Source organism: Streptomyces sp. NPDC014676, assembly GCF_043084105.1.
Lineage (GTDB): Bacteria > Actinomycetota > Actinomycetes > Streptomycetales > Streptomycetaceae > Streptomyces.
On the sequence record NZ_JBIBZI010000018.1, the window covers coordinates 56,719 to 151,141 of the forward strand.

The window sequence follows — 94,423 nt, forward strand, 5'->3', positions numbered from 1 at the left end:
TGCTGCACGAGTGGCAGGACTTCAGCCATCGGCTGCATGAGGCGGGGCATCAGCCTTATTGCCTGGTGTGGCCCTGAGCTGGGGTTTCTCGTGTAGCGGGCGGGGTTCTCGGACCCCGCCCTCGTCATGTGCCGGAAGGGGCCTTCAGGCGGCCAGGGCACATTGAGGGCACATTGGTTTTGCCGGGGGCACTGATGTGCCCTGGGCTTCTCGTGCCGGCTGCTCCGTGAAGGCGTCGTCGATGGCCTTGCGGGTCCGCGTCTCGCTGGACGGCAGCAGGTGCGTGTACGTCCGGAGCGTGAAGCCTGGGTCCGAGTGGCCGAGGTACTCGGAGAGCGCCTTGATGCTCTCCCCCGCATCCAGGAGCACGGAGGCGTAGGCGTGCCGGAGGGCATGCATCCCGTCCTCCCGGGCCGCCTGGAGGTACCTCGCACCGCGCTCGCGGGGAGGGATCACGCCGGCGGCGGCCAGGGCGCGCTTCCAGTCGCCCATGTTGAAGACGCTGCGGTTGTACGCCCGCCCCTTCTGGTCGACGAAGAGAAGGCGGAAGGTCTTCGGCTCGCCGTCCGGCTTGGCCCAGGGCAGGGTGACCTCGACCGGCGGGAACTCCTTCATGTGCGCCTTGAGGGCAGCGGCAAGCTGGGCCGGTAGAGGCACGGACCGGATCTTGTTCCCCTTGGGCAGCGCGAAGACGGGCTTCGTGCCGACGAGCCGCACCTGGCGGTTCACGTGGATCCAGCCGCCCTTGAAGTCGATGTCCTCGACGGCGAAGCCGAAGACCTCGCCCTGGCGCAGGCCGCAGCCGAAAGCCAGCTTGCCGCCGGCATGAAAGCGCTTGGGCAGGCCGGCGATGACTGCGCGAACGCGCTCCAGCGGCCAAGGGATGATCTTCTTCTTGGTCGCGGTCGGCAGCTTGACCGACTTCGCCTTGCAGGGGTTCTTCGGCAGCAGCCCGTCCTCCACGGCCGCGCCGAGGATGCTGGAGAGGATGTCGAAGATGCCCTCGATCGTCGACACCTCCAGGCCGGCGTCCTGAAGAGTGCGGATCCAGCCCTGGATGACCGAGGGCTGGTTGAGGGAACGCAGCTCGCGTCGCCCGAGGTGCTCGACGATGTGGTTGCGGACCGTCGCCTCATAGCGGAGGGCTGTCGTCGGACCGACGGAGTTCGCGTCCAGCCACTTCTGCGCGTAGACGCCGAGCGTCTGCTTCGTCTCGGCTGGCACGACGTAGGAGCCGCGCCGGATTTCGACGTCGACCTCAGCGGCCCGGTTGTCCGCCTCGGCCTTGGTGTCGAAGTTCTCCTTGCGCTGGCGGCCGTCCAGATCGCGGTAGCGGACCTGCCAACGCTTGCCGACGTCGTGATCAGCGGTGGGGACCATCTGCCGCGTACGGCTCTTGTGTTCACCGCACTCGGCCTCGGTGGGCTTGGGGTGGGACTTGTGCCAGCGGTCGTACACGTCAGCCAAGAAGAACCCCCTGGATGCACTCCCAGATCTGGATTGGAGAGGTCTCCAAAGGCAGCAGGACTGCGGGCGAGACGCCGAGGGCGGCGGAGATCGCGACGAGGTCGTCGACGTCGCAGCGGCGGTGGGCACGCTCGGTGCGGCTGAGGGCGGTGTTGGAGATCGGACGGCCCAGCGCGGTACATCGCGCAGCCAGCTGGTACTGGGTCAGGCCGCGCGCGATACGTATTCGCTCTATGGCGCGGGCGGTGTGGAGGCCGGCGGGGCCTATTTCGACGGGTCGTGTTGCCATGACAGGTAGCTGTAACTTGCAGCTGGCCTTTATGGCAAGAGTTGGCTCTAAAACTCTACAGAACTCGCCGCCAGGTGACCGTGGGCGGCGTGGCGTTTATCTCTCCTATTCACGAGGCGCGGACGGGCAATTCCCGCCGGTCGCTGTGCTAACTTGCCGTCGCGCGGAAAATTTGGGTGTTTTGAGCAGGTATCTACCGATGTGCTCACCGCCCGCTCCAGCTCATTTGCGCACCTACCTAGTCACCCTTTGGCCTGCGACAACGGCGGGCACCGACCCTGAGGGGACCTCTCGTGGGCTCAAGGACGAGGACGTAGCCGCCGACTTTTTGGTCAACGGCCGATCCGCCTCTACGGTTATTCCCCCTCCCAGCCACGCCGAGGGAATTAGTGGAGAGTTTTAGAACCAACGCTGGACTTCTTCGCTCGCGGTGTGGCTGTGTTGTCCAGGCACGCTGTCCATGACCGAAAAGGAGCCGTATGCCGAATCCCGCTGCCCGCAACGCCAACGCCTCTTCCACCGCCGACGCTGCCAGGCGTGGTCCGCTGGCCACCCCGGCGGAAGTCGCCGCCTACCTCGGCGTGCCGGTGAAGACCCTCTACCAGTGGAAGTACCGGGCCATCGGCCCCAACGTGCACAAGGTCGGCCGCCACCTGCGCTACCGCTGGCACGAGGTGGACGCCTGGGTGACCAGCCAGTCCGCGTACGACCTCGCGTCCTGAAGCCGCCGGTCAAAGCCCCTGCTCCGTCGCCCTTGAACGATCGAACCGGTGGGCCGGGCCTTGCCCGTCCGGCCCACCAGGGAGGAATGCCTGTGGACGAACCTACGTCTTCCGCCGCCGCCCCCGCTCCCCCGACCTCAGCCACCGACGAGGAGCCGACGCGACCCGATGAAGGGGCCCTGCTACTGGACGAGTTGCGGGCAGCCATCGCGCGGTACGTGATCCTGCCGAGCGGCGAGGCGCTGACCGCTGTGACGCTGTGGGTGGCCGCCACCCACATCCAGCCCGCGCTCCAGCACGCGCCCCGTCTCGCGGTGGTCGGGCCGGCGAAGCGGTGCGGCAAGTCCCGCCTGCTGGACGTGATCACCGAGACGGTGCGCGAACCGCTGATCACGGTCAACACCAGCCCAGCGGTGGTCTTCCGCGCCATCGGCGACGACCCACCCACCCTGCTGGTGGACGAGGCCGACACCATCTTCGGCAGCATCAAGGCCGCCGAGAAGAACGAGGAGCTGCGCGGCCTGCTCAACGCCGGCCACCAGCGCAACCGGCCCGCCCTGCGCATCTCCGGCCCGGAGCACAAGCCGCAGGCGTTCCCCACCTTCGCGATGGCCGCACTCGCCGGCATCGGGGACCTGCCGGACACGGTCATGGACCGGGCGGTGGTGATCCGCATGCAGCGCCGCAAGGACGGTGAGCGGGTGGATCAGTTCCGCTCCCGCCGTGACATCCCTGCCCTCCACGGTCTGCGCGACCGGCTGACCGCCTGGCTCCGGCCCCTGATGGACACCGCAGCGGATCTGGTACCGCCGATGCCGGTGCAGGACCGTGCGGCGGACACCTGGGAGCCACTGGTGATCGTCGCCGAACTCGCCGGCGGCACCTGGCCCGAGCAGGCCCGTACCGCGTGTGAGGCCATGTGCGCGGCCGAGGCGGGCAAAGACGACGAGTCCAACCTGAAGACGCGCCTGCTGCAGGACATCCGCCGTGCCTTCGCGCGCTGCGGAGATCCCGACATCATGCGCACCCGTGACCTCCTGGACGAACTCCTCAAGGATCAGGAGGCGCCTTGGGCTGAGTACGGCACCGCCGGCCTGAGCCCGCGCCACCTGGGGATCCTCCTGAAGGACTTCGACATCAAGGCCGCCACCCACCGCTTCGAAGGCGGACGGCAGGCCAAGGGCTTCGCCCGCCTCCGCTTCATCGACGCGTGGGCCCGCTACTGCCCCGAAGAGCCGACGGCCGACAGCGGCGACGAGAACGACGCCCACGTCCCGAGCCCGCACCCGTAAAGACTCGTCGCACTCGTCGCATCGCAGGTCAGCCCCGCGACGGGTGTCGTCGCTGTGACGAGTCCACCCGTACCACGGCGGCCATCCGTACCTGCCTGACCAGGCATGCGACGGGTGCGACGAGTCACTGCCCTTCCCGCCGGCCCCTTGTGCCCATGGCACCCGCCACCGCCTGGAGTACGCCGCTTGCCTTCACGCACCACCACGTCCCCCGTGCCGGTCTTGACCGCCGCGATCCGCCTCGGGGTCGCCCTGGTCGGAACGATCGGCTTCGCCCTCTCCTACGACGCCCTGCGGCAGATGGCCGTCGCCATCCACATCCGCGGAGTGCTCACCTACGCCTTCCCGCTCGTGATCGACGGGTTCATCGCCATCGGCGTCGCCGCCCTGCTCATCCTTCGTGCCGCACCATGGCGTTCTCGTCTGTACGTCTGGGCACTCGTCGGCCTCGCGACCGTCACCAGCATCTGGGCGAACGCCCTCCACGCCGTCCGTCTCAACCAGCAGGCACACACCGCCGGACTCCACCTCGACAACGTCACCGTCGGCGCCCTGTCCGCCATCGCCCCACTCGCGCTCGCCGGCGCTGTCCACCTCGACCTTGTGATCCGCCGCCACCCCGCACCCCAGGCCGACGAAGCGGCCGCCACAAAGAGCCACAACGTCCCCGACCCCGGCCACAACACCATCGAACCGCTCGCCCCTGCGGAGGACGACGCCGGTCTGCCGGCGCAGGCCGAAGGCTTGCCCGATGTGGCCGAACCCCCGAACACGGCAGAGGAAGCGGTCGATGTGCCGCAGAAGGCACACGCCAACACGGATGCCCACGAGCACGACGCAACCTTTGAAGAACTGCTCGTCGTCGCTCGCACCGCACCGTTGGGACGCGGAGGACGCGCCTCACGCCGCAACATCGAGACGGCCATTCGAGCCGCCGGGTACCGCATCGGCAAGGACCGTCTGACGCAGATCAAGGACCGGGTGCAGGCCCAACTCGACGAGTCAGCCCGTCATGCCGAGCCCGGCAAGAAACCCGCCGGTGTCCTCTGACGGCCACAGACACTTCCGTCCGCACAACACCCGCAACGGTGCTTGGAGAAACCGCCCGATGCATGACGACCACGAACTCCCGGCTCGGCAGCCCGAGATGGCCACCAGCGCCAACCAGCCAGCAAGGTATGCCGTTGGACCGTCCAAGGGCCGGTCCAACGCGGACACCTCCGCCCCGGGGGTGGCGGAGGACCTCGGGCACCGGGGGGTGCCCGAGGAGGAAACGCCCACCGGCGCGGCCGAGCAGTCCCCCGCCGCGCTCGCCGACGAAGTCACCCTGCGTCGTATCGCTCGCCGGCGTACCCGCGAGAGCGTCCAGCGCAAAGAGCGTGTCGACGTCCGCTACAGCGCCGACGAGAAGTTCCGGATCCTCGCCCGTGCCCGCAAGATGGGCATCGCCGGCGCCCACCTCGTCGGCGCCGTCATCATGGCCTATCTCGACGGCGACCTCTCCGTGGGCCTGTCTGGGCAGCGCACCCAGCTCGACGACTGCCTCGACAAGCTCGACGCCCTGCGGGCCCAGGTCGCCCGCGTCGGCAACAACGTCAACCAGATCGCCCACCGCCTCAACGCCGGAGGCGATCCGCACCCTGTGGACACCGCTGTCCTCGCCCAGACCGAGCGCACCCTGGACGCCGTCCGCGCCGCCATCGGCGACATCGCGCAGACCATGAACCACGCCGTCTCCGCGAGGGCGGCCCGGTGATCGCCAAGATCGGCAGCGGCAAGAGCACCGCCGGCCTGATCCGGTATCTGTTCGACACGAAGAAGGCCAAGGACCACACCGACCCGCACCTGGTCGCCTCCTGGGACGGCTTCGCTCCCGATCCCGGCCGCGCCGACGACTTCGACGCCACAAAGCTGCGGCTCGTGGCCGACCTCGACCTGCGGGTCAAGCAAGCCCGCCGACTGGGCCGGGCGCCCGAGCGGCACGTGTGGCACTGCTCGGTACGTGCCGCCCCCGGCGACCGGCACCTCACCGACGCCGAGTGGGCCGACATCGCCCACCGGATTGTGGCGGCCACCGGCATCGCGCCACAAGGCGATCCCGACGGGTGCCGGTGGGTCGCCGTACGCCACGCGGACGACCACATCCACATCGCCGCCACCAAGGTCCGAGGCGACCTGCGCACCGCCCGCCACTGGAACGACTACCTCACGGCGGACAAGGAACTCGCGGCCATCGAGAAGGAATACGGCCTGAAGCGGGTGGTGCGCGGCGACCGCACCGCCGCCCAGCGCCCCACCCGCGCCGAGACGGAGAAGGCCCGCCGCGCCGGCAAGACCAAGACCTCCCGCGAACACCTGCGCACCACCGTCCGCCAGCTGGTGTCCATCGCCACCAGCCCGGAGGAGTTCCTCCACCTGCTCGACGGGGTCGAGGGCATCCGCGTCGACGTCCAGCGCTTCCCCTCCGGCGACGTGCGCGGGTACAAGGTCGCCGTGGAAGGCGACACCAACGCCGCCGGTGAACCGGTCTGGTTCTCCGGCGCCAAACTCGCCCCCGACCTGTCTTACCCCAAGATCCGCGAACGCCTCACCGGCGTCGAAGCTACGCCCGTCACCGAGCCGGGCAGCCGACGCGGACCCAGCCCCTGGCACCAGGCCACCGCTGCGGCCGAGCGCATCATCCTCCACCACCTCGACCACGGCGACGAGGCAGCCGCCCAGGCCCACATCGCGGCCTTCGGCGAAGCCATCGATGTCCTGCCGCTGCTCGCCCCCGGCCACCTGCGGCGACAGCTCCAACAGGCCGCCACAGCGTTCGAACGCGCCACCCGCTCCCGCATCCGCGCCCAGCAGGACCAGGCCCACGCCCTCCGGGGCGCCGTCCGCGCCCTGCGCACCGCCCCGGTCACCGGCGACGGCTCCGGGCTGGCCATGTTCCTCGACCTCGCCGTCCTCGTCGTCATCGCCACGGCCCGCTGGCACCAGGCCCGCCGGCACGACCAGCAGGTCGCCGCCGCCCACCAGGCCCTTGTCCATCTGCAGGCCGCCTACCAACAGGCTGCTGCCGAGCCGCTGGCCGCCCTGGTCCAGCGTCGACCACCGGCCCGCACCGTGGAAAGGCACGCCCAGCGGATCCTCATGATCGTGCCCGAACACGCTCAGCAGGTCCTCGACGACCCCGCCTGGCCGGCTCTGGCCGCCGCCCTGACCGAAGCCGAGACCGCCGGCCACGACCCCGAGCTGCTCCTCCAGCATGCCGCCCGCCAGCGCACCCTGGACGACGCCCACTCCCCCGCCAGGACCCTCACCTGGCGTGTCCAACGCCTCGCCGCCCGGCAATCCCCCAGCGATCGAGCACGAGCCGCCCAAGCCCGTACGTGGGTGACACCACGACCGGCACACTCCGGCCAGAGACGACCGAGCCCGTCACAGCCTGGGCCTGCGGACCCCACGCGACACCGGTAATTCCGGCACTGACGGCCTCGTGTCTCGAGGCCGTCAGCCATGGGGATACACCTTCTTACCAAGTGACGGACACAGTCACCGCGCCGTGCTGACCATAGGCTCCAGCAAGCCCAGTGCTTCCTCCCAGCGGAAGCGCTCCGCCGCGCCGCCGGCCCTCGGCCGGTGCGGTTCGCAGGAACCGGTCAGGACACCCATCCCCCGCAGCCGGTCCAGGCTCTGCTGGTATGCGGGGTGGGCAGCCTGGGCGGAGTTCAGGTAGGGCAAAGCCACGGTCGGGATGCCCATGCCGTACGCCTCGCACAGGATCCCCAGGGCGAGGGTGTCGGAGATCCCGGCGGCCCACTTGTTGATCGTGTTGAAGGTGGCGGGAGCCACGGCGATCGCGTCCGCCGGGGGCAGGGGGCGCGGGTCCCCCGGTGAACGCCAGGCGGAGCGGATCGGGTAGCCGGTCTGTGCCTCGATCGCCTTGGTATCGATGAAGCCGAGCCCCTGTGGTGTGGCGATGACGCCGACGTCCCAGTTCGACTCCTGGGCAGCCGTGATGAGCTTGCCGACGTCGCGGGCAACACCTGCAGCGCACACTACGACGTACAGGAAGGGCTTCTTGTCCGGAGCGGTCGACTCGGTCACGCGGGGACTCCCAGTTGACGACTGAAGTGGTGCAGTTCCGGCAGAGTACGTCGGCGGTCGCGGGCTGCCATATCCGCGACCAGGTGGCGGACGTCGGGGCGGCGGATGTCCTGGGCGGCGCAGGTCTCGGCGATGCGCAGGGCTTGGTAGCCGTCGGCCAGGCGGCCCTGTTGGCTGTAGGCGCGGGCCGCTTCGACCCATAGTGCGGCCCGGCGTTCGGGCACCGGGATGTGCCGGCGCATGAGGGGCCGGGCCGCCTGAAGGGCGAGGCCGGCGTCGCCGAAGGCCACCAGAGCGCTCAGCTCGTGCAGAGCGACGTTGGTCGGGCTGAAGGTGGCCCAGGCGTCGGGCCGGTCCAGGGTCACATACCGGGAGACTTCCTTGGCCTCGGTGAGGAATTCCTTCGTGGCCGCGCGATCACCGCGGCTGCTGGCCGCGGTTACACCGCGCAGGAGCAGCAGTCCGACGGCGGCGAGGTACTTCGGTGAACGCCGGTCGTAGGAGCCGGTGAGCTGGTCCGCGGTGTGCCGTACCAGGGTGACGGCCTCTGTGGCGTGCTTCTCGCGGACCAGGACGTGGGCCTGGACGCGGACGCTGGAGGCGAGAACGACCGGGTCGCCCGAGTGTTCGGCTTCTGCCATCGCCCGGCCGACGGCGAGCCATGCGTTGCCCTGGTCGTGCTGCTTGAGCAGCAGGCTCGTCGCCGTCTGGTACGCCGTGGCCAGGAGGCGGGACACGGTGTCCCTGTCCGTCGCATCACCGGCCGCCAGTCGCAGGTCGGCGATCAGGCTCGGGAGGGTGCGCTCCAGCTCTGTGTAGTGGCAGGTGTGGAAAAGCTTGAGTGCTGATCCGACGCGCTCGTACAGGACGGCCGTGTCCTGGGGGCCATCGGTGCCCGCAGGGCCGGGACCGGGCAGGAGGGCCTGGACGAGGGCGGTGTGCGAGGCCGAAGAGCCGGCCGGGGCCGCGAGCGCTGCGATGCTCGCGGCGAGGAAGGTGCGGCGGTGCATGTCGTCAGCTTCTTGATCGGCGGCGGGGGCGTCCTGAGCTTGGGCAAGGCCCAACTCATGAGGCGGGATGTTCAGTTCCTGCGCGATGGCGCGTAGTACGCGGATGTCCTCCGTGCCGCGACCGCTCTCCAGACGGCTCACCTTGGACTGGTGATACCCGAGCGCTGCGGCAACGTCGTGCTGTGAACGCCGCTGTAACACCCGTGCTCGACGGATCCGTTCTGCGATCCGTCTCGCTTCCCCATATGCATCGGCCATCTGCCACGGCTCCCTCCGCCGTCGCTGATCCTGCCTGCTCAACCGAGCATAGGTCAGCCGTAGTTCGCGGTGATGCAGCTCCTGCATAAGTCATGCAGCGCCCGCGTCAGGGCTCACCACTCACGGCGACGGGCTGGTTGCTTGGTGTGGCCGCACCTACACCGGGAGGCCGCTCATGGCAGCGCACCAGCTCGCTCTCTCCCTGCCCGCGACGCCCGCCGCAGCAAGCGAGGCCCGGCGCCAGGTCGTGGACGCGATAGCGGCCTGGGACTCGGGACTGGGCGCCGAGGTGGTGGAGACAGCCGAACTGCTGGTCAGCGAGCTCATCACCAACGCGGTCCAGTACGCCGGCGCCGGATCCGTCTCGCTCGCGGTCTGTCTCGACGCGGCCGTCCTGCGGATCGAGGTCTGCAACACGAGTCCGGTACTGCCCCAGCCAGCTCTGCCCAACGTGGACAGCGAAGGCGGCCGGGGCCTGTTCCTCGTCGCCGCTCTCGCCGACCGGTACCACGCCGAGCCTACGGAGACCGGCAAGCGGTGCTGGGCCGAGATCGGCCTGACCAGCAAGCCCATCCAGGAAGTCGCCTGTTTCCTTCCTCTCCAGAGGAGTTGATGATGACGACCACCCACGCCCCCGGCGTGGCCGCCGAGGTGATCGCCGTACGCCCCGGGTCGCCGCTCGCCGGCACCGTGAGCGTCGACGGCTCCAAGAACGCCGCACTGCCGCTCCTGGCCGCCGCGGCTGCCCTCGGCTGCCCGGTCCGGCTGGGCAACGTCCCGGACAGCACGGACGTCCAGATCATGCTCGCTCTGCTGCAGCAGGCGGGCTGGCATGTCACGCAGCCCGTCGGAGAACCGACCACATATGTGATCCTGCCATCGGGGGCATCTCGCGGGCAGCCCGATCTGGCGCAGGCAGCCCACATCCGCGCCTCGTACTACCTCGTCCCCGCCCTGCTCGCGCGTTACGGCCAGGCACAGCTGCCCTGGCCGGGTGGCTGCCGAATCGGCGCGCGTGGCATGGAGCTGCACTTCAAGGTGTACGAGGCGTTCGGCGACCGGAGCCGACTGAACAGCTCCGGTTACGGCATCGAGGCACTCGGCTCTCACACCGGCACCGTCTCCATCGCACTGCCGTTCCGTTCTCGCGGTGCGACCGTGGCCGCGACCCTGAGCGCTCTCACGACCGGCCGCCCCTTACGCCTGGGTCAGCCCAACCTCTCACCCGAAGTCCTCAGCGTGCTCGACGCCCTGAGTTCGGTGGGCTGGGAGACGCGCGCCAGCGAGCATGTACTCACTCTCTCACCGCCTTCCTCGCCGTCGGCTGCCCCCGCTGCCTGGACAGTTCCCGGAGACAAGATCGAGGCAGCCACGCTCGCCTGCGCAATCGCCGCGACACGCGGTACTGCCCGTATCGACGGCGTGCAGGCCAAGGACGTAGGCCCGTTCGTGGCTGCCCTTCATCAGCTCGGCATCCCCGTCGTCGCGGAATTGGATGGCCTTACCGTCCGCGCCCAGGAGGCAGCCCCCACGGGTCGCCCCCTGCGGGCCATCGCTTCCCTGAGCCCGGCCGGTCTGGATGCCGACTTCGAACCACCGCTCATGGCGCTCGCCTTGGGACTGCCCGGGACGCATCTGTTCGCCGACGCGATCAATCCCGGCCGCCACGGCAACCTGCTGCCGCAGCTGGCCCGCCTGGGCGCCGAGATCGAGGAGATCTCCCCCACCGAATGCCGCCTGACGGGGCCCCAACTACTCACGGGCGCAGGCGTTGAAGCCACAGACATCCGCACCGGCTCCGCCCTCATGGTCGTCGGCCTCACGGCCCGAGGCGTCACCACCATCGGCGGCCTCGACCAGTTGCGCCGCGGCCACGCCGACCTGTCCGGCAAGCTGCGCGCCCTGGGTGCCGACATCTGCGAGGTCACCCCATGACCACCGACGGCCGGAACCTGCGCCAGATCGTTGCCACGACGGACGTCCACTCCGCCTTCGACAACGCCGCACCGTTTCTGACCCACCTCCACGCGCTGCGCCCGACCTCGCTCATCGTGGACTGCGGCGACTTCTTCGAAGGCAGCGGGTATTACCGCCTCGCTGGCGGCACGATCGAGCGGGAGATCCTGCTCGGGCTGTACGACGTGCTGGCTCCCGGCAATCATGGCTGGTCCCACCACTTCGACCCCGACCTTCACCGGCGCACTGTCTGCGCCAACGTCGTTCATGCCAGCACCGGCGACGCTCTCTTCCGCCGCCTGTACGTCGCCGACGTCGATGGACGGCGCGTCGGCGTAACCGCTGTGATCGGTCGGCAAGCCTTCCACTCGATCCCGGCCGCCCAGCGAGTCGGCCACTGCGTGACCGATCCCCTCCAGGCCCTGCGCGACGTGATCCTCGCCCACGTCCACGAGGTGGACAGCTGGGTCCTGCTCAGCCACTCCGGCTTCGACGAGGACCGGGAACTCGCGGCGGCCTGTCCCTTCCTCGACGTGGTCTTCGCAGGGCACTGCCACAGCGACCAGTACGGGCCGGTCCGAGTCGACGGCACCCTGGTCGTCAAGGGCCGGGAACTCGCCGAAGGCTACGCAATCGCCGCACCCGTGGGCCGGGGATGGGGTGCAGGCACCACATCCTTCCCCGATCGGGTCCCGAGCGTCGTCCCGACGGAGCTTGCGGATCTGTGCTCCCAGATCGACGGCGTCAAGCAGCAGCTGGCCGCCACCCTCTGCCCGCTCGGAGCGGTCTACCGCCACCGGACCCTCGACCGGCGCAGCCTGCTTCTGGACCTCACCGCCCGTCTGCGAAGGGGGCTCGGCGCAGACGCGGTCATCCTCAACGAGACGGCGCTACGAGCCGTACCACTCGGCGACACCCTCACCCACGGTGACCTGCTCTCCATCGAGCCGTTCGCCAACCAGCTGGTGCACGCCCACGTACCCGAGTCAGCGCGCAGCGACCTCCCCGGATGGCTCTCACATCTGACCACCCAGATCGGCCCGCTCGTCACCGCTCCCGATCCCTTGCCGGACGCCGTCACCACCGTGCTGACCACCGATTACCTCGCCGAGACCCACCTCGGCGGACGCACGCACGAGGCCGGCCTGCGCCTGGACCACGCCGTCCAGCACGTCCTCACCGCTCCCGGCACCGCGGAAGGAGGCGGCCAGTGATCCTCACCGGCCCGGAGATCACCGCTGCCGCTCACGACGGCCGCCTCAGCATCACCCCGTTCGCCGCCGACCAGGTCAACCCCAACAGCTACAACGTCCGTCTGGGCCCCACCCTGATCACCTACACGAGCACAGTCCTGGACGCCCACCTGCCCAATCCCACCTACAAGACAACCATCGGCTCGGAAGGGCATGTCCTCCAGCCAGGCGAGCTCTACCTCGGCCACACCCTCGAAGAGGTCGGCTCCGACACCTTCGTGCCGCTGCTGTTCGGCCGCTCCTCCGTCGGACGTCTTGGCCTGTTCGTCGAGATCACCTCGCCCATCGGCGACATCGGCTTCCATGGGCAGTGGACGCTCATGCTCACCCCGACCCGGCCGCTGCGCGTGTACGCAGGCATGAAGATCGGGCAGATCATGTTCTTCGTCTCCACGGGCGCCGTGGAACTCTACAGCGGCAAGTACCAGGCCGCCGCAGGACCGCAGCCCTCCGCCTACTGGCGAGACCTCGCCCGGCTCCCGGCGGTGGCGCCGTGATCCTCACCGGCCCCGCCATCGCCGCCGCTGTCCAGGCCGGCGAGATCATCATCGACCCCTACGAGTCCAGCCGCGTCTCCCCCAACGCCTACGACTGGCGGCTCGGCGACACGATCCGCGTCTGCGACGACGACCTCGACGCTGCAACCCCCACCGCCTTCACCGAGGAGTCCATCCCCGACACCGGCTTCGTGCTGCGCCCTGGCCTGCTCTACCTGGGCATCACCCTGGAGCGGACCGGTTCTGAGATGTACGCGCAGCTGCTGAACGGCGACCTCACCACCGGCTCCCTGGGCATCTGGGTCCACGTGTCGGCCCCGCTCGGACACCAGGGCCATGCGATCCGGTGGACGCTGGAGATCCGCGCCACGCGACCGGTGCGCGTGTATCCGGGCATGACCTTCGGCAAGCTCGTCTTCCTCACCCCCCTCGGCGCACCGGCCAGCTACCAGCAACAGCCCGCCAAGTACGCCTCCACAGAAGGCATCGGCATCTCGCGCCTCTACGAGGAGATCGACGGAGGCACACGGTGAATGCTCGCTCGGCCACCGGCCCGATGGCCGCCACCTTCCTGGACCTCCCCGCCGGAAGCCCCGGCGGCAGCGTCGAGCTCTTCCTCGACCTCTACACCGGCCAGCAGCCCCTCATCCCGGCCCGCGCCTTCATGCTCGCGCCACCCGGTCACGCTCCCCGACCGCCCGTCGGACTCAACCTGCTGCCCGTGGCAGGCAAATGCCTGGAAGGACCGGCCTTCAGCCGCTACGTCGCCGCCCTTCGCAGAGCACTCACAGCCGCGGTCGATCCCGCGCAGATCGACGTGCTCCACCTGCAGCACCTCGCGTTCGGCGCCACTCCTGCTCTCATCCGCGCTCTACCGACACATCCCCGGATCGCCCTCGTCCACGGCACGGACCTGCTCTTCGCTGAGACACACCGAGACCAGCTCCAGGTGCTGCGCGAAACAGCCAGAGCCGCCGACGCCGTCGTCGTCCCCACCAACGCGATGGCCGACCGCCTCCGCAAGCTCGCCCCGCAGATCGGACGCCGCAAGATCACCCACATCCCCTGGGGCATCCCCGACCACCTGCTCACCGACCCGCCGCCCCGGCCAGTGCGCACATCCACCAGCCACCTGCGGCTGCTGTACGCAGGACGCCTGACCACCGAAAAGGGCGTCGAGGCCCTGATCAAGAGCTTGGCTTCCGTGCCCGGCGTCGAGCTGAGCATTGCGGCGCCCAGAGCCCAGTTCCATGCTCTGGCCCCGCTGATGCAACGAGCAGGCGTACGAGTGCGGTACCTCGGCTGGCTCCGCCGTCCTCAGCTGTGGAAAGCCTTCACCGAACACGACGTGCTGGTCGTGCCGTCCACCACCCTGGAGGCCATGGGACTCGTCGCGCTGGAAGCCCAAGCGTGCGGACTACCCGTCCTCTACCAGCCCATCCCTGGTCTCAGCGAAACGCTCGCGGCATCCGGTACGGCCACGGACTTCGCCAACTCAGCCGCACTCGCGCGCGACCTCGACCGGCTGAGGGCGACGCCCGGACTGCTGACCGCCCTGCGACAGGCGGGTTACGCAAACGCGGCTCGCCACCCCCTTTCGGCGACCGCGCGCTCCCTGACCGAACTCGGCCGACAGCTCACCTGAATCCGGCCGCCGGACGACCCGCCCCGCCACTACCCGGACCGCTCCGCGAACGTCACTACGCTGACCGACGGGGCACCCCGTCGAAGAGGGAGACCATGACGTACGACCGCGACCGCATCGAAGCCCTGCTCGACCAGGGAGTCCGCGACAAGATGTACCCGGGCGCCGTGTGGGCCACCGGCGACGCAACCGGCACCCTCGCCCAGGGCACAACAGGCGTCCTTGACCCCGACGAGCCGGACGTGCCGATGCGCACCGACACCGTCTTCGACGCCGCCAGCCTCACCAAGATCCTGGCCGTCTGGTCCTCCATCGGCGCCTTGTGGGAGGACGGTGCCCTCGACCTCGACCAGCCACTCGGCAGCTTCTGGCAGGAAGTCGCCAGGCACCCACTCGGAGCCGTCACCGCCCGGCAGCTGCTGACACACACCGCCGGCGTCCCACTGCGGGCGCAGCTGAAGAACCTCTACGGCACCAACCCCCACGAGATCCGCCGAGGCGTCCTCCAAGAACAACTTCACCGGACACCCGGAGGAGCCGTCGAGTACACCGACCGGGCCGCCCTCATCCTCGGCTACCTCGCCGAACACCTCTCCGGCCAGCCCCTGGACCAACTGGCCACCGCCCGCATCTGGCATCCGCTGGGAATGACCAGCACCCGCTTCGGCCCCCTGCCCGCCGACCTCGTCGTCCGCTGCGCGCCGACCGAACTCGACCAAGACACCGACACCCACCTCAAGGGAGTCCCCCACGACTTCTCAGCCCGCCTCCTCGGCGGCGTCTGCGGCATCGCAGGCGTCTTCACCGTCCTCGACGACCTCGCCACCTTCCTCCAGTACATGCTCGACCCTGCTGCGTCCCATGTGCGGGCTGGTTTCGGCAGCGAGTGGACCACCCGCTCCCTGACCATCGGGACCGGTGAGCTGCAGCCGGCTCGTGGCCTGTTCTGGCATCCCGCTCCCGGCACCACCACTGAGGATGACGTCTGGGTCCACTACGGCTTCACGGGCACAGGCATTTGGATCTCTCCCACCAAGGGCCGTTGGGCGGTGCTCCTGACCAACAAGCTCTACTACACCCGTGACCGCGAACCGCTGACCGGCGTCCGCAATGCCTTCCGAAAGCTGGCTTTCACTTAGGGAGCAAATCCTTCTGGCGTGGGATGTTTCGCTCGGAGGGGTTCGGAGACCCGGTGAGCGGAGGTCGCGTCGCGTGCGGGTTCGGAAGTGAGCTGGCATTCAATTCGTCCACCCGCACTGCCGTCCGGCTTCGAACGCGGGCGGCAGCGCTGTGCTGTGTTCACGGGGCTGCGCGGCGGCCGGTGCTGGTCCAGAGTCGGCGCGCATCCTGCGCACCTGCCTCGACAGGGCAGGGACGGGCTGGCGCCCCTGCTCTTACCCTGCCGACCCTCGGCTGTGAGGTGCGCATCCTTCGACGCAGCCGCTTCCGGTTGCGGCCGACGTACGGTTGAAGTACCGAGGGCATCACGTACTCCGGCGCATGCCGGGTCGTCCTCGGCGAGACACGAGTGAATCCGGGCCGCCCCCGTGGCCGGCACGGAGACGGGTCGGCACCATGTCCGCCGCGGTCGAAGCAACTCAGCGCAAGCTCATCACGGCAGGAACCGCGCCGAGCACCCGCGCAGGTCCGCAACCCCGCCGAGGAGAGACGTGACGGCCTTTTCCCGGCTGGACATCCATCGGCGAAACCGAGGAGAGCGAACGCTCGTCACGCTTGCCGGCGACATCGGGCCGACCACGACGCCGCTGCTACGGGCCGCCTTGGAGCAGTGTCTGCTGGACGGCGTCACCGAGATCGACACGACCTGACCACGGTCGGCTCCTGCGACGCCCGGGGCTTGGACGTCCTCCTGTCGGCAGCACGGCGCGCCGGCCGGGTCCACGCCCGCCTGCGGCTGCACCATCCGTGCGCTCAGATCGCCCGGCTCCTCGACGCCACCGGATCGACTTCACTGCTCCTTACGGCCCCCGTGAGTCCCGTGCCGCCCACCGCATCCAGCGACCACATGAGTACCGCGACGCGGGCGCCCAAGGCCCCCGCTCGTCGGCTGGACCAGCCGGTCCTCTGGGACGGTATCCGCCTTCGCCGGCTGACCCGCCGGCAGGCAGAAGACAAGCGCGAGGACATCGCCGACCTGGCTGCGGAGTCCGTCGCGGGCACCTTCGGAGCGGCATACCACGACCGCGGAGACTTCCTGCACCGCTTGGCGGCCACCGCCCACCGCCCCGGCTTCGCCCTGCTGGTCGCCGAGACGACGGTGCTGGTCGGTTGCGCCTTCGGTTTTCCGGTGGGCTCTGACGGTTCCGACGGCCGACAGGGCGGCGGAACACTCCAGGAGATCATCCAGCGGCTCACCTCCTGCACGCGGTTCGTCCTCCTGACCCAGGTCGTGGCCCATCCGCACGCACAGCACCGCGACATCGCCCACCGCCTGCAACAGCGCCTCCTCACAGACCTGCACTCCTCCCTCGGGGTCACCCTGCTTCATCCTGCCGACCGGGGAACACGAGCCGCCTTCTCGTCCTGGGGCTGGCAGAACATGGGTGAGGTCATCGGCCTGCCCGGCCCCCTCGCCCCCTGCGTGCTGACCTTGTCCGCCGAAGGACAGCCCTTGGCACGCCGATGATGTGGCAGTGCGATGGCCGCCTGCCACGCCGCCTGCCACAGCCGGAGTAATCTGAGACATACCGAGAACTTCCGGGCGCACGATGACGGCGGCGCCGTGCCCGGCGAGCGACAGACACGGGCAGCCGGAAACCGCACGGCCCGGAACGGAATCGCACGATGAACATCACCACAGAGCCCGCCGAAGGTGCGGTGCCCGATGACGGACACTCCTACCGGATGCCCATGCGCCGGCTGCGCCTCATGCCAGGTGTCAGCCATGGCCCGCTGGACGGCGCATGGTGGCCGCTTTGCGACGCACTGGAACTGGAGCTGCCCGCGCTGGTCGGCTCCTTGGATCCGGGCATCGGCACCGTCACCCGCGTGACCGTGGAAACGGCCGCCTGGCCCGATGCCCCGCAGGAGGTGATGGCTCCCGGCCACGTGATCGAGGTGGTGCTGACCGATTCCGCCGCCGAGGCACATGCCATCACCGTGGACTGCGGCACCGTGGGGAGCTGGGAACTGCTGGTGATCCCCCCCCCCCCCGGACGAGCCGGCCCGAGTGGCCACCCGGTTGCTGACCGCTGCTTCCGACCCCGCGAACCCACTGTCGGCTCCGCGCCTGCTGGCACTCGCCGAGAGCGGCCCCGACGGACAGGACGCACGGGAGTCGGAAGGAGGAGCCGGACCCAGGTGAGCAGCCCGGCCGACTCCGCCTGACCGGCGGGACGGGCATCCACGACCGCATGATGGAGCCATGGCACCGACACATCCTTTGTCATCCGGGCCCGCCCCCGCCCGAAACGTGACCGCGGAAGGTGACGGGATGACGGCAGGACGGCGCCCGGACCGGTCCGAAAGCTTCGGGGAAGCGCTCCTCGGAAAGATCCTGGACAGCGCGCACGAACTCCCACCCCATCTCATCGGGCCCCTGGTCGCCGACGTGGTGGACCGGCTCGGTGGCCGCCGTCCGCAGGTGCTGTTGCAGGACTACGGCCAGTTGGTGCTCGTACCGCTGCCCGGGGAGGGCCTCAGCGGCGGGGAACCGCAGGTGATCGACGACTCCGAGGCGGGCCGCTGCTTTCTCGACGCGGTCCCCGTGGAGGTGCCCGAGCAGGACGGCATCCGGGTCCATCTGCCCCTCCTGGACGGCGGTGACCAGGTGGGGGTCATGGCGGTGACGCTGGACAGAGTCGATGACGACGACCGCCGCCTGCTGCTCAGAATCTCCGGCCTGGTGGCCGACCTTCTGGTGACCAAGCACGGCTACTCCGACCTGTTCTTCGACGTCCGACGCGATGAGGGGATGAGCGTCGCCGCGGAGATCCAGTGGTCGCTGCTGCCACCTCTGGCCATGATCATGCCCCGGGTCGCCGTGGCCGGGATCCTGGAACCCGCCTACGACGTGGGCGGCGACAGCTTCGACTACGCGCTGAACGGCGATGCCCTCCACGTGGTCATGATCGACGCGATGGGGCACGGGCTGGACGCGGCCACGATGGCCACCGTGGCCATCGGCGCCTACCGCCATGCCCGCCGCTCCGGCATCGGACTGTCGGAGATCTACGCGTTCATGGACCGCGCCGTGGCCGAGCAGTTCGGTGCCGAGCATTTCGTCACCGCGCAGATGCTGCAGGTGGACACGACGACGGGGCGGGTGCAGTGGGTCAACGCCGGGCACCCGCCGCCGATCCTCGTCCGCGACCACCGCGTCGCACAGCGTCTGGTCGTCCCGACGACCCTTCCCGTCGGCCTGGGCGGTTCGGAGCCTCGGGTGAGCGAACTGGGGCTGGTGCCCGGTGACCGAATCCTCTGCTTCACCGACGGAGTGGTCGAGGAACACAAGAGCGGCGGGGAGGAGTTCGGCGAGGACCAGTTGATCGACTGTGTGAACCGGCTGGAGAGGACCGGCCGCGGCATCCGGGCGGTGACGCGCTCCCTGTCCCACACGCTCAAGCAGGCGCGCGGCGGACAGACCAGCGACGACGCGACGCTGCTCATGGTGGAGTGGCGCGGCTGACCTCTCGTCCCCGCCGTCCGTCACCGTTGCACGGCGGCAGGTACCGCACATCCGTGCGGCCACTACCCCTCGCCGCTGGTGAACGCGGAGTAGTGTGGGGAGTACCGAGGGCATCTCGCACACCGGCTTCCACGCCGGGTCGTCCCCGGCGAAGGATGACACCCGGGCCGCGGCGCAGGTGGCCCGGAGACAGGTCCGCACCATGTCGGCGACCTTGTACCCCACCCTGCCGCACCCCGAGCCCGTCGCAGCCCCAGCCGCGCGTCTCGCGCTGAAGACCGACGGCGCCTCCCGCGGGCTTTTGGACGGAGCCTGGTGGCCACGGTCCCGGGACCTGCTGAGTGAACTGCCGGCGCTCACCGACCTGTTGGACCCCCTGTGGGGCCACATCACCCGTATCGCCGTCAACCCGGAGCACTGGCCGGTCATCCCCCGCAAGATTCCGGTGAGCGGGCACATCGTCAAGGTCGGCTGGTTCACGTCGGAGATCGACCCGCACAAGCTGCTGCTGCTCTCCTACGGCACCAGCCGCTGGGATCTCCTCGTTGTTCCGCCCGAGACCGGGGCGCAGTCGGCGGCCCGTCTGATGGCAGCCGTATCCGACGACGACGGCCCGCTCCTGACCGCGAGCGCGCTCATCGCCGCGGAAGCGGCCCGGCACGCCGTCTCCCCCGCCGGCCAGGCACTGGACCCGGACGAGGCAGGGGAGTCCGAGGGCGGCGCCTCGGCGGTGGCCGCGGCCGTCACCGAACAGACCGGTCCGCCAGGGCCGGCCAGCCGGCTGATCATCGGTATGTGAGGTGGCCGCCGTGAACGCCTTCCTGACGGCCATCGCTTTCCTGGTCCTCGTCGCAGTGGCGGCGTACGTGATCCACCGGCTCGGGCTCCAGCACGCCGACAGGATCGCGGCATACCGGTACAGCACTCCCCGGCCCGGTCGCCGTGGCCGGGGCGCGCCCCAGCCGCACCCCGCACCATGGGCCGGCATCCGGGCATCCGACCGGCCAACCGGCCGCCCATCCCCACCGCCCAGCCGGCCCGAGACGACGCGAGCACGGGGCGTGGACGCAGGCTCTGGAGCACCCGAGGATCCGAGCATCCGAACCGAGGCGTCATGACTCTTCCGCGGCTGAACATCTACCGGCACGACCGGGGCGCGCGGGCCCTGGTCACCTTGGCCGGTGTGATCGACCCCGTCACCGCGCCCCGGGTGCGCGCCGCTCTGGAGCAGTGTCTGCGGGACGGGATCACCCTCATCGACGTCGATCTGACCACCGTCGACCGCTGTGACGACAGCGGCCTGCGCGTCTTCCTCGACGTGTCGGAGCATGCCGCCGAGGCCCAGGCGTTCCTCCTGCTGCACCACCCCTCCCCGCAGACCGAACGACTGCTCATGGACACGGGCTCCGACGGTCTGCTCTACCCGATGAGGCCGGGAGGGGCGCGCCCTCAGCGGGCCTGACGTCGACAGAAGCACCCCAGGGAACGGGCCACCGGACGGAGAGCGCTGATGCGCCGGTCAAGCCGTACGCCGGTCGCGCCCCGCGCCGCCCCGTCAGCCCACAGGACCACGCCCGCTCCCGGTGTCGATGAGGATCTGTTCCGCGTCGCTGACGTTGTCCACCCGGACCGCCTGGGCCATCGCGGCACGTGCGGCATCCGGTGCCGCGTCGGGCGGGACGACCAGCAGCGAGAAGATGTCCCGGTCGCCCCGGGTGATCAGGACCGTGTCGTCACCGACCGGGAAGGAGTCGATGTGCACCACGTGGTCGTCCACGACGATACGCGTCGGGAGACCCTCCCAGGCGGAGGCATCCAGCCCCACACGGGACACGGGGCCGAGGTGGGCGACGAGGGCACTCAACAGGGCGGGCAGCTCGGCGCCGATGTCGCGCGAGCGCGGCCACCACGCGCCGTCGAGGACGCCTTTGCGTGATTCGGTCGTCTCCAGCCGGAGAAGCGCAGATCCCGGTCGCACGGCCTCGTGGACGCCACTGGGCAGGCGCCGGGGAACAGGTGGTGTATCCGAGCTGGTCATGATGACCACCCGTCTGTAGGGCCGGTGCGACGACGGGACTCCGTTCCGCAGCTCCCACGCTACTCCTGGTGTCACGCGCGACGGCATCTCCAAAGCCCCCGCCCGGCCCTGGAGGGAACGGATGCAGCACACGGGGGGTCCGCCGCACGTCGAGATTTACGGAGGGGGCTCAGGGCCTCGAATCAGTCGTGGAATATTTCGTGCTACTGTTTCGAGGTCTGATACGAGGTGGTGTCGTGTATGGCGATCGCTGAGCTGCGGGCGCACCCCGGGATGCTCGTGCTGGCGCGCGAGTCCCGCGGGCTGACGCAGGCTGAGGTCGCCACGGCTATGACCAAGGCGTCGCTGAGTGGCACTACGGTTTCTCAGGGCTACGTAAGCCGAGCCGAGGCTGGTCGTCTCGTCGTCACTGGCGAGCGTCTTGAGCTATACGCAGCCGCGCTCGGCTACCCTCCTGAGCTGCTGTGCCTGGATCCGCAGGTCAGCGGCATCGGAGTGGGTCTGGTCCACCACCGCAAGAAAGCAGCTCTGTCTGCTTCCGCTCTGCGGCGCGTGCACGCCCATTTGGCGCTCTCACGGATTCAGTTGAACGGCCTGGCGTCCGCAGCGGCATTGCCACCAGTCCCGCAACACTTCTTCAGGGTCTCGCTGGATGACCTCACCACCCCGAAGGACGCTGCCCGGCGAGTCCGCAGGGAGTGGTGCATGGCCCCCGGTCCGGTGCCCAACATAGTCGCGGTGCTGGAGCATGCCGGCGCACTGGTAATCACCCGCGACCTGGACAGCGACCTGTTGGACGCCGTAAGCCAGTGGGCAGAAGGCGGGCAACCTCTGCTCCTGGTCAACACCCGGGCACCGGGCGACCGACGTCGCTTCAGCATCGCGCACGAGCTGGGTCACCTTGTGATGCATGACGAGCCGGGCACAGGGTCAACACAGGAGAAGCAGGCCGACGCCTTCGCTGCCGAGTTCTTGATGCCTGCCTCCGATATCCGGCAGGCGTTCTCCGACCGCGTCGATCTGGCCAGGCTGACGGAGCTGAAGCGGCTTTGGGGTGTTTCCATGAGTGCGCTGCTGCGCCGTGCCCAAACGCTCAACGCTGTCAGCGAGTGGCAGTACCGCACCCTGATGATCGAGATGTCAGCGCTCGGCTACCGGACCGCGGAGCCTGTTGATGTCCCCCCCGAGCAGCCGCGGCGCCTCGCCGCCCTTGTCCACACCTTGCTGACCGACCGCCAGATGACTCTGGAGGATGCGGCTGCCTGCGCGCACCTGCTTCCTGAAGACTTCCAGCGCCTGTACGTCGAGGGCGCCGGTTCATCATCATTCCCGGCCTTCCGAAGGTGACCATGACCGACCGTTCCGCCCCGCTGCCTCGTCCACGCTCCGATCTGACCGAGCCTCCCGACGCTGTGGGTGCGCGAGACCGGCCGGACAGCCTGAACAATCTGCAGGGCCGCATGCTGATCCAGGTCAGCACCGCCCGGCTCAGCTACGTCCAGGGGCAGGTCGACCTGGCACGCAGTGGGCTCATCCTGTGTGGCACCGACGCCGTGAAGAAGGCCGGCACCCTGCGATACCGGGACGGCTACGCCGCTCCGCTCCTGATCGACCCGGCGGTGTACGAGGTCAGCGCCGCGACCGAGGAGAACCCCTTCCCCTACGACGCCGAGCCCACGCTCTTCCTCGACGATCCCCTGGAACTGTCTCTGGCCGAGCAGCGGGACGCCGGAGCAACGCTCCCCATGACCCCCACCGGCTACATCAGGGGGGAGGACTCCGATGCCCTCCGGGCCGCCGTGACACGAGTCCTGGAACTCGACGATCCAGAGGTGATCTTCGCCGCTCCGGTTGATGTCTCCTGGCTACGCGACGAGGAATCGACCCGCCAGCTCATCGCCTACCTGCGGATGATCAAGGGGCCGAAGGCCATCATGCTGGGCGGGCAGATGGACCCCCTGGCCCGTTACGCCAAGGCCGTAAGTCATCTCAAGCAGGTCATCGAAAAAGTCCCCAGAGCTTCCCTGCTACGCACAGATCTCGCGGCATTCGGCGCCCTGGCCTTCGGTGCCGCCTTCACAGCCTTCGGCGCCAGCAGCCGCTACCGGCACATCATCGCCCCCGGCGAAAAAGCGCAGACCAACAAGAGCATCCCCGTGCAGTCACCGCACGTTCTCTTCCCCGACCTGATGGCCTTCTTCCTGGGCGAGACGATCGCCAAGCGTTACGGTGGCGCCCACGCTCCGGTCTGCTTCTGCTCGGCCTGCGCCGGCAAGCTCGCGCTGGACGCCTTCACAAGCAACCGCGGCGAGCTTCCTGCCGCAGCGGCGGCCCACAACGTCGCTGTCCTCATGGAGTGGCTGCGCGCCCTTACTTCCGTCAAGCCCGGCACAGCACGCCAGCAGTGGTGGTTCGACCGCTGCCGTAAAGCTCTCGATCAGTACGAACTGATCAACACGTCCATCAGGCAGCCGAAGGCGTTCAAGTCTCCGGCGCAGCTCGATCGATGGGCGTCGACCGCTCCCGAAGCCGCCAAGACATCGGCTCAGACAGCCGCCGCCGAGCGTAGGCGCTGATATACATCCTCGACGAACCACCAGGCCGCAGCGGTGTGCCGGGGCGGCCTGTAGTCCTCCGGCTCCAGTACCAGCTCGACCTCGTTTCCGGAGGCGACGAACACGCCGATGCCGTAGAAGTCGGCCTCGACGAGGACCTCATCCAGTCGGGCTGGAAGACGGTCCAACAGCATGGCCCGGCGGCAGAAGGGAGCAAATTGGCCCGCTCGCTCAAGGCCCAGGCGCCACCCGGAAGCGCGAACCACAGCAAGATCCACCTGCAGGGGCCGCACGGCACGTCGGGTGACCGTCTTCCGGTCTCGCTCCACCGCTCCCGACGGCAGCCCTCGCACCGCCCGCCGCGCCGGCGAGTCCAGCGATTGCAGCGGAACAGGAACGTCCACCGGGAGTGTCAGCAGGCACTCAAGGTCGGGCAGCTTATCCACCCTGGCGGCGGAGACTTCCTCGCGCCGCGCATGCTCGCCCTCGTTCAGACGGTAGAAGCACAGCGCCTCGGTCCCGAAGACAGAGACAGTTCGGGCCTGCCCGCCCGGCTCCAGCAAGGCGCGAGAAGCCTCCCGCACAGAACCGCCCGTCAGGGAACTCGCCAAGGTCACCATGGCCCCCACCCTGCCTCACTGGGATTCGACCGCATGCAGCGGCCCCGCGTTCATCCAACCCGTATGAGTACGGGTACACCTGCCAAACAGCTCAAGACGCCTCGCGGACACTGCCCGACTGGGATCCTTCTCCGCATCACTGCCCTCATCACGGCGCCCTAGGCGCGAAAGCTGGGCCTGAACGCGCCTCCCCAGCCACGTCTCCGGAGGGCACATCCAGGGCACATGAGCCCGGGAAACGGCGTTGACCCATGAGAACTACCAAGAAGGGTTTCCGCAGGTCAACGCACGTTTCACCGAGAAGCCCCAGGTCAGTGCCCCACCGCCGCCAATCGCTGCACGAGTGGCAGGACTTCTCGCACCGGCTGCACGAGGCGGGGCATCAGGCTTACTGCCTGGTGTGGCCCTGAGCCGGTTCCGGTGGTGGTGGGCGGGGTCTTCGGGCCCCGCCCTTTCCCGTGCCGGGAACGGGCGGCCGGATGACCGAGGACGCCGTCCGCACGGCCCTGGGCAGGGGCCGGCTCCGCGTCCTGGGCCGGCTGTTTGTCCCCTGCCGTCGGGGGGACCCACCGTCCATGAGCGAGAAGCCGGGCCGCCGTGCGGGCCAGAACCGGATGCTGTGGCTGCTCGACGCCCTGGAGCGTGATCCCAGGGCGGACGGGGCGGCCGACGTACTGACCAGGAGAGTCCGGGCCCTCCCGTTGGGCCGCGCACGGGACGCGTTGCACGGCAGGTGGCTCGGCCATCCCGTGCACCCCCTGATGGTGCAGGTGCCGGTCGGCAGCTGGATGTCCGCCGCCGTGCTCGACCTGTGGCCCGGCCGTTCCCGGGGGGCCGGCCTCCTGGTGGGCGTCGGACTGGCCGCGGCCGGCCCCGCCGCGCTGGCGGGCGCGGTCGACTGGGCCGAACTGCACCGTCAGCAGAAACGGGTGGGACTGGTGCACGCCGTGGCCAACACGGCGGCCGTGGGACTGTACGGCGCCTCGCTCCTCTGCCGCCTCACCGGACGGGCCGGGGCGGGCCGCGCGTACGGCTTCCTCGGGCTGACGGCGGTCGGCCTGGGCGGCATGCTGGGCGGCCACCTGGCCTACCGGCAGGCTTCCGGCGCCAACCACGCCGAGGAGGTACCGCACGTCGTCGGTGAGGGCTGGCACAGGGTCGGCACCGTGGACGAGTTCCCCGCCGGGCGGCCCGTGCGGCGCACCGTGGACGACGTGCCGGTCCTGGTGGTGCGCGAGACCGGCGGGACCTTCCACGCACTGGCCGAGCGGTGCAGTCATCTGGCGGGCCCGCTCTCCGAGGGCACGGTCGCCGACGGATGTGTCCGGTGCCCCTGGCACGGCAGCGTCTTCCGGCTCTCGGACGGCTGGAACGTCCGCGGCCCCGCCACCGCACCCCAGCCCGCCTTCGACACCCGCGTCGTCGACGGACACGTGGAGATCGGGCTGCGCCGTGCGGACGGGACGGACACACCGGCCGGGCACGGAGCGGAGGAGGCACCGACGGGAGCGGAGGCGGACGGGGCACGGACGCGGGCCGAAGGAGGGGGCGCAGGCCATGAGCGCGACGTCTGAAGGCCGTTTCGCGGACCGTCTGAGGCGACGGTGGCGGCACACCGAACGCACGTACTCGGCCGAGGAGGACCGCCCGCTGCGCGGCTATCTGACGACCATGGCGGCTTTCGGCGTCTACACGGCGGGGTGGGCGGCGGTCGTCAGGATGCGCGGCCGTCCCGTGCCGGAGCGGCCCGTGCCCTGGGACGTGGCACTGACCGCGGTGGCCACCTTCCGGCTGAGCCGGCTGCTGAGCAAAGCGTCGGTGACCAGCCCGCTGAGGGCACCCTTCACCACGTTCCAGGGCCCGCAGGGGCCGGCCGAGCTGCACGAGGAGGCGCGGTCCGAAGGCGCCAAGGACACGATCGGCGAGCTGGTGACGTGCCCGTTCTGCATGAGCGTCTGGGTGGCCTCGACCCTCACCGCCGGACAGCTGCTCTGGCCGCGCGCCACCCGCACCGCCATGGGGGCGCTCACCGCGCTGGCCGGCGCGGACGCCCTGCAGCTGACCTACAGCGCGCTGGTGGACAAGGCGACCGGTGAGTGACCGCTTCTCACACGCCTGACCGCCCCCGGGGCAGAGGTCCCACGCCGGAGTGACGGCCGGGGCGCATCGCGGTGTGGCGTCGCCCGGGGCGGGCCCCGGACGGGCGGCCGATGCGGCGGCGAGTGCCCAGGACTCTCCGGCCTGCCTGCTCCCCGGCCCCGCCCGGCCGCCACCGTCGTGTCCGGGAGGCCCCGGAAGCCGCGGTGGAGGGCATCCGCAGGCGGGGCGGTCCGCCCGTGTCCCGGTGTGCGGGAGGGCCCCGCGTCCTCGCGGTCCCGCCGTGTCCCGGCCGTCGCCGTTTCACGCGGACGGCCACGGAAACCCGGCGCCCGACGGTGTCCGCCGGGGCACCGGAAACGGAGGACGTTCGATGAGGAAGCTGTGGTGGGCGGTTCCGGTCGCGGCCGCCGGGGCGGCGGCCGTGCGGCGGTCCCGGCCGGCGCACCGGGCCGACGAGCGGGCGGGCGACCGCTGGCTCACCGTGACGGTCAACCGGTCGCCCGCGGACGTGGGGTCGGAGGGGAAGCCGCCACCGCCCCTGGACGGCCTGGCGGAACGGATCGACGTGCGGGTCCGGCCGGCGCCGGGCGACCGCGGTACGGAACTGGCCGCACGGTTCAAGGAGCCCGTGCCCGCCGCGTCCGCCTCCGTGCCCGCGCGTCTGGCCGGGCGGGACCCGCGTCAGGAACTGCGGCGCGCGTTGCGTGACGCGAAGTCCCTGCTGGAGGCGGGCGAGGTGATGCGGCCCGATGCGCCGCCCACGACCCGCCCCACACCGGGCGGCAAGCTGGTCGAGGTGTTCACCCGTCGCTCCGGCGGGGAGGGAGTGCTGTGAAGGCGCTGTGCTGGGAAGGCGTGAACAGGCTGTCCGTCGAGCAGGTCCCCGATCCGGAGCTGCGCAACGACCAGGACGTCATCGTGCGGCTGATCGCGGGCACCACCTGCGGCTCCGACCTGCACCTCATCGGCGGCTACATCCCGGCCATGCGTGCCGGTGACGTCATCGGCCACGAGTTCGTCGGCGAGGTCGTGGAGACCGGGTCCGCCGTACGCAGGCACAAGGCCGGCGACCGGGTCGTCGTCTGCTCGTTCGTCGGCTGCGGGCGGTGCTGGTACTGCGCCAACGACCTGTGGTCCCTGTGCGACAACACCAACACCAACCCCGGCATCGGCCAGGCCCTCTTCGGCTACGAGGCCGCCGGCATCTTCGGTTACTCGCACGCCATGGGCGGCCTGCGCGGCAGCCACGCCGAGTACGTGCGCGTCCCCTTCGCCGACTACGGCGCCTTCAAGATCCCCGAGGGCATCGACGACACCAGCGCCCTGTTCGTCTCCGACTCCGTGCCCACCGGGTGGATGGGCGCCGACCTGGGCGGGGTGAAGCCCGGTGACGTGGTCGCCGTCTGGGGCTGCGGCGCCGTGGGGCAGATGGCCGCCCGGGCGGCGATCCTGAAGGGCGCCGAGCGGGTCATCTCCATCGACCGTATCCCCGAGCGGCTGGCCATGACCGAGCGGTACGTCGGAGCGGAGACCATCGACTACACGGCCACCGACGTCGCCGCGGAACTGCGCGAACGCACCGGCGGGCGCGGCCCGGACGTGTGCATCGAGGCCGTCGGCATGGAGGCGCACAGCGACGGCCCGGCGCACCTGTACGACCAGGCCAAGCAGCAGCTCCGTCTCCAGACCGACCGGCCCACCGCCGTACGCCAGGCCATCCACGCCTGCCGCAAGGCGGGCACCGTCTTCATCCTCGGGGTCTTCGCGGGAGCCGTCGACAAGTTCCCCCTCGGCGCGGTGATCAACAAGGGGCTCACCGTGCGCGGCGCGCAGATGCACGGGCAGCGCTACATCCCGATGCTGCTGGACCGGCTGGCCGCGGGTGAGATCGAGACGGCCCACCTGGCGACCCACAGCCTCTCGCTCGACGACGCGCCCACGGCGTACGACATGTTCAAGAAGAAGACCGACGGTTGCGTACGCGCCGTCATCCGCCCCCGACCCTGAGGGACCGCATGATCATCGACCGGGCCGCCCACGGACTCGCCCGGCGCCTGGCCCGGTGGCGGTCGGCGCCGGCCCTGCACCCCCACGGGGTGCTGTGCACGGGGACACTGACCGTCGCCGCCCGCGCGGGCACCGGCTGGGGCGTGCCGTGGCTCGACCGGCCCGGCTCCTACCCGGTGACGGTGCGCTGGTCGCGGGCGCTGGGCCTGCCCCGGGGGCTGCCGGACGGCCTGGGCCTGGCCGTCCGCGTCGAGGACGCCGGCGGGCCGGGCGGCATGCTCGACCTGCTGTTCACGTCCAGCCGTCCCGGCCGGTTCGTCCGCCACCTGCCGCTCCTGCGGCCCGACGCCCTGAAGGGGCCGTACTCGACCCTGCTGTCCTACCGGATGGGGGACCGGGAGCGCGTGCTGGCGGCGTTCCCGGTCCCCGACGGCCGCCGGGACGACGTGCGGCCGGCGCTGTGGCAGGAGCTCGCCCGCGGGCCCGTCCGGTTCGCCCTGCGGGCGGCCGCCCCCGACGAGCCCTGGCGCACCTTCGCCACCCTGAGCCTGCACGCCGTGCTCACCGCGCCGGCCTCCCGCACCGTGTCCTACGACCCGTACGCCCACAGCCTGACCGGTCTGCGCCCCACCGGGCGGCTGCGCCGGCTGCGCGACGCCGCGTACGCCGGTTCCCGCCGCGGACGGACCGGCGACGGCCGCGACGGGTGAGGCGGGTCCTCCGGCGGCGGGGGGGGCGGCCACCGGCGGATGCCAGGAGGCCCGGCCACCGGACACGGCGGCCTGGACGGCGGAACTCCCCCGGACGTCAGCGGCGTCCCGGACGACGGACGGCACGCACCACGCAGAACACGACGGCCGCGGCTCCTACGGCGCCCGAGGCGATCAGGGAAGCGCGGCGGGCGACGGGGCCGCCGGCCGGCGCGAGGTCACGCAGCCGGTCGAACACGCTGAGGAGGACGCCGCGCAGAGCGTTGCCCGGCGGGCGCCGCGGGACGCCGGGGTGGGGGCGGGTCGGAGCGGTCGCCCGCACCGTCTCCCACGCGGCGCCGATCCGCCGCAGCCGGCGGTCGCCGAACGCATCCCGGAGATACGGCAGCAGCTCGTCCTCCTCGTCCCGGATGTCCTGGCGGACGAGGCCGAACGCCTGCCGGATCCACTCGGCGCGCCGGGGGTCGTCGGGCGACCTCTCGACCCGTGCCACCAGGTCGTTGATCGCCTGGTGCTCCTCCTCCACGCGAGCGGTGAGCTCCTCACCGCGGGGGGTCACACGGCGCAGGACGGGCCACAGGACGGTCTCCTCGGCGAAGGCGTGGCTGAACACCAGCTGGATGATGTCCTGCCACAGGGCGTCGAGCTCTTCGTCCGTACCGCCGGCCAGCCAGCGGTTCATCATCGTGTCGAGCCGGGCGTGGTCCCTGCGCTGGCGCATCAGGATGCTGCCGCCGCCTCCCAGCTCCGCGGAATCCCGGTGGGTGATCGAGATGGTCACGGTCGCTCCTGCCTCGCGGTGACGCCCCGGGGGCCCGGACCGGTGCCGTCCCCTCCGTGCCGGAGGAACGGAGGGGCAAAGGGGCGAAGGGGTGTCCGGTCCGCGGAGCCCGGGTGCCCCTCAAAGGCGTGCCCCACCCTCCGGCTCCGTTCCTTCCGCGGCCCCGGTCCGCGCACCTCCTCCGCCCCTGCCACCGGCGTGGTCCGTCGACGGGGCCTTCGTTCTCCGCCCTCGCCGTGTGCCGGCGGGGCCGTCGGACGGCCGCCGTCGTCCGCCGGGCCGTCCGGACCGGTGAGACGCGGACACACTCACCGATGAGCGCGGCGTACGCCCGCCCGGTTGGCCCACTGGAGGGAACCGTGCGGCCCGCGGGTGCGAGCGGTGGCCGGAAAACGCCCCTCGTGAACAGACTGAGAAGCACGTCCGTGCTCGTCGCCCGGAACGGGGTACCCCAGCGGCGCGCGAGTCCCCCTCCCTCGTCCTCAGGAGGCACCCCCCATGACGTTCAATCCGCTGGAACAGCGGGGCATCCCACTGGACCGCCAGCTACGCAGCTGGCGTGAGCTGAACGTGGACCCGATCGACCCCGACCACTGCGACCCGTACACCCGCTGCCGCGTCATCACGATGAACGGGATCGAGGTGGAGGCGATCCTGTTCAGCCACCAGCTCGCCCGGCACACGGCCGATCCCGAGATCAAGCGGCAGCTCGCGCAGGTGCGTTACATCGAGGCGCAGCAGCAGAAGGTCGTGAACTGGCTGCTCCCGGGCGTCTCCTCGGTGCTGGAGACGACCATCGCCTACGAGCAGGTGGCGGTGGACCTGACGGCGTGGGTGGCCCGGATGGAGCCGGACCCGTATCTGAAGCAGGCGTACCAGTTCGGGGTGCTGGAGGACTTCGACCACCTGTACCGGTACGCGAACCTGTACGAGATGATCGAGCACCGCAAGGCGGAGTCGGTCGTCGACAACCTGACCGAGGTCATGCCCGGCCGGCCGACGAGGTTCCACCACCGCGATCCGGTCGACAACGTCCGCGACCCGTACGCCAAGGACGAGACGAACCCGCTGTCGAAGCTGCACGCGCTGACGATCATGTCGGCGGAGCAGCAGACCATGAACTTCTACATGAACACCGGCCCCACCTACATGGAGCCGATCGCCCGTCAGCTCTACCAGGAGATCGGGCTGATCGAGGAGGAGCACGTCACCCACTACGAGTCCCTGGTGGACCCGGGTGAGACGTGGTGGGAGCAGCTCGTCAACCACGAGTACAACGAGTGCTACCTGTACCACTCCTTCATGGAGCAGGAGAGCGACCCCAAGGTGAAGGCGATCTGGGAGCTGCACCTGAACATGGAGCTGGAGCACCTGCACGCCGCCTGCGACCTGATGCGCCGCCACGACGGCCGCGACCCCGCCTCGGTGCTGGCGCCCGAGCTGCCCAACGTGCTGACCTTCGAGCCGAACAAGGGCTACCTGCGCGAACTGCTCGACACCCAGATGGACCTGACCACGCTCGGCGCCGGTTACGTACGCGAGGCGCACGAGCGGTTCGAGCGGATGCAGGAGCGGATCCACGGCGGGGAGGCACCGCCGAGCGACCGGGTCATGACCGAGCACGACGAGATGTTCGGCCGCGAGTACCGGGTGCAGACCGAGGGCGAGCACCCCGACCCCGCGCAGCGCGAGAAGTAGGGGAGGCCGAGATGTCCGAGCTGAGGACCCCGCACGCCGGGGACGACCGGGCGAAGGACGACGACGTGGTGGCGTTGCTGATGCGTCAGCACGGCGACATCCGCAATCTCTTCGACGAGGTCGAGGCGGCCACGGGTGAGGAACGCCGGGACGCCTTCCGCCGTCTGGTGCGCCTGCTGGCCGTGCACGAGACCGCCGAGGAAGAGGTCGTCCACCCCTTCGCCCGGAAGGGGTTCCCCGGTGGCGAGCAGGTCGTGAAGGACCGTCTCGCCGAGGAGAAGGCCGCCAAGGAGACCCTGGCCGCCCTCGACGAGCTGGACACCGACGACCCGAAGTTCCTGCCCCGGCTGCTGAAGCTGCGCCAGGACGTCCAGGAGCACGCGCGGGCCGAGGAACGCTACGAGTTCACCCACATCCGCCGCAGCACCGACGTCACCGGCCTCGCCGCGATGGCCAAGGCGATCAAGGCCGCCGAGGCGGTGGCACCCACCCGGCCCCACCCGGGTGTCGAGTCCGGGGCGAAGAACATGGCCCTGGGCCCCGTCGCCGCCCTCATGGACCGCACCAAGGACGCCGTACGCCAGGCCATGGGCAAGTAGGTCCGGAACAGCCATGACCGGGGCCGGCCCCGTGCCCCGGTCCCTGTTCGCTCCCCAGGCCGTCGGCCCGCTCCGGGCCCCGTCGGCCGACCGGGTCGGGCGCCGGTCTCCCGGACCTCCCGGCCGCCGGTGCGGAACGCACTGGATTGGCGGCCGGGACCCGGGGAAGACGGGTCGGTGGACGACCCGTGTGAGCGATGGTGACGAGGGAGGCCCCCGATGCTCCTGGCACACCCCGTCGTGCTGAGGAACCTCATCGAGCAGTACGAGGCCCTGCGCGCCCTGCACGCCGAGAACGGCACCGGGGAAGCCCGCCGGCGCATGGAGGACGTCGCGTACACGCTGTGCGTGTCGACCGGCACCCGCGACATCGACGCCGCCCTCGTCGCCGCCCGCCACCGGCTGCCCGGGGCCCGTACCGAAGACGACTCCCTCCTGACCGCCTGACCGCCCCGGCCACGAGCACCATGACCAGGACCGCCGACCTGCCGACGTTCAGCAGCCTCGACGAGCTGACCCGGCTCATCACCCGCCGCCGCGGCCTCTACGTGCGTTGGTCCCGCGGACCGGCGAGCGACCTGCCGAGGACGAGCAGTACGGACGATCTGACCGGGATCAGGCTGCCGGGTCTGTCGGCCAGCCCGCTGGACCTCGAGGACTGGTGGGGCGAGCGGCCCGTGCGCGTCTGGGTCGCCCGCCGGCTGTACGACTACTGCCACCTGCCGCGCGTCAAGGACGCCCGCACCCGGCCCTGGGTCCTGCACGGCTCCGAGACGGCACGCGGACCGGACAACGAACCCCTGGTGACGGAGATCGAGCCTCTCGGCTGGATCGCCGACCAGGTGATCACGGACGCCTGCCGCATCATCACCGAACAGCCCGGACGCTGGGGCACGCTCGACCGGGACGACCCTTCCGAGGAGCCCCCCTCCTCCCTGGAGCCGTCGCCGGGGCGGCACGACCGCCGGTGACCGCTCGGCCGCGGAGGACCGTACCGGCCGCCTTACCCTTCCTCTCCGGGAGACGGGCGGTCGTCGAGGAGGCCGGAAATGATGGTGGCGGGACGCCTGGCCGTGACGGTGCTGGTCACCTGGACCGCGCTGGTCCTGCTCCTGCTCGCGCCCTCGCTCCTGCCGGAGCGGTGGCAGTACTACGTCTACTCACCGGCGAGCGTGGGCCTGTGGATGCTGACCGTGCTCGTCGCGCCCGTCGTGACCTGCTTCGTCTTCTGGCCCTGGATCAGGACGGGCAACAGGTGACGTCCGGCGCCGTCAGCCCGGGAAATCCATCAGCCGGTCGTTCAGCTCCTTCGGCTCGGTGAGCGGCAGGGAGTGGTGGGTGGCTCCGGCGAGCAACTGCGCCTGAACTCGTCCGGGACCACCGCCCTGGTGGACCGGCTGGAGCGGCTCGGGTGGGTCCGGCGCAGCAGGGACACGGCCGACCCCGGCGACGGGTGCTGCTGGAGGTGGAGGAGGAGGCCACACGACTCGGGTGGGCCTTCTTCAGGCCGGTGATCGGCGAGGTGGTGACGGCCGCGGAAGGTTTCGAGGACGGCGAGTTGGAGACGGTGCACCGCTTTCTGGCCTCGGTGCTGGAGGCCACCCGGCGGGCGCGTCCGGTCTGACGGGTCCGCGGCACGCCGAAGCGGGGGGAGCGGGCCCGGCGGCCCGCTCCCCCCCCGCCGGGGAGGCGTCTCAGCTCGCGGCCCTGAAGCCGCGCAGACGCAGGGAGTTGCCGACGACGAAGACCGAGGAGAAGGCCATGGCGGCTCCGGCGATCATCGGGTTGAGGAGTCCGGCGGCGGCGAGCGGCAGGGCGGCGATGTTGTAGGCGAAGGCCCAGAAGAGGTTGGACCTGATGGTGCCGAGGGTTCTGCGGGCGAGGCGGATGGCGTCGGCGGCGGCGCGCAGGTCGCCGCGGACGAGGGTGAGGTCGCCGGCCTCGATGGCGGCGTCGGTGCCGGTGCCCATGGCCAGCCCCAGGTCGGCCTGGGCGAGGGCTGCGGCGTCGTTGACGCCGTCGCCGACCATCGCGACCGAACGGCCTTCGCCCTGGAGGCGCTTGACGATGTCGGCCTTGTCCTCGGGCATGACGTCGGCGATCACCTCGTCGATGCCGACCTCCGCGGCCACCGACTCGGCGACGGCCTTGTTGTCCCCGGTGAGGAGGATCGGGGTCAGGCCCAGGGCGCGCAGCCGGGTGACGGCTTCGGCGCTGGTGTCCTTGACGGCGTCGGCGACCTCGATGACCGCCCGTGCCTCGCCGTCCCAGGCGACCGCGATCGCGGTGCGGCCCGCCGCCTCGGCGTCGGCCTTGGCACGCGCCAGGCCGGCGGGCAGCTCCATGGCCCACTCGGCGAGCAGCTTCTCGCGGCCGACGAGGACGGCGTGGCCGTCGACGACGCCCTGCACGCCGAGACCGGGGACGCCTGCGAAGTCCTCGGGCACGGGCAGGGTGCCCACGCGGTCGGCGGCACCCGCCGCCACCGCCCGGGCGATCGGGTGCTCGGAGGCGTGTTCCAGGGCGCCCGCGAGGCGCAGCACCTCGGTCTCGTCGGTGCCGTCGGCGGTGTGGACGGCGAGCAGGGTCATGCGGCCGGTGGTGACGGTGCCGGTCTTGTCGAGGACGACGGTGTCGACGCGGTGGGTGGATTCCAGGACCTCGGGGCCCTTGATGAGGATGCCGAGCTGGGCGCCGCGCCCGGTGCCGACCATCAGCGCGGTCGGTGTGGCCAGGCCGAGGGCGCAGGGGCAGGCGATGATCAGGACGGCGACGGCGGCGGTGAACGCGGCCGTCAGACCCGCGCCGTCGCCGAGCCAGAAGCCCAGGGTGCCCAGGGCCAGGGCGATGACCACGGGGACGAAGACCCCGGAGATCCTGTCGGCGAGCCGCTGGGCGGCGGCCTTGCCGTTCTGCGCGTCCTCGACCAGCTTCGCCATCCGCGCGAGCTGGGTGTCCGCGCCGACCCGCGTCGCCTCGACCACCAGCCGGCCGCCCGCGTTCACCGTCGCACCGGTGACCGCGTCCCCGACGCCGACCTCGACCGGCACCGACTCGCCGGTGAGCATCGACGCGTCGACGGCCGAGGTGCCCTCGACGACCGTGCCGTCGGTCGCGATCTTCTCGCCCGGACGGACCAGGAAACGGTCCCCGGTCTTCAGCTCCCCGACCGGAACCTGCTCCTCGCGGCCCTCCCGCAGCACCGTGACGTCCTTGGCGCCCAGTTCCAGCAGGGCCTTCAGCGCGGCCCCGGCCCTGCGCTTGGAGCGGGCCTCGAAGTAGCGGCCGGCCAGGATGAAGGCGGTCACCCCGGCGGCGGCCTCCAGGTAGATGTTCCCGGCGCCGTCGCTGCGGGCGATGGTCAGCTCGAAGGGGTGGGTCATGCCGGGCGTGCCGGCGGTGCCGAGGAACAGCGCCCACAGCGACCACAGGAACGCGGCCGACGTGCCGACCGAGATCAGCGTGTCCATGGTGGCCGCGCCGTGCCGCGCGTTGGTGAGGGCGGCCTTGTGGAACGGCCAGGCGGCGTACGTCACCACGGGTGCCGCCAGCGTCAGCGACAGCCACTGCCAGTACTCGAACTGCAGCGCCGGCACCATCGCCATCGCGATGACCGGGACGGCCAGCAGTACGGCGGTGACCAGCCGCTCCCTCAAGGGCCGCAGTTCGTCGGCGGGTTCGGCGTCCTCCGTGCCGGGCGCGGGCCCGGTACGCACCGGCTCGGGTTCGCGGGCGGTGTACCCGGTCGCCTCGACCGTGGCGATCAGCTCGGGGACGGACACGTCACCGCTGTAGTGGACCTTGGCCTTCTCCGTCGCGTAGTTGACGGTGGCGGTGACCCCGTCCATCCGGTTGAGCTTCTTCTCGATCCGGGCGGCGCACGAGGCGCAGGTCATGCCGCCGATGGCGAGTTCGACCTCGGCTGTGTCGGGGACCGTGGTGGCCATTGCTGCTCCTCGGGCTGATCAGGACAGAGGGGGCGTGGGGAGAAGGGGGGCCGGGCCCTCGGGCGGGCCCGGCCGGTGTGCGGGCCCTTCAGGCCGCGCGGCCGGTGAGTTCGTAGCCGGCGTCGTCGACGACCTTGGCCAGCAGCGCGTCGTCGGGCTCGCCCGCCGTGGTGACGGTGACCCGGCCGGCCTCGAGGTCGACGTCGACCGCCAGGACACCGTCCAGGGCGCCGATCTCCTTGGTGAGCGTGGCCTTGCAGTGCCCGCAGGTCATCCCGGAGACGTCGTAGACGGTGGCGGTGCCCTCGGTCGCGGTGGCGGTGGCGGTGGAGCAGCTGCCGTCAGGGGTGCAGCAGGACATGGTTCCTCCTGGAGGAGATGAGACGAGACAGACGAGACAAGACGAGACGATGGCGTACCCCTGGGGGGTACCGCCGACGCCCACCAGATATACCCCCTCGGGGTATGTTTGGCAAACATCGACGCCCCGCTTGCTCATACCCCCTAGGGGTATATAGTCGGAGTTCAGTCCAGCAGAAGCGGCGACACGACACCCACATGAGAGGGCACGTCATGAACACCGGCATGAAGATCACTGCTTTCGCCGCCGCGCTCGCGGCCACCTTCGGCACCGCCTACGGCGTCGGCGCGGCGGTCGGCCCCGCCGCCCCGGACCGGGAACCGGCGGCCCACGCGGAACACGGGAGCCCGGCGCCCTCCGGCCACGGCGGACACACGGACACGGTCCCCGCGGGCCTGCAGATCTCCCAGGCGGGATACACCCTGGACCTCGAAACACCCCGCGTGACCGCGGGTGAGAAGAGCGAGCTCCGCTTCACCGTCCGCGACCGGGACGGACGGCGGGTGACCTCCTACCGGCGCGAGCACGGCAAGGAGCTCCACCTCATCCTCGCCTCGCGCGACCTGGTCACCTACCGGCACCTGCACCCCGTACGGGCGGCCGACGGCACCTGGAGCACCCCCGTCGACCTGCCCGCCGCCGGCACCTACCGGGTCTTCGCCGACTTCACCCCGGCCACCGCGGGCGCCGGCAACCTCACCCTGGGCGCGGACCTCGCCGTCTCCGGCACGTACAAGGGCGCCGCCCTGCCCGAACCCGCCGCCACCGCCTCGGTCGACGGCTACACCGTCACGCTCCGCGGTGGCCTGCGCCCCGGCAAGGCCTCCGAGCTGACCCTGAGCGTCAGCCGCGACGGCCGCCCGGTCACCGACCTTCAGCCCTACCTCGGCGCCTACGGCCACCTGGTCGCCCTGCGCTCCGGCGACCTCGCCTACCTCCACGTCCACCCGAACGGCGAACCCGGCGACGGCACCACCGAGCCCGGCCCCGACGTCTCCTTCACCGCCACCGCGCCCACCGCCGGGACGTACCGCCTCTTCCTCGACTTCCAGCACGACGGCACCGTCCGCACCGCGGCCTTCACCGTCCACGCCGGGAAGACCGCGCCCGCCGGCACACCGGAGCCGGCGACCGGTGAGGAGCACGGCGACGGCGCCCACCGGCACTGACCCCGCGGGAAGGCGACCGGGCGAACGGCCGACGGCCGGTCCCACGGACACCGGCATGGTCGACGCCCCACCGTCTCCGGCCCCGACCCCATACGATCGGCGCCGTGACGGAACTGGTGCGGCCGCTGGGGACCGGTGATCCGGAGCGGCTCGGGCCGTGGAGACTGCTGGGGGTGCTCGGGGCCGGTGGCATGGGGACCGTCTACCTGGGGCAGGCGGGACGGCGACTGGCCGCGGTGAAGACCCTGCGGTCCGAGAACGCGGGTGACCCGCACTTCCTGGCACGCTTCAGGCGCGAGGTACGCGCGGCGGGCGCCGTGCGGAATCCGTGCGTGGCGCGGGTGTACGACGCCGATCTCGACGGCCGTGTGCCGTGGTTCGCCGGGGAGTTCGTCCCCGGGCCCACGCTGGAGCGCACCGTCACCGACCGGGGGCCCCTGCCGCCGGAGACGGTCCGGGTGCTGGGCGCCCTGCTCGCGCACGCGCTGCGGGCGCTGCACGCGGCCGGAGTCGTGCACCGGGATCTGAAACCGTCCAACGTGCTGCTGACCGCCGACGGTGTGCGCGTCGTGGACTTCGGCATCGCGCGCGTACCGGACGCGACGGCCCTCACCCTGGCCGCGCAACGGCCGGGCTCCGCGGGCTACATGTCACCGGAACAGGTCCTGGGCGGTGAACTCGGGCCCTCGAGCGACGTCTTCGTCCTGGGAGCGCTGCTCGCCTTCGCGAGCAGCGGACACCACGCGTTCGGCGCCCACGCCGCGCTGGTGGACTTCGCCATCGCCCACGAGGAGCCCGACCTCACCTCCGTACCGGACGGGCTGCGCCAGGTGCTCGCCCGGTGCCTGGCCAAGGATCCCGCGCTGCGGCCGACGGCGGCGGAGCTTCTCCGGGAACTGTGGAGCGGGGGCGGCGGCCGTGCGTTCCCCGGGCGGGCGGCCGCCCGTGTCCCGGTTCCGGCGGACTGGCTGCCGTCGGGCGTCCTGCTGGACATCGCCGCACGCGAGCGCCGCGCCGCCGAGCTGGCCGGGCACCCGGTCCCCCGGGAACGCCCGGACGGCCGACGGCTGCCGCGACGGCGCTCGGTGCTCGCCGCGGCCGGCGGGTCACTGCTCCTCGCCGGCGCGGGCACCGCGGCCTGGCGGTGGTACGCCGACGACGGCGCCCGGAGCGACGCGTCCGCGGCTCCCGTGCCGCGCTGGACGGGCGCCCCCGGCACCCAGCCGGATCCCCTGTGGGAGGTCTCCGGCCTCGCGCCCGAGCCGCCGTTCGCGCCGGCCGCGGCGGGAACACTGCTGCTGGCCGCGCTCCCCGGCAACGGCGTGGTGGCGCTCGACGCCCGTACGGGGAAGGAGCGTTGGCGGACGGAGAACATCCGCACCGTGGTGACCGCCGGACAACCCCTCGCCCTCGACGGGGACGGTGCGCCGGTCGCCCTCGCACCGGACACCGGAACCGTGCGATGGCGTGGCTCCGGCGGACTGCGCACGCTCCTGGCCGCCGACGGCGACACCGTGTACGGGCTCGACGGCTCCGGCGGGATCACGGCCGTACACACCGGGGACGGCACCCGGCGCTGGCGGCGGACGGCGCCCTCCGGCACCGGTGCGACCGCGCAGGCCACCGTCGCGCACGGGCTGCTCCTGCTCGCCGGGGACGACGGCGTGGTGCACGCGCTGCGCACCCGGGACGGCGCGGAGGCCTGGCGGCAGGACACCGGCGCCGACGCCGCGCTGCGGCCCGCCGCGGGCGAAGGCGGCGTCTACCTGGGCGGCACGCGGCTGCGCGCCCTGCGGCCGGCGGACGGCGAGCGGCTCTGGGAGCTGCCGAGCCAGGACTCCGCCGAGGGTTCCGCCGGCTTCGGACCGCCCACGGTACGCGGCGACCACCTGTACGCGGCGGACGGCGACGTCCTGCGCAGGGTGGCGCGCCGGGACCCCGCCTCCGGCACGGAGTTCGACATGGGCGGGGCGTGGGACCCGTTCGGCAGCCGGTCGGGGCCGCGTGCCGGTGCCGCCCCCGTCGTCGCGGGTGACGGCGTCCACCTGACGCCGGCCGACCCGGCGGCCGGCGTCCTCACCGTACGGATCAGCACGATGGAGGAGCAGTACCGCTTCGTCCCGCCGGGCGATCCGGCGGACGCGTGGCTGGTGGCGGTGGTGCACGGCATACCGGTCATGCAGTGCGGGGAGCGGTTGTTCGCCCTGCCTCCGCTGTGACCCGGTTGTGACGGCGCGGGCCGCCACCTGCCGTCGCGGTGCCCTAGGATTTCCCACCGTCCTTGTGACAAAGGGGGGTTGGGGACCGTGAGGGATCTGAACGGGGCGGACCCACGGCAGTTCGGCCCGTACCGGACACTCGCGGTGCTGCGGGAGGCGGGCACCACCCGCGGCTACCTGGCGCGCGGGGACGACGGACGCACCGTCACCGTCACCGCGGCGAAGCCACGGCTGGCGGCGGTCCCCGTCTTCCGCCGCCGCTTCCGCCAGGAGCTCGCGGCGGCGGCACGGCTGGCGGGGCCGTGGGCGCAGCCCGTGCTCGACTCCGCCCCGGACGACCCGGTGCCCTGGTTCGCCTCACCGTTCGTCCCCTCCCTCCCGCTCGCCGAGGCCGTGGCCCTGGCGGGACCGCTGCCCGAACCGGTCGTACGGGCCTTGGGCGCGGCCCTCGCCGAGACGCTCGAACGCACCCGCGCGGCGGCCGGCGAGGCGTTCCAGGGGCTCGGCCCCGAGGTGGTGCTGCTGGCCGCCGACGGCCCCCGGATCAGCGCGTTCGGCCCGCTGGGCGCGGCCACGGCGGCGACGGAGGGGCCGGGAGGCGGACTGTCCGTGACACTCGGCTACCTGACACCGGAGCAGGTCGCCGGCCACCGGCCGGGGCCGCCCGCCGACGTCTTCGTACTGGGCACCCTGCTGGCGTACGCGGCCACGGGCACGGACCCCTTCGACGCGGACCCCGTGGGCGCGGACCCCCTCGACGCGGACCCCGCCGACGCGCGTCCCGTCGCCGGGGACGTCTCCCGGAGCGCCGCACGCCACCGGGCCGCCCAACGCATCGCGCACCAGGAGCCCGATCTCGCCTCCGTCCCCGAGGGGCTGCGTCCGGTGCTCGCCCGGTGTCTGGCCAAGGACCCGGCGCGGCGGCCGGAGCCGTCCGTGCTCGCGGCCGTCCTCGCTCCCTCCGGCGCGGCGGCGGCGGTGGACGCGGGCCGGCTGCCGGCCCGGCTGACCGCCGCCCTCGCGGAGCAGGCGTCGGCCGTGCTCGGGCTGGAGACGCGGGAGGACCGGGACGACCGGAAGGGAGCCGTGCCCGCCGTCCCGGCCACACCGACCGTGCCGGACGCGAGCCCGGCGTCCGGCACCGGCACGGCGGGCGAGCAGGACCTCCCACCGGCCCTGCCCACCACGCGCCGTGCCGCGCGCCTGGACCGCAGGACCCTGCTGACCGGGGCGCTGTCCGGCGCGGCGGGGCTGGCGCTCGGCGGCGGCGTCACGGCGTGGGCGACCGACGACCGCCCGAGCCCCGACGCGGCGGGAGAACCGGCCGCGCGGAAGCCGCGCGAACCCGTCCCCGGAGTGCCCCCGGCGGCACTGTGGGCGTACGACATGCCGGACACGCTGCTCTACGGCAGCCCCTCCCTCCACGGCGACGTACTGCTGCTGCCGGGGGACTCCCTCGTCGCCCTGGACGTCCGTACCGGCAGGGAACTGTGGCGGCGCAGGGAACCGGTGGACCTCGCCTCCCACCCCGTGCGGGTCGACGACGAGCTCCTCGTGGTGCTGGGCGTCCAGGGGCTGCTGTGGCGCTCCGTGAAGGACGGCGCCCGCCGGCACAAGGTCCCCTACGGGCAACTCCTCGAAACCGGCGAGGACATGGCCGGTCCCGAACTGGTGGCCCGGGACGGTGCGGTGGTCTGGTTCAAGGGCACTGTCGAGAAGACGGCCGGCACCGGCACGAAGACCGACGGCACCGACGGGAAGACCCGCACCCTGTTCGCGTACGACGTCGTACGGCGCGAACCGCTGTGGCGAAGACCCCTCGCGGAGAACGAGTACGTCACCTGGGCCGTACCCCACCGCGGCCTCCTGGTGTCGTGGCGGGACGCGCCCCGGCCCAAGGACGAGAAGGCACGGAGGAAGCGGCCCGAGGGGCTGCAGGAGTTCTTCGCGCTGGACCGCGCCTCGGGCCGGGAGGCGTGGGCGAGAACGATCGGCGACCTGACCGTCAGCGCCTCGTGCGCCCTGTCCGGCACGGGAACGCTGTACGCCGCACAGGACCGCGAGCTGCGGGCGTACGAGCTGCGTACCGGCCGGGAGCTCTGGCGCAGGCGCCACGAGAACCCGCACGGCGCGTACGGGATGCCGGTCCTCGCCGGGGACACCCTGTACGTCGCGGACAACGACCCGACCGTGTACGCCCTCGACCCGGACGGCGGACGGCAGCGGTGGAGCCGCGGGACCGGCTTCCTGGCCGGGACCGGCGCACCCCCCTCCGTGGCCGTCAGCGCGTCCGGCGCCACCGCACTCTCCCTCGACGCCGTCCAGGTCACCGCGTTCGCCGCGGCGAGCGGCGAGCGGCTGTGGAAGTTCCAGGCCGTGGGCGAGCAGGACACCGGCGGCCTCGACCCGTACGGGCTGCTGACCGTCGAGGGGATCTGCGTGGTCCGGTACGGCAGGTCCTTCTACGGCGTCCCGGTGGAGTGAGCGCCGTATGAGCACCGTGCGGCCCCTCGCCCACGACGACCCGGACCGCCTGGGCCGCTACCGGCTGATCGGCAGGCTGGGCAGCGGCGGCATGGGGACGGTCTTCCTGGCCCGTTCGTCCGGCGGGCGCACCGTCGCGCTCAAGACGGTGCACCCGCGGTTCGCCGCCGAACCCGAGTTCCGCGTCCGGTTCCGCCTGGAGGCGGAGGCGGCACGCGCGATCGGCGCCCGGCACGGCGCGGCCGTGGTCGACTGCGACCCCGACGGGGCCGTGCCCTGGCTGGCCACCGAATACCTGCTCGGACCCGCGCTCGACGAGGCGGTGGGCCTGGCGGGACCGCTGCCCGAACACACCGTGCGGGCCGTGGGCGCCCGTCTGGCGGACGCGCTCGGCGAGATCCACCGTACGGGCATCGTGCACCGCGATCTCAAGCCGTCCAACATCCTGCTCACCGCGGCCGGACCGAAGATCATCGACTTCGGCATCGCCCGCGCGCTCGGCGCCCGGCGGCTCACCCGGACCGGACAGGTCGTGGGCACCCCGGCCTACATGTCACCGGAGCAGGCGACGGGGCACGACCACGGCCCCGAGGGCGACGTCTTCGCCCTCGGCGGTGTGCTGCTCTTCGCCGCGACCGGACGCCCGCCGTTCCCGGGGGACAGTGCGGCGGACATCCTGTACCGCGTCCGGTACGGGGAGCCGGACCTGACCCACGTCCCCGACGGCCTGCGGACGGTCATCGCGTCCTGCCTGCGCAAGGAGGCCGCGGACCGCCCGGCGCCGTCCCCGCTCTCCTCGGAACTCGGGGCGGACGGGGGCACGTTCGCGGAGTCGCTGCCGGAGGCGGTCCTCGCCGACCTCGCCGACCGCACCACGCGGCTGTGGGATCCGCACCCCGTACGCGCACCGGCACCCGGTCCGGGCTCCGGTGAGCGTACGGAGACCGACACGCCGCCACCGCCACGGCGCCGGACCCTGTTCGCGCTGGGCGGAGGGCTCCTCGCGGCCGGTGCCCTGACGGCGGGCGCCGTCGCGTACACCCGGCGGGGGCGGCAGGACCCCGGGAACGGCGAGCGGACCGCGGCGGACGCCGGGTCGGGCCCGCCCGAGGCCGCCTGGACGTTCGCGGGGACCTTCGACCACAAGGTCCGGCCCGTGGCGGCGGACGGTGTCGTCCTGGTCAGGGACGCGCTCCGGCCCCGCTACACCGCCGTGGACGCCGCCACCGGGCGGAAGAGGTGGACGCGGGACCCGCTGCGGGACGTCCTGAACACGGACGGCGGGCTGCTCGCCGTCCTCGACGAGGACGACAGCGCGACGGGATCGTCCCCGGTCCGCCCCGCGCTCCTCCGGCTCGACCCGGAGACGGGCCGCACGAGCCCGCTGCACGACTCCCTGGGCATCCCCGCCCTCGAACCGACGGCCCTGCTGACGGCCGACCGGCGGACGGTCTACGTCCTGGCCCGGCTGCCCGGCCGGGGCGGGGAGCCCGCGCGGCCGTTCCTGAGCGCGTACGACCTGGTCAGCGGCGCGGAGCGCTGGCGCGAGGCACTGCCGGGGAAGGGGGTGGGGGCCGAACCGCTGAGCGCCGTCGCCGAGGGCGGGCGGCTGGTCTGCGTCACCCGGCTCGGGCTGACCGTCCGCGCCGCCGGCACCGGCCGGACGCTGTACGACGAGCGGCTGGTCGACCCGGCCCGGTACGACGTGGACGAGGAGAGCGACCTGCCGGCGCCGAGCGCGGCCGTGGTACGGGACGGGCGGATCCACGTCAGCCAGGGCGAGGTGCTGGCGCTCGACGCGCGCAGCGGTGAGACGCTGTGGCGCTGGGGGGCCGGGGAGCCCAGCACCTGGCCCGGCGGACCGGTCTACGGCGCACCGGCCGTCCAGGACGGCACGGTGTACGTCGTCGCGGCACCCGAGGACATCCAGGGCACCGCCGAGCAGGCCGCCTGGCGGCTGATCGCGCTGGACGCCGCGACCGGTGAGTTCCGCTGGGACCACCGTGCCCCGCTGCGGCTGTGGCCCGGCGAGCCCCTGCTGCGCGGTGGACTGGCCCTGCTGGCCCCCTTCGACGAGCGCCGGCTGCTGTACGCGGTGGACCTGCGGGACCACAAGGCCGCGTGGACCTTCTCCGGCCCCGCACGCGACACGGCCTCCCCCTCCCTCACGACGACACCCGGCCACGTCCACGTCCTCCGGGCGGACGAACTCACGGCACTGCCGTTGCGGGGGTGAACGACGTCATCGCACCGTGTTGTCGACGGGTTCCAGCATCTCCAGTGCTTCCTCCCACCGGAAGCGATCCGCACCGCCACCGGTCTTCGGCCGGTGCGGTTCGCATGAACTGATCAGTACACCCACCCCCCGAAGGCGACGCCGTCGCCGTCGAAGGCGCTCGGTTCACGGCGGCGGCCAGGTCCGAGGCGAACCGCTCAGGGTCCAGCGGGGCCCCGGTGCCGTCTTGCTCCTGCTCCACCGGGACGAGCAGCCCGGTCTCACCGCCCTCGACGGCCTCGGGTATTCCCCGGTCGCGGTGTGCCTGTACCGGCATGACCGGGCGCCCGTGGCCGCACGGCGGCGGGGGGTCCACCGCGCGGCCCCGGGCGCCCTCGGACGCACGGTAGCCGCCTCAGCGCCCGGCGCTCACTTCGTCCCGACGGTCCGCAGCACCGTCAGCACCAGCGTCCGCGCCGCCTCCGCCGTCTCCCGCAGGGACACGTGTTCGCGGTCGCTGTGGGCCACCGCGATGTCCCCGGGGCCGTACTGCAGCGTCGGTATCCCGGCGCCGGTGTAGTGCCGCAGGTCGCTGCCGTAGGTGGCGCCGCGCCGCCTGGGCCGGGGGCGGCCCGTCGCGTCGGCGTACGCGGAGCCGGCCACGTCCGCGAGGACGTGGCCCTCGGGCAGCCGGCCGCTCGCGAACTGCCCGCCCGGCCAGCTCACCACGGCCGGATGGTCCCGCAGCCAGGGGTCGGCGGCGCACGCCTCGGCCACGCACCGCTCGAACTCGGCGCGTGCGTCCGCCGGTTCCTCACCGAGACGTACGCCGAACCGCCCCTCGGCGACCAGCAGGTCGGGCACGCTGCTCGCCCAGTCCCCGGCACGCACGGTGCCCACCGACAGGCCGTACGGGATCGGGTACTCGGCGAGCAGCGGGTCCGGGTCCCGGTTCCGTTCGGTCTCCAGCGCGACCAGCGCCCGGTGCAGGGGAAGGTAGGCGTCGACGGCGCTGACCCCCTGCTCCCGTGAACTGCCGTGCGCCGCCCTGCCGGGCACGGCGATGCGGAACGTCAGCGCACCCGCGTTGGCGGTGATCAGGGTGGCGGCGGTGGGCTCGGCGATGACGCAGGCGTCGCCGCGGTGACCGCGCCGCAGGGTGGCGTAGGCGCCGAGGCCGCCGTCCTCCTCGCCGACGACGAAGTGCGCGGCGACCCGGCCGCGCAGGCGTATCCCGGCGGAACGTATCGCCGCGAGCGCGGCGAGGTGCGCCGCGAGTCCGGCCTTCATGTCGCAGGCCCCGCGCCCGTGCACCAGGTCCCCGGCCACCCGGGGCACGAACGGGTCACCGTCCCACGCGGCGGGATCACCCGCCGGTACGACGTCGACGTGGCCGTTGAGGATCAGGGTGGGGCCGTCACCCCCGTCGGGGGTGGTCCCGACCAGCCCCCACGCCTCCTCCCGGGGCGCCTCCGTCCCCGGGAAATCCGGTTCGGCGCGCAGCGCGGGCAGGTCCAGCGACCACAGGTCGACCTCCATGCCGAGCCACTCCAGCCGCCCGGCCAACTGGTGCTGAAGCTCCGACTCGGCACTGCTCCCGGTCACACTGGGCACGGACACCAACTCCAGCAACGTCCGCCCCAACGCCCCCTCGTCGACGGCCGCCAGCGCGGCGGCCTCCTCATCGGTCAGCATGCTCGCCCTCCCCTCACCGGGAAACGGCACTTCACCGCCTCCCGCGCACATACCTGCGCCCCACGCCCCCCGCCTACGCCTACCGCGCCGCGCGACCCACCCCCGCCGCACCGCGACACCGCTCACCCGTCCGACGGCCGCCCGGCCACACCCCCCACCGTGAACCCGATCACCGTCCCCCCGCCCTCGCGGGAGAACGCGTACGGCGCCCCACCGTGCGCGAGCGCCACCTCCCGCACGATGGACAGCCCGAGCCCCGACCCCGGCAGGGACCGCGCGTCGGCGGCACGGTAGAACCGGTCGAACACCCGGACCAGATCGTCCTCGGCGATCCCCGGCCCCCGGTCCCGCACCTCCACCCGCACCGCCCCCGCCCGGGCCGGCCCCGCGACCCGGATCTCCACGGGAGCACGGCCGCCCCGGTCGAACTTCACCGCGTTCTCGACGAGATTGGACAGCGCCCGCGTCAGCATCCCCGGCCGCCCGTCGGTCGCGGTGTCACCACTCACCTCGACCACGATCTCCCGCCCGGTACGGCGCCGCGCCAGCCCCGCCACCTCCTCCGCGACGTCCGCGAGGTCGACCCGCTGCGGCGGCTCGGTGTCGGACTGCCCGGCCGCGAGGTCGACGAGTTCGTTGACGAGGTCGGTCAGCTCGCGGGCCTCCTGCGTGAGGTCGGCGACGAGTTCCTCCCGGGTGCCGGGCGGCAGCTCGTCGATGCGGCGCAGCAGGGAGATGTTGGTACGCAGCGAGGTGAGCGGCGTACGCAGCTCGTGCCCGGCGTCCTGGACCAGCCGCCGCTGGTCCTCCTCGGACTGGGCGAGCCGCCCCAGCATCCGGTCGAAGGCACGGCCGAGCCGCCCCACCTCGTCGTACCCGGCCACCGGCACCTGGATGCCGAGCCGCCGCGTACGGGCGACGGCCTCGGCGGTGTTGGTGAGGACGACCAGGCGCCGGGTGATCCGCCGGGCCACCCACCAGCCGAACAGCCCCGCCCCGACCACCACCGCCGCCATCAGGATCAGCGTGCGCCGCTGAAGCGCCCGCAGCAGGTCCTCGGTGTCGCTGAACTCCTGCGCGACCTGCACCGCGCCCCGCTCGCCGCCCAGCGCGACGGTCGCCACCCGGTAGACGTCGTCGCCGACGTCGACGCCCGCGTGCACGACCACCCGCCCCGCGGTCGCGTCCCCCGCGACCCGCCGGTCGGCGTCCACCACCGGCAGGCCGGGGTCGCCGGGGTCGAAGACACCGCCGTCGGGCCCGAGCACCTGCACGTCGGTCCGCGCGGGCCGCACCAGGTCGTGGCCGGGCGCGGCGGAGGAGAAGTCGTGCGGCGACATCCGGTTCTCCCGGACCTCGTCCCGCAGGTCCTGCACGACCTCGTCGAACACGGACTGCTGGTCCACCCGCACCAGCCGGGCGGCGGCGTTGTACGACAGGATCCCGACCAGCACGGTGACGGTGGCGGTCACCGCGGCGAACGCCACCGCGAACGTGGTCCCCAGCGACAGCAGCCGCAGCCGCCTCCGCGAGACCGGCCGCCCGTACGGCACTCAGCCCTCCCGCAGCACGTAGCCCACCCCGCGCACGGTGTGGATGAGCTGCGGCGCGCCGGGCTCGTCGAGCTTGCGGCGCAGATAGCCGACGTAGACGGCGAGGTTCTTGGAACCGGGGCCGAAGTCGTAGCCCCAGATGCGGTCGTAGATGGTGGAGTGGTCCAGGACGATGCCCGCGTGGCGGATCAGCAGCTCCAGCAGCTCGAACTCGGTGCGGGTCAGCTCCAGCTCCCGCCCGCCCCGCCAGGCCCGGCGCGCCTGCGGGTCCATGCGCAGCCCGGCCGCCTCCACGAACCGGCCGGAGGGCTCCGGCCCCGTCTCCACGACGGGCTCGGGCACCGGGGCCGGTGCCGGGGCCACCCGGCGCAGCAGCGCGCGCAGCCGGGCGAAGACCTCCTCGACGTCGAACGGCTTGACGACGTAGTCGTCGGCGCCCGCGTCCAGGCCCGCGATCCGGTCCGCGGTCTCCACCAGCGCGGTCAGCATCAGCACCGGCGTGCGGTCGCCCTCGGCGCGCAGCACCCGGCACACCTGGAGCCCGTCGATGCCGGGCATCATCACGTCCAGGACCAGCACGTCGGGCCGACTGCGGTGGGCCTGCGCGAGGGCCTCGACGCCGTCGGCGACGGCCGTGACCCGGTAGCCCTCCAAGGTGAGGGCCCGCTCCAGGGCGTTGCGGATGGCGCGGTCGTCTTCGGCGAGCAGAAGGGTGTGCGGCACCCGTCCAGTCTGCCAACCGCCACCGTCCCGCGGCCCCGGCGGCCGGCACCGGGGCCCGCTTCTTACTTCGCTCTCACCCGGTGGGCCGCAGCGCCGCGAGCCGCTCCTCGAACGGGGTGACCTCCTCGAAGGAGTCCCGCCGGGACGGCGGACGGGCGGTGACCGGCCCGGCCGTCAGCGCCACCAGCTCCCCGGCCGCCCGCTCGATGCGTCCGTCCAGGCCCTCGGCGCCCCAGTCCTCGGAGGCGGCGTAGACACCGGTCGGGACGACGACGGCCTTGAGGTGGGAGAAGAGCGGACGCAGCGCGTGGTCGAGGACCAGCGAGTGCCGGGCCGTACCGCCGGTCGCCGCGATCAGCACCGGCTTCCCGGCGAGCGCCTCGGGATCGCTGACGCCCAGCGCGTCGAAGAACGACTTGAACAGCCCGCTGTACGACGCCGAGAACACCGGCGTGACCACGATCAGCCCGTCGGCCCCGGCCACCGCGTCGAACGCGCCGGCCAGCGCCCGGCCCGGGAACCCGTTGGTGAAGGTGTGCGCGATCTCCACGGCGAGGTCGCGCAGCTCGACCACCTGGACGTCGGCCGGCGCCCGCGCGGCGGTCGCGGCGGCCAGCCGGTCACCGAGCAGCCGGGTGGAGGACGGGACGCTCAGCCCCGCCGAGACGACGACGAGCCTCATGCCCGCGCTCCTTCCTTCCCCCTGGCGAGGGCCAGCAGCGAACTGTGGGTGGGCGCGTCCGGCACGTCCGCCGGGCGGCCCTTGGCGAACTCCTTGCGCAGCACCGGCACGACCTCCTCGCCCAGCAGGTCGAGCTGCTCCAGGACGGTCTTCAGCGGCAGACCCGCGTGGTCCATCAGGAAGAGCTGGCGCTGGTAGTCACCGGCGTACTCGCGGAACGACAGCGTCTTCTCGATCACCTGCTGCGGGGAGCCCACGGTCAGCGGGGTCTGCTCGGTGAACTCCTCCAGCGACGGCCCGTGCCCGTAGACCGGCGCGACGTCGAAGTACGGCCGGAACTCGCGCACCGCGTCCTGGCTGTTCCTCCGCATGAACACCTGCCCGCCGAGCCCGACGATCGCCTGCTCCGGGGTGCCGTGCCCGTAGTGGGCGTACCGGGCCCGGTACAGCTCGACCATGCGCTTGGTGTGGTCGGCCGGCCAGAAGATGTTGTTGTGGAAGAAGCCGTCGCCGTAGTACGCGGCCTGCTCGGCGATCTCCGGCGAACGGATCGAGCCGTGCCAGACGAACGGCGCCACCCCGTCCAGCGGGCGGGGCGTGGAGGTGAAGCCCTGCAGCGGGGTGCGGAACTTCCCCTCCCAGTCGACGACGTCCTCGCGCCACAGCCGGTGGAGCAGGGCGTAGTTCTCGACCGCGAGGTTGATGCCCTGGCGGATGTCCTGCCCGAACCAGGGATAGACCGGGCCGGTGTTCCCGCGCCCCATCATCAGGTCCACCCGGCCGTCGGCCAGGTGCTGGAGCATCGCGAAGTCCTCGGCGATCTTCACCGGGTCGTTGGTGGTGATCAGGGTGGTGGAGGTGGAGAGGACCAGCTTCTCCGTGCGCGCCGCGATGTAGCCGAGCATGGTGGTCGGCGAGGACGGCACGAACGGCGGGTTGTGGTGCTCCCCGGTCGCGAAGACGTCCAGGCCCACCTCCTCGGCCTTCAGCGCGATGGCGACCATGGCCTTGATCCGCTCGCGCTCGGTCGGCGTACGCCCCGTGGTCGGGTCGGGCGTGACATCCCCGACGCTGAAGATCCCGAACTGCATGGCCGCTCACCCTCCAGATTGTTGACGGTTCAACTATACCCTTGGAACGACCCCCCGCCCCCACCTATTCCACCCCCGGGCCACGCGGCCACGGCACCACCACCAGCCGCACCGGCTCCGCCGACGACCCCCCGTACCGGGGCCGCCCCTCACCCGATCCCCCGCGTGCGAGGCTGCCCCCATGCCGATCCTCCGCTCCGCCGCCCTGTTCGTCCTCGCCGCGATCCTGGAGATCGGCGGCGCCTGGCTGGTCTGGCAGGGCGTACGCGAACACCGCGGCTGGATGTGGGCGGCCGGCGGCGTCCTCGCCCTCGGCGCCTACGGCTTCGTCGCCACCTTCCAGCCCGACGCCCACTTCGGCCGCGTCCTCGCCGCCTACGGCGGCATCTTCGTCGCCGGCTCGATCCTGTGGGGCGCGGTCGCCGACGGCTACCGCCCCGACCGCTGGGACATCACCGGCGCACTGGTCTGCCTCGCCGGCATGGCCCTGATCATGTGGGCCCCGCGCAACGGCTGACACCTCACCCACCACCCCCGCTTATGCTGACCGGGACCGGCCCCGACCGCCCGAGGAGCAGCCCATGGCCACCGCCGTACCGCCCGCCGCGTCCCGTATCGCCGTCGTCACGGGCGCGAGCAGCGGCATCGGCGCCGCCACGGCCCGCCGCCTCGCCGAGGCCGGCTACCGCGTCGTCCTCACCGCCCGCCGCAAGGACCGCATCGAGGCCCTCGCCGAGGAACTCACCGCCGCCGGCCACAAGGCCACCGCCTACCCCCTCGACGTCACCGACCGCGCCGCCGTCGACGAGTTCGCCACCGCCTTCAAGACCGTCGGCGTCCTCGTCAACAACGCCGGCGGCGCACTCGGCGCCGACCCGGTCGCCACCGGCGACCCGGACCAGTGGCGCACTATGTACGAGACGAACGTCCTCGGCACCCTCAACCTCACCCAGGCCCTGCTCCCCAAGCTGGACGCCAGCGGCGACGGCACGGTCGTCGTCGTGTCCTCCACCGCCGGCCACGCCACCTACGAGGGCGGCGCGGGCTACGTCGCCGCCAAGCACGGCGCCCACGTCCTCGCCGAGACCCTGCGCCTGGAGATCGTCGGCCGCCCGGTGCGCGTCATCGAGATCGCGCCCGGCATGGTCAAGACCGACGAGTTCGCCCTCACCCGCTTCGGCGGCGACACGGAGAAGGCCGCCCAGGTCTACCAGGGCGTCGCCGAACCCCTCACCGCGGACGACGTCGCCGACACCATCGCCTGGGCGGTCACCCGCCCGCCCCACGTCAACATCGACCTGCTGGTCGTCCGCCCCCGTGCCCAGGCCTCCAACACCAAGGTCCACCGGGAGCCCTGATGTCCGACGACACCGAACAGCGCCGCCTGGCCCTGGAGAAGAAGCGCGAACGCTACGTCTGGTACTACCTCGGCTACTTCCTCTTCGGCATCCACATCGTGGCCTTCGTCATGATCTACGCGGTGACCCACGCGAAGTAGCGGGCCCCCTGACAGGGGACCCGCCCACCTCGTCGCGTCAGCCCTTCACGCAGACGACCTGCTTCAGCTTCGCCACGACCTCCACGAGGTCCCGCTGCTGGTCGATGACCTGCTCGATCGGCTTGTAGGCGCCCGGAATCTCGTCCACGACACCGGAGTCCTTCCGGCACTCCACGCCCCGCGTCTGCTCCTCCAGGTCCTTCGTCGAGAAGCGCCGCTTCGCCGCGTTGCGGCTCATCCGCCGGCCGGCGCCGTGCGACGCCGAGTTGAAGGACTTGGCGTTCCCGAGGCCCTTGACGATGTACGAACCCGTGCCCATGGAGCCCGGGATGATCCCGTACTCGCCGGAACCCGCGCGGATCGCGCCCTTGCGGGTCACGAGCAGGTCCATGCCCTCGTAGCGCTCCTCGGCCACGTAGTTGTGGTGCGCGCTGATCTCCGGCTCGAAGGTCGGCTTCGCCTTCTTGAACTCCTTGCGGACCACGTCCTTCAGGAGCGCCATCATGATCGAGCGGTTGTACTTCGCGTACTCCTGCGCCCAGAACAGGTCGTTGCGGTACGCCGCCATCTGCGGGGTGTCCGCGATGAAGACGGCGAGGTCACGGTCGACCAGATTCTGATTGTGCGGGAGCTTCTGGGCGATGCCGATGTGGTGCTCGGCGAGCTCCTTGCCGATGTTCCGGGAACCGGAGTGCAGCATCAACCAGACGGAACCATCAGTATCAGTACATACCTCTACGAAATGATTTCCGCCGCCCAATGTCCCCATCTGCTTCGTGGCGCGCTCCTCGCGGAACTTCACCGCGTCCGCCACCCCGCCGAACCGGCCCCAGAAGTCGTCCCAGCCGGCGGTCCCGAAACCGTGCAGCCGTCCCGGATCGACGGGGTCGTCGTGCATCCCCCGGCCCACCGGAATGACCTGCTCGATCTTCGACCGCAGCCGCGACAGATCCCCCGGCAGGTCGTTCGCCGTCAGGGACGTCTTCACCGCGGACATGCCGCAGCCGATGTCGACGCCCACCGCCGCGGGACACACCGCGCCCCGCATCGCGATGACCGACCCGACCGTCGCGCCCTTGCCGTAGTGCACGTCCGGCATGACCGCCAGGCCCTTGATCCACGGCAGGGTCGCCACGTTCCGCAGTTGCTGGAGGGCGCCCTCCTCCACCGTCGCCGGATCCGTCCACATCCGGATCGGCACCTTCGCACCCGGCAGTTCCACGTACGACATAACGTCCTCGTTCCCCCGAAAGCCAACAGAAGTCATGAATCGCAAAACCGGTGCCAAGGTCGATGAAAAGGGATGACGGACCGGCGTCCACGGTGTTGCGTGCGATACACATTGTCTGCAGGGGACGCCCCCGTGCGGCAAGCGATTAACCAGCGGGGACACTGGGGAGACCCGGCGGGCACCGGCCCGCACCCACCGTCGAGAGGAGCCCGAACGTGCAGCGGAAGGCGTACGTACCCGGCGTCGCCGCGCTCCTGGCGGCCGTCCTGGCCGGCTGCACCGGCAGCTCGGAGGACGGCGGCCAGTCGGACAACTCCAACCCGGGAAGCGCCGGTACGGCCACCCAGGCCGCCCAGCCCGGCAAGTACGCCACGCTCCCCGAGCCCTGCGGCGTGGTCGAGGACGCGACGCTCGACCAACTCCTGCCCGGCATCGGGGAGATGACCGACGAGGCGCAGCGCGAGAAGGCGTACGCGGGTACGGCGACCCTCACGTACGACACGGACCGCAAGGTGGGTTGCCGCTGGAAGGTGGAGTCGGCGGAGGCGACCGACCATCTGCTGGTCGACTTCGAGCGGGCCGTCTCCTACGACAACGCCGTCAGTGACGACGCCCAGGCCGAGGAACTCTTCGCGGAGAAGCGGGAAGCGGCGGATCTTCCGGAGCCGGTGGTGACGGCGACGGAGTCCGGTGTTCCGTCCATCGGCCCGTCCGTGAACCCGAGTTCGTCTCCCTCGGCCGGGTCGTCCGCCACCTCCTCGCCGTCCGCGGCTCCTTCCGATCTCCAGCCCCGCCTGCTGGAGGACCTGGGTGAGGAGGCGTTCCTCGACGACGAGCTGAACAGCTCCGGTTCGACCGCCCAGCAGCGCACGGTGACTGTGGCGTTCCGCACGTCCAATGTGATCGTGACCGTCGAGTACGCGGAGCAGCCGGTGACCGTCGGAGTCGTCCCGGACAGCAAGGAATTGCAGGACAGGGCACGGAAACTGGCGTCGGAGCTGGCCGATTCGCTGAGCGGCTGAGTACCGTCCGGGGGGCCTTCGCCCTTCTGCGTGAAGCGTGCGAAGGGCGGCCGCGCGGGTGGCTCACCGCGTACCGTGACCCCTCGGACCCCGTTTTGACCGCAGGGAACACGAGCGTCATGAGTGAAGGAACCATGCAGCGACGAGTACAGCGAGACCCGCGATCACCGCGAGCGAAGCGCCTTGCCCGCGTCCTTGTCTGCGCGGTCGCCGTCCCCCTGGTCGCCGCCGGCTGCTCCTCGGACTCCGGCTCCGACGACGGCAAGGACAAGGGCGCCTCCGCCTCCGCCTCGCAGTCCGCGAGCCCGTCCCCGACGGTGCGGGCGGCGGCGTACAGGACGCTTCCGGAGCCGTGCGAGGTGTTGTCCGAGAAGACGCTGGACGATCTGGCGCCGAAGGCGAAGCCGGGCAAGGAGGGCTCCTCGGACGACGTCTCCACCCGGGGCAGCTGCTCCTGGAACAGCCTGGACAACAACGGTGTGAAGGGCTCGCAGTTCCGTTGGCTGAATGTGTCGCTGCTGCGCTTCGAGTCGGACGCCACCCGTGGTGCGGGTGACGAGCTCGCCCAGGAGTACTACGACAAACAGGTGCGGGACGCGCAGTCGGCCGAGGGTGCGAAGAGCGTCAAGGCGGAGCCGGCCGACGGGGTGGGTGACGAGGCGACCGCGGTGCGTTACGAGCTGAAGAAGAAGGAAGGCACCTTCAAGCAGCAGACGGTCGTGGCGCGTGTGGAGAACGTGGTCGTCACCCTGGACTACAACGGTGCCGGTCTCGCCGGTGACAAGACGCCGGACGCCGACGACCTGATGAAGGACGCGCGGAAGGCGGCCGGGGAGGCGGTGGCCTCGGTGACGAAGGCGAACGGTACGGGTGCCGCGGCGTCCGGGTCGGCGTCCGCGTCCCCCTCGAAGCCGGCGTCGAAGTCTCCTTCCTCGTCCGCCTCGAAGTCCGCTTCGAAGGTGTCGAGCAAGGGCTGACCCGGTTCCGAACGGGAACCGGCCACCCGTCCCCCGTACACATGTGCCACTCTGTTGCGCGCAACAACACGCACTGGGAGGGGAGTACGGGTGGCCGCGCCACTGCAGCTGACACGGATGCACCGGGTTCTCATCGGCGTGGTCGTCTTCGGTGCCGTGATCATCGCCGGAATCGGCTTCGCGGGTTCGTACGCGGCCGTCCGTGAGCTCGCCCTGAAGAAGGGCTTCGGGAATTTCAGTTACGTCTTTCCGATCGGCATCGACGCCGGTATCTGTGTTCTGCTGGCCCTGGACCTGCTGCTGACCTGGATCCGCATCCCGTTCCCGCTGCTGCGGCAGACGGCGTGGCTGCTGACGGCGGCGACGATCGCGTTCAACGGCGCGGCGGCGTGGCCGGATCCGCTGGGCGTGGGCATGCACGGGGTGATCCCGATCCTGTTCGTGGTCTCGGTGGAGGCGGCCCGGCACGCGGTCGGCCGGATCGCCGACATCACCGCCGACAAGCACATGGAGGGTGTCCGGCTCACGCGCTGGATGCTGTCGCCGGTGCCGACGTTCCTGCTGTGGCGCCGGATGAAGTTGTGGGAGCTGCGTTCCTACGAGCAGGTGATCAAGCTGGAGCAGGAGCGGCTGGTCTATCAGGCCCGTCTCCGTTCCCGTTTCGGCCGTGCCTGGCGCCGTAAGGCCCCGGTCGAGGCCCTGATGCCCCTGCGTCTCGCCAAGTACGGTGTTCCTCTGGCCGAGACGGCTCCGTCGGGGCTGGCGGCGGCGGGCATAGAGCCGGCGCTGATACCCCCGGCGCCCGAGGCGCCGGAGATGGCCGCGGGCAGTCGTGCCGCCGGGGCGGCTCCGGTGGGCGCGGCGGTGCCTCAGGGTGAGCAGCGCCTGGAGCTGGAGGGCAACCAGGACCCCGGGCCGCAGGAGGACGCGGCCCCGGACCAGAACCAGTGGCTCCACGCCCGGGACCCCCGCACCGTCGAGTACCACGGCGGCTACGACCCCACCTACGATCCCGACGAGGAGTACGCCCGCTGGTACGCGGAGCAGCAGCAGGCCGAGCAGTACGAGGACCAGTACCAGGAGGAGCCGCCTCTCCAGGAGCCCTCTCCGGAGGAGACCGGCAGTTTCCCCATCCCGGTGGTTCCCGGCGGCCGCACCCGTGAGCTGGGTGAGGGGGGCGGCACTCCCGTCGCGGATCCGGACGAGGAGGCGTACTACCAGGTGTTCCGTCAGTCGATAGACGGCAGCTATCCCACGCCCCGGGTCCTCGGTGACAACATCCAGGCGACCTACGGCACGACGCTGAACCCGAGCGAGCTGAAGGCCCTCGCCGAGCGTTTCCAGCAGCGCCACACGGCGGAGCTGGAGGAGGACCACATCGCGTAAGGCGCGAGGCGCGGATATGACGACAGGGGGCGCCCGGCCGGTACCGGGCGCCCCCTGTCGTCGTACAAGTGGGGGCTACTCCCCGAGCAGCGTCCGCACTCGCTCCTGGCCCACCGCCAGCAGCAGCGTGGGCAGTCGCGGGCCGGTGTCCCGTCCGACCAGCAGGTGGTAGAGCAGGGCGAAGAACGACCGCTGGGCGGACTTGATCTCCGCCGGCAGTTCCTTGGGGGTGGCGTCGGCGGGGAAGCCGGCCTGGACCTTGGGGACGCCGTAGACGAGGTGGGTGAGTCCGTCGAGCGACCAGTTGTCGGCGAGTCCGTCGAGCAGCAGCCGCAGCGACTGCTGTCCCTGTTCGTCGAGGGACTTCAGCAGCTCGGTGTCGGGCTCCGCGCGGACGATGGTGCGCTGGTCGGCGGGGACGTGGGTGTTGATCCACGCCTCGGCCTTGTCGTAGCGCGGGCGGGCTTCGTCCAGGGAGCCCAGCGGGTTCGACGGGTCGAGGTCGCTGAGGATGCGCAGTGCCTGGTCCTCGTGTCCGGCGGTGATGTCGGCCACCGAGGCGAGTGTGCGGTACGGCAGTGGCCGGGGCGTGCGCGGCAGCTCACCGCTCGCGGTGCGTACCGCGCGGGAGTGCGCGGCGGCGTCGGCGGGCAGGGCGGAGCCGTCGGCGACCTTGGCGTCGAGGCGGTCCCACTCGTCGTAGAGGCGCTGGATCTCCTGGTCGAAGGCGATCTTGAAGGACTGGTTGGGGCGGCGGCGGGCGTAGAGCCAGCGCAGCAGCTGCGGTTCCATGATCTTCAGTGCGTCGGCGGGGGTCGGCACGCCGCCCTTCGAGGAGGACATCTTCGCCATGCCGCTGATGCCGACGAAGGCGTACATCGGCCCGATGGGCTGCTTGCCGTCGAAGATCCCGACGATCTGCCCGCCGACCTGGAAGGACGAGCCGGGCGAGGAGTGGTCGACGCCGCTGGGCTCGAAGATCACGCCTTCGTACGCCCAGCGCATGGGCCAGTCGACCTTCCAGACCAGCTTGCCGCGGTTGAACTCGTTGAGCCGGACGGTCTCCGAGAAGCCGCACGCCGTGCAGGCGTAGGTCAGCTCGGTGGAGTCGTCGTCGTAGGCGGTGACCGTCGTCAGGTCCTTCTCGCAGTTGCCGCAGTACGGCTTGTACGGGAAGTAGCCGGCGGCGCCGGAGCTGCCGTCGTCCTCGGCGGCGGCGCCGGAGCCCTCGGCGGCCTCCAGTTCGGCCTCGTCGACCGGCTTCTGCTGCTGCTTCTTCGCCGGGGCCTTCTTGGTGCGGTACTGGGCGAGGATCGCGTCGATGTCGGCGCGGTGCCGCATGGCGTGCAGGATCTGCTCGCGGTAGACGCCGGAGGTGTACTGCTCGGTCTGGCTGATGCCGTCGAACTCCACGCCCAGCTCGGCCAGCGACGCGGTCATCGCGGCCTTGAAGTGCTCGGCCCAGTTCGGGTGGGCGGAGCCCTTGGGGGCGGGGACGGAGGTCAGCGGCTTGCCGATGTGCTCGGCCCACGACTCGTCGACGCCGGTGATGCCGGCCGGGACCTTGCGGTACCGGTCGTAGTCGTCCCAGGAGATCAGGTGCCGGACCTGGTGGCCGCGGCGGCGGATCTCGTCGGCGACGAGGTGGGGGGTCATGACCTCGCGGAGGTTGCCCAGGTGGATCGGGCCGGAGGGCGACAGCCCGGACGCGACGACCACAGGTTTGCCCGGGGCCCGACGCTCCGACTCCTCGATGACGTCGTCCGCGAAACGGGAGACCCAGTCGGTGGTCTCGGTGCTCTGAGCCACGATCGGCACGTCCTTCTTTCTGCTCGGGCAGCCGGTACGGTCGCACGGCTGACCGCTCCATTCTCCCAGTCCGGCCCGTATCCGCGAAAACCGCTTTTCACCGCGTGGGATACTCGGTTTCCGTAGCAGTCCACGAACCCGAGAGAACGGCAGCCACTCCATGGCCTCGGTCACGTCCCTCACCGACTCCGTCCAGCAGCATCTCGCGTCCGCCCTCTCGGCCACCCGCCCCGAGGCCGCCGGCGCGGACCCGCTGCTGCGACGAAGCGACCGGGCGGACTTCCAGGCCAACGGCATCCTCGCGCTGGCGAAGAAGGCGAAGGCGAACCCGCGGGAGCTGGCGGCCGAGGTCGTCTCGCACCTCACCACCGGCGACGACCTGATCAAGGACGTCGAGGTCTCCGGCCCCGGCTTCCTCAACATCACCGTCGCCGACCGGGCGATCACCGCGAACCTCGCCGCGCGGCTCGCGGACGGCGAGCGGCTCGGTGTGCCGCTGAAGGCGGACGCGGGCGTCACGGTCGTCGACTACGCCCAGCCGAACGTGGCGAAGGAGATGCACGTCGGCCATCTGCGGTCGGCGGTCATCGGTGACGCCCTGCGCGGCATGCTCGACTTCACCGGCGAGAAGACGATCGGCCGGCACCACATCGGCGACTGGGGCACCCAGTTCGGCATGCTCATCCAGTACCTGTTCGAGCACCCGGGCGAGCTGGCCCCGCCGGAGGAGGTCGACGGCGAGCAGGCCATGTCGAACCTGAACCGGGTGTACAAGGCGTCGCGCGCGCTCTTCGACTCGGACGAGGAGTTCAAGGAGCGGGCCCGTAAGCGGGTCGTCGCCCTGCAGTCCGGCGACAAGGAGACGCTGGAGCTGTGGCAGCAGTTCGTGGACGAGTCGAAGGTCTACTTCTACTCGGTCTTCGAGAAGCTGGACATGGAGATCCGCGACGAGGAGATCGTCGGCGAGTCCGCGTACAACGAGGGCATGCCGGAGACCGCCCGTCTCCTGGAGGAGATGGGCGTCGCGGTGCGCTCCGAGGGCGCGCTCGTGGTGTTCTTCGACGACATCCGCGGCAAGGACGACCAGCCGGTCCCGCTGATCGTGCAGAAGGCGGACGGCGGCTTCGGTTACGCGGCGTCCGACCTGACCGCGATCCGCGACCGGGTCCAGGGCCTGCACGCAACCACGCTGCTGTACGTCGTCGACGTGCGTCAGTCGCTGCACTTCAGGATGGTCTTCGAGACCGCCCGGCGGGCCGGCTGGCTCGGCGACGAGGTCACCGCGCACAACATGGGCTACGGCACGGTGCTCGGCGCGGACGGCAAGCCCTTCAAGACGCGTGAGGGCGAGACCGTACGCCTTGAGGACCTCCTCGACGAGGCCGTGCAGCGGGCGGCGGAGGTGGTCCGGGAGAAGGCGAAGGACCTCACCGAGGACGAGATCCGGGAGCGGGCGGCGCAGGTCGGCATCGGGGCCGTGAAGTACGCGGACCTGTCGACGTCGCCGAGCCGCGACTACAAGTTCGACCTGGACCAGATGGTCTCGCTCAACGGTGACACGTCCGTGTACCTCCAGTACGCGTACGCCCGTATCCAGTCCATCCTCCGCAAGGCCGGCGAGGTCCGCCCGGCCGCCCACCCGGAGCTGGCGCTGCACGAGGCGGAGCGTGCGCTGGGCCTGCACCTGGACGCGTTCGGGGACACGGTCTTCGAGGCGGCCGGGGAGTACGCCCCGCACAAGCTGGCCGCGTACCTGTACCAGCTCGCGTCGCTGTACACGTCGTTCTACGACAAGTGCCCGGTGCTGAAGGCCGGTTCGCCGGAGCAGGTGGCCAACCGCCTGTTCCTGTGCGACCTCACGGCCCGCACCCTGCACCGGGGCATGGCCCTGCTGGGCATCCGGACGCCCGAGCGGCTCTGACGGTTTCACCGGCGTACGGCACGCGGCCCGTCCTGTTCCCTCCGGGGAGGACGGGCCGCGGCGTTCGCTCAGGCGCAGTAGTTGATGTCGTTGAAGTCCCAGAACGCGTCCTTGGTCGCCGGTCCGGCGATCCCGTCGACGGCGATGCCGGCGCCGTGCAGGTTCAGGTACTTCTGCAGCGCTATGACCGTGTTGGTCCCGACGATTCCGTCGATGGAATCGTCGTAGTAGCCCAGGTCCCTGAACTTCCTCTGCGCCGCCTTCCAGCTGTCGGTGCCGAGCTGTCCGTCGATCGTGCCGGGGTTGTACCCCGTGTCGCGCAGCCAGCACTGCCAGCGTTGGGCCCGGGCGGTGCTCAGCCCCAGGTTGACCACCGCGAGCGTCCTCGCCTCGGTGTTCACCACCCGCTCCTGGGCCGTCGCGGGAGCCGCCATGGCGGTGCCCGCGGTCGCCAGGCCGCCGGCGGCGATGCCGACGGCGGTGGTGACGCCGACGAGTGCCTTCGTGAGAGCTCGCATGCTGTTCCCCTCCGTTGAGGTGCGATGGGCAGAACCGGCCGCACCGGCCGGCTCCACGACGAGACTGCGGGTCCGGCGGGATGCCGGGCCACCGCTGACGCGTGACTGACGCCCTCCTGGGACGTCCCGCCCGCTGAGCTGCCGGGACGTGGTCCGCCAAGGCGGTGCGGCGGGACGGCCGCGGCGCACGGTGGCCGGTTTCCGTGCGTTGGCCAAAACCGCCGTCCTGTGGCCGTCGTGACGGCTGATGCAGAATGAGGCCGGGACACGGGGCCCGGGATCGACCGTCCCGAGCGCGAGTGGGGGGAACTTGTCGCGTTGGAGAGAGCTGCCCGCCGAACTCCACCCAGAGATACGACAGTTGATCGTTCGGCTACGCAAGCTGAAGGACCGCGGTGAACTGAGTACGCGGCAACTGGCCGCGAAGACCGGCTACAGCACCAGGTCGTGGGAACGCTATCTGGGCGGCAGGTCCCTGCCGCCCCGGGAGGCCGTCGAGGCGATGGCCCGCATCGGCGGTGACGATCCGGCCCGGCTGCTGGTGCTGCACGAGATCGCTGCCGAACGCTGGGCGGAGGGACGCACGGCCACCACCGGCCCCCCGCCCGACGCGCCGGCGGCGCCGGAGCACGGGCCCGCGGTGCGACGGCCGTACGGGCGTTCCCTGCGTGTCACGGTCACGGCGGGAGCGGTGGCCCTGGTGCTGTCCTTCTCCGCGGTGCTCGTCCTGGCCGTGGAACTGGCCGAGACCCGTGCCGCCGCCGAGGCCGCCCGCGCTGGTGCGGTCGCGGCGACGACGGACACCGCGGCCCCCGACCCGGCATTTCTGTTGCCGGCCCTCTACACCTGCCGGCCGGAACGGACCGGCGACCTCTGGTACGCGGGCCACAGCCGCACCCGGGACACCGTCGTAGCGTACGGCGCCAGGGGGCCGGAGGTGATCGAGGCACAGTGCCTGCTGCGCCGGGCGGGCGTCTCCCCGGGGGACGTCGACGGGATCTTCGGCCCGCTGACCCGGCGCGCGGTCAAACGCTTCCAGGACCGGGAGGGGCTGGCCGTGGACGGGATCGTCGGCCCGTGCACCTGGCGGGCGCTCCGGGTGGCGGCACCGGGATGACCACGGAACACACCCGGCTGACCGCGGCGCTGCGCGAGCTGAGGGCCCGTACGGGACTGAGTCTTGCGGCACTGGCGGAACGCACGGTGTACAGCAAGTCGTCGTGGGAGCGTTACCTCAACGGCAAGGCCATGCCGCCGCGGCAGGCGATCCGGGAGCTGTGCCGGGTCGCCGGTGAACCGGACGGGCGGCTGCTGGCGCTGTGGGAGATCGCCGAGTCGGCCTGGAGCGGACGCGCGGCGGTCCTCGCTCCCGACCCGGTTCCCGCCCCCGCCCCGGCCGGGCCGCGGTGCGGCCCCGGGACCGAAGCCGGGTCCGGGCGGTCACGCGGCCGGTGGGGCAGGCTCCTGGTGGTGCTGGTCTCGGTCTACGCCGTGATCGCCGGCGGTGTGGCGCTGGGGTTCCTCCTGCTGCCGCACCGGGATCCCGGACCGGGCGAACCGCTGTCGTCCTCCTCGTACGTCCTCGCGCCTCGCTGCCACGGGGACACCTGCGAGGGCCGGGACCCGATGCGCATGGTCTGCGGTGTCGACCCCGACAGCCTCGCCACGTACCGCGCGCCCACCGGCGCCCACGTGGAACTGCGCTACAGCGAGGAGTGCGGCGCGATCTGGGCCCGGATGTGGGGGGCCCGGATCGGTGACCGGGTGGACGTCACGGTCGACGGTCCGCCCCGGGAGGTGCGCGCCGCGGACCGGATCGACGCGGAGACCTACGTCTACACCGAGATGACCGCGGCCCGCCCCGGCAGCACCGTCCGGGCCTGCTTCCGGCCCGCGGCGGACGGTGGCGAGCGGGAGTGCTTCGAGGCCCGCGTGGGCGCGGCCGCGCCGGGCCCGTAGCCCTCGCGGCGCCGGGCGCGTAGCGCCTCCCGGAGCTTCCGCTTCCCGCGGTCCGGACGGTCCGGCGGGCCTCGGCCCTTCGTGGTGACGGCCCCGTGGACGTCGATGCCGGCGTCCGTCACGTCGCGGGTGGCCGACCGCCTGTTCCTGTGCGGCCTCACGGCCCGCACGCTCCACCGGGGCATGGCCCCGCTGGGCATCCGGACGCCCGAGCGGCTCTGACGTCGCCGCCGGGGCCCGGGCCCCGTCACCGCAGGAGCGTCAGGCCCGCCGGTGCGTCGATGCCGAACTCCTCGGCCAGCGTCCGGTGGGCCTCCGTCTCGTCGGACAGCTTCCTCTCGGCGACCGTGCCGTCGTCGGTGCGCGTCACGGTGAGGCGGTCGCCGTCGAGGAGCAGGTGGGCGTCCGGGGTGAGGCGCTGGACGTAGGGGCGCCGGGAGAACGGGGACCGCGGGTTCGTGGCGATGTGCCAGTTGATCATCTCGTAGTCGGACGGCTCGAACGGCTCCGGGGTGAAGGCGTACTGCGCCTGCCAGCCGCCCGTGGTGTGCGCCTGGAGCACCCATGTCTCCAGCGGCCCCCGGCGCGGTGCGCGTATCAGCCGGTGCCGGCGTCCGGCGTCGTGGAACTCGGTGTCCGCCGTGAGCGGCACCGGTTCCAGCAGCGAGCCGATGGCGCCGAAGCCGACGTCGGCCAGGTGGGGCCGCGGCTCGCCGGGCAGCTCGGCGAGGAGGGCCATGTGGGTGCGCGGGCGGTCCTCGAAGCGGTCCGCGCCGACCACGACCCGCGCGGTCAGCCGGGTCACCCGTACGCCGAGCGCCTCCAGGGCCGCCGCGAACAGCGTGTTGTGCTCATAGCAGTAGCCGCCGCGCCGGCGGCCGTGGACCAGCTTGGCCATCAGGTCGGAGAGGTCGAGGGAGGGGGCCCGGCCGCCGAGGGCGTCGAGGTTCTCGAAGGGGATGGCCCTCATGTGGGCGAGCTGCACGCCGCGGAGCGTGGCCGCGTCGGGGTGCCGCCCGCCCTCCCAGCCGATGCGCTCGAAGTAGGCGTCGAGGGAGAAGGGTGTCGTCGTCCGTGCGCTGTCAGACATGGCATCACGGTACGTGCGGCGGCGGCATCCCCGCCCTCGTCCATTGGTCCTACGCCGGGGTCCGCCGCGGGTCCTGGGCCGTCCGGTGCGCCGCCGTCCGCAGCCCCTCGCCCAGCCTGCGCAGCCCTTCCGCGATCTCGTCCGGGGTCTGCGTCACGAAGCACAGGCGAAGTGTGGCGCGGCCCGTCTCAGCCCTTCGCGGCGACGGCTCCGTAGACGTTGATGTCGGCGTCCGTCACGTCGTCGATGTCCTCGTAGCGGACCCGCTCGATGGGGTCGAGGCCCTCCAGGTAGGAGGCCTCCGGCCGCTCGGGGACGGGTGCGGCGTGGTCGGGGCGCCAGTGGTGCACGGGGACCACGCCCGGGTCCACGACGTCCAGGGAGTTCTCCGCGAAGAACCGCTCAACCTGCGCCCGCGTGCGCAGCACGAACGTGAACCCCCGCTCGGTGTACGTCCGTTGGACCGCCCGGATGCTCTCGGGGTTGAGGTCCTCGGTGAGGTGGCTGAGCACCACGCGGCTGCCGGAGGGCAGGGCGCCGACGAGTTCGCGCACGATCGGGTACGCCTCCTCGCCCTCGACGAAGTGCAGGACGGCGACCAGGCACAGCGCGATCGGCCGGTCGAAGTCCAGTGTCTTCGCCGCCCGTTCGAGAATGGCGGCCGGGTCCTTCAGGTCCGCGTCGAGGTAGTCCGTACGCCCCTCGGGCCCGCCGGTGAGCAGGGCGCGCGCGTGCGCCAGCACCACCGGGTCGTTGTCGACGTACACGACGCGCGACTCGGGGGCGACGCGCTGGGCGATCTGGTGCACGTTCTCCGCGGTGGGCAGGCCGGTGCCGATGTCGAGGAACTGGCGGATGCCGTCGTCCGTCACCAGCTCGTTCACCGCGCGCCGCAGGAAGTCCCGGTTGTGCCGCACGTCGAGGTACCCGCGCGGGTTCGCCGCCAGTCCCGCGGCCGCCGCCGACAGGTCCGCGGGGTAGTGGTCCTTGCCCCCGAGGAGCACGTCGTAGACCCGGGCCGGATGCGCCTTGCCGCTGTCGATCCGCCGTTGGAACTCGGCGGGGTCCTGGCTGAGCGCGTCACCGGACACGGGCTTCTCCCTCACGGTTCGTGCTGGACGAAACGGTGCGCACGCACACCCTGCCGGGAGCGGCGCCCCACGCGATCACCTTACGCCGGGCGGCAGTTGGACCGCCGCCCGGACGCGCCGTCCGCCGGATCAGGTGCCCTCGAAGTACTCCCAGGTGTTGCCGCCCAGCATGTACCCGTAGTACTCGGTCTTCGAGGCGCTGGTGCGGAACGGCTTGCCGTGGTCGTCGATCCGGATCGTGCCCTTCCGTGATCCGCTGGACCAGTCGAGCTCCAGGTACCAGCGGACGTCGTGCCCGGAGGTGTGCGCGTCGACGTAGAAGACCTCGGGGTCGGACTCGGTCACGCTGTAGGGGAAGTTCCGCTGCCCGTTGATCGGGGTGACCGTGGCGTCGCCCAGGTCGAGCGACGCGTCGAACGACTTGGTGGACACCTCGCCGCCGCAGCCGACGCCCGCCGCGTACTTCTTCCATTCGAGCGGTGCCCCACTGCTCGCCACGCGCAGGTGCAGCCCTTGCACGACGACGGTCTCCTCGCCCGTGCCCTGCACGGTGAGCGCGACCATCTGCCGGTCGGCGGGGACGGCACCGAGCGGGGTGACCCAGCCGACCGCGCTCTGCTGGGAGGGCGGGGGCGGCATGTTCTGCGGGCTGCGGTCGACGAGGAAACTCTGCTCGCAGGGGGAGTCCCAGTAGTACGGCGTGGTCTGCACCGTGACCGGGACACCCCCCTCTTCTCCGCGGTCCCGGCCGGTGGAACCGCCGGCGTTCCCGCCCCGGGAGGCCGAAGGGCTCGCCGTCGGCTCGTCCTTCGCGGACGCGGAGGCGGACGGCTTGGCCGACTTGCTCGTGCTCGGGGAGGCCGACCGCTCGGTCCGCGACGGCGAGGGGGACTCCGAGGGGGAGACGGTGGCTCCGGCGGCGTCGGCGGAGCCGTCCCGTCCGGTCTCCCCGTCCGGGAGCAGCGTCGCTCCGAGCGCCACGGCGACGACGAGGGCGACGGCCGTGCCGGCGTACAGGGCGGTCCGCCGTGAGAGCCTGCGGCCCCCCGCCGGTGTACCGGCCCGGGCCGCGTCACCGACCACGGTGACGGCCTCCTCCTCGTCTCCCGGGGACGCGCCGGCGGGGGGCTCGCTTCCGGTGCGGCCGGGCTCGGCCGGCTCCTCGGCAGACTCGGCCTTCTTATCGGCGGGCTCGGCCTTCTCCCCGGCGGGCTCGGCCTGCCCCTCGGAGGGCTCGGCTCCTCCCATGACCGGCTCGGCCCGCCCCTCGACGGACTCGCCCTCCTCCGAGGACGTGGTCTTCCGCTCCTCCGCGGACTTGGCCTTCTCTCCCTCCGCGGACTTGGCCTTCTCCTTCGCGCCGCTGTCCTCCTTCACGCCCCGCAGGGCGTCCGCGCGGATCCAGCGGCGGTGGAGCTCCAGCAGTTCCTCGGGGGTCGCCCGGCACAACCGGGCCATCCGTTCCACCGGGGCGAACTCCACCGGTACGACCTCACCGCTGACGTAGCGGTGGAGTGTCGACGCACTCATGTGCAACCGCTTGCCCAGCGTCCCGTAACTGAGGCCGGAACGCTCCTTCAGCTCCTTCAGCAGCCCCGCGAAATCGTCCCCCGCCACCGTCTCTCCCATTCCCGCATCCCCGCACCGCGTCCCAGCGGGACGCTGTTTTCCCAGCTCAGAGCCGTTTTCGTCATTCCATTGTCCCGCATGTCCCGGCGTGGCTGGCGACCGGGACGGACCGTGCCACACGCTGTGGTCATCCAAGCAGCCGTTCCTGACCACCAGTTGAGCGGCCCGCACACTCCAGCCACATCCGAAGGGGTTTCACCATGTCCGTACGCACCATCCGCACCCGCCTGTTCGCCGCGTCCACCGTCGCCCTGGCGGCGCTGGCACTGACGGCCTGCGAGGGCGGATCGGACACGGGCGCCGACAGCCCGTCCTCCTCCACCACGGCCACCGCCGAAACGAAGCCGTCCACCGCGGACTCCGCCGGCACGTCTGGAGACAACGGCTCGAACGGTACGGACGCCCAGGGCGACAAGGGCGGTTCGTCCGGCTCCTCGGGCGCCGGCGAGAACAACGGCACGGCAGGCGGGTCCGGAAACGGGAACGGAAACGGCTCCGGCTCCGGCTCCGGCACGCAGGACAAGGGCACCCTCGGCAAGTGCTCCGCGTCCGCCGTGAAGGTCACCGCCACCGAGGTGGAGCGCCCGGTCAACCACCTGCTGCTGACCGCCACCAACACCGGCTCGAAGAGCTGCTACCTGCCCGCCTACCCGCAGGCGAAGTTCGGCGAGGCCCAGTCCGTGCCGCCGGTCTTCGAGGAGACCAAGCCGCAGGCGGTGACGACCCTGGAGCCCGGCAAGTCCGGTTACGCGGGCGTGCTGCTGTCGGCCGCCGACGGCAGCGCCGGGAACGGGCACACGGTGAACACCCTCACGATTCCGTTCGGCGACGGCTCGATCGCCACCGTGAGCCTGCCCCCCGGCGGCGTCCACGTCGACGACGCCCTGCAGGTCACCTACTGGCAGTCCACCATGGACAACGCCCTGTACTAGAGCGCGGCACCCGCCCGGCTCCCCCGGCCCGCCCGTCCCGCCCCGCCCGCTCCTCGGCAGGCAGGGAGGGACGGGCCGCGGGCATGCGGCAGGGGTCAGGCGTCAGCGCAGGGCGCGGGCCACCTCGGTGGCCCAGTAGGTGAGGATGCTGCGCGCACCGGCCCGCTTGATGCCGGTCAGTGCCTCCATGATCGCCCGGTCCCGGTCGATCCAGCCCTTCTCGGCGGCGGCCTCGATCATCGAGTACTCACCGGAGATCTGGTACGCCGCCACCGGCACGTCCACCGCGTCCGCGACCCGGGCGAGGATGTCCAGGTACGGGCCCGCCGGCTTCACCATCACCATGTCGGCGCCCTCCTCCAGGTCGAGCGCCAGCTCGCGCATCGACTCGCGGACGTTCGCCGGGTCCTGCTGGTACGTCTTGCGGTCGCCCTTGAGCGAGGAGCCGACGGCCTCCCGGAACGGCCCGTAGAAGGCGGAGGCGTACTTGGCGGTGTAGGCGAGGATGGCGACGTCCTCCCGCCCGATCTGGTCGAGGGCGTCGCGGACGACGCCGATCTGCCCGTCCATCATCCCGCTCGGCCCGACGACGTGGGCGCCCGCGTCGGCCTGCACCTGGGCCATCTCGGCGTACCGCTCCAGCGTGGCGTCGTTGTCGACGCGCCCCTGCTCGTCGAGGACCCCGCAGTGCCCGTGGTCGGTGGTCTCGTCGAGGCACAGGTCGGACATGACGAGCAGGTCGTCCCCGACCTCGGCCCGCACGTCCCGCAGGGCCACCTGGAGGATCCCGTCCGGGTCGGTGCCCGGCGTCCCGAGGGCGTCCTTCTTGGACTCCTCCGGCACGCCGAACAGCATGATCCCGGAGATCCCGGCCGCCACGGCCTCAGCCGCCGCCTTCTTCAGGCTGTCCCGCGTGTGCTGCACCACGCCCGGCATCGCCGCGATCGGCACGGGTTCGCTCACGCCCTCCCGCACGAAGGCCGGGAGGATGAAGTCGGCGGGGTGCAGCCGGGTCTCGGCGACCATGCGCCGCATGGCGGGGGTGGTCCGCAGACGCCGCGTCCGCGTGCCGGGGAAGGATCCGTACGTCGTCATACCACCTACGCTACGCCCGCCCCTCCCGTGCCTTTGCCGACGCGAAGTCGGCGGCCCCGGACCACGTGCGGTCCCCGATCCCCGTACGGACCCCGAAGGCCCACCTCCAGGCCCCCGGGTCCACGTGCGGCCCCCGGAGGTCCACGCTCCCCCATGCGGACCCGCCCCCCTGTGCGGCCCCCGGAGATCCACGAACGCCCGCCCCGGACCGAGCGGACCCACGCCCCGCCGAACCTCCTCCGCTTCGGCCCCGCGGTGTGGGTACCGTTCCCTCCACCGCGCTCACGCCACCGGGAGGAACACCATGCGGCTTCGCTGTGCCGTGCTCGACGACTTCCAGGACGTCGCCACCACGATCGCCGACTGGAGCCCCCTCCACGACCGCGTGGAGGTGACCTCCTTCACCGAGCACTTCGCCACGGAGGACGAACTGGCCGCGGCGCTCGCGGACTTCGAGATCGTGGTGACGCTGCGGGAACGCGTCCCGTTCCGTACCTCCCTGCTCGACCGGCTCCCCCGGCTGGAGCTGCTCGTCGCGTCCGGCATGCGCAACTCGGTCATCGACCACGCCGCCGCCGAACGCAACGGCGTCACGGTCTGCGGCACCCAGAGCTTCCCCACCCCGCCGGTGGAACTGACCTGGGCGCTGCTGCTCGGACTGGCCCGCGGCATCGTCCCGGAGAGCAACGCCCTGCGTGCGGGCGGTCCTTGGCAGTCGACGGTCGGCGCGGACCTGCACGGCCGCCGCCTCGGTCTGCTCGGGCTGGGCAAGATCGGCAGCCGGGTGGCGCGGGTGGGCCTCGCCTTCGGCATGGAGGTCACGGCGTGGAGCCCGCACCTCACCAAGGAGCGCACGGACGAGGTGGGCGTCGAACTGGCGCCCTCGAAGGAGGAGTTGCTCCGCACCAGCGACTACGTCTCGCTCCACCTCGTCCTGGGCGACACCACCCGGGGCATCCTGAGCGCCCCCGAACTGGCCCTGCTGAAGCCGACCGCCCACCTGATCAACACCTCCCGCTCGGCACTCGTCGACCAGGACGCCCTGCTCACCGCACTGCACGAGGGCCGTATCGCGGGCGCGGCGGTCGACGTCTTCGACACGGAGCCGCTCCCCGCCGGCCACCCGATGCGCACCGCCCCCCGCCTCCTGGCCACCCCACATCTCGGCTACGTCTCCGAGCTCAACTACCGCACGTACTACGGCCAGGCGGTCGAGGACATCGAGGCCTACCTCTCCGGCGCCCCGATCCGCCGCCTCGGCTGACGCCGCCGGAGCGCGCGTCGCCGAGACGGCCGCCCCGCACGTGGCGCAGGGGTCAGAACTCACTGGCGGGGAACACCCGCCACACCTGGGCCAGGTGCACCCCGCCGCCCCACATCCGGGTCAGGCCGAGCAACTTGTCGTTCAGCTGGTGGTATTCGGCGAGGCCGAGCGCGAAACGTGGATGCACGACCGAGACGATGACGTAGCTGTCGGAACTGACGTCCTGGCGGACGAACCGCCAGTTCTGGTGGAGGCTGTCGGTCCGCTCCTGGAAGGTGACGACGTCCGACGGCTTGGCGCCGACGGTCAGGCAGCGGCGGTTGGCGAACGATTCGATGCGTGCGGTCCCGTCCCCGTTCTCCACCAGGTACCACTTGTGGCCGGTGGTGTTTGTCCGGAACGGGAACTCGGCCCAGTTCTGCACGTGGTTGCCGACACCGTCGTGCCAGTCGTTGCACATGAAGTACGTCCCGGTGACGTGATGAGACATCCCCACCGGACCGATGGGCAGTGCCGTGATCATGTCGGGCACGAGTGACTCCTCGTCTCTCCGTTCGGGCCGCGTGGCCCCGTACGCGAAGAGCCTTCACACCCACCCACCACCCCAACCAGCGGGCGGAGTCGCGCCACCGCACTCCACGCCCCCTGCGCACTCCGCACAGCGGCGCACTCCGCGCGCACACCGGCACCCGGCGGAACGCCGTACGCCTCACGGCGCGGTCAGCACCTGCCGCACGAACTCCCCCAGGCGTGCCCGAAGTTCGTCCCGGCCCAGCCCGCGCGCCCCGGCGAGGTACTCGACCAGGTCCGCCCGTACGGCGGCCAGCAGGGCGTGTGCGGTGAAGTCTCCGTCGGCGAGATTCGGGACGTCCGCCAGCGCGGACCGCAGGAGAGCGTGCCATCGCCCGTAGTGCTCCGCCCGGTAGGGGCTGTCGGCCCCGGCCCCCTCCAGCGCCAGCGCGAGATGGCGGTTGTCGAGCTTGAAGCACAGGATGGCGTCGAGCAGCGCGGGCACGCGCTCCGGCGCGGGCGCGCCGGGACCCAGCGGCGGCGGCCCCTCCGCCACGGCCCGCTCCAGGGGCTCCAGCCGTGCCGCGTACAGCGCGCGGATCAGCGCCGTGCGGTCGCCGAAGGCGCGGAACAGCGTCCCCTTGCCGACACCGGCCGCCGCCGCGACGTCGGACATCGTGATGTCGTCAGGGTTCTCGCAGCGGGCGAAGAGTTCGTCGGCGGCGGCGAGCAGCGCCGCCCGATTGCGGGCCGCGTCCTTGCGCGGCTTGCGCTCGGTCATGCGATCCCCGCTCCTTCCTCCGTGATCGTCCTCCCGCGATTGCAAAGCGGACCGCCGGTCCGTATTGTTCGTGGAGACGAAAGCGGACCGACGGTCCGTATTCTACGGGACGGAGACACCCATGCCCACGCTCACCCCCGACGCCTCCCCGGAAGCGATCTACCGTCAAGGCCTGCGCCTGCTGCTCGACAAGGACGTCCCCGCGTGGGTCGACCTGTGGGCCGAGGACGGCGTCATGGAGTTCCCCTTCGCCCCCGAGGGCTGGCCCCGCCGACTGGAGGGCAAGGCGGCGGTCGCCGCGTACATGCGCGACTACCCCGATCACATCGACCTCCAAGAGATCCCCGACCTGCGCATCCACCGGACCGACGACCCCGGCACCCTCGTGGTCGAGATGCGCGCGGAGGGCCGCGTGGTCGCCACCGGCGCGGCCTACGACATGACGTACATCGCCGTCGTCACCTTCCGGGACGGCCTGATCACCGCCTACCGCGACTACTGGAACCCGCTCGCCGTGCAGGAGCCCGGCGTCGACTTCACCGGGAGCACCCGATGACCCCCACCGGCACCGTCCTCGTCGTCGGCGCCACCGGCACCACCGGAAGCCGCACCGCCGCCCGGCTCCTCGCCGCCGGCCACCGCGTCCGCGCCGCCTCCCGCCGGGGCACCCCGCTCCCCGGTGCGGAACCGGTCCGCTTCGACTGGTACGACCCCGCCACCCACGACGCCGCCCTCGCCGGCACCGACCGTGTCTACCTCGTCCCGCCGGTCGGCGACCCGGACCCGGCGGCGGTCATGCTCCCCTTCCTCGAACGGGCCCGGACCCTGGGCGCGCGCCGGGCGGTCCTCCTCAGCTCCTCGGCCGTCCCCGAGGGCGGCCCGGCGGTGGGCAGGGTGCACCAGGCCCTCCCGTCCCTCTTCGACGAGTGGGCGGTACTGCGCCCCTCCTGGTTCATGCAGAACTTCACCGGCACCCACCTCCACGCCACCACGATCCGCGAGACCGGTGCCTTCGCCACCGCCACGGGTGACGGCCGCGTCGCCTACGTCGACGCCGACGACATCGCCGCCGTCGCGGTACGCGCCCTGACCGACGACGACGCCCCGAACCGCGACCTCGTCCTGACCGGCCCCGAGGCCCTCACCCACGACGACATCGCCACGATCCTCACCGAGGTCACCGGCCACCCCGTCACCCACCACCGCCTGACCGTCACCGAGGTCCGCCACCGCCTCACCGAACAGGCCGGCATCCCACCGGAGTTCGCCGCCCTCCTCGCCGACATGGACCACGCCATAGCCACCGGCGCCGAGTCCCGCACCACGAACACCGTCCACCACCTCACCGGCCGCCCACCCCGCGACTTCCGCACGGTCGCCGAACGGGAGACCGCGCTCATCCCCTAGGGACCTCAGCCGTGTCGCCGGGAAGAGGCTGCCCCGGGCGCCGGCGAGGAGGCCGGGAAGGGCACGTCACCGGCCGCGGTCAAGGACCACCGGGTCACGGATCCGTCCCGGTCGGGGGCGCGCCCGGTGGTGGTGTGCGCTGCACCCGCTTCCTTCTGTAACAGCGGTGTATTAGCGGACGATTGGGCGAAACGACGAACCGAACCGGTGTCTCTTGGTGTTCAGAAACGCTCGCTCGGACCGACGGGCCGGCACATCGACCGATACCGAGGAAGACACCATGCGCATCAACAAGATCACCATCGCAGCCCTGGCCGTCGTCGCGGGTCTCTCGCTCACCGCCTGCCAGAACGACGACGCCGCCACGGACCAGAGCAACTCGTCCGCCGCGTCCACCCCGTCTTCCTCGAACGACGGTTCGAGCTCGGGCGGCTCGGCCCAGGGCGCCTCGAAGGACTCCACCGGGAAGAACACGGACGAGGGGAAGGGCACGGTCGCCGGAACCGGCTCCGACAAGGGCGGCACGACCGGCAAGTGCCGCACCGACGAGCTGGAGGTCACGGCGACGGACCACACCGTCGAGGGCGACCCGGAGGGCATGGTCGCAGTGGAGTTCACCAACGGCGGCGGCCGGGACTGCGCGATCTCGGGTTACGCGGGTGTCGACCTGAAGACCAACGCGGGATCGCTGCCCGCGGAGCGCACCGGCGAACAGGCCCCCTCGGTCACCCTCAAGGACGGCGAGTCGGTGGCCTTCGCCGTCAGCTACCCGGTCAACGACTCGGGCGGCTCCGGCGTCCGCATCACGGGGCTGGTGGTGACCCCGCCGGACGAGACGAAGTCGGTCACCCTCGACTGGCCGGGCGCCGCCTCGCTGCCCGTCACGGACGGCTCCGGCACCCCGGTCCAGGTCGGCCCGATCGGCAGCGCGGGCCAGGGCGGCTGACCCGTGCCGGCACCGGGCTCAGGCCGCGCTCGCCACACCGCTCGTTGTCGTCGTCGGTCCGTACCGGCAGTCGCGGCAGCGGCCGGGTTCCGGGGCGCGGAACACCCGGTTGCAGCCGTCGCAGTCCTGGAAGGGGGGCGGGCGGTGGGCACCGGCCGTGGCCGGTGGAGACGCCGGGGCCGCGGGAAGCGGCGGGGGCAGCAGCTCGCGGAGCCGGTAGGCGATCACGCCCGCCGGGTACTTCATGGGGACGGGCAGGTCGGCGGTCAGGGTGCGGTGGACGGCGGCGGGGGCGGCACCTCGTTCGAGCCAGTCGACGACACTCGGGGCGAGTCTGTTCACGTCCCGCAGGGACAGGGTGAGGCGCTCGTCGGTACGGCGCAGACCGGCGAGGAGGGTGACCGCCTCCTCGTACCGCCGACCGGAGCGAACGGGCTCGCACGACGGGCCCACGGGGGCGGGGGCGGATACGGACGCCTCAAGGGCCTCCACCGGCGCGTCCGGGACAACCGGAACAGCCGGAGCAGTCTGAGCAGCCGGGGCAACCGGCTCACCGGGGACTTGATCCCCCTCCCCGGGATCCTCCCGGCCGCCCGCACCCTCGACCGAGTCCCGAGTGCGGGCACGACCCGTCCCCGCACGCCCGACCGCCCCAGCGGGAACGGGCGACGCGACCGCTCGCGCGGCGAGCGGCGTGTGGTGGGCGTACGTACGCGTCACCAGACGGCCCGCCTCCGTGTGCTCGCGCACCCGCTCCAGGTAGCCGTGCGCCTCCAGCTCCCGCAACGCGAACGCGATCCGGTCCCGCCCCTCGGGGAAACGCTCGGCGAGACTGCGGATGTCGACCAGTGTGCCCTCGGGCACCGACAGGATGTGGGTCGCCAGCCCGATCGCGGTCAGCGACAACTCACGGTGCTGGGCGAGGTGGTTGCCCACCACCACGTACTGACCGGACTGGTACGTGCGTACGTGTGTGACACCGGAGGGTGTGGCGGATCGTCGAACACCCTGAATCGGGAGCGGGGCAGGGCTAGGCTTCTTCTCAGCCATGGGGAAGCTCTCTTCTTCCTCGTTGGTCAGGCCCTCGCCTCGGGAGTGCTAGTCCCGGCGGGGGCCGACGCATGTACGGGCTTGGGGGAGCGCCGAGTTGCTCCGGCCGCTCCTGTGCCGAGACTGCCCGCCCGAACCACCACCGCGCCAGCCAGTTCGACGCGTTTCACCCGCTCGGGTGACCTACGCGAGGTTTGGTTGGGTTGGTTGGTTTTTACCCTTGGTTCTTAGGTCTTTTACCGCCCGCAGCTCCGGCCCGCGCCCTGCCGCATCCCGTACTACCTGGCCCCGGCTCGGGGGTCGTCGACGAGGATCGTACGAGCCAGCTCGCGAACGCCGCTGACCCGAGGATGTGAGCGGTGCAGCTCTTTGACGATGGCGTGTCGCGGGTGGGCCACGGCTACGGTGCTCCAGCACCGTGCCCACTCCCTTCAAGGACGCCCATGCCCCGCACGTCACACGACCCCGCCCTCTTCTGGGACCGCTACAAACCGGACCGGGACGGACCGTCGCCACCTCCCGACGTGCCGGCTTTCGAGTGGACGCAGTACCAAGGCCATGGCCCGGGAGCCGAACTGCTCGGCCGGCCGCACACCGCGCTGGAACTGGGTGCGGCCGAGTGCCGGGAGGCGTCGTGGCTGGCACGCCGGGGAGTACGCGTCACGGCCCTGGACCTGTCCCCCGTTCAGGTCGAGCGGGCGCGCAGGTGGTGGAAGGACGTTCCCGGCCTGACGATCGAGGAGGGGGAGGCATGTTCCTTCCTCCGTGCGTGCGACCGGACGTACGACGCGGTCTACTCGATCTGGGGAGCGGTGTGGTTCACCGACCCCGAAGAGCTCTTCCCGCTGGTGGCCGAACGATTGTCACCGGGCGGAGTGTTCGCCTTCTCGCACGGCGAGACCCCCCGGCACCTCGACGGCCGTGGCCCCATGTACGGGAAGGGCCCGGAGGGCAGGGAGATGACCGTGGACCGCTGGTGCCATCCCCCCGAGACATGGGCCGCCTTGGCACGCGAGCACGGCTTCCATGACGTCCGGGCACGGTGCCTTCCCGCGCCCACCGGCCAGGCGCTGGGCACGATCATCGTCGAAGCACGGCTTCCTGTCTGACCGGGCGAACAGCCCGCGACATCCTCGCCGAGGCCCGCGCCGAGTTCCCGGCCTTCGCCGAGGACATCGACGCCCTCTGCCGCCGAGGTCACCGGAAGCGACCGAGCTCCAGCTCGGCCCACACGGTCTTGCACGGGAACGGCCCCGGCAGCACACCCCAGCGGTCGGCCGACTCCTCGACCAGCAGCAGCCCGTAGCCCGACTCGGCGGGCTCCGGCGGAGCGTCACGGGCCACGGGCGCGCTCTCGCCCCTGGGGTCGGTCACCTCGATGCGCAGCACCCCGTCCACGGTGACGGTGAGGGTGAGCCGGAAGCCCCGGCCGGGGACACGGCCGTGCACGACGGCGTTCGTGGCCAGTTCGGCGACGATCAGCCGGGCCGGGTCCAGTGGCAGCCCCCAGGAGCACAGTTGCTCGGCGGTCAGCAGTCGGGCGAGACGGGCACCCCGACGGGTGGCGGAGAACGGCACGGTGAACTGATGGAGCGGGGTGCGTGGTGCAGTGATTTCCTGATTCACATCACTCAGAGTGTTCACGTGTGCGTACCTTGTGAAGACGGGTGGCCCGTGCGACCGGCGGTTGTCCGTGAGGGGTTCGGGTTCCGTCCGGGCCGCCCGGAGTGACCGGGCGCGGGCGGTCGGAGTTGGTCCGGGGAAGGGCGCGCGACGGGAGGCGGCGAGCATGAGCGGGTGGGAAGCGGGGCTGGACGACGAAGAGGCCGGGGCCGTGATGCGTACGGTCACACGGCAGTTGAAGCTGTGGCGGGAGGCGGCCGGCCTCACCCAGGCGGAGTTCGGGGCGGCGATCAAGTACGGGGAGGAGCTGGTCTCCTGCGTGGAGCGGGGACGACGGATTCCCCGGCCGGAGTACTTGGACGCGGCGGACGAGGTCCTGGGCGCGGGCGGGAAGATCGCCGCGATGAAGAAGGACGTGGCGGAGGTCCGGTACCCGAAGAAGGTGCGGGGCTTGAAGAAGCTGGAGGAGGAGGCCGTCGAGCTGGGGGCCTACAACAACTCCGTCATTCACGGGTTGTTGCAGACCACGGAGTACGCGCGGGCGGTATTCAGCGCTCGTCGGCCGCCTTTCACGGCGGATGAGCTCGAACAGCGACTGACGGCCCGCGTGGCACGACAGGAGATCGTCAGTGATACGACGGCTCGCCCCCTCTTCAGTTTTGTCCAGTGCGAGTCGACACTCCGTCGGCCCATTGGGGGCAGGGTGGTTATGCGTGGGCAACTCGAACGGCTGTTGGAGGTAGCCAAGTTCCCCAATATCGATCTTCAGGTACTCCCACTCAGCCATGAGGAAAACTCGGGTCTTGCCGGGTCGTTCAGACTGCTCAGGCTCAAGGACGGCACCACGGTCGGGCACGTTGAGGTGCAGCACATCAGCCGTGTGATCGCTGACCCGAAGGAAGTGCAACTCCTCGACATGCGTTATGGGACCATCCGGGCGCAGGCTCTCAGCCCACGAGAGTCGCTGGCCCTCATCGAGACAGTGCTTGGAGAGACATGACCCTCAAGCCCTACGCCGGAGCCAACCCCGACCCTGCGTGGACGAAGAGCAGCTACAGCACGGACGAGGGCCCTGACTGCGTCGAGGTAGCCACCGCCTCCGCCCACATCCTCGTCCGCGACTCCAAGATCCCGGACGGCCCCCACCTCACCCTCACCCCCACCACCTGGGCGACCTTCCTCCCGTACGCCTCAGGCAACTGACGCGAACGGGGCGGGCACAGCGTACGTACGCTGTGCCCGCCCCACTGCTCGCCGGGATCAGGTCGTCGACCGCCGCCTCCGCGCCCCCGGCCGCCGCTCGCTCGGCCGCGTCACCGGATCGCCGGCCTCCAGCGCCGCCATCCGCCGGCGCATACCGAAGTCGGCCAGGGCCTCCGCCAGCTTGTGGACCGACGGCTCGGGGGCCATCACGTCCACCCGCAGACCGTGTTCCTCCGCCGTCTTCGCCGTCGCCGGGCCGATGCAGGCGATCACCGTCACGTTGTGCGGCTTGCCCGCGATGCCGACCAGGTTCCGGACCGTCGAGGACGACGTGAACAGGACCGCGTCGAAGCCGCCGCCCTTGATCGCCTCACGGGTCTCCGCCGGGGGCGGCGACGCGCGGACCGTGCGGTAGGCGGTCACGTCGTCGACCTCCCAGCCCAGGTCGATGAGACCGGCGACCAGCGTCTCCGTGGCGATGTCGGCGCGCGGCAGGAAGACGCGGTCGATCGGGTCGAAGACCGGGTCGTAGGGAGGCCAGTCCTCCAGGAGGCCGGCCGCGGACTGCTCGCCGCTCGGCACCAGGTCCGGCTTCACGCCGAAGGCGATCAGCGCGTTGGCCGTCTGCTCGCCCACCGCGGCGACCTTGATCCCGGCGAAGGCACGGGCGTCGAGGCCGTACTCCTCGAACTTCTCCCGGACCGCCTTCACCGCGTTGACCGACGTGAACGCGATCCACTCGTAGCGGCCCGTCACCAGGCCCTTGACCGCCCGCTCCATCTGCTGCGGGGTGCGCGGGGGCTCCACCGCGATCGTCGGGACCTCGTGCGGCACGGCCCCGTAGGACCGAAGCTGGTCGGAGAGCGACGCCGCCTGCTCCTTCGTCCGCGGCACGAGCACCTTCCAGCCGAACAGCGGCTTGGACTCGAACCACGACAGCTGGTCGCGCCGGGCGGGGGCGCTGCGCTCACCGACCACGGCTATCACCGGCCGGCCGCCGTCCGGGGACGGCAGCACCTTCGCCTGCTTCAGCGTCTGCGCGATCGTGCCGAGCGTCGCCGTCCAGGTGCGCTGCCGGGTCGTCGTACCGGCGACGGTCACCGTCAGCGGGGTGTCGGGCTTGCGTCCTGCGGACACCAGTTCGCCCGCCGCGGCGGCCACGGAGTCCAGCGTGGTGGAGACGACCACCGTGCCGTCCGACGCGCCGACCTCCGTCCAGCAGCGGTCCGAGGCTGTGCGCGCGTCCACGAAACGGACGTCCGCGCCCTGCGCGTCACGCAGCGGCACACCGGCGTACGCGGGGACGCCGACCGCCGCCGCGACACCGGGCACGACCTCGAACGGCACCCCGGCCGAGGCGCACGCCAGCATCTCCTCGGCGGCGTACGCGTCGAGCCCGGGGTCACCGGACACCGCACGTACGACCCGCCTGCCGCCTCGCGCGGCCTCCATGACAAGATGTGCGGCATCCCGCACCGCGGGAACACCAGCGGTTGTTGACGCGCCGTCAACGACCGTCAGCTGGGGCGTGCCCGTGCCCGGAACCGACGTGTCGGCATCCGTGTGCACCTCGGCGACGCCCTGCCTCGCGTGCGTGCGTACGACGTCGAGCACCTCGTGCTCGGCGACGAGGACGTCCGCGTTCGCCAGCGCCTCCACGGCGCGCAGGGTCAGCAGTCCCGGATCCCCGGGTCCGGCACCGAGGAAGGTGACGTGCCCGTGTTCCGGAGGGGCGGGAAGGGTGGTGGGGCTCACTGCGCTCGCTCCCCCATCAGACCGGCCGCGCCCTGCGTGAGCATCTCGGTGGCGAGTTCGCGACCGAGTGCCATCGCCGCTTCGTGCGTCTCGGGCACGGGACCGGTGGTGGACAGCTGCACCAGCGTCGAGCCGTCGGTCGTGCCGACGACGCCGCGCAGGCGCATTTCCTTGACAGACTGCCCGTCGCTCAGGAGATCGGCCAGCGCCCCCACGGGTGCGCTGCAGCCGGCCTCCAGAGCGGCGAGCAGGGAACGCTCGGCCGTCACGGCGGCCCGCGTGAGCGGGTCGTCGAGTCCGGCGAGCGCGGCGATCAGCTCCGCGTCGTCCGCGGCGCATTCGACCGCCAGTGCCCCCTGGCCGGGAGCGGGCAGCACCGTGTCGACCGACAGGAAGTCGGTCACCTCGTCACTGCGCCCGATCCGGTTCATCCCGGCGGCGGCCAGCACCACGGCATCCAGTTCGCCCTTGTGGACGTACCCGATGCGGGTGTCGACGTTGCCCCGGATCGGGACCGTCTCGATGTCCATGCCGTGGCTGCGCGCGTACGCGTTCAGCTGCGCCATGCGGCGCGGCGAACCCGTGCCGACGCGGGCGCCGCGCGGCAGGTCGGTGAGCTTCAGCGCGTCGCGTGTGATCATCACGTCGCGCGGGTCCTCGCGCACCGGGATGGCCGCCACGACCAGTTCGTCGGGCTGCGTGGTCGGCAGGTCCTTCAGCGAGTGCACCGCGAAGTCCACCTCGCCCCGCGCCAGTGCCTCGCGCAGCGCGGCCACGAACACGCCCGTGCCGCCGATCTGCGCGAGGTGCTCGCGCGAGACGTCACCGTACGTGGTGATCTCGACGAGCTCGACGGGCCGTCCGGTCACCTGGCTCACGGCTTCCGCCACCTGCCCGGACTGGGCCATGGCGAGCTTGCTGCGCCGCGTCCCCAGCCTCAGTGCCTTCTCAGTCATGCCGGCCCTCGGTTCCTTGCGTTCTTCTCGGTGCTTTCCTCGGCTCGGGAGACGGAGGCCACCGTCTCGGGGTCGAGGTCGAACAGGGTGCGCAGCGCGTCCGCGTACCCGGCGCCGCCGGGCTCGGCCGCGAGCTGCTTGACCCGTACCGTCGGCGCGTGGAGCAGCTTGTCGACCACCCGCCGCACGGTCTGGGTGATCTCCGCGCGGTGCTTGTCGTCCAGGCCGGGAAGCCGCCCCTCCAGTCGGGCGATCTCGCCGGCCACCACATCGGCCGCCATGGTGCGCAGGGCGACGACGGTCGGCGTGATGTGCGCCGCCCGCTGTGCCGCCCCGAACGCGGCGACCTCGTCGGAGACGATACGCCGCACCTGGTCCACATCGGCAGCCATCGGGGCGTCCGCGGAGGCTTCCGCGAGCGATTCGATGTCGACGAGGCGCACGCCGCCCAGGCGGTGCGCGGCCGCGTCGATGTCGCGCGGCATCGCCAGGTCCAGCAGGAACAGCACGGGCGCGGGGCGCGGCGGCTCGGCCACCGGCTCCGGGCGGCGCCGCTCGGGGATCCGGCCGACGGTGGACGCGGTCGCGGCGAGCGCGCCGATCAGCTCGGCGTCGGCCTCCGGACCGCCGCGGCCGGTCCGCTCGTTGTGCCGGCGGTCGACGGTCGTGCCCGCGGCCCACGCGGCGTGCTGCTCCAGCGTCGCCGCGTCCATTCCGGCGACGGCGGCCTCGCCCATCACGGAGAAGCCGGGCCGTACGGCGGACAGGTCCAGCGGGCAGTTCTCCTCCGTGCCCACGGAGGTGGGCGGGAGCGGCGCCTCCTCGGCCGGGACGGTCTCGGCGGCCGGCTGCTCGCCGACCCGGCTCTCGACGCCCGCGGCGACCGCGTCGGCCGTGAGGACCAGGCCCGTCGCGCCGGTGCAGGAGACGACGACGTCGGCACGTGTCAGCTCGAACGGCACCGATCCCATCGGGACCGCGCGGGCCAGCACGTCCGTGTCGTCGCCCTGCGTGAGGATCTCCGCCAGGCGCTCGGCGCGCTCGGGCGTGCGGTTGGCGATCACTATCTCGGCGACACCGGCCCGCGCGAGCGTGGCCGCGGCCAGCGAGGACATCGAACCGGCGCCGATGACCAGGGCCTTCTTGTCCCGCGCCCACGTCTCGACGGGCGCGCCGACGGCGAGCTGCTCCAGGCCGAAGGTGACCAGGGACTGCCCGGCGCGGTCGATACCGGTCTCGGAGTGGGCCCGCTTGCCGACCCGCAGCGCCTGCTGGAACAGGTCGTTCAGCAGCCGTCCGGCGGTGTGCAGGTCCTGTGCGCGGGCGAGCGCGTCCTTGATCTGGCCGAGGATCTGGCCCTCGCCCACGACCATCGAGTCGAGCCCGCAGGCCACCGAGAACAGGTGGTGGACGGCCCGGTCCTCGTAGTGCACATAGAGATAAGGAGTGAGCTCCTCCAGGCCGACCCCGCTGTGCTGGGCGAGCAGCGTGGACAGCTCGGCGACACCGGCGTGGAACTTGTCCACGTCGGCGTAGAGCTCGATGCGGTTGCAGGTGGCGAGGACCGCGGCCTCGGTGGCCGGCTCGGCGGCGACCGTGTCCTGCAGCAGCTTGATCCGCGCGTCCTCGCTCAGCGAGGCCCGCTCCAGCACGCTGACCGGCGCGCTGCGGTGGCTCAGTCCGACGACGAGGAGACTCATGCCGGCATCACGGCGGGTACGTCCCCGTCGGGCCCCTGGTCGGCGGCGGTCTGCTTGCGGGCGGCGGCCGGGGCCGCGGCGGCACGCTCGGCCGTGGCCTCCTCGCCCGCCTTGCGCTGCTCGTGGAAGGCGAGGATCTGCAGCTCGATGGAGAGGTCCACCTTGCGCACGTCGACACCGTCCGGGACGGTCAGCACGGTCGGCGCGAAGTTCAGGATGGAGGTGACACCGGCGGCCACGAGACGGTCGCAGACCTGCTGGGCGGCGCCGGCGGGGGTCGCGATCACGCCGATCGACACGCCGTTGTCCGTGATGATCGACTCGAGCTCGTCGGTGTGCTGCACCGGGATGCCGGCGACGGGCTTCCCGGCCATCGCGGGGTCGGCGTCGATCAGCGCGGCGACCCGGAAACCACGGGAGGCGAACCCGCCGTAGTTGGCGAGGGCGGCGCCGAGGTTGCCGATCCCGACGATCACGACCGGCCAGTCCTGGGTGAGGCCGAGTTCACGGGAGATCTGGTACACGAGATACTCGACGTCGTAGCCGACGCCCCTGGTCCCGTACGAGCCCAGGTAGGAGAAGTCCTTGCGCAGCTTCGCGGAGTTGACCCCCGCGGCGGCCGCCAGCTCCTCCGAGGAGACCGTGGGCACCGAGCGCTCGGAGAGCGCGGTGAGGGCGCGGAGGTACAGCGGAAGGCGGGCGACGGTGGCCTCGGGAATCCCTCGGCTACGGGTCGCCGGTCGGTGAGTTCGGCCAGTTGCCACGGTGCTCCTGCGGGTAGAGCGGGGCTTCAGGCGGTCATACGTCAGGTCATACGTCCCCGGACCGCCCCGTCGAATGCAGGCTATGTCTTTGTGAACGCGTGCACAAAGATTGTGTCCGATTTGCCCGGCCAACGTGACCGGGGTCACGCGCCCCCGGCGCACTCGCGAGGAACCGGCGCGCGAGCGCCACCGTTCCTTTTCTTCTGGGGGCAAAACCGCACACTCTCCTCTGTGAATCCCGCCCCCGAGACCAAGTCGCCATCGATCCTAAGCGACTTTCCGGCCAGTTTGGACTGGCCGGTCAGTCGGTGAGGGCCCTGCGGAGACGGCCCTCGTCCACACGCCAGAAGGTGTGCTGCTCGCCGTCGACGAGGACGACGGGGATCTGCTCCCAGTACCGGTCGTACAGCTCCCGGTCCTCGGTGATGTCCTTGTGCTCCCACGGGACGCCGAGCTCTGCGCACACCTTCTCCACCACCACCTGCGCGTCGTCGCACAGATGGCAGCCGGGCTTGCGCACGAGGGTGACGAGCCGGTCCTGCGGGGCGTCCGGGGTGTTGCGGCGGAAGAGTGGACTCATACGGGCCATTGTCCCGCGCGCCTTCACGCCCCGGCTCCGGAGAGTTCACGACGCCCGAACCTCTCGGCTCCGGAACATCCGCTCCGACTGGCTATGCTCACGCCATGGCCGCTCTCGGATGGCTCACTCCCCGCAGGCGCTCCGCCACGGCACGCAGCGTGCTGGCAGGCGAGGCCTCGGCGGAGGCAGCGCGCAAGTCCACCCAGGAAGTTTCCGAACGCGAACCGGAGTTCCCGGTCGTCGGGGACGAACGGGCCGCCGCGTTCTTCGACCTGGACAACACGGTGATGCAGGGCGCCGCCCTGTTCCACTTCGGGCGGGGGCTGTACAAGCGGAAGTTCTTCGAGACGCGCGACCTCGCCCGGTTCGCCTGGCAGCAGGCGTGGTTCCGGCTGGCCGGGGTCGAGGACCCCGAGCACATGCAGGAGGCCCGCGACTCGGCACTCTCCATCGTCCAGGGCCACCGCGTCTCCGAGCTGCAGTCCATCGGCGAGGAGATCTACGACGAGTACATGGCCGAGCGGATCTGGCCGGGCACCCGGGCGCTGGCACAGGCGCACCTGGACGCGGGGCAGCGGGTGTGGCTGGTGACGGCGGCACCGGTGGAGATCGCCACGGTGATCGCGCGCCGGCTGGGGCTGACGGGCGCGCTCGGCACGGTGGCGGAGTCGGTCGACGGCGTGTACACGGGCAAACTGGTGGGCGAACCGCTGCACGGCCCGGCGAAGGCGGAGGCGGTCCGCGCGCTGGCGCTCGCGGAGGAGCTGGACCTGAGCCGCTGTGCGGCGTACAGCGACTCGCACAACGACATCCCGATGCTGTCCCTGGTCGGTCACCCCTACGCGATCAACCCGGACTCCAAGCTCCGCAAACACGCCCGCCGCATGGACTGGCGCCTGCGCGACTACCGCACCGGCCGCAAGGCGGCCAAGGTCGGCATCCCGGCGGCGGCGGGCGTCGGCGCGGTGGCCGGCGGCACGGCGGCCGCCATCGCCCTCCACCGCAAACGCCGCTGACCACGGGCCACAGCCCGCACGAGACCGGGGGCAACCCCACCCCGTAACCGCGGGCGGTCGCGCCGCGTCCCCACGGGCAGTCGTGCCCCGGTTCCCGCGGGCAGTCGTGCCTCCCCCAGTGCCTTAAAGGCCTGGGAGGTGCCCCCAGCGGCACGGGTGGGCTGGGGGCACCCCCTCTGGGGGAGAGGCACCCCGCGAACGCCGGGCCGCGCGACAACCCCCCGCCCAGCCACAACACCGGGCACACGGCAAACCCCCACCGCACAGGCGGAAGCGACGGCACCCGGTAAACACCGAGCCGCCCCCGGCACCGGCCCCGTCAACCCCGCCGCAGCACCTCGCTCCCGGTCAACCCCCATCCCCCCCACCGAACCGACCACCGGGGACCACTTCCGCCACCCCACCCCCGAACCCGGCCAATCCAACTGCCTTACCCCGCAACCCCCTTGCCCAGTCCTCTTGGCTGCACACGGCCACAACCCGCCCCACACCCACCCGAAACGCGAACCATTCCGGTCAACAACCGATCGCCCCACCGCACCGAAACACCCCTCAACCGGTTACAAAAACGACGTAATCGATGATTTGAGCAACTCGGTGTAGCAGAGCCTGCACGAAGCGTTATTCTCCTCAGACGCAATCCGGTACCCCAACCCAGCTACCACGGGTGAACGGTCCCGCACTGCACGTGATGGAAGCTCTGCCTCTGGGAGTCCCGTGTACCCACACGTCGGGGTTGACGCCTCGGGCCTGGCTACGCTGCGCGCGACAGTCGCGACAGCCCGAGACCTGCTGCGCGGCATCGTCCCCACCGCGCACACGGTCCCCGCATTCGCCACCGCCCCCGCCGCCGGCCCGTGCTACGCCCTCGCCGACGGCAGCGCCGCGGTCGCCGGACGGGGGCGCCGCTCCACACCGCCCTCCACGCCCCCCTCCGCCACGGCCAGGGGCGTGGCCCGGGGAGCCGCCGCCAGGACGACCACCGGCACCCCCGCCGCCCGCCGCCCCGCCGCCGACAGCGACAGTGCCCGGATGATGGACCTCGTCGAGCGCGCCCAGGCCGGCGAGGCCGAGGCCTTCGGCCGGCTGTACGACCAGTACAGCGACACCGTCTACCGCTTCATCTACTACCGCGTCGGCGGCAAGGCGACCGCCGAGGACCTCACCAGCGAGACCTTTCTGCGCGCACTGCGCCGCATCGGCACCTTCACCTGGCAGGGCCGCGACTTCGGCGCCTGGCTGGTGACCATCGCCCGCAACCTCGTCGCCGACCACTTCAAGTCCAGCCGCTTCCGCCTCGAGGTCACCACCGGGGAGATGCTCGACGCCAACGAGGTCGAGCGCTCCCCCGAGGATTCCGTTCTCGAGTCCCTGTCCAACGCCGCCCTCCTCGATGCCGTACGACGACTCAACCCCCAACAGCAGGAGTGCGTCACGCTCCGATTCCTCCAAGGTCTGTCCGTCGCCGAGACCGCCCGCGTGATGGGCAAGAACGAGGGTGCCATCAAGACCCTCCAGTACCGGGCCGTCCGCACCCTCGCCCGGCTCCTCCCGGACGACGCCCGCTGACCGGACGCACCCGCCGACCGGAACACGTTCCGCGACACCCAACTCACGGTACGTGAAACCCGGTTGGCTTCCTCATTCGGTCATCCCGGGTCCGTAACCCAAGTGCCGCGCCACTCGTTGTGCGGGATACAGGCTCCCTGTGGTCACCCCCTGACCGACTTCGATCACTCGATCGTGTGGCCCTGGTCAGGGCGGGAACCCTCAGGACCCCCTGGGGAGTCGACCGTGATGACGAGAGGAGGTGCCGCCAGTGATCGCGAACGTATCGGCGCACCGGCGGGCGAACGCCTTCGCCCAGGCCCTGGAGGAGCAGTCCGACCGGGGCACGGCGGCCGAGCAGTCCGAAGGATCGGCACCGGCCCCGGCCGCCGCCGTGGAGACCGAGCAGGCAAAGCTGCTCGCGCTGACCTCCGGCCTCGGCGCGCTGCCCAAGCCGGAGCTGGACCCCGAGGTCAAGGTCGTCCAGCGGGCCCAGCTGGTGGCCGCGTTCGAGGCCATGCTCCAGGAAGGCACCGCTGCGGGCGAGGCGACACATCAGGCCGTACCCGAACCGCGCTCGCGCCGGGCCAGGGGTGCCCACCGGGCGACCCCGCTGGGCAAACTGCGACCACGCTCACGGCTGGCCAAAGGGCTCACCGCGGGCGGACTCACCGTCGGTGTCGCCGCCGGCGCCCTCGGCGGAATCGCCGTCGCCAGCTCCGACGCCCTGCCCGGTGACTCCCTCTACGGAGTCAAGCGCGGCATCGAGGACGTCAAGCTCGGCCTGGCCGACGGCAACGACGAGCGTGGCCGGGTCTACCTCGACCACGCCTCCACCCGCCTCGGCGAAGCCCGCCGGCTGATGGAGCGCGATCGCGGCGGCCCCCTCGACCACGAATCCCTCGGCGAGATCCGCCGTGCCCTGTCCGGCATGCGGCACGACGCCGCCGAGGGCCACCGGCTGCTGCGCGAGGCCTACGAGCGCGACCCTGACTCCCTGGGCCCCATGCAGGCGCTCTCCTCCTTCTCCCGGACGCACCGCCAGAGCTGGGGCACCCTGCGCGACCGGCTGCCCATGCAGCTGGGGGACGTGAGTGAGCAGGTCTCGTCGGTGCTCGACGCCATAGAGGAAGACGTCGCCCCGCTGCGGTCGCTGCTCCCCCAGCCCCCGGCCGACGAGGACGGCGACGACACGGAGCGGCGCGGCTCCGAGTCGGCGCCCGGCACCCCGTCGTCCGGCACGGACTCCTCGCGGTCCCCCGACACGGGCGACGGCACCTCCGGCGAGAGCGGCACCGGCAGCGCCGGGAGCACCGGCCCCTCCGGTTCCGCCGACACCGGCCGCGAGAGCGACGGCCTGCTCGGCGGCAACACCGGCGGCCTGCTCGACCCGCCCAAGGAGAGCGACGCCGTCTCCACCCCACCACCGGCGGAAGACCGCATCACCCCACCCCCCGCCCCCGACATCACCCTCCCGCCCCTCCTCCCCGGCCTCCTCCCGGGCCTGGGCATCGACAGCGAGGACGCCGAGTAGGGACAGGACACGCGGTTTCCCCGCGCCCCTCCAGGGCGCGGGGAACCACGCACATCAGGGGCGTGGGGAACTGCGCACATCAGGGACGCGGGGAACTGCGCGAACAACCACAACCGGCCCGCACCCGCCGCACAACCCACCGCGCCGAGCTCTCCCGCGCCCAGCACCCCAAGGTCAAAAGGGGCCCCTTCAGAAGAACACCGACCGCCGCTGCACCAGCAACTTGTACAGCGTGTGCTGAATCTGCTCCCGGACCTGATCGGTCAGATTGAACATCAGCATCGGATCATCCGCCGCCTCCAGCGGATACCCGTCCGTCGGAATCGGCTCACCGAACTGAATCGTCCACTTCGTCGGCAGCGGAATCGCCCCCAGCGGCCCCAGCCACGGAAACGTCGGCGTCAGCGGAAAGTACGGAAAGCCCAGCACCCGCGCCAGCGTCTTCGCGTTGCCGATCATCGGGTAGATCTCCTCCGCCCCGACGATCGAGCACGGGACGATCGGGACGCCCTGCCGCAGCGCCGTCGAGACGAACCCCCCACGCCCGAACCGCTGCAACTTGTACCGCTCGCCGAACGGCTTCCCGATGCCCTTGAACCCCTCCGGCATCACCCCCACCAGCTCCCCCTGCCCGAGAAGCTGCTCGGCGTCCTCCGCGCACGCCAGGGTGTGCCCGAGCTTGCGGGCGAGTTCGTTGACCACGGGCAGCATGAACACCAGGTCCGCCGCGAGCAGCCGCAGATGACGGCCGGCCGGATGGTGGTCGTGGACGGCGACCTGCATCATCAGGGCGTCCACCGGCACCGTCCCCGAGTGGTTGGCGACGATCAGCGCGCCACCCTCCGAGGGGATGTTCCCGATGCCCTTCACCTCGACCCGGAAGTACTTCTCGTACACCGGCCGCAGCAGGGACATCAGGACCTGGTCGGTGAGCTCCTCGTCGTAGCCGAAGTCGTCGACGTCGTAGTCCCCGGTGAGCCGGCGGCGCAGAAACGCCAGCCCGCTCGCGACCCGCCGCTCCAGGCCACCGGCGCCGTCGCCGACACCTTCCACGGCCTCAGCAGCGGCCTCGGCGGCCTCCACGGCCGGCTCCTGGGGCTGCTCGTCCTCACCGGTCACCGGATCATCCTCCTGCACGGACGCCACACCCGGCAGTGGCTGGACCTCCCCGACCGCCGCGGGCCGCGCACCGCCCTGGCGGCGGCTCCCCGCGCCCCGGCGGCGCGACGGGCGCTGTGCGGCACCCCCACGCGAGCGGTGGTCGTCGTCGAACGGAATGACCTTGGCGTCCGCCATCGTTGCTGCGCTCCTCAGTTGGCGCTCTGCGTCGGGGGGTGACCGCTGCCCGGCAGGGGCAGCGCGGCGATCCGGTCGACGGCCCTCGCGAGCCTCTCCGGCGGAAGCAGCCCGGGACCGCGACTGCGCACGAAGTCCGCAAACGTTTCGGCAGTCGAGTACTTCGGGGTGAAACCCAGCGTCTCCCGCATCTGGTCCGTCGCCACCACCCGCCCGTGCGTGAGCAGCCGGATCTGCTCGGGCGAGAAGTCCGTCATCCCCAGCGTACGCACCAGCGAGCCCGCCCAGGTGACCGCGGGAAGCAGCAGCGGCACGGTCGGCCGGCCCAGCCGCCGCGCGCACTGCGAGAGCAGCAGCACACCGTCGCCGGCGATGTTGAAGGTCCCGCTGTTGAGCGTGGAGCGCCTCGGTTCGTGCGAGCCGATCCGCAGCACCTCGATGACGTCGTCCTCGTGCACGAACTGCAGCCGCGGGTCGTAGCCGAACACGGTCGGCAGCACCGGCAGCGAGAAGTACGAGGCGAGCGGGCTGTCCGCGGCCGGGCCCAGGATGTTGGCGAACCGCAGCACGCACACGGCGACGTCCGGACGGCGCCGCGCGAAGCCGCGCACATAACCCTCGACCTCGACCGTGTCCTTCGCGAAGCCACCGCTGGGCAGCGACTTGGGCGGGGTCGACTCGGTGAACACCGCCGGATCGCGGGGCGCGGAACCGTAGACGTTCGTACTGGACTTCACGACCAGCCGCTTGATGTTCGGGGACTTCTGGCAGGCACCGAGGAGCTGCATGGTGCCGATGACGTTGGTCTCCTTCATCGCGGTCCGGCCGCCGCTGCCGAGCGGCGTGCCGGTCACGTCGAGGTGGACGACCGTGTCGGCGCCCGACTCGGCCAGCACCCGCGCCACGGTGGGCTGGCGGATGTCCGCCTGGACGAAGTCGGCGCCGCCCAGGTGGTGCTCGGGCGGGACCGCGTCCACGCCGACGACCCGGTCCACCTCCGGATCGCGCAGGATCCGCCGGACGAAGCGGCCCCCCAGCTGACGGGCCACCCCGGTCACGAGCACGACCTTTCCCAAGATCAGCGCCTTCCTCTCGCCCTGCTCCCGACGGCCAACCTATCGGGTCGCCGTCGCTCTGTGGTGCCGACCGGATGCTTGAAGTGACGACAGCCCCGGACGTACGAATGCCGGAAGCCCGAATGGCAGTGGCCCCCCACCGGAGTGCGGTGGGGGGCCACTGGACACGCTCTCGCGCTGTCGCTTACTTCTTGTTGCGACGCTGGACGCGCGTGCGCTTGAGCAGCTTGCGGTGCTTCTTCTTGGCCATCCGCTTGCGCCGCTTCTTGATAACAGAGCCCACGACTACCCTCGCTCACTTCTCATCACTCGGTGTTTGGGCGCCATGGGCCCACACGACCTACGAGGGGCTAGCCTACCCGCCCGAGCGCTGAGACCGTAATCGAGGTGACCGGGGAGGCCCATGAGTGCCCGGTACGGACCTCCCCGGATCGCCGTCAGGCGGTTTCCACCCCCACGTAGCTCTCGCGGAGGTACTCGTGAACCGCTTGCTCCGGGACGCGGAAGGACCGCCCCACCCGGATCGCGGGCAGATGACCACTGTGCACCAGCCGGTACACGGTCATCTTCGACACTCGCATCACCGAGGCGACTTCCGCCACGGTAAGGAACTGAACCTCGTTCAGAGGCCTCTCGCCAGCTGCAGCCATGACACACCTGCACCTTCCGCACTCGACGGCCACCGGCTTCCCCTTCCGGTGACTCTTCGTCGTTGCGTGCTCACTCCCCAATGTAGGGGCGGGTGATGCGAGTGGGGAAGAGGTGCACCCATCGGCGGCCTACTGTGACAGACACGCTCGATTGAGTACGTAGCGGGCCAGCGGCAGGTAGTGATCGGACCGCACACCGTCATCAAGTGGAACGACGAGGGACACGGTCCCCTCGGCCTCGCCGGCGAACGGCGCGGGATCGTTCACATCGGCCGGCCCGACGGCCTCGAACCCCAGCTGACCTGCCCCGCAGACCCAGCCGTGGTCTCCGATCACCAACTCCGGAAGCGGCCCGCCGGCGTCGGCCGCCGCGGCGAGAACGGTCCGAACCGGGAGGGGGGAGTGCGTGTGTGCGCCCGGCTCACAACCGGGGCGCCGCGCGGTCGCACCCCGGACGAGCCCGACCCCTCGCACGTAGTCGAGGTTGTGCGTGCGTAGACCGAACCGGGTCGTTATGTCGACACAGCGACCCTGCGCGGGGGTGAGGACGACACATCCCGCCGCCGACAACGCGTCTGCCAGAGCGACGTAGAAACCGAGCAGCCGGTGCGGATGGCCGGTGCCGAGCAGCACCGGCCCGCCACGCTCCGCAGCGACCGCCAGCCGCTCGGCGAGGGCGTCCAGGGCGGCCAGGGTCCGCTCGGGGTCGATCACATCATGGCCGAAGGTGTGTGCGGGATCGGCCGAAACCCCGCACCGGTCCGCCATCAGGGCGAGCAATTCCCGCTCACCCCATACCCGTTCGGGATCCAGTCCGATCATCAGACGCGGGTCCCGGGCGGCGAACAGCCGGTAGCTCCGCAGGCTCTCCTCCCGCGTGGTGCCCACGACCCCGGCGAGCCGGGCGGCGAGGAGATGCGCACGAAGCTCGGCGGTGGTCTGCACGGTAGCGATGGTGCGGGATGCGCGGGTGGGGTGCGTGCGGAACCACGGAACACCGCACGGCCGGCGTAACGGAACGCCCGTACGGCCGTACGGGCGTCAGGCCAGCAGCCCCCGCAGCGGGAACACCGCGCGCCGCGTCGCCAGGATCGCCTGGTCCAGACGGTCCGCCGGGTCGTACCCCTCGTCCCACGCGGCCCAGGAGACCGGCCACCGCCCGTCCGTCATCCGCCGGGGCGCCGGCTGCCGGGTCCGGGCGTACACCTCCTGCCGCCAGCCCTCGGGGATCATCGTCGTGGGCTCCACCGGCCGCTCGGCCGCGATACCCACCAGGTGGGTCCAGGACCGCGGCACGACCTCCACCACCGCGTAACCGCCACCGCCCAGCGCCACCCACCGCCCGTCCGCGTACGCGTGCGCCAGCTCGTGGCACGCCACCTGCACCGCCCGCTGCGCGTCCAGCGACACCGCCAGATGCGCCAGCGGATCCTCGAAGTGCGTGTCGGCCCCGTGCTGCGTCACCAGCACCTGCGGCCGGAAGTCCGCGATCAGCTCCGGCACGACGGAGTGGAACGCCCGCAGCCACCCCGCGTCCCCGGTCCCGGCCGGCAGCGCCACGTTGACCGCGCCGCCCTCCGCGCCGGCCGCCCCCGTCTCCTCCGGCCACCCGGTCTGCGGGAACAGCGTCCGCGGATGCTCGTGCAGCGAGACCGTCAGCACCCGCGGGTCCTCCCAGAACGCCGCCTGCACCCCGTCCCCGTGGTGCACGTCGACGTCGACGTACGCGACCCGCTCCGCGCCCAGCTCCAGCAGCCGCGCGATCGCCAGCGCGGCGTCGTTGTACACACAGAATCCGGAGGCCGCGCCCGGCATGGCGTGGTGCAGCCCGCCCGCGAAGTTCACCGCGTGCGGCGCGTCCCCGCGCCACACCGCCTCCGCCGCGCCCACGGACTGCCCCGCGATCAGCGCCGACACCTCGTGCATCCCGGCGAACGCGGGATCGTCCGTCGTCCCCAGCCCGTACGACCGGTCCGCCGCCGCCGGATCGGCCGACGCGGCCCGCACCGCCTCGATGTAGTCCTCCCGGTGGACGAGCCGCAGCGTCGACTCCCCGGCCGCCTTCGCGGCGACCACCTCCACCTCACGGTCGAGCCCCAGGGCGCCGACCAGACTCCGGGTCAGCGCCAGCCGGACCGGGTCCATCGGATGGTCCCGGCCGAAGTCATAGCCCGTCACTGCCTCGTCCCACATCAGCTGTACGCGCCCGCTCATGCCCGACACCGTATCGGTCCGGTTCAGCGGCGAACGACCTGGCGTACACGAGCGTCACCAGCACCAACACCATCGGCACCAGCATCGCCGCGCGGTAGCTCCAGGTGTCGCCGAGCGCCCCGACCAGCGGCGAACCGATCAGGAAGCCCACATAATTGAAGACATTGAGCCGCGCGACGGCCGCGTCCGAGGCCCCGGGCCCACCACGCTCGACAGCCTGCCGTCCCGCCGCCGCGAAGGTCTGCGGCACCAGCACACACAGCCCGAGCCCCAGCAGCGTGAACCCCAGCATCCCCACCCACGCACCGGGCGCCCCGGCCACCACGGCGAACCCCACCGCCGCCACCAGCGCCCCCGCCCGCACCACCGGCACGGCCCCGAACCGCCGCACCCCGACGTCTCCGATCGCCCGCCCCAGCAGCGTGGTGACCATGTAGACGTTGTACGGAACGGTCGCGAGCTGCTCCGAACTCCCCAGCACGTCCTGGAGGTACTTCGCGCTCCAGTTGGAGACCGTCGAGTCCCCGATGTACGCCACCGTCATCACCAGGCACAGCGGCAACAACCACGTGAGGCCGCCGGTCGTACGCCCGCCCTTCGTGTTCTCCGGGACCGCCTGCTCCTCACCCCCGTCGACGTACCACCGGCTGCCGACCAGCGCGGCCGGCAGCAGCACCAGCACCACCGGCAGATACGACACCCACAACGCCAGGTCCCCGTGCGCCCCCGCCCACGCGAGCGACGCCCCGACGATCCCGCCCGCGCTGTAGGCGGCATGAAAGCTCAGCATGATGCTGCGCCCGTACGCCCGCTGCAGACTCACCCCGAGCATGTTCATCGAAGCGTCCAGCGCACCCACGGCCAGCCCGAACGCGGCCAGCGCCACGCCGAGCCCCGCCATGTGCCCGCCCGCTCCGACACCCAGCAGCGCCAGCAGCACCACCGGCTGCGACCACCGCAGCACCCGGCTCGGCGGCACCCGCTTCACCAGCCGCTCCGTGGTGACACTCCCGACGCCGGCCAGGATCGGCACGGCGGCGAGAAAGACCGGCAGCAGCGCGTCGGAGACCCCGTACCGGTCCTGAATGGCCGGGATCCGCGTCACGAGCAGAGCGAAGGCGACGCCCTGCACGAGGAAGCCGAACGCCAGCGAGACCCTGCCGCGCCGCAGCACATCAGTCATGGCGGCGAGCGTAGGGCTCGGGGGTACCGGTGGGTAGATCCGGTCAAAGATGAGTTGTGCTCAGTTTCCGCTCGGGTCCCCGTCGAGCAGTGTGGCCAACTCCCGCATGTCCCCGAAGAGTCCGGTGACCCCGGGGAGCTTCCCGGCGGGCGTCATCGCGGTGAACCCGTACACGTCCATCCCGGCCGCGACCGCCGCCCGGACGCCCAGCGGACTGTCCTCGACGACCACGCACCGTTCGGGCGCCACACCCATCCGCTCGGCCGCGTACAGGAAGAGATCCGGCGCCGGCTTCCCCCGTCCCACATCCTGCGAGCTGAAGATCCGCTCGTCGTCGAACCACCGGTCGAGCCCCGTCGTGCGGTGCCCCACCCGGATCCGCTCATGGCTCCCGGACGAGGCCACGCAGTACGGCACCCCGTCGGCAGCCAGCTTCTCGAGTACGTCCATGGCGCCGGCCACCGGCTTCAACTCCCGCTCGAACGCGGCGAAGACCCGGGCGTGGAACACGTCGTCGAAGTCCGCCGGCAACCGCTGCCCGGTCCGTTCCTCGACGAGATCGTGCACGCGGTGCATGGCGGAGCCCATGTAGTCACGGATGGAGTCCTCGTACGAGGTCGGGTGGCCGAGCTCGGTGAGATAGGCGGCCAGGAGCCGGTTGGAGATCGGCTCACTGTCGACGAGAACGCCGTCGTTGTCGAAGAGGACCAGGTCATAGCGCATATCCCTGACCCTAAACGCAGAAAGCCCCCGTGCCGAATGGCACGGGGGCTTTCTCCAATATTTGTTCGGCGGCGTCCTACTCTCCCACAGGGTCCCCCCTGCAGTAC

The 94,423-nt window shown here is 71.6% G+C and carries 94 protein-coding genes and 2 pseudogenes (1 of these 96 cut by a window edge); 57 read left to right on the forward strand and 39 right to left on the reverse strand.

Going from position 1 to position 94,423, the window contains the following annotated elements:
• On the forward strand, window positions 1–77 hold the 3' portion of the coding sequence (locus ACF1DX_RS34260; RefSeq protein WP_391795066.1) for a hypothetical protein. 535 nt of this gene lie to the left of the window's left edge; the window shows 77 of its 612 coding nt (coding positions 536–612); its start codon lies off the left edge, out of view; the stop codon is at window positions 75–77.
• Between the two features lie 67 nt (window positions 78–144).
• Here ACF1DX_RS34260 and ACF1DX_RS34265 read toward each other — a convergent pair whose 3' ends face one another.
• The gene (locus tag ACF1DX_RS34265) at window positions 145–1,458 is read right to left on the reverse strand and encodes a tyrosine-type recombinase/integrase (protein WP_391795151.1); all 1,314 of its coding nucleotides are present in this window, start codon (window positions 1,456–1,458) and stop codon (window positions 145–147) included.
• Between the two features lies 1 nt (window position 1,459).
• Entirely contained in the window at window positions 1,460–1,756 is a 297-nt protein-coding gene (locus ACF1DX_RS34270; protein WP_391795067.1) for a helix-turn-helix domain-containing protein, read from the reverse strand.
• 479 nt (window positions 1,757–2,235) lie between these two features.
• Between ACF1DX_RS34270 and ACF1DX_RS34275 the strand changes: the two genes are divergently transcribed.
• The 5 genes from ACF1DX_RS34275 to ACF1DX_RS34295 all read left to right on the forward strand — a co-directional run bounded on the left by ACF1DX_RS34275 (window position 2,236) and on the right by ACF1DX_RS34295 (window position 7,235).
• Window positions 2,236–2,478 carry a helix-turn-helix transcriptional regulator gene (locus ACF1DX_RS34275; protein ID WP_391795068.1) on the forward strand — a complete coding sequence of 81 codons (243 nt, stop codon included), beginning with the start codon at window positions 2,236–2,238 and terminating at the stop codon, window positions 2,476–2,478.
• 86 nt (window positions 2,479–2,564) lie between these two features.
• Entirely contained in the window at window positions 2,565–3,770 is a 1,206-nt protein-coding gene (locus ACF1DX_RS34280) for a DUF3631 domain-containing protein (RefSeq protein ID WP_391795069.1), read from the forward strand.
• A 213-nt stretch (window positions 3,771–3,983) separates the two neighbouring features.
• Window positions 3,984–4,820 (forward strand): DUF2637 domain-containing protein, encoded by an 837-nt coding sequence (locus ACF1DX_RS34285; RefSeq protein WP_391795070.1) that lies wholly within the window; start codon window positions 3,984–3,986, stop codon window positions 4,818–4,820.
• A gap of 58 nt (window positions 4,821–4,878) precedes the next feature.
• The gene (locus tag ACF1DX_RS34290; protein ID WP_391795071.1) at window positions 4,879–5,526 is read left to right on the forward strand and encodes a MobC family plasmid mobilization relaxosome protein; all 648 of its coding nucleotides are present in this window, start codon (window positions 4,879–4,881) and stop codon (window positions 5,524–5,526) included.
• Window positions 5,523–7,235 (forward strand): relaxase/mobilization nuclease domain-containing protein, encoded by a 1,713-nt coding sequence (locus tag ACF1DX_RS34295; protein ID WP_391795072.1) that lies wholly within the window; start codon window positions 5,523–5,525, stop codon window positions 7,233–7,235. Before ACF1DX_RS34290 ends, ACF1DX_RS34295 begins: the two co-directional genes overlap by 4 nt.
• A gap of 75 nt (window positions 7,236–7,310) precedes the next feature.
• Here the strand turns inward: ACF1DX_RS34295 and ACF1DX_RS34300 are convergent, their stop codons facing one another.
• Both ACF1DX_RS34300 and ACF1DX_RS34305 read right to left on the reverse strand, forming a co-directional pair.
• Window positions 7,311–7,865, reverse strand: a complete 555-nt coding sequence (locus ACF1DX_RS34300) for a flavoprotein (protein ID WP_391795073.1) — start codon at window positions 7,863–7,865, stop codon at window positions 7,311–7,313.
• Window positions 7,862–9,133, reverse strand: a complete 1,272-nt coding sequence (locus ACF1DX_RS34305) for a helix-turn-helix domain-containing protein (RefSeq protein WP_391795074.1) — start codon at window positions 9,131–9,133, stop codon at window positions 7,862–7,864. The genes ACF1DX_RS34300 and ACF1DX_RS34305 overlap by 4 nt, the downstream gene beginning before the upstream one ends.
• 175 nt (window positions 9,134–9,308) lie before the next feature.
• On the opposite strand from ACF1DX_RS34305, the gene ACF1DX_RS34310 reads away from it, so the two are divergent.
• The 13 genes from ACF1DX_RS34310 (at window position 9,309) to ACF1DX_RS34370 (ending at window position 20,594) form a co-directional block, all read left to right on the forward strand.
• Complete coding sequence (locus tag ACF1DX_RS34310) at window positions 9,309–9,746, forward strand: ATP-binding protein (protein WP_391795075.1); 438 nt, start codon at window positions 9,309–9,311, stop codon at window positions 9,744–9,746.
• A gap of 2 nt (window positions 9,747–9,748) precedes the next feature.
• The gene (locus ACF1DX_RS34315) at window positions 9,749–11,068 is read left to right on the forward strand and encodes a UDP-N-acetylglucosamine 1-carboxyvinyltransferase (RefSeq protein WP_391795076.1); all 1,320 of its coding nucleotides are present in this window, start codon (window positions 9,749–9,751) and stop codon (window positions 11,066–11,068) included.
• A complete protein-coding gene (locus ACF1DX_RS34320) occupies window positions 11,065–12,303 on the forward strand; it encodes a metallophosphoesterase (protein WP_391795077.1) in 1,239 nt (412 codons plus the stop codon). The genes ACF1DX_RS34315 and ACF1DX_RS34320 overlap by 4 nt, the downstream gene beginning before the upstream one ends.
• A complete protein-coding gene (gene dcd / locus ACF1DX_RS34325; RefSeq protein WP_142194793.1) occupies window positions 12,300–12,839 on the forward strand; it encodes a dCTP deaminase in 540 nt (179 codons plus the stop codon). Before ACF1DX_RS34320 ends, dcd begins: the two co-directional genes overlap by 4 nt.
• Window positions 12,836–13,372 (forward strand): deoxycytidine triphosphate deaminase, encoded by a 537-nt coding sequence (locus ACF1DX_RS34330; RefSeq protein WP_391795078.1) that lies wholly within the window; start codon window positions 12,836–12,838, stop codon window positions 13,370–13,372. The genes dcd and ACF1DX_RS34330 overlap by 4 nt, the downstream gene beginning before the upstream one ends.
• Window positions 13,373–13,395: 23 nt before the next feature.
• On the forward strand, window positions 13,396–14,484 hold the full coding sequence (locus ACF1DX_RS34335; protein WP_391795152.1) for a glycosyltransferase family 4 protein: 1,089 nt from the start codon (window positions 13,396–13,398) through the stop codon (window positions 14,482–14,484).
• A 95-nt stretch (window positions 14,485–14,579) separates the two neighbouring features.
• Window positions 14,580–15,623: a serine hydrolase domain-containing protein gene (locus ACF1DX_RS34340; protein ID WP_391795080.1), complete on the forward strand. Its 1,044-nt coding sequence runs from the start codon at window positions 14,580–14,582 to the stop codon at window positions 15,621–15,623.
• 531 nt (window positions 15,624–16,154) lie between these two features.
• Window positions 16,155–16,313: a hypothetical protein gene (locus ACF1DX_RS34345; protein ID WP_391795081.1), complete on the forward strand. Its 159-nt coding sequence runs from the start codon at window positions 16,155–16,157 to the stop codon at window positions 16,311–16,313.
• A 197-nt stretch (window positions 16,314–16,510) separates the two neighbouring features.
• Window positions 16,511–17,131, forward strand: a complete 621-nt coding sequence (locus ACF1DX_RS34350) for a hypothetical protein (RefSeq protein WP_391795082.1) — start codon at window positions 16,511–16,513, stop codon at window positions 17,129–17,131.
• Window positions 17,132–17,289: 158 nt separating this feature from the next.
• Complete coding sequence (locus tag ACF1DX_RS34355; protein WP_391795083.1) at window positions 17,290–17,832, forward strand: DUF5994 family protein; 543 nt, start codon at window positions 17,290–17,292, stop codon at window positions 17,830–17,832.
• Between the two features lie 106 nt (window positions 17,833–17,938).
• Window positions 17,939–19,132, forward strand: coding sequence for a PP2C family protein-serine/threonine phosphatase (locus ACF1DX_RS34360; RefSeq protein ID WP_360843600.1), 1,194 nt, complete (start codon window positions 17,939–17,941; stop codon window positions 19,130–19,132).
• Window positions 19,133–19,226: 94 nt separating this feature from the next.
• Complete coding sequence (locus tag ACF1DX_RS34365) at window positions 19,227–19,931, forward strand: DUF5994 family protein (protein WP_360843597.1); 705 nt, start codon at window positions 19,227–19,229, stop codon at window positions 19,929–19,931.
• A 315-nt stretch (window positions 19,932–20,246) separates the two neighbouring features.
• Window positions 20,247–20,594: an STAS domain-containing protein gene (locus ACF1DX_RS34370; protein WP_142194789.1), complete on the forward strand. Its 348-nt coding sequence runs from the start codon at window positions 20,247–20,249 to the stop codon at window positions 20,592–20,594.
• A 93-nt stretch (window positions 20,595–20,687) separates the two neighbouring features.
• Here the strand turns inward: ACF1DX_RS34370 and ACF1DX_RS34375 are convergent, their stop codons facing one another.
• The gene (locus tag ACF1DX_RS34375) at window positions 20,688–21,170 is read right to left on the reverse strand and encodes a DUF5994 family protein (protein WP_182674944.1); all 483 of its coding nucleotides are present in this window, start codon (window positions 21,168–21,170) and stop codon (window positions 20,688–20,690) included.
• A gap of 240 nt (window positions 21,171–21,410) precedes the next feature.
• Between ACF1DX_RS34375 and ACF1DX_RS34380 the strand changes: the two genes are divergently transcribed.
• Window positions 21,411–22,517, forward strand: a complete 1,107-nt coding sequence (locus ACF1DX_RS34380; protein ID WP_142194788.1) for an ImmA/IrrE family metallo-endopeptidase — start codon at window positions 21,411–21,413, stop codon at window positions 22,515–22,517.
• A 2-nt stretch (window positions 22,518–22,519) separates the two neighbouring features.
• A complete protein-coding gene (locus ACF1DX_RS34385; RefSeq protein ID WP_142194787.1) occupies window positions 22,520–23,746 on the forward strand; it encodes a hypothetical protein in 1,227 nt (408 codons plus the stop codon).
• Here ACF1DX_RS34385 and ACF1DX_RS34390 read toward each other — a convergent pair.
• Window positions 23,716–24,345: a hypothetical protein gene (locus ACF1DX_RS34390; RefSeq protein WP_142194786.1), complete on the reverse strand. Its 630-nt coding sequence runs from the start codon at window positions 24,343–24,345 to the stop codon at window positions 23,716–23,718. The two genes, ACF1DX_RS34385 and ACF1DX_RS34390, sit on opposite strands and share 31 nt — an antisense overlap.
• Window positions 24,346–24,920: 575 nt before the next feature.
• On the opposite strand from ACF1DX_RS34390, the gene ACF1DX_RS34395 reads away from it, so the two are divergent.
• The 5 genes from ACF1DX_RS34395 to ACF1DX_RS34415 all read left to right on the forward strand — a co-directional run bounded on the left by ACF1DX_RS34395 (window position 24,921) and on the right by ACF1DX_RS34415 (window position 29,162).
• Complete coding sequence (locus ACF1DX_RS34395) at window positions 24,921–25,919, forward strand: Rieske 2Fe-2S domain-containing protein (protein WP_391795084.1); 999 nt, start codon at window positions 24,921–24,923, stop codon at window positions 25,917–25,919.
• Window positions 25,903–26,445 (forward strand): DUF1360 domain-containing protein, encoded by a 543-nt coding sequence (locus tag ACF1DX_RS34400; RefSeq protein WP_391795085.1) that lies wholly within the window; start codon window positions 25,903–25,905, stop codon window positions 26,443–26,445. Before ACF1DX_RS34395 ends, ACF1DX_RS34400 begins: the two co-directional genes overlap by 17 nt.
• A gap of 370 nt (window positions 26,446–26,815) precedes the next feature.
• On the forward strand, window positions 26,816–27,280 hold the full coding sequence (locus tag ACF1DX_RS34405; RefSeq protein WP_391795086.1) for a hypothetical protein: 465 nt from the start codon (window positions 26,816–26,818) through the stop codon (window positions 27,278–27,280).
• Between the two features lie 20 nt (window positions 27,281–27,300).
• Window positions 27,301–28,452, forward strand: coding sequence for a zinc-dependent alcohol dehydrogenase (locus ACF1DX_RS34410; protein ID WP_391795087.1), 1,152 nt, complete (start codon window positions 27,301–27,303; stop codon window positions 28,450–28,452).
• A gap of 8 nt (window positions 28,453–28,460) precedes the next feature.
• The gene (locus tag ACF1DX_RS34415) at window positions 28,461–29,162 is read left to right on the forward strand and encodes a phosphodiesterase (protein ID WP_391795088.1); all 702 of its coding nucleotides are present in this window, start codon (window positions 28,461–28,463) and stop codon (window positions 29,160–29,162) included.
• 97 nt (window positions 29,163–29,259) lie between these two features.
• Here the strand turns inward: ACF1DX_RS34415 and ACF1DX_RS34420 are convergent, their stop codons facing one another.
• A complete protein-coding gene (locus ACF1DX_RS34420; RefSeq protein WP_391795089.1) occupies window positions 29,260–29,943 on the reverse strand; it encodes a hemerythrin domain-containing protein in 684 nt (227 codons plus the stop codon).
• 498 nt (window positions 29,944–30,441) lie between these two features.
• Here ACF1DX_RS34420 and ACF1DX_RS34425 point away from each other — a divergent pair, with 498 nt between their 5' ends.
• From ACF1DX_RS34425 to ACF1DX_RS34450, 6 genes are all read left to right on the forward strand, one after another.
• Window positions 30,442–31,641: a hypothetical protein gene (locus ACF1DX_RS34425; protein WP_391795090.1), complete on the forward strand. Its 1,200-nt coding sequence runs from the start codon at window positions 30,442–30,444 to the stop codon at window positions 31,639–31,641.
• Between the two features lie 11 nt (window positions 31,642–31,652).
• On the forward strand, window positions 31,653–32,240 hold the full coding sequence (locus ACF1DX_RS34430; RefSeq protein WP_391795091.1) for a hemerythrin domain-containing protein: 588 nt from the start codon (window positions 31,653–31,655) through the stop codon (window positions 32,238–32,240).
• Between the two features lie 219 nt (window positions 32,241–32,459).
• Window positions 32,460–32,687 (forward strand): DUF5133 domain-containing protein, encoded by a 228-nt coding sequence (locus tag ACF1DX_RS34435; protein WP_391795092.1) that lies wholly within the window; start codon window positions 32,460–32,462, stop codon window positions 32,685–32,687.
• Between the two features lie 20 nt (window positions 32,688–32,707).
• Window positions 32,708–33,211 (forward strand): DUF6098 family protein, encoded by a 504-nt coding sequence (locus ACF1DX_RS34440; RefSeq protein WP_391795093.1) that lies wholly within the window; start codon window positions 32,708–32,710, stop codon window positions 33,209–33,211.
• An 81-nt stretch (window positions 33,212–33,292) separates the two neighbouring features.
• Window positions 33,293–33,499 (forward strand): hypothetical protein, encoded by a 207-nt coding sequence (locus tag ACF1DX_RS34445; RefSeq protein ID WP_391795094.1) that lies wholly within the window; start codon window positions 33,293–33,295, stop codon window positions 33,497–33,499.
• Between the two features lie 152 nt (window positions 33,500–33,651).
• The gene (locus tag ACF1DX_RS34450) at window positions 33,652–33,864 is read left to right on the forward strand and encodes a hypothetical protein (RefSeq protein ID WP_391795154.1); all 213 of its coding nucleotides are present in this window, start codon (window positions 33,652–33,654) and stop codon (window positions 33,862–33,864) included.
• A gap of 70 nt (window positions 33,865–33,934) precedes the next feature.
• Here ACF1DX_RS34450 and ACF1DX_RS34455 read toward each other — a convergent pair whose 3' ends face one another.
• Together ACF1DX_RS34455 and ACF1DX_RS34460 are read right to left on the reverse strand one after the other, a co-directional pair.
• Window positions 33,935–36,187 (reverse strand): heavy metal translocating P-type ATPase, encoded by a 2,253-nt coding sequence (locus tag ACF1DX_RS34455; RefSeq protein ID WP_391795095.1) that lies wholly within the window; start codon window positions 36,185–36,187, stop codon window positions 33,935–33,937.
• Between the two features lie 88 nt (window positions 36,188–36,275).
• Window positions 36,276–36,548 (reverse strand): heavy-metal-associated domain-containing protein, encoded by a 273-nt coding sequence (locus ACF1DX_RS34460; protein ID WP_391795096.1) that lies wholly within the window; start codon window positions 36,546–36,548, stop codon window positions 36,276–36,278.
• Window positions 36,549–36,760: 212 nt separating this feature from the next.
• On the opposite strand from ACF1DX_RS34460, the gene ACF1DX_RS34465 reads away from it, so the two are divergent.
• The 4 genes from ACF1DX_RS34465 (at window position 36,761) to ACF1DX_RS34480 (ending at window position 44,656) form a co-directional block, all read left to right on the forward strand.
• Entirely contained in the window at window positions 36,761–37,717 is a 957-nt protein-coding gene (locus ACF1DX_RS34465) for a hypothetical protein (protein ID WP_391795097.1), read from the forward strand.
• Window positions 37,718–37,821: 104 nt separating this feature from the next.
• Window positions 37,822–39,936: a PQQ-binding-like beta-propeller repeat protein gene (locus ACF1DX_RS34470; protein ID WP_391795098.1), complete on the forward strand. Its 2,115-nt coding sequence runs from the start codon at window positions 37,822–37,824 to the stop codon at window positions 39,934–39,936.
• Window positions 39,937–40,023: 87 nt separating this feature from the next.
• Entirely contained in the window at window positions 40,024–42,420 is a 2,397-nt protein-coding gene (locus ACF1DX_RS34475; protein ID WP_391795099.1) for a PQQ-binding-like beta-propeller repeat protein, read from the forward strand.
• Window positions 42,421–42,427: 7 nt separating this feature from the next.
• Window positions 42,428–44,656 (forward strand): PQQ-binding-like beta-propeller repeat protein, encoded by a 2,229-nt coding sequence (locus ACF1DX_RS34480; RefSeq protein ID WP_391795100.1) that lies wholly within the window; start codon window positions 42,428–42,430, stop codon window positions 44,654–44,656.
• 6 nt (window positions 44,657–44,662) lie between these two features.
• Here the strand turns inward: ACF1DX_RS34480 and ACF1DX_RS34485 are convergent.
• From ACF1DX_RS34485 to ACF1DX_RS34510, 6 genes and pseudogenes are all read right to left on the reverse strand, one after another.
• Window positions 44,663–44,794: pseudogene (locus tag ACF1DX_RS34485) on the reverse strand (flavoprotein); the annotation flags it as partial.
• A 270-nt stretch (window positions 44,795–45,064) separates the two neighbouring features.
• Window positions 45,065–46,330, reverse strand: coding sequence for an ArgE/DapE family deacylase (locus ACF1DX_RS34490; RefSeq protein WP_391795101.1), 1,266 nt, complete (start codon window positions 46,328–46,330; stop codon window positions 45,065–45,067).
• Window positions 46,331–46,452: 122 nt separating this feature from the next.
• Window positions 46,453–47,883 carry an ATP-binding protein gene (locus tag ACF1DX_RS34495; RefSeq protein WP_391795102.1) on the reverse strand — a complete coding sequence of 477 codons (1,431 nt, stop codon included), beginning with the start codon at window positions 47,881–47,883 and terminating at the stop codon, window positions 46,453–46,455.
• Entirely contained in the window at window positions 47,884–48,606 is a 723-nt protein-coding gene (locus ACF1DX_RS34500; protein ID WP_391795103.1) for a response regulator transcription factor, read from the reverse strand.
• Window positions 48,607–48,679: 73 nt separating this feature from the next.
• Window positions 48,680–49,288, reverse strand: coding sequence for an FMN reductase (locus ACF1DX_RS34505; RefSeq protein ID WP_391795104.1), 609 nt, complete (start codon window positions 49,286–49,288; stop codon window positions 48,680–48,682).
• Complete coding sequence (locus tag ACF1DX_RS34510; RefSeq protein ID WP_391795105.1) at window positions 49,285–50,379, reverse strand: LLM class flavin-dependent oxidoreductase; 1,095 nt, start codon at window positions 50,377–50,379, stop codon at window positions 49,285–49,287. Before ACF1DX_RS34510 ends, ACF1DX_RS34505 begins: the two co-directional genes overlap by 4 nt.
• A gap of 181 nt (window positions 50,380–50,560) precedes the next feature.
• Here ACF1DX_RS34510 and ACF1DX_RS34515 point away from each other — a divergent pair, with 181 nt between their 5' ends.
• The 3 genes from ACF1DX_RS34515 to ACF1DX_RS34525 all read left to right on the forward strand — a co-directional run bounded on the left by ACF1DX_RS34515 (window position 50,561) and on the right by ACF1DX_RS34525 (window position 51,877).
• Window positions 50,561–50,896 (forward strand): YnfA family protein, encoded by a 336-nt coding sequence (locus ACF1DX_RS34515; protein ID WP_391795106.1) that lies wholly within the window; start codon window positions 50,561–50,563, stop codon window positions 50,894–50,896.
• A gap of 64 nt (window positions 50,897–50,960) precedes the next feature.
• The gene (locus tag ACF1DX_RS34520) at window positions 50,961–51,737 is read left to right on the forward strand and encodes an SDR family NAD(P)-dependent oxidoreductase (RefSeq protein WP_391795107.1); all 777 of its coding nucleotides are present in this window, start codon (window positions 50,961–50,963) and stop codon (window positions 51,735–51,737) included.
• Window positions 51,737–51,877 (forward strand): hypothetical protein, encoded by a 141-nt coding sequence (locus ACF1DX_RS34525; protein WP_391795108.1) that lies wholly within the window; start codon window positions 51,737–51,739, stop codon window positions 51,875–51,877. Before ACF1DX_RS34520 ends, ACF1DX_RS34525 begins: the two co-directional genes overlap by 1 nt.
• A gap of 37 nt (window positions 51,878–51,914) precedes the next feature.
• Here ACF1DX_RS34525 and ACF1DX_RS34530 read toward each other — a convergent pair whose 3' ends face one another.
• Entirely contained in the window at window positions 51,915–53,108 is a 1,194-nt protein-coding gene (locus ACF1DX_RS34530) for an RtcB family protein (protein ID WP_391795109.1), read from the reverse strand.
• A gap of 215 nt (window positions 53,109–53,323) precedes the next feature.
• Between ACF1DX_RS34530 and ACF1DX_RS34535 the strand changes: the two genes are divergently transcribed.
• The 3 genes from ACF1DX_RS34535 to ACF1DX_RS34545 all read left to right on the forward strand — a co-directional run bounded on the left by ACF1DX_RS34535 (window position 53,324) and on the right by ACF1DX_RS34545 (window position 56,493).
• Window positions 53,324–54,130 carry a DUF3558 domain-containing protein gene (locus ACF1DX_RS34535; protein WP_391795110.1) on the forward strand — a complete coding sequence of 269 codons (807 nt, stop codon included), beginning with the start codon at window positions 53,324–53,326 and terminating at the stop codon, window positions 54,128–54,130.
• Window positions 54,131–54,249: 119 nt separating this feature from the next.
• Window positions 54,250–55,107: a DUF3558 family protein gene (locus ACF1DX_RS34540; protein ID WP_391795111.1), complete on the forward strand. Its 858-nt coding sequence runs from the start codon at window positions 54,250–54,252 to the stop codon at window positions 55,105–55,107.
• Window positions 55,108–55,197: 90 nt separating this feature from the next.
• Window positions 55,198–56,493 carry a DUF2637 domain-containing protein gene (locus tag ACF1DX_RS34545; RefSeq protein ID WP_391795112.1) on the forward strand — a complete coding sequence of 432 codons (1,296 nt, stop codon included), beginning with the start codon at window positions 55,198–55,200 and terminating at the stop codon, window positions 56,491–56,493.
• Between the two features lie 75 nt (window positions 56,494–56,568).
• Here ACF1DX_RS34545 and lysS read toward each other — a convergent pair whose 3' ends face one another.
• Entirely contained in the window at window positions 56,569–58,311 is a 1,743-nt protein-coding gene (gene lysS, locus ACF1DX_RS34550) for a lysine--tRNA ligase (protein ID WP_391795113.1), read from the reverse strand.
• 151 nt (window positions 58,312–58,462) lie between these two features.
• Between lysS and argS the strand changes: the two genes are divergently transcribed.
• Window positions 58,463–60,223, forward strand: a complete 1,761-nt coding sequence (gene argS / locus ACF1DX_RS34555; protein ID WP_391795114.1) for an arginine--tRNA ligase — start codon at window positions 58,463–58,465, stop codon at window positions 60,221–60,223.
• Window positions 60,224–60,291: 68 nt separating this feature from the next.
• Here the strand turns inward: argS and ACF1DX_RS34560 are convergent, their stop codons facing one another.
• Window positions 60,292–60,741 carry a peptidoglycan-binding protein gene (locus tag ACF1DX_RS34560; RefSeq protein WP_391795115.1) on the reverse strand — a complete coding sequence of 150 codons (450 nt, stop codon included), beginning with the start codon at window positions 60,739–60,741 and terminating at the stop codon, window positions 60,292–60,294.
• 361 nt (window positions 60,742–61,102) lie between these two features.
• Between ACF1DX_RS34560 and ACF1DX_RS34565 the strand changes: the two genes are divergently transcribed.
• The 3 genes and pseudogenes from ACF1DX_RS34565 to ACF1DX_RS34575 all read left to right on the forward strand — a co-directional run.
• Window positions 61,103–61,858 (forward strand): peptidoglycan-binding protein, encoded by a 756-nt coding sequence (locus tag ACF1DX_RS34565; protein WP_391795116.1) that lies wholly within the window; start codon window positions 61,103–61,105, stop codon window positions 61,856–61,858.
• Window positions 61,855–62,700: a DUF2690 domain-containing protein gene (locus tag ACF1DX_RS34570; protein ID WP_391795117.1), complete on the forward strand. Its 846-nt coding sequence runs from the start codon at window positions 61,855–61,857 to the stop codon at window positions 62,698–62,700. The genes ACF1DX_RS34565 and ACF1DX_RS34570 overlap by 4 nt, the downstream gene beginning before the upstream one ends.
• Window positions 62,701–62,829: 129 nt before the next feature.
• A pseudogene (locus ACF1DX_RS34575) lies at window positions 62,830–62,922 on the forward strand (DALR anticodon-binding domain-containing protein); the annotation flags it as partial.
• Window positions 62,923–62,947: 25 nt separating this feature from the next.
• Here the strand turns inward: ACF1DX_RS34575 and ACF1DX_RS34580 are convergent.
• From ACF1DX_RS34580 to ACF1DX_RS34590, 3 genes are all read right to left on the reverse strand, one after another.
• Window positions 62,948–63,790, reverse strand: a complete 843-nt coding sequence (locus tag ACF1DX_RS34580) for an arylamine N-acetyltransferase (RefSeq protein WP_391795118.1) — start codon at window positions 63,788–63,790, stop codon at window positions 62,948–62,950.
• A 188-nt stretch (window positions 63,791–63,978) separates the two neighbouring features.
• Window positions 63,979–64,881 carry an SAM-dependent methyltransferase gene (locus tag ACF1DX_RS34585; RefSeq protein ID WP_391795119.1) on the reverse strand — a complete coding sequence of 301 codons (903 nt, stop codon included), beginning with the start codon at window positions 64,879–64,881 and terminating at the stop codon, window positions 63,979–63,981.
• A gap of 129 nt (window positions 64,882–65,010) precedes the next feature.
• The gene (locus tag ACF1DX_RS34590) at window positions 65,011–66,510 is read right to left on the reverse strand and encodes a helix-turn-helix domain-containing protein (RefSeq protein ID WP_391795120.1); all 1,500 of its coding nucleotides are present in this window, start codon (window positions 66,508–66,510) and stop codon (window positions 65,011–65,013) included.
• Between the two features lie 200 nt (window positions 66,511–66,710).
• On the opposite strand from ACF1DX_RS34590, the gene ACF1DX_RS34595 reads away from it, so the two are divergent.
• The gene (locus tag ACF1DX_RS34595) at window positions 66,711–67,442 is read left to right on the forward strand and encodes a DUF4232 domain-containing protein (protein WP_391795121.1); all 732 of its coding nucleotides are present in this window, start codon (window positions 66,711–66,713) and stop codon (window positions 67,440–67,442) included.
• A gap of 102 nt (window positions 67,443–67,544) precedes the next feature.
• Here ACF1DX_RS34595 and hemB read toward each other — a convergent pair whose 3' ends face one another.
• Window positions 67,545–68,537 carry a porphobilinogen synthase gene (hemB, locus tag ACF1DX_RS34600; RefSeq protein WP_391795122.1) on the reverse strand — a complete coding sequence of 331 codons (993 nt, stop codon included), beginning with the start codon at window positions 68,535–68,537 and terminating at the stop codon, window positions 67,545–67,547.
• A 304-nt stretch (window positions 68,538–68,841) separates the two neighbouring features.
• On the opposite strand from hemB, the gene ACF1DX_RS34605 reads away from it, so the two are divergent.
• Entirely contained in the window at window positions 68,842–69,801 is a 960-nt protein-coding gene (locus tag ACF1DX_RS34605) for a D-2-hydroxyacid dehydrogenase family protein (protein ID WP_391795123.1), read from the forward strand.
• A gap of 52 nt (window positions 69,802–69,853) precedes the next feature.
• On the opposite strand, the gene ACF1DX_RS34610 is transcribed toward ACF1DX_RS34605, so the two are convergent.
• Together ACF1DX_RS34610 and ACF1DX_RS34615 are read right to left on the reverse strand one after the other, a co-directional pair.
• The gene (locus ACF1DX_RS34610) at window positions 69,854–70,324 is read right to left on the reverse strand and encodes an RICIN domain-containing protein (RefSeq protein ID WP_391795153.1); all 471 of its coding nucleotides are present in this window, start codon (window positions 70,322–70,324) and stop codon (window positions 69,854–69,856) included.
• A gap of 186 nt (window positions 70,325–70,510) precedes the next feature.
• Window positions 70,511–71,092 (reverse strand): TetR/AcrR family transcriptional regulator, encoded by a 582-nt coding sequence (locus ACF1DX_RS34615; protein WP_391795124.1) that lies wholly within the window; start codon window positions 71,090–71,092, stop codon window positions 70,511–70,513.
• Window positions 71,093–71,213: 121 nt separating this feature from the next.
• Here ACF1DX_RS34615 and ACF1DX_RS34620 point away from each other — a divergent pair, with 121 nt between their 5' ends.
• The 3 genes from ACF1DX_RS34620 (at window position 71,214) to ACF1DX_RS34630 (ending at window position 73,445) form a co-directional block, all read left to right on the forward strand.
• Complete coding sequence (locus ACF1DX_RS34620; RefSeq protein WP_391795125.1) at window positions 71,214–71,648, forward strand: nuclear transport factor 2 family protein; 435 nt, start codon at window positions 71,214–71,216, stop codon at window positions 71,646–71,648.
• Window positions 71,645–72,499: an NAD(P)H-binding protein gene (locus ACF1DX_RS34625; RefSeq protein ID WP_391795126.1), complete on the forward strand. Its 855-nt coding sequence runs from the start codon at window positions 71,645–71,647 to the stop codon at window positions 72,497–72,499. Before ACF1DX_RS34620 ends, ACF1DX_RS34625 begins: the two co-directional genes overlap by 4 nt.
• A gap of 280 nt (window positions 72,500–72,779) precedes the next feature.
• Complete coding sequence (locus ACF1DX_RS34630; protein WP_391795127.1) at window positions 72,780–73,445, forward strand: DUF4232 domain-containing protein; 666 nt, start codon at window positions 72,780–72,782, stop codon at window positions 73,443–73,445.
• An 18-nt stretch (window positions 73,446–73,463) separates the two neighbouring features.
• On the opposite strand, the gene ACF1DX_RS34635 is transcribed toward ACF1DX_RS34630, so the two are convergent.
• Window positions 73,464–74,387 (reverse strand): helix-turn-helix domain-containing protein, encoded by a 924-nt coding sequence (locus ACF1DX_RS34635; RefSeq protein ID WP_391795128.1) that lies wholly within the window; start codon window positions 74,385–74,387, stop codon window positions 73,464–73,466.
• Between the two features lie 551 nt (window positions 74,388–74,938).
• Here ACF1DX_RS34635 and ACF1DX_RS34640 point away from each other — a divergent pair.
• Window positions 74,939–75,604: a class I SAM-dependent methyltransferase gene (locus ACF1DX_RS34640; RefSeq protein WP_391795129.1), complete on the forward strand. Its 666-nt coding sequence runs from the start codon at window positions 74,939–74,941 to the stop codon at window positions 75,602–75,604.
• Window positions 75,605–75,692: 88 nt separating this feature from the next.
• Here ACF1DX_RS34640 and ACF1DX_RS34645 read toward each other — a convergent pair whose 3' ends face one another.
• Window positions 75,693–76,121, reverse strand: coding sequence for an ATP-binding protein (locus ACF1DX_RS34645; protein WP_391795130.1), 429 nt, complete (start codon window positions 76,119–76,121; stop codon window positions 75,693–75,695).
• Between the two features lie 163 nt (window positions 76,122–76,284).
• Here ACF1DX_RS34645 and ACF1DX_RS34650 point away from each other — a divergent pair, with 163 nt between their 5' ends.
• Window positions 76,285–77,118 carry a helix-turn-helix domain-containing protein gene (locus tag ACF1DX_RS34650; RefSeq protein WP_391795131.1) on the forward strand — a complete coding sequence of 278 codons (834 nt, stop codon included), beginning with the start codon at window positions 76,285–76,287 and terminating at the stop codon, window positions 77,116–77,118.
• Window positions 77,115–77,321: a DUF397 domain-containing protein gene (locus tag ACF1DX_RS34655; protein ID WP_391795132.1), complete on the forward strand. Its 207-nt coding sequence runs from the start codon at window positions 77,115–77,117 to the stop codon at window positions 77,319–77,321. The genes ACF1DX_RS34650 and ACF1DX_RS34655 overlap by 4 nt, the downstream gene beginning before the upstream one ends.
• Before the next feature lie 57 nt (window positions 77,322–77,378).
• Here the strand turns inward: ACF1DX_RS34655 and ACF1DX_RS34660 are convergent, their stop codons facing one another.
• The 5 genes from ACF1DX_RS34660 to ACF1DX_RS34680 all read right to left on the reverse strand — a co-directional run bounded on the left by ACF1DX_RS34660 (window position 77,379) and on the right by ACF1DX_RS34680 (window position 83,076).
• Entirely contained in the window at window positions 77,379–79,076 is a 1,698-nt protein-coding gene (locus ACF1DX_RS34660) for a uroporphyrinogen-III synthase (protein WP_391795133.1), read from the reverse strand.
• On the reverse strand, window positions 79,073–80,032 hold the full coding sequence (gene hemC, locus ACF1DX_RS34665) for a hydroxymethylbilane synthase (protein WP_391795134.1): 960 nt from the start codon (window positions 80,030–80,032) through the stop codon (window positions 79,073–79,075). Before hemC ends, ACF1DX_RS34660 begins: the two co-directional genes overlap by 4 nt.
• Window positions 80,029–81,732, reverse strand: a complete 1,704-nt coding sequence (locus ACF1DX_RS34670; protein WP_391795135.1) for a glutamyl-tRNA reductase — start codon at window positions 81,730–81,732, stop codon at window positions 80,029–80,031. The genes hemC and ACF1DX_RS34670 overlap by 4 nt, the downstream gene beginning before the upstream one ends.
• The gene (locus ACF1DX_RS34675; RefSeq protein ID WP_391795136.1) at window positions 81,729–82,496 is read right to left on the reverse strand and encodes a redox-sensing transcriptional repressor Rex; all 768 of its coding nucleotides are present in this window, start codon (window positions 82,494–82,496) and stop codon (window positions 81,729–81,731) included. Before ACF1DX_RS34675 ends, ACF1DX_RS34670 begins: the two co-directional genes overlap by 4 nt.
• 301 nt (window positions 82,497–82,797) lie before the next feature.
• Window positions 82,798–83,076, reverse strand: a complete 279-nt coding sequence (locus tag ACF1DX_RS34680; RefSeq protein WP_391795137.1) for a glutaredoxin family protein — start codon at window positions 83,074–83,076, stop codon at window positions 82,798–82,800.
• Between the two features lie 104 nt (window positions 83,077–83,180).
• Between ACF1DX_RS34680 and ACF1DX_RS34685 the strand changes: the two genes are divergently transcribed.
• The 3 genes from ACF1DX_RS34685 (at window position 83,181) to ACF1DX_RS34695 (ending at window position 87,174) form a co-directional block, all read left to right on the forward strand.
• Complete coding sequence (locus ACF1DX_RS34685; RefSeq protein ID WP_030870785.1) at window positions 83,181–84,092, forward strand: HAD family phosphatase; 912 nt, start codon at window positions 83,181–83,183, stop codon at window positions 84,090–84,092.
• A 717-nt stretch (window positions 84,093–84,809) separates the two neighbouring features.
• Window positions 84,810–85,661 (forward strand): ECF subfamily RNA polymerase sigma factor, BldN family, encoded by an 852-nt coding sequence (locus ACF1DX_RS34690; RefSeq protein ID WP_391795138.1) that lies wholly within the window; start codon window positions 84,810–84,812, stop codon window positions 85,659–85,661.
• A 250-nt stretch (window positions 85,662–85,911) separates the two neighbouring features.
• The gene (locus ACF1DX_RS34695) at window positions 85,912–87,174 is read left to right on the forward strand and encodes a DUF5667 domain-containing protein (protein ID WP_391795139.1); all 1,263 of its coding nucleotides are present in this window, start codon (window positions 85,912–85,914) and stop codon (window positions 87,172–87,174) included.
• A 189-nt stretch (window positions 87,175–87,363) separates the two neighbouring features.
• Here the strand turns inward: ACF1DX_RS34695 and ACF1DX_RS34700 are convergent, their stop codons facing one another.
• The 8 genes from ACF1DX_RS34700 to ACF1DX_RS34735 all read right to left on the reverse strand — a co-directional run bounded on the left by ACF1DX_RS34700 (window position 87,364) and on the right by ACF1DX_RS34735 (window position 94,316).
• Window positions 87,364–88,470 (reverse strand): lysophospholipid acyltransferase family protein, encoded by a 1,107-nt coding sequence (locus tag ACF1DX_RS34700; protein ID WP_391795140.1) that lies wholly within the window; start codon window positions 88,468–88,470, stop codon window positions 87,364–87,366.
• A gap of 14 nt (window positions 88,471–88,484) precedes the next feature.
• Complete coding sequence (locus ACF1DX_RS34705; RefSeq protein WP_391795141.1) at window positions 88,485–89,546, reverse strand: NAD-dependent epimerase/dehydratase family protein; 1,062 nt, start codon at window positions 89,544–89,546, stop codon at window positions 88,485–88,487.
• Between the two features lie 184 nt (window positions 89,547–89,730).
• Window positions 89,731–89,829: a 30S ribosomal protein bS22 gene (locus tag ACF1DX_RS34710; RefSeq protein ID WP_003948845.1), complete on the reverse strand. Its 99-nt coding sequence runs from the start codon at window positions 89,827–89,829 to the stop codon at window positions 89,731–89,733.
• Window positions 89,830–89,983: 154 nt separating this feature from the next.
• Window positions 89,984–90,196: a helix-turn-helix domain-containing protein gene (locus ACF1DX_RS34715; RefSeq protein WP_004984898.1), complete on the reverse strand. Its 213-nt coding sequence runs from the start codon at window positions 90,194–90,196 to the stop codon at window positions 89,984–89,986.
• A gap of 129 nt (window positions 90,197–90,325) precedes the next feature.
• Window positions 90,326–91,141 carry a phosphatase gene (locus ACF1DX_RS34720; protein ID WP_391795142.1) on the reverse strand — a complete coding sequence of 272 codons (816 nt, stop codon included), beginning with the start codon at window positions 91,139–91,141 and terminating at the stop codon, window positions 90,326–90,328.
• 96 nt (window positions 91,142–91,237) lie between these two features.
• Window positions 91,238–92,410 (reverse strand): acetoin utilization protein AcuC, encoded by a 1,173-nt coding sequence (locus ACF1DX_RS34725; RefSeq protein ID WP_391795143.1) that lies wholly within the window; start codon window positions 92,408–92,410, stop codon window positions 91,238–91,240.
• The gene (locus tag ACF1DX_RS34730) at window positions 92,361–93,593 is read right to left on the reverse strand and encodes an MFS transporter (protein ID WP_391795144.1); all 1,233 of its coding nucleotides are present in this window, start codon (window positions 93,591–93,593) and stop codon (window positions 92,361–92,363) included. The genes ACF1DX_RS34725 and ACF1DX_RS34730 overlap by 50 nt, the downstream gene beginning before the upstream one ends.
• Before the next feature lie 60 nt (window positions 93,594–93,653).
• Window positions 93,654–94,316 carry an HAD family hydrolase gene (locus tag ACF1DX_RS34735; RefSeq protein ID WP_391795145.1) on the reverse strand — a complete coding sequence of 221 codons (663 nt, stop codon included), beginning with the start codon at window positions 94,314–94,316 and terminating at the stop codon, window positions 93,654–93,656.
• Window positions 94,317–94,423 lie beyond the last annotated feature (107 nt).

What these genes read in the sequence shown, in the direction of transcription:
- ACF1DX_RS34270 (WP_391795067.1), bottom strand. Translation starts at nt 1,756, where the DNA reads ATGGCAACACGACCCGTCGAAATAGGCCCCGCCGGCCTCCACACCGCC.
- ACF1DX_RS34275 (WP_391795068.1), top strand. Translation starts at nt 2,236, where the DNA reads ATGCCGAATCCCGCTGCCCGCAACGCCAACGCCTCTTCCACCGCCGAC.
- ACF1DX_RS34280 (WP_391795069.1), top strand. Translation starts at nt 2,565, where the DNA reads ATGCCTGTGGACGAACCTACGTCTTCCGCCGCCGCCCCCGCTCCCCCG.
- ACF1DX_RS34290 (WP_391795071.1), top strand. Translation starts at nt 4,879, where the DNA reads ATGCATGACGACCACGAACTCCCGGCTCGGCAGCCCGAGATGGCCACC.
- ACF1DX_RS34305 (WP_391795074.1), bottom strand. Translation starts at nt 9,133, where the DNA reads ATGGCCGATGCATATGGGGAAGCGAGACGGATCGCAGAACGGATCCGT.
- ACF1DX_RS34310 (WP_391795075.1), top strand. Translation starts at nt 9,309, where the DNA reads ATGGCAGCGCACCAGCTCGCTCTCTCCCTGCCCGCGACGCCCGCCGCA.
- ACF1DX_RS34315 (WP_391795076.1), top strand. Translation starts at nt 9,749, where the DNA reads ATGACGACCACCCACGCCCCCGGCGTGGCCGCCGAGGTGATCGCCGTA.
- ACF1DX_RS34320 (WP_391795077.1), top strand. Translation starts at nt 11,065, where the DNA reads ATGACCACCGACGGCCGGAACCTGCGCCAGATCGTTGCCACGACGGAC.
- ACF1DX_RS34335 (WP_391795152.1), top strand. Translation starts at nt 13,396, where the DNA reads ATGGCCGCCACCTTCCTGGACCTCCCCGCCGGAAGCCCCGGCGGCAGC.
- ACF1DX_RS34340 (WP_391795080.1), top strand. Translation starts at nt 14,580, where the DNA reads ATGACGTACGACCGCGACCGCATCGAAGCCCTGCTCGACCAGGGAGTC.
- ACF1DX_RS34350 (WP_391795082.1), top strand. Translation starts at nt 16,511, where the DNA reads ATGAGTACCGCGACGCGGGCGCCCAAGGCCCCCGCTCGTCGGCTGGAC.
- ACF1DX_RS34355 (WP_391795083.1), top strand. Translation starts at nt 17,290, where the DNA reads ATGAACATCACCACAGAGCCCGCCGAAGGTGCGGTGCCCGATGACGGA.
- ACF1DX_RS34360 (WP_360843600.1), top strand. Translation starts at nt 17,939, where the DNA reads ATGACGGCAGGACGGCGCCCGGACCGGTCCGAAAGCTTCGGGGAAGCG.
- ACF1DX_RS34370 (WP_142194789.1), top strand. Translation starts at nt 20,247, where the DNA reads ATGACTCTTCCGCGGCTGAACATCTACCGGCACGACCGGGGCGCGCGG.
- ACF1DX_RS34375 (WP_182674944.1), bottom strand. Translation starts at nt 21,170, where the DNA reads ATGACCAGCTCGGATACACCACCTGTTCCCCGGCGCCTGCCCAGTGGC.
- ACF1DX_RS34380 (WP_142194788.1), top strand. Translation starts at nt 21,411, where the DNA reads ATGGCGATCGCTGAGCTGCGGGCGCACCCCGGGATGCTCGTGCTGGCG.
- ACF1DX_RS34385 (WP_142194787.1), top strand. Translation starts at nt 22,520, where the DNA reads ATGACCGACCGTTCCGCCCCGCTGCCTCGTCCACGCTCCGATCTGACC.
- ACF1DX_RS34390 (WP_142194786.1), bottom strand. Translation starts at nt 24,345, where the DNA reads ATGGTGACCTTGGCGAGTTCCCTGACGGGCGGTTCTGTGCGGGAGGCT.
- ACF1DX_RS34395 (WP_391795084.1), top strand. Translation starts at nt 24,921, where the DNA reads ATGAGCGAGAAGCCGGGCCGCCGTGCGGGCCAGAACCGGATGCTGTGG.
- ACF1DX_RS34400 (WP_391795085.1), top strand. Translation starts at nt 25,903, where the DNA reads ATGAGCGCGACGTCTGAAGGCCGTTTCGCGGACCGTCTGAGGCGACGG.
- ACF1DX_RS34405 (WP_391795086.1), top strand. Translation starts at nt 26,816, where the DNA reads ATGAGGAAGCTGTGGTGGGCGGTTCCGGTCGCGGCCGCCGGGGCGGCG.
- ACF1DX_RS34415 (WP_391795088.1), top strand. Translation starts at nt 28,461, where the DNA reads ATGATCATCGACCGGGCCGCCCACGGACTCGCCCGGCGCCTGGCCCGG.
- ACF1DX_RS34425 (WP_391795090.1), top strand. Translation starts at nt 30,442, where the DNA reads ATGACGTTCAATCCGCTGGAACAGCGGGGCATCCCACTGGACCGCCAG.
- ACF1DX_RS34430 (WP_391795091.1), top strand. Translation starts at nt 31,653, where the DNA reads ATGTCCGAGCTGAGGACCCCGCACGCCGGGGACGACCGGGCGAAGGAC.
- ACF1DX_RS34435 (WP_391795092.1), top strand. Translation starts at nt 32,460, where the DNA reads ATGCTCCTGGCACACCCCGTCGTGCTGAGGAACCTCATCGAGCAGTAC.
- ACF1DX_RS34440 (WP_391795093.1), top strand. Translation starts at nt 32,708, where the DNA reads ATGACCAGGACCGCCGACCTGCCGACGTTCAGCAGCCTCGACGAGCTG.
- ACF1DX_RS34445 (WP_391795094.1), top strand. Translation starts at nt 33,293, where the DNA reads ATGGTGGCGGGACGCCTGGCCGTGACGGTGCTGGTCACCTGGACCGCG.
- ACF1DX_RS34455 (WP_391795095.1), bottom strand. Translation starts at nt 36,187, where the DNA reads ATGGCCACCACGGTCCCCGACACAGCCGAGGTCGAACTCGCCATCGGC.
- ACF1DX_RS34460 (WP_391795096.1), bottom strand. Translation starts at nt 36,548, where the DNA reads ATGTCCTGCTGCACCCCTGACGGCAGCTGCTCCACCGCCACCGCCACC.
- ACF1DX_RS34465 (WP_391795097.1), top strand. Translation starts at nt 36,761, where the DNA reads ATGAACACCGGCATGAAGATCACTGCTTTCGCCGCCGCGCTCGCGGCC.
- ACF1DX_RS34480 (WP_391795100.1), top strand. Translation starts at nt 42,428, where the DNA reads ATGAGCACCGTGCGGCCCCTCGCCCACGACGACCCGGACCGCCTGGGC.
- ACF1DX_RS34490 (WP_391795101.1), bottom strand. Translation starts at nt 46,330, where the DNA reads ATGCTGACCGATGAGGAGGCCGCCGCGCTGGCGGCCGTCGACGAGGGG.
- ACF1DX_RS34505 (WP_391795104.1), bottom strand. Translation starts at nt 49,288, where the DNA reads ATGAGGCTCGTCGTCGTCTCGGCGGGGCTGAGCGTCCCGTCCTCCACC.
- ACF1DX_RS34510 (WP_391795105.1), bottom strand. Translation starts at nt 50,379, where the DNA reads ATGCAGTTCGGGATCTTCAGCGTCGGGGATGTCACGCCCGACCCGACC.
- ACF1DX_RS34515 (WP_391795106.1), top strand. Translation starts at nt 50,561, where the DNA reads ATGCCGATCCTCCGCTCCGCCGCCCTGTTCGTCCTCGCCGCGATCCTG.
- ACF1DX_RS34520 (WP_391795107.1), top strand. Translation starts at nt 50,961, where the DNA reads ATGGCCACCGCCGTACCGCCCGCCGCGTCCCGTATCGCCGTCGTCACG.
- ACF1DX_RS34525 (WP_391795108.1), top strand. Translation starts at nt 51,737, where the DNA reads ATGTCCGACGACACCGAACAGCGCCGCCTGGCCCTGGAGAAGAAGCGC.
- ACF1DX_RS34530 (WP_391795109.1), bottom strand. Translation starts at nt 53,108, where the DNA reads ATGTCGTACGTGGAACTGCCGGGTGCGAAGGTGCCGATCCGGATGTGG.
- ACF1DX_RS34540 (WP_391795111.1), top strand. Translation starts at nt 54,250, where the DNA reads ATGAGTGAAGGAACCATGCAGCGACGAGTACAGCGAGACCCGCGATCA.
- argS (WP_391795114.1), top strand. Translation starts at nt 58,463, where the DNA reads ATGGCCTCGGTCACGTCCCTCACCGACTCCGTCCAGCAGCATCTCGCG.
- ACF1DX_RS34560 (WP_391795115.1), bottom strand. Translation starts at nt 60,741, where the DNA reads ATGCGAGCTCTCACGAAGGCACTCGTCGGCGTCACCACCGCCGTCGGC.
- ACF1DX_RS34570 (WP_391795117.1), top strand. Translation starts at nt 61,855, where the DNA reads ATGACCACGGAACACACCCGGCTGACCGCGGCGCTGCGCGAGCTGAGG.
- ACF1DX_RS34580 (WP_391795118.1), bottom strand. Translation starts at nt 63,790, where the DNA reads ATGTCTGACAGCGCACGGACGACGACACCCTTCTCCCTCGACGCCTAC.
- ACF1DX_RS34590 (WP_391795120.1), bottom strand. Translation starts at nt 66,510, where the DNA reads ATGGGAGAGACGGTGGCGGGGGACGATTTCGCGGGGCTGCTGAAGGAG.
- ACF1DX_RS34595 (WP_391795121.1), top strand. Translation starts at nt 66,711, where the DNA reads ATGTCCGTACGCACCATCCGCACCCGCCTGTTCGCCGCGTCCACCGTC.
- hemB (WP_391795122.1), bottom strand. Translation starts at nt 68,537, where the DNA reads ATGACGACGTACGGATCCTTCCCCGGCACGCGGACGCGGCGTCTGCGG.
- ACF1DX_RS34605 (WP_391795123.1), top strand. Translation starts at nt 68,842, where the DNA reads ATGCGGCTTCGCTGTGCCGTGCTCGACGACTTCCAGGACGTCGCCACC.
- ACF1DX_RS34610 (WP_391795153.1), bottom strand. Translation starts at nt 70,324, where the DNA reads ATGATCACGGCACTGCCCATCGGTCCGGTGGGGATGTCTCATCACGTC.
- ACF1DX_RS34615 (WP_391795124.1), bottom strand. Translation starts at nt 71,092, where the DNA reads ATGACCGAGCGCAAGCCGCGCAAGGACGCGGCCCGCAATCGGGCGGCG.
- ACF1DX_RS34620 (WP_391795125.1), top strand. Translation starts at nt 71,214, where the DNA reads ATGCCCACGCTCACCCCCGACGCCTCCCCGGAAGCGATCTACCGTCAA.
- ACF1DX_RS34625 (WP_391795126.1), top strand. Translation starts at nt 71,645, where the DNA reads ATGACCCCCACCGGCACCGTCCTCGTCGTCGGCGCCACCGGCACCACC.
- ACF1DX_RS34630 (WP_391795127.1), top strand. Translation starts at nt 72,780, where the DNA reads ATGCGCATCAACAAGATCACCATCGCAGCCCTGGCCGTCGTCGCGGGT.
- ACF1DX_RS34640 (WP_391795129.1), top strand. Translation starts at nt 74,939, where the DNA reads ATGCCCCGCACGTCACACGACCCCGCCCTCTTCTGGGACCGCTACAAA.
- ACF1DX_RS34650 (WP_391795131.1), top strand. Translation starts at nt 76,285, where the DNA reads ATGAGCGGGTGGGAAGCGGGGCTGGACGACGAAGAGGCCGGGGCCGTG.
- ACF1DX_RS34655 (WP_391795132.1), top strand. Translation starts at nt 77,115, where the DNA reads ATGACCCTCAAGCCCTACGCCGGAGCCAACCCCGACCCTGCGTGGACG.
- hemC (WP_391795134.1), bottom strand. Translation starts at nt 80,032, where the DNA reads ATGACTGAGAAGGCACTGAGGCTGGGGACGCGGCGCAGCAAGCTCGCC.
- ACF1DX_RS34670 (WP_391795135.1), bottom strand. Translation starts at nt 81,732, where the DNA reads ATGAGTCTCCTCGTCGTCGGACTGAGCCACCGCAGCGCGCCGGTCAGC.
- ACF1DX_RS34680 (WP_391795137.1), bottom strand. Translation starts at nt 83,076, where the DNA reads ATGAGTCCACTCTTCCGCCGCAACACCCCGGACGCCCCGCAGGACCGG.
- ACF1DX_RS34685 (WP_030870785.1), top strand. Translation starts at nt 83,181, where the DNA reads ATGGCCGCTCTCGGATGGCTCACTCCCCGCAGGCGCTCCGCCACGGCA.
- ACF1DX_RS34700 (WP_391795140.1), bottom strand. Translation starts at nt 88,470, where the DNA reads ATGGCGGACGCCAAGGTCATTCCGTTCGACGACGACCACCGCTCGCGT.
- ACF1DX_RS34715 (WP_004984898.1), bottom strand. Translation starts at nt 90,196, where the DNA reads ATGGCTGCAGCTGGCGAGAGGCCTCTGAACGAGGTTCAGTTCCTTACC.
- ACF1DX_RS34725 (WP_391795143.1), bottom strand. Translation starts at nt 92,410, where the DNA reads ATGAGCGGGCGCGTACAGCTGATGTGGGACGAGGCAGTGACGGGCTAT.
- ACF1DX_RS34730 (WP_391795144.1), bottom strand. Translation starts at nt 93,593, where the DNA reads ATGACTGATGTGCTGCGGCGCGGCAGGGTCTCGCTGGCGTTCGGCTTC.
- ACF1DX_RS34735 (WP_391795145.1), bottom strand. Translation starts at nt 94,316, where the DNA reads ATGCGCTATGACCTGGTCCTCTTCGACAACGACGGCGTTCTCGTCGAC.